At 69.8% G+C, this 115,343-nt stretch carries 89 protein-coding genes and 4 pseudogenes (2 of these 93 running past the window's edge); 45 read left to right on the top strand and 48 right to left on the bottom strand.

Going from position 1 to position 115,343, the window contains the following annotated elements; translation table 11 throughout:
- The 3 genes in view from OG413_RS39085 to OG413_RS39075 are tightly spaced (at most 7 nt apart) and all read left to right on the top strand, a layout consistent with a single transcriptional unit that may run on beyond the window.
- Window positions 1-607, top strand: partial view of a methyltransferase gene (locus OG413_RS39085; protein WP_266814055.1) — the 3' portion only. Its footprint begins 497 nt before the window's first position; only the last 607 of its 1,104 coding nucleotides appear in the window; its start codon lies beyond the left edge, outside the window; its stop codon occupies window positions 605-607.
- A gap of 7 nt (window positions 608-614) precedes the next feature.
- On the top strand, window positions 615-2,387 hold the full coding sequence (locus OG413_RS39080) for an ABC transporter ATP-binding protein (RefSeq protein ID WP_266814053.1): 1,773 nt from the start codon (window positions 615-617) through the stop codon (window positions 2,385-2,387).
- Window positions 2,384-4,138: an ABC transporter ATP-binding protein gene (locus OG413_RS39075; RefSeq protein WP_266814051.1), complete on the top strand. Its 1,755-nt coding sequence runs from the start codon at window positions 2,384-2,386 to the stop codon at window positions 4,136-4,138. The genes OG413_RS39080 and OG413_RS39075 overlap by 4 nt, the downstream gene beginning before the upstream one ends.
- A 109-nt stretch (window positions 4,139-4,247) precedes the next feature.
- On the opposite strand, the gene OG413_RS39070 is transcribed toward OG413_RS39075, so the two are convergent.
- The 6 genes from OG413_RS39070 to OG413_RS39045 all read right to left on the bottom strand — a co-directional run bounded on the left by OG413_RS39070 (window position 4,248) and on the right by OG413_RS39045 (window position 11,644).
- On the bottom strand, window positions 4,248-5,375 hold the full coding sequence (locus OG413_RS39070; protein WP_266814302.1) for a cytochrome P450: 1,128 nt from the start codon (window positions 5,373-5,375) through the stop codon (window positions 4,248-4,250).
- 215 nt (window positions 5,376-5,590) lie between these two features.
- Window positions 5,591-7,033, bottom strand: coding sequence for a PLP-dependent aminotransferase family protein (locus OG413_RS39065; protein ID WP_266814050.1), 1,443 nt, complete (start codon window positions 7,031-7,033; stop codon window positions 5,591-5,593).
- Window positions 7,030-8,451, bottom strand: coding sequence for a (3,5-dihydroxyphenyl)acetyl-CoA 1,2-dioxygenase DpgC (gene dpgC, locus OG413_RS39060; RefSeq protein WP_266814048.1), 1,422 nt, complete (start codon window positions 8,449-8,451; stop codon window positions 7,030-7,032). Before dpgC ends, OG413_RS39065 begins: the two co-directional genes overlap by 4 nt.
- Window positions 8,448-9,236: an enoyl-CoA-hydratase DpgB gene (dpgB, locus tag OG413_RS39055; RefSeq protein ID WP_266814046.1), complete on the bottom strand. Its 789-nt coding sequence runs from the start codon at window positions 9,234-9,236 to the stop codon at window positions 8,448-8,450. The genes dpgC and dpgB overlap by 4 nt, the downstream gene beginning before the upstream one ends.
- Before the next feature lie 177 nt (window positions 9,237-9,413).
- The gene (gene dpgA / locus OG413_RS39050; RefSeq protein ID WP_266814044.1) at window positions 9,414-10,484 is read right to left on the bottom strand and encodes a 3,5-dihydroxyphenylacetyl-CoA synthase DpgA; all 1,071 of its coding nucleotides are present in this window, start codon (window positions 10,482-10,484) and stop codon (window positions 9,414-9,416) included.
- A complete protein-coding gene (locus tag OG413_RS39045; RefSeq protein WP_266814042.1) occupies window positions 10,481-11,644 on the bottom strand; it encodes a glycine amidinotransferase in 1,164 nt (387 codons plus the stop codon). The genes dpgA and OG413_RS39045 overlap by 4 nt, the downstream gene beginning before the upstream one ends.
- A gap of 722 nt (window positions 11,645-12,366) precedes the next feature.
- Here OG413_RS39045 and OG413_RS39040 point away from each other — a divergent pair.
- On the top strand, window positions 12,367-13,677 hold the full coding sequence (locus OG413_RS39040; protein WP_266814040.1) for a peptide ligase PGM1-related protein: 1,311 nt from the start codon (window positions 12,367-12,369) through the stop codon (window positions 13,675-13,677).
- A gap of 105 nt (window positions 13,678-13,782) precedes the next feature.
- Here the strand turns inward: OG413_RS39040 and OG413_RS39035 are convergent, their stop codons facing one another.
- A complete protein-coding gene (locus OG413_RS39035) occupies window positions 13,783-14,781 on the bottom strand; it encodes a saccharopine dehydrogenase (RefSeq protein WP_266814038.1) in 999 nt (332 codons plus the stop codon).
- A gap of 152 nt (window positions 14,782-14,933) precedes the next feature.
- Between OG413_RS39035 and OG413_RS39030 the strand changes: the two genes are divergently transcribed.
- From OG413_RS39030 to OG413_RS39020, 3 genes and pseudogenes are all read left to right on the top strand, one after another.
- A complete protein-coding gene (locus OG413_RS39030) occupies window positions 14,934-15,542 on the top strand; it encodes a TetR/AcrR family transcriptional regulator (protein WP_266814036.1) in 609 nt (202 codons plus the stop codon).
- Between the two features lie 21 nt (window positions 15,543-15,563).
- Window positions 15,564-15,887 (top strand): annotated as a pseudogene (locus OG413_RS39025) (helicase); the annotation flags it as partial.
- Between the two features lie 280 nt (window positions 15,888-16,167).
- Entirely contained in the window at window positions 16,168-16,509 is a 342-nt protein-coding gene (locus OG413_RS39020) for a transposase (RefSeq protein WP_266814034.1), read from the top strand.
- Between the two features lie 21 nt (window positions 16,510-16,530).
- Here the strand turns inward: OG413_RS39020 and OG413_RS39015 are convergent, their stop codons facing one another.
- The 5 genes from OG413_RS39015 to OG413_RS38995 form a co-directional block, all read right to left on the bottom strand.
- Complete coding sequence (locus OG413_RS39015; RefSeq protein WP_266814032.1) at window positions 16,531-16,986, bottom strand: VOC family protein; 456 nt, start codon at window positions 16,984-16,986, stop codon at window positions 16,531-16,533.
- 109 nt (window positions 16,987-17,095) lie between these two features.
- Window positions 17,096-18,076: an NADPH:quinone reductase gene (locus OG413_RS39010; RefSeq protein WP_266814030.1), complete on the bottom strand. Its 981-nt coding sequence runs from the start codon at window positions 18,074-18,076 to the stop codon at window positions 17,096-17,098.
- A gap of 175 nt (window positions 18,077-18,251) precedes the next feature.
- Window positions 18,252-18,950 carry an alpha/beta hydrolase gene (locus OG413_RS39005; protein ID WP_266814028.1) on the bottom strand — a complete coding sequence of 233 codons (699 nt, stop codon included), beginning with the start codon at window positions 18,948-18,950 and terminating at the stop codon, window positions 18,252-18,254.
- A gap of 223 nt (window positions 18,951-19,173) precedes the next feature.
- Window positions 19,174-20,049 (bottom strand): alpha/beta fold hydrolase, encoded by an 876-nt coding sequence (locus OG413_RS39000; protein WP_266814026.1) that lies wholly within the window; start codon window positions 20,047-20,049, stop codon window positions 19,174-19,176.
- A 383-nt stretch (window positions 20,050-20,432) separates the two neighbouring features.
- Window positions 20,433-20,594: a hypothetical protein gene (locus OG413_RS38995; protein WP_266814024.1), complete on the bottom strand. Its 162-nt coding sequence runs from the start codon at window positions 20,592-20,594 to the stop codon at window positions 20,433-20,435.
- Window positions 20,595-20,998: 404 nt separating this feature from the next.
- On the opposite strand from OG413_RS38995, the gene OG413_RS38990 reads away from it, so the two are divergent.
- The gene (locus tag OG413_RS38990; RefSeq protein ID WP_266814022.1) at window positions 20,999-22,693 is read left to right on the top strand and encodes an FAD-binding oxidoreductase; all 1,695 of its coding nucleotides are present in this window, start codon (window positions 20,999-21,001) and stop codon (window positions 22,691-22,693) included.
- Between the two features lie 215 nt (window positions 22,694-22,908).
- Window positions 22,909-23,277 (top strand): SRPBCC family protein, encoded by a 369-nt coding sequence (locus OG413_RS38985; protein ID WP_266814300.1) that lies wholly within the window; start codon window positions 22,909-22,911, stop codon window positions 23,275-23,277.
- A 91-nt stretch (window positions 23,278-23,368) separates the two neighbouring features.
- On the opposite strand, the gene OG413_RS38980 is transcribed toward OG413_RS38985, so the two are convergent.
- Complete coding sequence (locus OG413_RS38980) at window positions 23,369-24,280, bottom strand: 2OG-Fe(II) oxygenase family protein (RefSeq protein WP_266814021.1); 912 nt, start codon at window positions 24,278-24,280, stop codon at window positions 23,369-23,371.
- A gap of 779 nt (window positions 24,281-25,059) precedes the next feature.
- On the opposite strand from OG413_RS38980, the gene OG413_RS38975 reads away from it, so the two are divergent.
- Entirely contained in the window at window positions 25,060-25,368 is a 309-nt protein-coding gene (locus OG413_RS38975; RefSeq protein ID WP_266814019.1) for a chaplin family protein, read from the top strand.
- A gap of 485 nt (window positions 25,369-25,853) precedes the next feature.
- Here the strand turns inward: OG413_RS38975 and OG413_RS38970 are convergent, their stop codons facing one another.
- Window positions 25,854-26,678 carry a tyrosinase family protein gene (locus tag OG413_RS38970; RefSeq protein ID WP_266814017.1) on the bottom strand — a complete coding sequence of 275 codons (825 nt, stop codon included), beginning with the start codon at window positions 26,676-26,678 and terminating at the stop codon, window positions 25,854-25,856.
- A 16-nt stretch (window positions 26,679-26,694) separates the two neighbouring features.
- On the bottom strand, window positions 26,695-27,099 hold the full coding sequence (locus tag OG413_RS38965) for a tyrosinase cofactor (protein ID WP_266814015.1): 405 nt from the start codon (window positions 27,097-27,099) through the stop codon (window positions 26,695-26,697).
- Window positions 27,100-27,688: 589 nt separating this feature from the next.
- On the opposite strand from OG413_RS38965, the gene OG413_RS38960 reads away from it, so the two are divergent.
- A complete protein-coding gene (locus OG413_RS38960) occupies window positions 27,689-28,810 on the top strand; it encodes an S-adenosylmethionine:tRNA ribosyltransferase-isomerase (protein ID WP_266814013.1) in 1,122 nt (373 codons plus the stop codon).
- Between the two features lie 80 nt (window positions 28,811-28,890).
- On the opposite strand, the gene OG413_RS38955 is transcribed toward OG413_RS38960, so the two are convergent.
- Window positions 28,891-30,309, bottom strand: a complete 1,419-nt coding sequence (locus tag OG413_RS38955) for an SLC13 family permease (protein WP_266814011.1) — start codon at window positions 30,307-30,309, stop codon at window positions 28,891-28,893.
- Between the two features lie 92 nt (window positions 30,310-30,401).
- A complete protein-coding gene (locus OG413_RS38950) occupies window positions 30,402-31,187 on the bottom strand; it encodes an IclR family transcriptional regulator (protein ID WP_266814009.1) in 786 nt (261 codons plus the stop codon).
- A 98-nt stretch (window positions 31,188-31,285) separates the two neighbouring features.
- On the opposite strand from OG413_RS38950, the gene OG413_RS38945 reads away from it, so the two are divergent.
- Window positions 31,286-32,452, top strand: a complete 1,167-nt coding sequence (locus tag OG413_RS38945; protein WP_266814007.1) for an alanine--glyoxylate aminotransferase family protein — start codon at window positions 31,286-31,288, stop codon at window positions 32,450-32,452.
- 26 nt (window positions 32,453-32,478) lie between these two features.
- Window positions 32,479-35,445, top strand: a complete 2,967-nt coding sequence (locus tag OG413_RS38940) for an FAD-binding and (Fe-S)-binding domain-containing protein (RefSeq protein WP_266814005.1) — start codon at window positions 32,479-32,481, stop codon at window positions 35,443-35,445.
- Between the two features lie 317 nt (window positions 35,446-35,762).
- On the opposite strand, the gene OG413_RS38935 is transcribed toward OG413_RS38940, so the two are convergent.
- A complete protein-coding gene (locus tag OG413_RS38935) occupies window positions 35,763-36,725 on the bottom strand; it encodes a helix-turn-helix domain-containing protein (protein WP_266814003.1) in 963 nt (320 codons plus the stop codon).
- A 97-nt stretch (window positions 36,726-36,822) separates the two neighbouring features.
- On the opposite strand from OG413_RS38935, the gene OG413_RS38930 reads away from it, so the two are divergent.
- Window positions 36,823-41,046 (top strand): S8 family serine peptidase, encoded by a 4,224-nt coding sequence (locus OG413_RS38930; protein WP_323138009.1) that lies wholly within the window; start codon window positions 36,823-36,825, stop codon window positions 41,044-41,046.
- A 46-nt stretch (window positions 41,047-41,092) separates the two neighbouring features.
- Here the strand turns inward: OG413_RS38930 and OG413_RS38925 are convergent, their stop codons facing one another.
- Window positions 41,093-41,215 carry a hypothetical protein gene (locus OG413_RS38925; RefSeq protein ID WP_266814001.1) on the bottom strand — a complete coding sequence of 41 codons (123 nt, stop codon included), beginning with the start codon at window positions 41,213-41,215 and terminating at the stop codon, window positions 41,093-41,095.
- Between the two features lie 132 nt (window positions 41,216-41,347).
- On the opposite strand from OG413_RS38925, the gene OG413_RS38920 reads away from it, so the two are divergent.
- The gene (locus OG413_RS38920) at window positions 41,348-41,722 is read left to right on the top strand and encodes a BlaI/MecI/CopY family transcriptional regulator (RefSeq protein ID WP_266813999.1); all 375 of its coding nucleotides are present in this window, start codon (window positions 41,348-41,350) and stop codon (window positions 41,720-41,722) included.
- A 1,008-nt stretch (window positions 41,723-42,730) separates the two neighbouring features.
- A complete protein-coding gene (locus OG413_RS38915) occupies window positions 42,731-44,497 on the top strand; it encodes a phosphatidylglycerol lysyltransferase domain-containing protein (RefSeq protein ID WP_266813997.1) in 1,767 nt (588 codons plus the stop codon).
- 268 nt (window positions 44,498-44,765) lie between these two features.
- On the opposite strand, the gene OG413_RS38910 is transcribed toward OG413_RS38915, so the two are convergent.
- The 5 genes from OG413_RS38910 to OG413_RS38890 all read right to left on the bottom strand — a co-directional run bounded on the left by OG413_RS38910 (window position 44,766) and on the right by OG413_RS38890 (window position 49,005).
- Window positions 44,766-46,226, bottom strand: a complete 1,461-nt coding sequence (locus tag OG413_RS38910; protein ID WP_266813995.1) for a ricin-type beta-trefoil lectin domain protein — start codon at window positions 46,224-46,226, stop codon at window positions 44,766-44,768.
- 85 nt (window positions 46,227-46,311) lie between these two features.
- The gene (locus OG413_RS38905; RefSeq protein WP_266813993.1) at window positions 46,312-46,653 is read right to left on the bottom strand and encodes a hypothetical protein; all 342 of its coding nucleotides are present in this window, start codon (window positions 46,651-46,653) and stop codon (window positions 46,312-46,314) included.
- A gap of 100 nt (window positions 46,654-46,753) precedes the next feature.
- Entirely contained in the window at window positions 46,754-46,954 is a 201-nt protein-coding gene (locus OG413_RS38900; RefSeq protein WP_266813991.1) for a CsbD family protein, read from the bottom strand.
- 170 nt (window positions 46,955-47,124) lie between these two features.
- The gene (locus OG413_RS38895) at window positions 47,125-47,742 is read right to left on the bottom strand and encodes an amidohydrolase family protein (protein ID WP_266813989.1); all 618 of its coding nucleotides are present in this window, start codon (window positions 47,740-47,742) and stop codon (window positions 47,125-47,127) included.
- A 954-nt stretch (window positions 47,743-48,696) separates the two neighbouring features.
- Window positions 48,697-49,005 carry a hydrophobin family protein gene (locus OG413_RS38890; protein ID WP_266813987.1) on the bottom strand — a complete coding sequence of 103 codons (309 nt, stop codon included), beginning with the start codon at window positions 49,003-49,005 and terminating at the stop codon, window positions 48,697-48,699.
- 525 nt (window positions 49,006-49,530) lie between these two features.
- Between OG413_RS38890 and OG413_RS38885 the strand changes: the two are divergent.
- The 6 genes and pseudogenes from OG413_RS38885 to OG413_RS38860 form a co-directional block, all read left to right on the top strand.
- Window positions 49,531-49,824, top strand: a pseudogene (locus OG413_RS38885) (urease subunit gamma); the annotation flags it as partial.
- Window positions 49,804-50,346 carry an urease subunit beta gene (locus tag OG413_RS38880; protein ID WP_266814296.1) on the top strand — a complete coding sequence of 181 codons (543 nt, stop codon included), beginning with the start codon at window positions 49,804-49,806 and terminating at the stop codon, window positions 50,344-50,346. The pseudogene OG413_RS38885 and the gene OG413_RS38880, both read left to right, overlap by 21 nt.
- A complete protein-coding gene (locus tag OG413_RS38875; RefSeq protein WP_266813985.1) occupies window positions 50,343-52,385 on the top strand; it encodes an urease subunit alpha in 2,043 nt (680 codons plus the stop codon). The genes OG413_RS38880 and OG413_RS38875 overlap by 4 nt, the downstream gene beginning before the upstream one ends.
- Before the next feature lie 112 nt (window positions 52,386-52,497).
- Entirely contained in the window at window positions 52,498-53,172 is a 675-nt protein-coding gene (locus OG413_RS38870; protein ID WP_266813983.1) for an urease accessory protein UreF, read from the top strand.
- Between the two features lie 26 nt (window positions 53,173-53,198).
- Window positions 53,199-53,894, top strand: coding sequence for an urease accessory protein UreG (gene ureG, locus OG413_RS38865; protein ID WP_266813981.1), 696 nt, complete (start codon window positions 53,199-53,201; stop codon window positions 53,892-53,894).
- Window positions 53,891-54,745 (top strand): urease accessory protein UreD, encoded by an 855-nt coding sequence (locus tag OG413_RS38860; protein WP_266813979.1) that lies wholly within the window; start codon window positions 53,891-53,893, stop codon window positions 54,743-54,745. The genes ureG and OG413_RS38860 overlap by 4 nt, the downstream gene beginning before the upstream one ends.
- A gap of 265 nt (window positions 54,746-55,010) precedes the next feature.
- Here the strand turns inward: OG413_RS38860 and OG413_RS38855 are convergent, their stop codons facing one another.
- The gene (locus OG413_RS38855) at window positions 55,011-56,021 is read right to left on the bottom strand and encodes a ferritin-like protein (protein WP_266813977.1); all 1,011 of its coding nucleotides are present in this window, start codon (window positions 56,019-56,021) and stop codon (window positions 55,011-55,013) included.
- A gap of 191 nt (window positions 56,022-56,212) precedes the next feature.
- Between OG413_RS38855 and OG413_RS38850 the strand changes: the two are divergent.
- The 3 genes and pseudogenes from OG413_RS38850 to OG413_RS38840 all read left to right on the top strand — a co-directional run.
- Window positions 56,213-56,346, top strand: a pseudogene (locus OG413_RS38850) (IS3 family transposase); the annotation flags it as partial.
- 223 nt (window positions 56,347-56,569) lie between these two features.
- Window positions 56,570-57,193, top strand: coding sequence for a dihydrofolate reductase family protein (locus OG413_RS38845; protein ID WP_266813975.1), 624 nt, complete (start codon window positions 56,570-56,572; stop codon window positions 57,191-57,193).
- Window positions 57,194-57,524: 331 nt separating this feature from the next.
- Window positions 57,525-58,301, top strand: coding sequence for a hypothetical protein (locus OG413_RS38840; RefSeq protein ID WP_323138008.1), 777 nt, complete (start codon window positions 57,525-57,527; stop codon window positions 58,299-58,301).
- Window positions 58,302-58,689: 388 nt separating this feature from the next.
- Here OG413_RS38840 and OG413_RS38835 read toward each other — a convergent pair whose 3' ends face one another.
- Entirely contained in the window at window positions 58,690-59,199 is a 510-nt protein-coding gene (locus tag OG413_RS38835) for a DUF4232 domain-containing protein (protein WP_266813973.1), read from the bottom strand.
- A gap of 284 nt (window positions 59,200-59,483) precedes the next feature.
- On the opposite strand from OG413_RS38835, the gene OG413_RS38830 reads away from it, so the two are divergent.
- A complete protein-coding gene (locus OG413_RS38830; RefSeq protein WP_266813971.1) occupies window positions 59,484-59,993 on the top strand; it encodes a hypothetical protein in 510 nt (169 codons plus the stop codon).
- Window positions 59,994-60,058: 65 nt separating this feature from the next.
- On the top strand, window positions 60,059-60,589 hold the full coding sequence (locus OG413_RS38825) for a DUF6529 family protein (protein ID WP_266813969.1): 531 nt from the start codon (window positions 60,059-60,061) through the stop codon (window positions 60,587-60,589).
- Window positions 60,590-60,815: 226 nt separating this feature from the next.
- On the opposite strand, the gene OG413_RS38820 is transcribed toward OG413_RS38825, so the two are convergent.
- Complete coding sequence (locus tag OG413_RS38820) at window positions 60,816-62,390, bottom strand: LCP family protein (protein WP_266813967.1); 1,575 nt, start codon at window positions 62,388-62,390, stop codon at window positions 60,816-60,818.
- A gap of 162 nt (window positions 62,391-62,552) precedes the next feature.
- The gene (locus OG413_RS38815) at window positions 62,553-63,602 is read right to left on the bottom strand and encodes a sodium:calcium antiporter (RefSeq protein ID WP_266813965.1); all 1,050 of its coding nucleotides are present in this window, start codon (window positions 63,600-63,602) and stop codon (window positions 62,553-62,555) included.
- A 279-nt stretch (window positions 63,603-63,881) separates the two neighbouring features.
- Here OG413_RS38815 and OG413_RS38810 point away from each other — a divergent pair, with 279 nt between their 5' ends.
- Window positions 63,882-64,430, top strand: coding sequence for a GDSL-type esterase/lipase family protein (locus OG413_RS38810; protein WP_266813963.1), 549 nt, complete (start codon window positions 63,882-63,884; stop codon window positions 64,428-64,430).
- A gap of 85 nt (window positions 64,431-64,515) precedes the next feature.
- A complete protein-coding gene (locus tag OG413_RS38805; RefSeq protein WP_266813961.1) occupies window positions 64,516-66,114 on the top strand; it encodes a carboxylesterase/lipase family protein in 1,599 nt (532 codons plus the stop codon).
- 122 nt (window positions 66,115-66,236) lie between these two features.
- Here OG413_RS38805 and OG413_RS38800 read toward each other — a convergent pair whose 3' ends face one another.
- The 6 genes from OG413_RS38800 to OG413_RS38775 all read right to left on the bottom strand — a co-directional run bounded on the left by OG413_RS38800 (window position 66,237) and on the right by OG413_RS38775 (window position 72,276).
- Complete coding sequence (locus OG413_RS38800; RefSeq protein ID WP_323138007.1) at window positions 66,237-67,091, bottom strand: NmrA family NAD(P)-binding protein; 855 nt, start codon at window positions 67,089-67,091, stop codon at window positions 66,237-66,239.
- Between the two features lie 514 nt (window positions 67,092-67,605).
- Window positions 67,606-68,124, bottom strand: a complete 519-nt coding sequence (locus tag OG413_RS38795; RefSeq protein WP_073721618.1) for a MarR family winged helix-turn-helix transcriptional regulator — start codon at window positions 68,122-68,124, stop codon at window positions 67,606-67,608.
- A 139-nt stretch (window positions 68,125-68,263) separates the two neighbouring features.
- The gene (locus OG413_RS38790; protein WP_266813955.1) at window positions 68,264-69,238 is read right to left on the bottom strand and encodes a sesquiterpene cyclase; all 975 of its coding nucleotides are present in this window, start codon (window positions 69,236-69,238) and stop codon (window positions 68,264-68,266) included.
- A gap of 474 nt (window positions 69,239-69,712) precedes the next feature.
- Window positions 69,713-69,946 (bottom strand): helix-turn-helix transcriptional regulator, encoded by a 234-nt coding sequence (locus OG413_RS38785; RefSeq protein WP_266813953.1) that lies wholly within the window; start codon window positions 69,944-69,946, stop codon window positions 69,713-69,715.
- The gene (locus OG413_RS38780; RefSeq protein ID WP_266813951.1) at window positions 69,946-70,533 is read right to left on the bottom strand and encodes a DUF2975 domain-containing protein; all 588 of its coding nucleotides are present in this window, start codon (window positions 70,531-70,533) and stop codon (window positions 69,946-69,948) included. Before OG413_RS38780 ends, OG413_RS38785 begins: the two co-directional genes overlap by 1 nt.
- A gap of 357 nt (window positions 70,534-70,890) precedes the next feature.
- Window positions 70,891-72,276: an NAD(P)/FAD-dependent oxidoreductase gene (locus tag OG413_RS38775; RefSeq protein WP_266813949.1), complete on the bottom strand. Its 1,386-nt coding sequence runs from the start codon at window positions 72,274-72,276 to the stop codon at window positions 70,891-70,893.
- A 481-nt stretch (window positions 72,277-72,757) separates the two neighbouring features.
- Here OG413_RS38775 and OG413_RS38770 point away from each other — a divergent pair, with 481 nt between their 5' ends.
- Entirely contained in the window at window positions 72,758-73,264 is a 507-nt protein-coding gene (locus OG413_RS38770) for a SigE family RNA polymerase sigma factor (protein ID WP_266813947.1), read from the top strand.
- Between the two features lie 66 nt (window positions 73,265-73,330).
- Window positions 73,331-74,155, top strand: a complete 825-nt coding sequence (locus OG413_RS38765; RefSeq protein ID WP_266813946.1) for a hypothetical protein — start codon at window positions 73,331-73,333, stop codon at window positions 74,153-74,155.
- Window positions 74,156-74,511: 356 nt separating this feature from the next.
- Here OG413_RS38765 and OG413_RS38760 read toward each other — a convergent pair whose 3' ends face one another.
- Window positions 74,512-75,510: a phosphotransferase family protein gene (locus OG413_RS38760; RefSeq protein WP_266813945.1), complete on the bottom strand. Its 999-nt coding sequence runs from the start codon at window positions 75,508-75,510 to the stop codon at window positions 74,512-74,514.
- A gap of 598 nt (window positions 75,511-76,108) precedes the next feature.
- A complete protein-coding gene (locus OG413_RS38755; protein ID WP_266813944.1) occupies window positions 76,109-76,951 on the bottom strand; it encodes an alpha/beta fold hydrolase in 843 nt (280 codons plus the stop codon).
- 547 nt (window positions 76,952-77,498) lie between these two features.
- Here OG413_RS38755 and OG413_RS38750 point away from each other — a divergent pair.
- Together OG413_RS38750 and OG413_RS38745 are read left to right on the top strand one after the other, a co-directional pair.
- Window positions 77,499-78,080 carry a winged helix-turn-helix domain-containing protein gene (locus OG413_RS38750; RefSeq protein ID WP_266813943.1) on the top strand — a complete coding sequence of 194 codons (582 nt, stop codon included), beginning with the start codon at window positions 77,499-77,501 and terminating at the stop codon, window positions 78,078-78,080.
- A complete protein-coding gene (locus OG413_RS38745; protein WP_266813942.1) occupies window positions 78,077-78,445 on the top strand; it encodes a DUF1707 domain-containing protein in 369 nt (122 codons plus the stop codon). The genes OG413_RS38750 and OG413_RS38745 overlap by 4 nt, the downstream gene beginning before the upstream one ends.
- Before the next feature lie 176 nt (window positions 78,446-78,621).
- Here OG413_RS38745 and OG413_RS38740 read toward each other — a convergent pair whose 3' ends face one another.
- The 4 genes from OG413_RS38740 to OG413_RS38725 all read right to left on the bottom strand — a co-directional run bounded on the left by OG413_RS38740 (window position 78,622) and on the right by OG413_RS38725 (window position 91,399).
- Window positions 78,622-79,173 (bottom strand): GNAT family N-acetyltransferase, encoded by a 552-nt coding sequence (locus OG413_RS38740; protein WP_266813940.1) that lies wholly within the window; start codon window positions 79,171-79,173, stop codon window positions 78,622-78,624.
- A 359-nt stretch (window positions 79,174-79,532) separates the two neighbouring features.
- A complete protein-coding gene (locus tag OG413_RS38735) occupies window positions 79,533-87,986 on the bottom strand; it encodes a type I polyketide synthase (RefSeq protein WP_266813938.1) in 8,454 nt (2,817 codons plus the stop codon).
- A 762-nt stretch (window positions 87,987-88,748) separates the two neighbouring features.
- Window positions 88,749-89,609 carry a hypothetical protein gene (locus OG413_RS38730; protein ID WP_266813937.1) on the bottom strand — a complete coding sequence of 287 codons (861 nt, stop codon included), beginning with the start codon at window positions 89,607-89,609 and terminating at the stop codon, window positions 88,749-88,751.
- A 377-nt stretch (window positions 89,610-89,986) separates the two neighbouring features.
- Window positions 89,987-91,399 (bottom strand): hypothetical protein, encoded by a 1,413-nt coding sequence (locus OG413_RS38725; protein ID WP_266813935.1) that lies wholly within the window; start codon window positions 91,397-91,399, stop codon window positions 89,987-89,989.
- A gap of 516 nt (window positions 91,400-91,915) precedes the next feature.
- Between OG413_RS38725 and OG413_RS38720 the strand changes: the two genes are divergently transcribed.
- The 5 genes from OG413_RS38720 to OG413_RS38700 all read left to right on the top strand — a co-directional run bounded on the left by OG413_RS38720 (window position 91,916) and on the right by OG413_RS38700 (window position 95,151).
- Window positions 91,916-92,494 carry a hypothetical protein gene (locus OG413_RS38720; protein WP_266813933.1) on the top strand — a complete coding sequence of 193 codons (579 nt, stop codon included), beginning with the start codon at window positions 91,916-91,918 and terminating at the stop codon, window positions 92,492-92,494.
- 295 nt (window positions 92,495-92,789) lie between these two features.
- Complete coding sequence (locus tag OG413_RS38715; protein WP_266813931.1) at window positions 92,790-93,164, top strand: PadR family transcriptional regulator; 375 nt, start codon at window positions 92,790-92,792, stop codon at window positions 93,162-93,164.
- A complete protein-coding gene (locus OG413_RS38710; protein WP_266813929.1) occupies window positions 93,161-93,757 on the top strand; it encodes a hypothetical protein in 597 nt (198 codons plus the stop codon). Before OG413_RS38715 ends, OG413_RS38710 begins: the two co-directional genes overlap by 4 nt.
- A 571-nt stretch (window positions 93,758-94,328) precedes the next feature.
- Window positions 94,329-94,763 carry a VOC family protein gene (locus OG413_RS38705; protein WP_266813927.1) on the top strand — a complete coding sequence of 145 codons (435 nt, stop codon included), beginning with the start codon at window positions 94,329-94,331 and terminating at the stop codon, window positions 94,761-94,763.
- Between the two features lie 175 nt (window positions 94,764-94,938).
- Window positions 94,939-95,151 (top strand): hypothetical protein, encoded by a 213-nt coding sequence (locus tag OG413_RS38700; RefSeq protein WP_266813925.1) that lies wholly within the window; start codon window positions 94,939-94,941, stop codon window positions 95,149-95,151.
- A gap of 593 nt (window positions 95,152-95,744) precedes the next feature.
- On the opposite strand, the gene OG413_RS38695 is transcribed toward OG413_RS38700, so the two are convergent.
- The gene (locus OG413_RS38695) at window positions 95,745-96,158 is read right to left on the bottom strand and encodes a GFA family protein (protein ID WP_266813923.1); all 414 of its coding nucleotides are present in this window, start codon (window positions 96,156-96,158) and stop codon (window positions 95,745-95,747) included.
- A 582-nt stretch (window positions 96,159-96,740) separates the two neighbouring features.
- Between OG413_RS38695 and OG413_RS38690 the strand changes: the two genes are divergently transcribed.
- The 3 genes from OG413_RS38690 (at window position 96,741) to OG413_RS38680 (ending at window position 100,802) form a co-directional block, all read left to right on the top strand.
- Window positions 96,741-98,768 carry an ABC transporter ATP-binding protein gene (locus OG413_RS38690; protein WP_266813921.1) on the top strand — a complete coding sequence of 676 codons (2,028 nt, stop codon included), beginning with the start codon at window positions 96,741-96,743 and terminating at the stop codon, window positions 98,766-98,768.
- Complete coding sequence (locus tag OG413_RS38685) at window positions 98,765-99,298, top strand: NUDIX domain-containing protein (protein ID WP_266813919.1); 534 nt, start codon at window positions 98,765-98,767, stop codon at window positions 99,296-99,298. The genes OG413_RS38690 and OG413_RS38685 overlap by 4 nt, the downstream gene beginning before the upstream one ends.
- A gap of 127 nt (window positions 99,299-99,425) precedes the next feature.
- Window positions 99,426-100,802, top strand: a complete 1,377-nt coding sequence (locus OG413_RS38680; RefSeq protein ID WP_266813917.1) for an MFS transporter — start codon at window positions 99,426-99,428, stop codon at window positions 100,800-100,802.
- 52 nt (window positions 100,803-100,854) lie between these two features.
- Here OG413_RS38680 and OG413_RS38675 read toward each other — a convergent pair whose 3' ends face one another.
- A complete protein-coding gene (locus OG413_RS38675; RefSeq protein ID WP_266813915.1) occupies window positions 100,855-102,954 on the bottom strand; it encodes a S9 family peptidase in 2,100 nt (699 codons plus the stop codon).
- Between the two features lie 481 nt (window positions 102,955-103,435).
- Between OG413_RS38675 and OG413_RS38670 the strand changes: the two genes are divergently transcribed.
- A complete protein-coding gene (locus OG413_RS38670) occupies window positions 103,436-105,079 on the top strand; it encodes an alpha/beta hydrolase (protein WP_266813913.1) in 1,644 nt (547 codons plus the stop codon).
- 136 nt (window positions 105,080-105,215) lie between these two features.
- Here OG413_RS38670 and OG413_RS38665 read toward each other — a convergent pair whose 3' ends face one another.
- The 5 genes from OG413_RS38665 to OG413_RS38645 all read right to left on the bottom strand — a co-directional run bounded on the left by OG413_RS38665 (window position 105,216) and on the right by OG413_RS38645 (window position 111,264).
- Window positions 105,216-106,217: a MerR family transcriptional regulator gene (locus tag OG413_RS38665; protein WP_266813911.1), complete on the bottom strand. Its 1,002-nt coding sequence runs from the start codon at window positions 106,215-106,217 to the stop codon at window positions 105,216-105,218.
- Complete coding sequence (locus OG413_RS38660; protein ID WP_266813909.1) at window positions 106,204-106,893, bottom strand: HEAT repeat domain-containing protein; 690 nt, start codon at window positions 106,891-106,893, stop codon at window positions 106,204-106,206. Before OG413_RS38660 ends, OG413_RS38665 begins: the two co-directional genes overlap by 14 nt.
- A gap of 290 nt (window positions 106,894-107,183) precedes the next feature.
- Entirely contained in the window at window positions 107,184-109,634 is a 2,451-nt protein-coding gene (locus OG413_RS38655; protein ID WP_266813907.1) for a hypothetical protein, read from the bottom strand.
- A gap of 172 nt (window positions 109,635-109,806) precedes the next feature.
- Window positions 109,807-110,532, bottom strand: coding sequence for a DUF6333 family protein (locus tag OG413_RS38650; RefSeq protein ID WP_266813905.1), 726 nt, complete (start codon window positions 110,530-110,532; stop codon window positions 109,807-109,809).
- 81 nt (window positions 110,533-110,613) lie between these two features.
- A complete protein-coding gene (locus tag OG413_RS38645; protein WP_266813903.1) occupies window positions 110,614-111,264 on the bottom strand; it encodes a TetR/AcrR family transcriptional regulator in 651 nt (216 codons plus the stop codon).
- A gap of 141 nt (window positions 111,265-111,405) precedes the next feature.
- Here OG413_RS38645 and OG413_RS38640 point away from each other — a divergent pair, with 141 nt between their 5' ends.
- From OG413_RS38640 to OG413_RS38630, 3 genes are all read left to right on the top strand, one after another.
- A complete protein-coding gene (locus OG413_RS38640) occupies window positions 111,406-112,851 on the top strand; it encodes an amidase (protein ID WP_266813901.1) in 1,446 nt (481 codons plus the stop codon).
- Between the two features lie 260 nt (window positions 112,852-113,111).
- Entirely contained in the window at window positions 113,112-113,783 is a 672-nt protein-coding gene (locus OG413_RS38635) for a class I SAM-dependent methyltransferase (RefSeq protein WP_266813899.1), read from the top strand.
- A gap of 155 nt (window positions 113,784-113,938) precedes the next feature.
- Window positions 113,939-114,250 carry a hypothetical protein gene (locus OG413_RS38630; protein WP_266813897.1) on the top strand — a complete coding sequence of 104 codons (312 nt, stop codon included), beginning with the start codon at window positions 113,939-113,941 and terminating at the stop codon, window positions 114,248-114,250.
- A 378-nt stretch (window positions 114,251-114,628) separates the two neighbouring features.
- On the opposite strand, the pseudogene OG413_RS47035 reads toward OG413_RS38630, so the two are convergent.
- Window positions 114,629-115,343: pseudogene (locus OG413_RS47035) on the bottom strand (transposase family protein); it runs 68 nt beyond the window's last position.

Below are 115,343 nucleotides of genomic sequence, written 5' to 3'. Positions count from 1 at the left end.
ACTGGAGACGGTCTTCCACCGCAGCATGAGCGCCTTCACGCTCAAGAGCCTCGACTCGCTGGTGGAGTGCGAGGAGTTCGCCACCGTGCGTCACCTCCTCGACGTGGGCGGCGGCGACGGCACGACCAGTGAGCAGCTCATCGCCCGTCACCCCGGGCTGCGTTCGACCATCTTCGACATCCCGTCGGTGTCGCAGCTCGCGGCGGAGCACAACACGGCCGGCGAGGCCGACCGCGAGCGCATCGCGCTGCACCCCGGCGATCTGTTCGCCGACCCCTTCCCCGCCGGCGCGGACGCGGTGCTCTTCAGCCATGTGCTGGAGATCTTCTCCGGGGAGCAGATCACGGAGCTGCTGACGAAGGCGTACTCCGCCCTGCCGTCCGGCGGACGGGTGTTCGTCTACGGCTACAACGTCTCCGACGACGAGACGCGGGGCTGGTACTCCGCCCGGCTCTCCCTCTATCTGAACGTGCTCGCCAGCGGGCAGGGAATGGCATACCCCGCCCGCGACTACGAGGAATGGGCGCGCCGGGCCGGTTTCACCGGCGTACGGACCCTCACCGACCACCCCTACGAGCACGGCCTGACCATCGGAACCAAAGCGTGAGGAAAGCATGAGGAAAGCCCTCGGCGGCCACGGCCACTTCCCCGTCCCCGATCCGGGTGACCCGGTCACCACCTCCCCCGTCCGCTTCCTGGTGTGGCTCGCGACCCGGCACCGGGGCAGTCTCGCCCTGGCCACCGTGTTCGGTGTGCTGTGCACCCTCGCGCAGGCGCTGGTGCCGGTGGCCATCGGCTTCGGCATCGACCGGGGGCTGCTCCCCCGCGACCGGGGTGCACTGCTGGTGTGGGGCGGGGTGGTGCTGCTGCTCGGCGTCTTCCAGGCCGTCGTCGGGACGCTGCGCGACCGGGCGTCGACCACGAACCGGTTCGGGGCGGCCTACCGTGCCACCCAGTTGGTCGTCCGGCAGGCCACCGAGCTCGGCGCGGAGCTGCCCCGGCGGGCCTCCACCGGCTCGGTGGTCGGCGTCAGCGCCATGGACGTCGGCTACCTGGGCACCGCCGTCGAGGGCACCGCACGGGGCAGCGGGGCCATCGCCTCGATCCTCTTCGCGTCCGTGTTCATGCTGGTCACGTCATGGCAGCTGGGGCTCGTCGTCCTCGTCGGCGTACCGCTGATCGCGGCCGCCGTCGCCCGCCTGATGCGGCTGTTGCACGGCCGGCAGGAACGGATGCGTGACCGGCAGGGCGCACTCACCGACCTGTCGGTCGACATCATCGACGGACTGCGCGTGCTGCGGGGCATCGGCGGCGAGGACGTCTACGGGCGCCGCTACCGTGATGCCTCCCAGGGCGTGCGTGCCGAGGGCGTACGGGTCGCGGTGACCGTGGCCGACATCGCCTTCCTGCGTGTCCTCCTGCCGGGCGCGCTGCTGGTCGCCATCGTCTGGCTGGGCGCGTACCAGGTGAGCACCGACCGTCTCGAACCGGGGCTGCTCGTCGCCTTCTACGGGTACGCCGTCTTCCTCACCCAGCAGTTGGGGCAGATCACCACGATGCTGGACCAGCTGACCCGCGCGACGGTGGCGGCGAGCCGCATCCTGGGCTTCCTCGCCCTGAAGCCCGAACTGCCCTCGGGCACCCGGCCGCTGCCTGACGAGAGCCTGAGGCTGCACGACCCGGAATCGGACCTGACCGTGCCGCCCGGCCGGCTGCTCGGCGTGGTCTGCGCCACGGACGGGGACGCGCGGGCCCTGGCGGACCGCATCGGCCGGTACGTCGACCCGGCGGCCCGGAACGGCAAGACGCCGCTGTCGGCCTACCGCACCGAGGACGTGCGCGGCCGGGTCCTGGTGTCCGACAACGGGGCCACCCTGTTCTCGGGGCGGCTGGGCACCGAACTCGACATCCGTGACGCCCGCGACACGAGCCGCGGGAACGACGTCGGTGACAGCCGCGACGGCGGTGACACCGGATTCGACCGGGCCGCCGTGCTGAGCGCCCTGGAGGCGGCCTCCGCGGGGGACGTGACCGATGCCCTGCCCGACGGCCCGGCTCAGGAGATCAGCGGAGGCCGCGAGTTCTCCGGCGGCCAGCAGCAGCGGCTCCGCCTGGCCCGCGCCCTGCTCGCCGATCCGGAGGTACTGGTCCTGATCGATCCGACGAACGCCCTCGACGCCCACACGGAGGGCCGGGTCGCCGGGCGTCTGGGACCGTACCGGGAGGGCCGGACCACCGTGGTGTTCACCACCAGCCCCATCCTGCTCGCCCACGCCGAGCGCGTCGTGTTCGTCCAGCACGGCAAGGCGGTGGCCGAGGGCGATCACCTGAGCCTGCTCGCGGACCCCGCCTACCGCGGCGTCGTCACCCGGGAGGTCACGGCATGACCGCCGCGGTCCCGCCCGTCGACCGGCTGCCGGTCGCCTCGCAGCGGGAGGTACGTGCCTACGCCCGGCGCACGATGCTGCGCCACCGGGGGCCGCTGGCCCGCTCGCTCCTGCTCCACGGGCTGGCCTGTGTCGCCGCTCTGGTGGCCCCCCAACTCCTGGGGCGGATCGTACAGAACGCCGCGAACGGATCCGTCGCCGTCACCCCGGTGGCACTCACGATCTGCGCGGCGGTGGTCCTCCAGGCGGTCCTGACCCGCTTCGCGCGCCTGGCCTCGCTGCGGCTCGGCGAGAGCGTACTGGCCGACCTGCGCGAGGAGTTCATGGACCGCGTGCTGGCCCTGCCGACCCACACGGTCGAGCGGGCAGGGACCGGCGAACTGGTCACGCGGACCACCCGGGACATCGACGTACTGGCCTTCACCGTGCAACGGGCCGTCCCCGACTCCCTCGTGGCGGGCACCACCATCGTGCTGACCATCGGGGCCGTCTGCCTGACCGATCCGCTGCTGGTGCTGCCCTGCCTGATCGCCGTGCCGGTGCTGTGGCTGTCGACGCGCTGGTACCTGCGGCGGGCCCGCGCCGGATACCTGCGCGCGAACGCCTCGTACGCGCACCTCACCGACCACCTCGCCGAGACCGTCACGGGCGCCCGTACGGTGGAGGCGCTGGGGTTGCGCCGACGGCGCCGTGCGCGCACCGACGGGGACATCGCGGCGTCCTACGCGGCCGAGCTCCGCACCCTGAACCTGCGCAGCGTCTACCTGCCGATCGCCGACACCGGCTACATCCTCCCCGTGGCCGCGACCCTGTTCATCGGCGGGCTGATGTACGTCGACGGGCTGGTCGGCCTGGCCGCCGCCACCACCGCCACCCTGTACGTCCAGCAGATCATCGCCCCCGTGGACACCCTGCTCTTCTGGATGGACGAACTCCAGGTGGGCGGCGCCTCCCTGGCCCGCGTCCTCGGCGTGCGCGACGCGGCCGAGCCTGCGCGGGCCCCGTCGACGGCCTCCGGGGCGGAACCGGCCCCTGAGGGTGGCGTCGAGCTGAAGGGGGTCCGCTTCTCCTACCGGGACGGCCGCGAGAGCCTGCGCGGCATCGACCTACGGGTGTCCCCCGGGGAACGGCTGGCGATCGTGGGCCCGTCCGGGGCGGGCAAGTCCACTCTCGGCCGGCTCCTCGCCGGGATCGACACACCCGGCGGGGGCAGCGTGACTCTGGGCGGGATCTCCCTTGCCGAGCTGTCGTCGGCCGAGATGCGCCGCGATGTCGTCCTGGTCACGCAGGAGTATCACGTGTTCCGGGGCAGTCTGGCGGACAACCTGCTCATCGCCCGTCCCGACGCGGGCCCCGCGGAGCTGGAGCGCGCACTGCGGGCCGTCGCGGCCTGGGAATGGGCCTCCGCCCTGGGTCTGGACCACGAGGTGGGCTCCGGCGCGGGCCAACTGACCCCGGCCCGGGCCCAGCAACTGGCGCTGGCACGGCTGGTGCTGCGTGACCCGCCGGTGGTGGTCCTCGACGAGGCGACCGCCCTGCTCGACCCGCATACGGCCCGCGCCCTGGAGCGGTCCCTGGCCGGGCTGCTGAACGGCACCGTCGTCTCGATCGCGCACCGCCTGCACACGGCGCACGACGCCGACCGGGTGGTGGTCATGGAGGACGGCCTGATCGTCGAGAGCGGGACCCATGACGAGCTGGTGGGTCACGGCGGAGCGTACGCGGAGCTGTGGAAGTCCTGGCACGGCTGACGGCACCCGGCACCGGGGCGGGCCGGGCACAGCTGAGGACACCCGGGACCGGGCGGGTCGGCCCGCCCGGTGCCGGGCGGCAGCGGTCGACGCGACCGGTGCCGCCCGCTCACCAGGCGACCGGCAGCGCGTGCACCCCGTAGAAGCCCATGTCCTCGCCCCGTGGCACCTGCGACGGCGGCACGGCGAGTCTCAGCCCGGGGAAGCGGGCGAAGAGCGCGGGGAAGGCGATCCGCATCTCGGTGCGGGCCAGGTGCTGGCCGATGCACTGGTGCGCTCCGTGGCCGAAGGCCAGGTGCCCGGAGGCGGGGCGGGTGATGTCGAGACGATCGGGGTCCTCGAAGCGGGCCGGGTCACGGTTCGCGGCGGACAGCGAAACGGTCACGGACTCCCCCGCGCGCAGGCGGTGGCCGCCGAGCTCGATGTCCTCCAACGGGGAGCGAGGCACACCGAAGTGGAAGATGGTCAGGTAGCGCAGCAGTTCCTCGACGGCGCCGGCGGCCAGGGACGGGTCGGACGTCAGGCGGGCGAGCTGGTCGGGGTGGGACAACAGCGCGAACACGCCCAGTCCGAGGGAGCCCGCCGTCGTCTCGTGGCCCGCCGACAGCAGCAGGGCGCCCACACCGGCGATCTCAGCCGTCGACAGCTCGCCCTCCTGGGCCAGTTCGCTCAGCAGGTCGTCGCCGGGGCTGCGGCGTCGGTGTCCGGCCAGTTCCGTGAGGAAGGCGTCCAGCTCTTCCATCGCGGTGGAGGCCTGCTCGGCCGTGGCGTCGAGCTCGAAGAGGATGGCGCTGTTGCGCTGGAAGTCGGCGCGTTCGGCGTAGGGGACGCCCAGCAGTTCGCAGATCACCAGTGAGGGGACGGGCAACGCGAACTGCTCGACCAGGTCGGCCTGCCCGCCGAGGGCGGCCATCGCGTCCAGCCGCTCCTCCACGATGCTCTCGACGCGGGGCGTCAGCGCGCGGGTGCGCCGGGCCGTGAACCAGCCCATCAGGCGTCGGCGCAGCCGGGTGTGGTGCGGCGCGTCCATGTCGACCAGCCAGCCCGGCAGGGCGGGACTGCCGTAGAAGGGGTCGGTCCCGGGTCGGGCCACCGGCACCCGTTTCAGTTCCGAGCGGGCGCTGAAGCGGGGGTCGGCGAGGACCCGGCGGGCCAGTTCGTGGCCCGTGACCAGCCAGCCGACGTGCCCGTCGGGGTAGCGCAGGCGGGTGAGGGGCCCCTGCTCGCGCACGGCCATGAGTTCGGGGGGCGGATCGAAGGGACGGCGGCGGTCGCGGGCCGTCGGGTGAGTGGGCAAGTCGCCGCGCCCCGGGCCGACGTGGGTCACGGGGCAGCCCTGCCTCTCGGATCCGCTCCGCGCCGCGGGGCGGATCCGCGCCTCGGGGCTGCTGCGAGCCGGGGGCATGTCCTGTTCCGGACGGCCGGTCGATGGCACGGGAAAGCTCCGTTCGTTCATCGCCGGACTCCCTCGACGGCCGCGGTGTCGGTTCCCGGTCGGCACTGTGTCCCTGCCCCTGCCCGTGCCCGTGCCCGGAGGAAGGCCACGAGCCGGCGCACGCCTTCGTCGATCCGGTCCGGGTCCAGGTAGCTGCACGACAACCGCAGGCTGTGGGTGCCCCCGCCGCCCGGGTGGAAGGGGGCCATCGGTGTCCACAGCACCCCGTGCTCGGCCGCGGCCACCTCCAGCAACGCCTCGTCCGCCGGGACGGGCAGTCGCATGAGGACGAAGAAGCCGCCGCTGGGACGGTTCCACCGCACCCCCTCCGGCAGGCCGTCGGCGCTCTCGCGCTCCAGGGCCCGCAACAGGTGGGTGAGGTTGCGTCGGTAGAGCGCGGACCGCGTCCGGATCGGCTCGGCGAGCGAGCCGCCGTGCTCCAGCAGCATGCCCGCGATCAGTGCCTGGCAGATCGGGGAGGTGTTGACGGTGACGGCGGTCTTCAGGCGCGCCAGTTCGGCGGCGAGCGGTACGACGCCGGCCTCGGTGCGCACGCTCTGGTCGGCGATGACGTAGCCGACGCGGGCCCCGGGGAAGCACACCTTGGCGAAGGTGCCGATGTGGATCACCCGCCGGGTGGTGTCCAGTGCCTTCAGAGCGGGCAGTTCGGTGCCGGGTGCGGCCGTGAAGCCGTACGCGTTGTCCTCCAGGACCAGGAAGTCCTCCTGCTCGGCGAGGGCAAGCAGCCGCAGGCGCCGGCCGTGTTCCATACGTGAGCCGCTGGGGTTGGCGTAGTCCGGCGCGACGTAGCAGGCACGGATGCGACGGCCCGTGCGGCGGGCCGCCCGGCATGCCTCGGCCAGGGCGTCGATGTCGAGGCCGTCGTGGTCCTCGGGGACGGGGACGGTCCCGGCGCCGAGGAGGGCGGCGGCGCTGGTGATGCCCACGAAGCAGGGGTCCGCGACGGCCAGGAGGTCCTGCGGAGTGGCGATGAGGGCCCGCAGCGTCAGGAGCATCGCCTCCTGGGCGCCGACGGTGATCACCAGGCTGTCCGGATCGGCGTCGATGCCCTGGTCGCGGCGCAGCGCCTCGGCCACGACGGCGTTGACGATGCCCCGCGCGGGCCCGTACTCGTAGAGCAGCCGGGTCGCCGACTCGCGGGTGCGGCCGGGTGCGGCGGCCGCGTGGGAGACGAAGCGGTCCAGGTAGCGGGTGGTGTCCAGGTCGGCGTACGGGTCGGGGTGGGGAGCGCCCGGGGCGAAGGAGACGGCGTCCGGGTAGCGGCTCATGATCTCGTTGAGGAAGCCGATCGACTCCAGCACCGGGTCCCGGAGCGAGGCGTGCAGGGCTTCCCGGTCGAGAACGGCCGTACGGGGGCTCGTGTCGGGGCTTGTGTCGGGGCTCGTACGGGCGGTCGTGTCGAGGCTTATGTCGGGGCTCGTACGGGCGGTGTCGCTCATCCGGGTGCCTCCTCGCCCGCGGTGGGCCCGGCGGCGCTTCGCGAACGGGCCCAGTGGCGTTCGGCCTTGGCCAGCACGTCGGGACTGTGGATGCGGTGGGCCTGGACGACGGCGAACTCCGCCAGGTAGCCGCGCAGGAGTTCCAGGGGTTCCTCGGCGAGGGTCAGCATGGCGCGGTTGGCGGCCACGGCCGGGCCCGCCAGTTCGCGTACGGCACGCTCCGCGGCCTCGTCCAGGCCCTCCGTCGGCACGACCTCGTCGATCAGCAGGGCCGCGGCGGGCTCGTCGGTGTGGATCCGGCGGCCGGAGAGGATGATCTGGCGGGCCGTGCGGGCCCCGGTCAGCCGGGTGAGCCGCAGGTTGCCCAGGCCGGGGATGATGCCCTCGTCGGCGGCGGGCAGGCTGAGGAAGGCCCCCTCCTCGGCGATGACACGGTCGAGGACGAGGAGCAGTTGCATCCCGCCGCCGATGGCGAACGCGTCGACGACACCCACCCAGGGTTTGGTCACCGCGCCGAACGGGTCGTCGTCGAGCAGACCGCGGGCCATCTTGTTGATGTAGCCGAGCTCGCGGCCGAGCAGAAAGTCGACGAAGGAGATCGCGCCGGCACGCAGCTCCTTGAGGTTGATGCCGGCGCTGAAGATCCGTTTTCCGGCGTGGCGCGGATGGTTCACCGGGCCGCCGCGCAGGACCCCGACGCGTATCCGGTCATCCAGGAGGACGACATCGACGGCGGTCTCAAGATCGGCGATGAGCCGGTTGTCCTCGGCGTTGAGGCAGTGCGCGTTGCGGAAGGTCACGTGGGCCGCCTCGCCGCGGCGCTCCAGGAGCACGGCGTCCAGCTCCAGCCGGTCCGCGCTGCGGAATTCGGCCAGGCGGGCGGCCGATCCGGGAGCGGGGCGCAGCATCGACTCGATGAGGTGGGTACCGGCGGTCGGGGACCGCAGGAGGGCTCCGAAGAAGATGCCCTGATCGATCTCGCGGCCTTCTTTGTGTGCCTGGACGCGTGTGCGTTCCTCGGCCATCCGGAACGCGTCCGGTACCAGGCCCGGAAAACGTACGGCTGCCTCGGCGGCCAGTTCGGCCAGCCGGGGCCGCCGCGTGCGGCCGGCGGTCAGGGTGTCGTAGACCGCGTCGGCGTGCCGGGCGAGGAAGGCGTGCCGGGCGGCCCGGCAGTCTTCGTGGAGGGCGCCCGCGCGGCGGGCTTCGGCGTCCGTGCGCTCGGGGCCGGAGGGCAGGTGCGCGAGGAGTCGTTCGCCCTCGGCCGTGTGTCGGGCGAGGGCCTCGGCGTCGATGGTCAGGTCGCCCACCGGGACAGGGGCGACGGGCAGCGGACCGTCGGCCGCCGCTTCCTCGGGTGGGCCGCCGACGGGGGCACGCGGAGGGCCGCTCGTCAGTCGGCTCGTGTTCTCATTCACGCGCCGCCTCCCGGTGCCGGGTCGGCCTGGAGTGCGGTCAGGCGGCGCAGTTCCCTGTCGCAGGCCGCCAGGTGCGCGCCGAGCGCGTCGTCGAACTCCAGGGTCTGCGCCTCCAGCAACAGCTGTCGCCTGACCGCGAGTTCGCGGTCGGAGATGCGGCCCATCAGCACGCTCGCCGTGTGGACGGCCTCGTCGGTGTCCGCCGACACCTGGTCGATCAGGCCCAGTTCGTGGGCGCGGGATGCGTCGATGTCGTCGCCCCACAACACGATCTGCCGGGCGCGGGCGGCGCCGAGTTGCTGGGAGAGCCGGTACACGGCCATGCCGGGCCAGAAGTGTCCTTCGTTCACGGGGGCGAGGAGCCTCAGGTCCGGGGCACCGATCCGGTAGTCGCTGACCAGCAGCAGGTCGAGGGCGGGGCCTCCGCAGGCCCCGCCGGCCACGGCGATGCTCATCGCGGGCAGGCGTTCCAGCCTCCGTACGGCACGCTCCCAGCGGTTGATCTGCTGGATGTCCACCGGGCCCGGCCAGGACCGCGCCGCGGCGGCCGCCCGCGGGAGGCGGACGATCACGACCGTGCGCTCGGACCGTTCCTCGGCCCGGTCGCAGACCTCGGTGACGGCGGCGGTCAGCCGGGGCAACGGCAGACCCATGTCCAGCCGCAGGGTGATGTCGAGCCCGTCGGGTATGCCGTCCGGCCCGATCCCCGATCCGGCCTTTTCCGCTCCACCGTGCTTGGCCTGCCCGCCCTCCGCGGGGGGCGGCGGCTTGTCGTGCGTTCGCATCGCAGTTCCCTTCGTCGTCTCGTCGTCTCGTCGTCTCGTCGTCTCGTCGTCACGTCCGCACGTCGTCACGTCCGCACGTCGCCGCGTGGTCACATCCCCGTACCATCGGGCCGTCGTGTCATCGGGCCGTCGTGCCGTCCGGCCGTCGTTTCGTCGGGCCGTCGTCCTGCGCGGGGGTCACCACCGCGCCAGTGCCATTTCGATCGTCGATCCCGGTCCCATCGTCATCAGGACCCCCACGTCCCCCGGCCGGACGGTGCCTTCGGCCGCGAGCCGCTGATAGGAGAAGAGAAAGGATCCGCTCGACAGGTTGCCGTGATCGCGCAGCACTCCCGTGGTGTGCCGTACATCGTGCCGGGTCAGCCCCAGGTTGATCCGGACGGAGTCCACGACCTTCTTGCCCCCGGAGTGCACCACCCAGTGGGTGATGTCCGACGGGAGCAGTCCGGTGCCGCGCAGCAGCCGCTCCAGCGCGCCGGGCGCATGCGCGCCGACGACGTACGGGATCTGCGGGTCGAGCCAGAAGCTGAACTTGCCGTGCCCGTCGTCCCAGTCGTACCGCATGGCGTCGACAGCCTCCGGGATGATGCGGCTGGAGAAGCCCAGCAGGGCCGGTGCGGGTGCGCTCCCCTCCCCCGCGTCGGCGGTGGTGACGGCGAGTGCCGCCGCCCCGTCGCCGAAGAGGCTGTTCACGACCGAGGAGCGCATCGTCGCGTCGAAGACGTACGCCGCCGAGCACACCTCCACGCACACCAGCAGGGCCAGTTCGCCGGGGTGGGCGCGGGCCCAGCCGTCGACCGCGTTCAGCGCGTTCAGGCCGGCGTTGCACCCCATGCCGACGACGTCGAGCCGCGAGCACGACACCTCGATGCCGAGCTCCTTGATGAGGAGGGCCGAGAAACCGGGCGTCAGGAAGCCCGTGGAGGTGACGCAGCACAGGTAGCGGACGTCGGAGAGCCGGGCGCCCGCGTCCCCCAGGCAGTTCTCGATGGCCCTGCGGCCCATTTCCAAGCCCTGTCGGGTGTGTTTGCGGAGCAGTTCGCCCTGGGACTCCACGGTCTGGGAGCCGTCCGGTCGGGGGGCGGGGAGAGTCAGGCCGCGCCGCTCGATCGCGCTGTTGAGGAAGACCGAGCGGATGCGGGGGTCCGTGACGTCCAGCCGGTCGAGCAGTTCGCGCTGGGTGTACGTGGTGTCGGGGACGGCGGTGCCGACCCCTGCGAACCGGGATCCGACGCCGGGACGGGTCATCCGAGGTAGTCCTCCGGGCCGCCTTCGCGCACGGTGTCGAGCGTGAAGCAGTGGAAGCCTCCTCCGAACAGCCGCCGGTGGCGGTGCCGCACGGGTACGACCGTGAACCGTTGCTTCTCCAGGGTGCGTATCAGCTCGGGGCAGGCTTCGTTGACGAGCACGGTGTCCGGGCCCGCGGAGAACACGTTGAGGTCGATGAACGGGCTGGTCAGGACCAGGTCCTTGTCCTCGTAGCGGGGGAAGTTGTCGCTCTCGGGTGTGGGTGCGACGATCCGGTCCCAGCCGCGCAGCACCTCCGGCAGCTTGTCGGCGACGGCCTCCGAGCGCACCAGCAGGGTGCCGGGACGCAGAGCGAGGACCATGCTGTCGATGTGGCTGTCGCTGAGCCGGTGGACCCGGTGGATTCGGAACCGGTCCCCCAAATGGCGCTCCAGCCAGTCGCAGGCCAGCGCGTGGTTCGCGGTGGAGACGTTGACCACCAGGTCACGGCCGAGTCGCAGGACCTGGGCCCCGTCGAACATCATCTCGATGCCCACGTCGTAAGGGGAGGGGGTCGGCTCTCCGATGGGTTCGGTGGGACCACCGACCGTGCTCTCACGGGCGTAGGTGAGGTCGAAGGACGCATCGGTCATCAGGGGCCGGGGCATCACCGTCCAGCGGGCGCCCTGTTCGAAGTACCGCTGGAAGACCGGGGTGAGGAGCTGCGTCTCGAAGTAGCGGGAGCGGATCATGGGCGGGGTCTCGATGATCTCGTCGCCCAGGATCAGGGTGTTGTCACGGATGTTCAGCGGCGGGACGACGGAGGCGGACCAGGCCGGGGTGCGCACCTCGCTGGTGCCCGCGTCGAGGTCCATCGGGCGGTGCACCGTGACCGAGAGGTCGGTCAGTGCCGCGGCTATACCCTCCAGGTCCTCGACCAACTCGTCCACGTAGCGCTGCTTGATGGGTACGCGACCTCGTCGCCCGCTTTCGCCGGCCGGTGCGCCACCGACGGTGAGCCGGGGGTAGTACCACTCGGACCGGCTCGCGTTGTCGCCGGCGATGTTGTCGTGGAAGAAGAGATCGAAGGACAACTCACGTTCGTGCGAGGTGTAGTTGGCCGCCGATCCGACGATCACCTCTTTGAGCGTGGACCATTCGTCGAAGCTGTTCAGCATCATCGCGTGCTCCATGGATCGCCTGGGGCGTGCCACCGCCCCGCTCGGCTCCGACCGGCCCCCGGGACGGGGCTGTCGCGTTCTCCACCCTCGACTCCCGGGCGATCAAGGGCAAGGGGCCATCATGACGGTGACCGCTTTTCGGTCTTCCGCCGCGCCAGGTGTCCGCCTAGTGGCACACACAGACCGCATTCCGGGCGTGTCGGGGGAATATGCCTGGTCAGCAACGCTGCCGGGGCAGACCCGCACAGGCAGCCGAAAAGCTTCACGAGGGCAATGATTCACGTGTCGGATGTGTCCGGATCCGCGCACTCGACATTCATACCAACGTGACGTGGGCCACAACGAAGGTCGAGGCCGTGCCAGATGTGCTTCCATCGAAACCGGCGCGGCCCCTGGCACGCAGGACAGACCGAAGCGGTCCGGCCGACGCGGTTCCGACGGAATCAAATGCGCGGTTTCAGAACGGATTTCCCCGACCTCCACCCGGTTCTTCCGACTCCACACCGGCAAGAACTCCCACCGCCCAGCAGTCCCGCACCCAAGCGCCGCAAGGCGTCCCACACCGGACGCCGCGAGTCCCACGGACCGCTCACGGCGACACGACGGCCACCGAACCCGGATCCGAATTCCGTGTGCACATGCAAATCATCCGTCACCACCGCACACGTTTCCCTTCCCTCCTTCCCATTCCCGCACGCGGACGACAGAGGTGGACAACAGACATGCCCCGGCTCCTGATCGGCAACGGACCGAGTGAAGACCTGGTGGGGACGTGGAACAAGCCCCTCATGGGATGGTGGGCCCAACGCCTGTTCTGGTTCATCCGCGACGGCGACGTCCTGGTACTGCCCGAAGCCCCGGACGCGGGGTTCCTGGCGTACGTCACCGAGCTGGTCGGTACGGACCCGGAAAGCATCACGCTCATCGTCCCGCCGACCGGGAACCGGCCCGGCAATTGGCTGCTCGATCCGGAGCTGGCGGACCGGACACGGCAGGCACTGGCCGGACGCCCGCCGGCCGAGGTGTTCGCGCTCTGCCCCAACGAGGCGGTGGTCGAACTCGCCAGGACCCTCGGAGCGAAGTCGGCGGTGCCCGGCCACGCCTTCCTCGACCAGGGCGGTGACCGCCTCGCCGACAGCAAGGCGGTCTTCCGCATGCTCGCGGCCGGCGCCGGCGTGCCCCTGCCCGAGGGCGGCGTCAGCGCCAATCCGGAAAGCGCGTACCGCCTGATCACACGGCTCCTCGACGTGGGCCGGCCGGTCATCCTGAAGAAGGAGTTCGCCCAGGCCGGCAGCGGCAACGAGGTACTGACGCGCACGGAAGACATCAAGGTCAACGGTGCGGCCCGTACGGTGGTCCTCCCCGATGCCCGCGACGCCGTCCGCATCTACCTCAACGAACGCTGGGAGTGGCTCACCGAAGGCGGGCTCCATCAGGTCGTCGTCGAGGAGTACCACCCGGGCAGCCGGGCCGTGTTCGCCGAGTTCTGGATCGGGGACGAGGGGATCGAACTCGGCGGCCAGGGCGAGTTGGTGGCCGAACCGGTCGCCGACCACTCCTTCCTTCCGGCCCCCGACCTGACGCCCGAGGAGGAGCAGGCCCTGATGGCGGGTGGCCGCCGACTGAGCGAGGTCCTCCGGGAGATGGGCTACCGGGGCGTCCTGAGCGCCGACGCCATCGTGGTCGGCGGCGCCGACGGCGCCCCCGAGGTCCTGTTCACGGAGTACAACGGCGTGGTGACGGGGTCGACCCACGTCTACCACCTCGGCAAGCGCCTGGCCGGAGCGGACTACGCCCACGACCGCCTGCTGGCCGAGTACGTCTCCTGGCCGATGCCCTCCTTCGCGGAAGCCCGCAAGTACGTGGAGAGCGAGGGCCTCGCGTACGACCGGGAGACCCGCACCGGCGTCGTCCTGCTGAACTCCTGGCGGGACAAGAACGGCGGCACCGTCCCCTTCTGCCTGATCGCGGAGGACATCGAAGCGGTGGAGCGCTTGAAGGAGCGGCTCATGCCGCAGACCCCGAAGCGCTGAGCCACGGCCCCTGACCGGTTCCGACCTGTCCCCGTGACGTGTTCCCCGGGGCGCGCACCCGTGCCGGGCCGGTCAGGACACGCTCCACTCCGCCGGGCTGGGGTTTCAGGTGAGGTGTGTGCCGGATTCGTCCAGTCGCTTCTGGAGGTGGGCGGGGTCGATCACGGTTTCGGGGAAGTGGAGTCCGGTCGTCGGGGCCGGGGTGCCGGTCAGGCCGAGCAGGTGCTCGATGGCGACGGCGGCGCCGAGTGCTGTCAGTGATGACTGCCCGGCGGGGTGACTGAGGTCGAAGCGGCGGGTGGCGGCGACGCCGTTGTGGAGGGTGCCGGTGATCTCGATGACGATCTCGTGGCTGGGGCCCCGGCCCGCGCGGGTTCCCGCGGATTCGGTGACCAGCAGGTCGGCGCGGGCGGACGCGGCGCCGGTCGCCTCGGCGAGGCTGAGGACGTCCAGGCTTCCGTAGCCGTCGGCCTGATGCCGGGCCGTGTCGGCCGTGGTGATGGTGCGCACCCGGTCGGCTTCCTCCTGTGCCCAGACCCAGGAGCCGTTCTTGCGGATCAGGGGCAGGGGGTTGGCGGCCTGGACGGCTTCCTGCGACTCGAAACCGGCGGCGGGCCCCATCTCCTCCTGCGGATCGAACACGAACGCGAGGGAGACCTCATTCACCGCGGTGAACTCCCCGGCGTGGTGGGCGGCCAGTATCACGGGGACGCCTGCCATCCAGTGGCTGGCCAGCACCACCGGGGACGCCTGGGGGCCGTGGACGTAGGCGGTGAGGTCCTGGGCCGTCTCGACCAGGCTGCCGGTGACCGCGTGGAAGGGGATGCGGCGGTCCTGGGCGAACCGCTGGGCGTTGAACCCCGCATCACGCGGGAACAGTGCCACGGCCCCGAACCGCTGCTCCGGGTCCAGTCCCAGGTCCGGGCGGGCGAGGTCGATGCGTGCGGCGGTGGCCGTGCCGAGCTTGTCGGCGGTGGCCTGCGCCCGGTCCTGGTCGCGGCCGCCGATGACGAGGGGCAGGTCCGGGTGGAAGCGGCGGAGGTGGGCCGCGGCACGGGAGCCGACGCAGCCGGAGCCGCCGATCAGCAGGACGGGGAGAGTCATGAGGGATTCCTTTGCGCAGGTGGGATGACGTAGGGAGGACAATCCAGCGAAACGGAGGGGCCTCCGTTACTTTCGACGGTACACTAACCGAAGGGACCTCCGTTTATGTGAGGTGCCGGAACCGACACAGCGATCACCACCCGGGGAACGAGATGGCCGACACAGACGAGACCCCGCCCGCCCGGCCGCTGCGCGCGGACGCCCGCCGCAACCGCGACCGACTGCTCACCGTCGCCACCGAACTGCTGGCGGACTCGCACGGGCAGCTGTCCCTGGAAGCCGTCGCCCGCCGGGCCGACGTGGGCATCGCCACCCTCTACCGCCACTTCCCCACCCGCGAAGCCCTGGTCCTGGCCGTGTACCACCACGAGATGGAACAGCTGGGACGCAGGGCCGGCGAACTCCTGGCAGCCCACGGCCCCGACGAAGCACTGGCCCGGTGGCTGGGAGAACTGAGCCTCTACGGGACGACCCGCCCCGGCGTCGCAGACGCCTTCCGCGCCGCCGCAGCCTCCCGGGACGAACTCGTCCACCGCACCTACACCCACATCACCACCGCCCTCACCCACCTCCTGCGCGCCGCCGCACAGACCGGATCCACACGGACCGACATCGGAGCCGACGACCTGCTACCGGCCGTCTGCGGCGCATGGGAACTCCCCGACACCCCCACCGCGCGACAGCAGGCCGGCCGCCTGGTCGGCCTGCTCATCGACGGCCTCCACGTCACCCCCCAGCCACCGCAGGCCGAGCTGCCATAGACGTATGACGCTGGAACACCGGCCGAGTCGCCGCGGCTGCGCTTCTCCGCCCCGGCCGATCCGGCGACGATCGCCGCGCTCCGACCAGGCATTGCGGCGCCGGCGCGAGGAACACGAAATCACCGGGCTCTACGCGATTCCATACGAGACGCGGACCGAGGTCGGCGGCACCCGGTTCCCGCTCGGCCGGTGGCTCCGCCAACCGCGACGCGCGCACCGGGCCCACAGGCACCTCGCATCCCGGCAGGACGCAGTGTGGGCGAGGCCGACGACGGCATGATCGCGCTCGGACAGCTCGTGGCCAACCTGCGGCGCAAGGACGGATTGGGCAAAGCCACCGAACGGGTCCCAGGCCGACGCGAAGGGCGGGATCACGTGGGACCTGAGCGTCGACCCACAGCGTGTCGGACCCATCAGCATGCGGCAGGGGCCAGGAAGCGGTGGGGACCTGCAGAAGGAACCACCGGGCGGAGTGCTGGACGAGCCCTGTGATCACGGGCCGGGGCGTTCACGCGGTTCACCGCCAAGCTGCACATGGTTGTCGAGCAAGGCCAAAAGCCTATGTCGATCGTGGTGACGGCCGTGCAGCGCGGCGACTCGCCGCAATTCGAGCCCGTGCTGGAGAATGTCCGCGTACCTCGCATCGGACCGGACCGGCCACGCGTCCGCCGATCGAGTACGCGCCGATCGGGCGTACTCTTCCCGCAAGAACCGCGCTTACCTGCGCCGCCGTGGAATCCGCTGCACCATCCCGTACGAGGCTGACCAGGCCCGCAACCGCAGGAAGCTCGGCTCCCGTGGCGGCCGCCCGCCACGTTTCGATGCGGTGGATTACCGCGAGCGCCATACGGTCGAGTGCGGCATCAACCGACTCAACAGGCACAGGACAGTGGCCGCAAGGTACGACAAGTTCTCCGTCCGTTGCGAGCCGACGGTGCTGGTCGCAGCCGTGAACGAGTGGCTGTGACCAGCACCGTCGCAACGACCCTCAGACGACGTCGAATTCGTTGCCCTCGGGGTCCTGCATGGCGGCGGCGTAGAGCCCCATGTCCGGCTCGTCCTTGATCCGCAGCACGGTGGCACCAGCTTTGACCAGCCGTTCCGCCGTAGCCCTGACCCGCTGTGTGCGGACGTCCAGTGGGACGTCACGGCCCCCACCGACCTTCAGGTCGAAGTGCCACCGGTTCTTGGCGACCTTCGGCTCCGGAACCTGTTGGAACCACACCCTCGGTCCACGTCCCGCGGGATCGATGATCGACTCCGGAATGTCTCCCGCACCGGCCGGCAACTCTGCCTCGGGCACCCCCATCGCCGCCCAGTGAGCACGCCATGTGGCGTGCCCGCCCGGCGGAGGCTCAGGCACGTAGTCCAGGGCCTCGGCCCAGAAAGTCACCATTCTCTGCGGATCGGAGCAGTCGATCGTCAGCTGCACTGTCATCTCCATGCTCGGAGCATCCCAGGCAGGTCTGACAGACGATCCACTTGCGCAACAGGCCCTGGCTGAGCAACACGACGGCCACACTGGCCTCCAAAGGACCCGCAGGGGGCACGCGTCACTGGGGGACGGTGAGCAGAACGCGGCCACGGCTTGCCGTGTCGACTCGGTCGTGGGCCTTGGCGATGTCTTCCAGCGGGTAGCGGTCGCCGACATCGATGGTGAGGGCTCCGACGGCCGCCGCAGCGGTCAGGTCGCGGACGGCCTGCCGTACGGCCTGGGCCGGGAAATCGTCGCTGCCGAGCAGCCGCAGGGTGACGTTGTTGAACAGCATTGGCCAAAAGGGGAGTTGTGGACGGCCGCTGCGGGTGGCGTAGGCGGCGATGACGGCGTTGTTGGCGGCGACGGTGTTGTCGAGGTCGGCATTGTCGGACAGGGCCACCTCGATGATCCGATCGACGCCCTGGGGGACATACGCCCGGATCGCCGCTGCCGGGTCCTCCTGCTCCAGGGCGACGGCATGGGAGACGACGGCGCGGTCGACATGGTCGAGGTCCGCGTTGTGCCGGACGGTGGCGAGCACGGTCGCACCGGCCCAGCGGGCGAGCCGGGCGGCAAGGGAACCGACGCCGCCGAGGACTCCGTGGACGAGCACGAACTTCCCGTCGACCGGGCCGTCGGCGAATACAGCGCGGTGGGCGGTGATGCCGGGGATGCCGAGGCTCGCGCCGAGATCATCGCTGAGGTGGTCCGGCAGGGGTACGGCCTGCCGGTCGGACACGACGGTGTACTGGGCCGCGGTGCCAAAAGGCCGGTAGGACTGGGCACCGTACACCCACACTCGCTCCCCGGCCCGGCGTTTGTCGACGCCTTCGCCCACGGCGTCGACGACTCCGGCCGCGTCGCTGTGCGGGATCACCCGCGGGTACAGCATGGACGAGCCGAGCCGGCCGAGCCGCTTCTTCGTATCTCCGGGGTTGACGCCGGAGGCGGTGACGCGGACGCGGACCTCGCCGGGGCCGGGCCGGGGATCGGGCAGTTCGCCCACGTGCAGGACATCGGCGGCGGAGCCCTGTTCGTCGTACCAGGACGCAAGCATGGCGGGTACCTCCGTGGCGGCCGGCCGTAGGCGGCTTCGTGTGCGGGCGCGCGGGCGCGAGTGGGCGGTCGTGAGGACCCCGGTCCCGGCCCTCGTACGAACCTGCCGGGAGCGAGCAGTCACTCCGGGGCAGACCGCCGCCATAATCGTCTCCCGGCTGTTTCCCAGGGGCTCCCTACGGCTTGGCGAGGGTGCGGACGGCCTCGTCGATGAGGTCGGTGACCGGGCCCGGCTGGGAGGCCAGGGAGGCGTGGCCGGTGTTGAGTTCGATGGTCTTGCGGGGGTTCATCCGCTGGGCCATCTTCCGTTCGTTGTCGGGGTGGATCATGCGGTCGTCGGCCGAGATCTGGTACCAGACGGGCTTGTTGCGCCAGGCGGGTACGGTGATGCTGTCGCCGAAGGTGGAGGCGAGCGGCGCTTTCTGCGTGACGGCCATGACGCGGGATTCGTCGGCGTCGAGGTCCTGGCAGAAGCTCCACCGGAACTTGTCCTGCTTGATCCACAGGTAGCCGTCGGAGTCCGGGGCGAGGTTCTCGAACGCGGCCGGTGCCAGTTCCTGACTGATCTGCCCGGGGCTCTCCCCCGCGTCGGGAGCGAACGCGGCGATGTAGACCAGGCCCAGGACGTTGGGGAGGTCTCCCATCTCGGTGATGACCGCGCCGCCGTAGGAGTGCCCGACCAGCAGCACCGGCCCGTCGACCTGGCGGACCATCTTGCGGGTCCGTTCGGCGTCGTCGGCCAGCGATGTGAGCGGCATCTCCACCGCGTGCAGCGAGTCGTAGCCGCGGCCGTGAAGGTTGGTGATGGCCTTTCCCCAGTGGGCGGCACCGCCCCAGAAGCCGTGAACCAGAACGATCGTGGGCTTGTCCGTCATGTTTCCGCACCTATCCGTTGGGGGCTGCACGTCGTCCACTCTCCTGCTGTGAGCGCGACGTAAATCAATTGATCACCATGTGCCCCGACGCAGCGCTTCTGCGGCACTGTGCGCCCTGGCCTCCCGGTGCCACGTCTCGCCGGCCCGGAGGGCGTACCCGGATCCGCCCTGCGGGTCAGGACGAACGCGGCGACGGCCTGGGACCCGCGGGGAGGGTGTGGCGTTACTTCGCGTCGCCCGCGGTGGCGTGGGCGGCGGCGCGGATCTGGTCCGTGACGAGGTCGGGGTGAGAGATCATCGCAACGTGCGACGAGTCGACCTCGATGGTGTGCGACTTGGCGCGCCTGGCCTCGAAGCGCTCCAGGTTCGGGGCGATGGCCTTGTCGTTCCTGGCGACGATGAACCAGGACGGGATCGTCTTCCACGCGGCGGCGGTCGCGCTCTGCGCGAAACCGGCCTGGGCTACGGGGCGCTGCTCGACCGCCATCAGTCTCGTCTGTGCCTCAGGCAGGTCGGCGGCGAACACGGCGTGGAACTTGTCGTCCTGGATGTAGAGGTCCGTGCCGCTGGTCGTGCCGTCTGTGTAGGGGACCGGCCTGAGGGCGGGCGCGAGGTCGCTGCCCGCGAACTTCGCCGACAGCGCGGCGGGGTTCTCGCCCACGTCCGGCATGAACGCCGACACGTACACCAGCGCCTTGACGTTCTTGTTCCCGGCCGCCGCCTGGCTGATGACCGCACCGCCGTACGAATGGCCCGCGAGCACGATCGGGCCCTTGACCGACTTCAGGACCGACGCGATGTAGGCCGAGTCGCTGAGCACTCCGCGCAGCGGGTTGGGCGGTGCGACGACCTTGTACCCCCGGTGCTGGAGCCGCTCGGCCACTCCGTTCCAGCCGGACGCGTCCGCGAACGCGCCGTGGACCAGCACCACCGTCGGCTTCACACCCCGACCGGTGGGCTCTGGATTCCCGGCGCCGGACGGGTCACCGCCGGCGATCGCGGGCCCGGTCGCCAGCACCGCCGCAGTCAGGGCCAGGGAGAGGGCGGTCACGCGCACTATGCGGCGCCGGACACGGGAGGGGGGACGGGACACAGCCATGAGTGATCTCTCTTACGCTCGGAGGAGGGGCTTTCGCCTCAGCGTTCGCCCGCCCGGCGCCGTGCGCCCTCCCACCGGAGCGGGAGAGTGAAAACCCCCGCCGCCCGGGTGACAACCGCATGCCGGTGCCGGTGCCCTGACCTCCGCCGTTTCGCCGTAGCTCTTGCAGGAGCGGCGGCGTCCCGCCGCCACATGCCCTTCCCGCGTCCCCAGGAGTACTGATAAGCGGGTGCCCCTACCGTCCGGCTCCGGCCATCGTGCACCGGGGCCTCCATCAGTAGCGCCTCATCGTGCTCGTAGACCGACCGCACCGCGATTTACGCGTTCGACGGGAACAGCGGTTCCTTCGGCCGGGGCGCCATCTCCTCCACGGACCCGAACGCTCAGCCCATCCGACGGCTTCCACCGCGTGATCTACTGTCCCGCCGGGAAGGGATCGTGAGCGGCTCGGTGGCGTTGTTGAAGCGGACCTGGGTGGACTGGGTTGTCTTCGTCTGGACGGTCGTCACCGCGGCCAGGTGCGAGAGCCCATTCCTGGTCGTCATCTTCACGGTCGTCGCGCTGGTTGCGGCGGTCGTCGGTATCCGTAAGACCTGGCGACTCATACGCGGGGCGGGCTTGGTACCGCCTGTAAGGCCAGTACGCGTGGTCGTGGTCCGGTGGCCCCGCTTCGTCGGCGTACGACTCCGCTTGGTCGTAGCGGGCCACCGCGGTACGCGGAGAAACAGGCGCGTTCGATGCGTACGTGGGCGCGATGGTGGTGGGAGCGGCCGCTGTGCCCGCCAACATCGTGGCGATCCGCTTGGTCCTGGTCACTGAGCCCTCCTGGCGATCAGAGACGCGCCCCCGCAGAGTGATGCCGGGTCAGCAATCGGGTGCGGCAGGCCGGTTCGGCCGGACGGTGCGTGTAGCGTGCGCGGACGGATGGCCGTGGCGGACGGAGGATGCGATGGACCGGTCGAAGGACGAGCGGCTGGGACGCCGCCAACTGCTCACCCGGGCCGGTACGGTGGCGGTCGGCGGTGCGGTCGGCGGCCTGACCGGCACGGCCGCCGAGGCGGCGACCGGCGGGGGCTCGGGCCCGGCGGGTGGTGACGGCGGGCCGGAGGCGACGCCGTTCGGACCGGTCTCGGTCCGCCCCGATGACTCCCGTTACGACAGCCTGCTGCGCGGCGACAACTTCCGCTTCGTCGGCCGGCCGGAGGAGATCCGCGTGGTCGGCTCCACCGAGCAGGTGGTACAGGCCGTCGCCGACGCCGTCCGCTCCGGGCGGCGGATCGCAGTGCGCAGCGGGGGCCACTGTTTCGAGAACTTCACCGCCGATCCCGCGGTGCGGCTCCTGTTGGACCTCTCCCCCATGGACGCCGTCGGCTTCGACCCCGTGATGGGCGCCTTCGCCGTACAACCGGGAGCGACTCTCGGGCAGGTGTACCGGACCCTGTTCAAGGGCTGGGGCGTGACGATCCCGGCCGGCGGCTGCCCCGAGGTCGGCGCCGGCGGGCACCTGGCCGGCGGCGGGTACGGGCCGCTCTCGCGCCGCTACGGTTCGGTGGTGGACTATCTCCACGCCGTCGAGGTGGTGGTCGTCGACCAGGACGGCGACGCCCGCGCGGTGGTTGCCACCCGCGACCCGGACGATCCGAACCACGACCTGTGGTGGGCCCATACCGGCGGCGGTGGCGGCAACTTCGGCGTCGTCACCCGCTACTGGCTTCGCTCCCACGACTCTGGTGCCACGGGCACCGGCACCCGCCCCCACGGTGACCCTGCGAAGCTGCTGCCACCCGCGCCGCGCGGGCTGCTGGAGTGTCTGGTCATCTGGGCCTGGGACGAGAAAATGAACGAACAGGCGTTCACCGCCCTGCTGCGCAACTTCGGAACCTGGCACGAGCACAACAGCGCACCCGGCTCACCCGCGACGAGCCTTTACGCGGTCCTGCTCACGGGGCACCGCAGTTCCGGCAGCTTCCAGCTGGTCGCGCAGATCGATGCCGGCCTCCCGGACGCCGACGCCCTGCTCACCGGCTTCGTCTCCGCTGTGACCACCGGCGCGGGCGCCACCGAACTCGTCAACCTCCGGCGCATCATGCCCTGGCTGCACGCCATGACCTGGCCGGGCACCGGCGAAGCCGGCAACGTGATCACCCGCCGCTACAAGGACAAAGCCGGCTACCTGCGGCGCCGTCTCACCGACACCCAACTCTCCGCCGTCTACCGCCACCTGACGAACAGCGCGGGCAGCACGGACAGTGGCATGCTCACCGTCGGCTACGGCGGCCAGGTGAACACCGTACCCCCGCACGCCACCGCCGTCGCACAGCGCGACTCGGTCATGAAGGCCGTCTACTACACCGTCTGGGCCGACGAGTCCGACGACGCGGCCAACCTGGCCTGGATCCGCGACTTCTACCGCGACGTGTACCGCGACACCGGGGGCGTCCCGGTCCCCGGCGAGGTCAGCGACGGGTCCTACATCAACTACCCCGACGTCGACCTCACCGACCCCGAGTGGAACACCTCCGGCGCCCCCTGGCACACCCTGTACTACAAGGACAACTACCCTCGCCTTCAACGGGTCAAAGCCCGCTGGGACCCGTGCGACGTCTTCCGGCACGCCCTCGCGATCGAACCGCCGCCCACCTGATCAGAGCTGCCCCTGCGGGCGATCGCAATCCGCCTTCCCCGTCAGCCGGCGCACGCTCTGTCAGGCCGACGTACAGGACCGGCCCGAGCGCTGAGGATCGCGCCGGCCCCCTGGACCGGCGGACTGGTACGGGCTGGCGCCATCAGGGTGGCGGGCGGCGACGTTCACCCGAGAACTGCGGCTCCAGCACGGAATCACGCCACCTCGGCGCCTATATCGACCGTGCTCTCGACGATGTGTACGCCTACGCGTCGGCCCCGGCCAATCTGCCTGCGTGGGCACATGGGTTGGGAGGATCCATCGAGAAGATCGAAGATCAATGGGTCGCGGAGCTCTCCCCCATGGGACGGGTCACGGTCACCTTCGCGCCGCGCAATGAGCTGGGTCTGCTCGACCATGACGTCACGCTGCCTTCCGGGGAGACCGTCCACAACCCGTTCCGAGTGATCGTCAGCGGCACGGGAAGCGAGGTGGTGGTCGCCCTCCGCCGACAGGCGGAGATGCGCGACGCCGAATTCGAGCGTGACGCCGGCATGGTCACTGCCGACCTGGCCCGGATCAAGGAGCTGATGGAGTCCGCCTGAGAGGAGACGCTCTGTGGCCAAGGCAGTCTGATCACCCTGCGGACGCTCGATTTCCGAGATCCCCGACAGCTTCAGGTGCTCACCGGCCAGGTCATCTGCCGAGAATCGACCTCAGCACGGCCACGTACTCGGGGCCGGTGTTGAGCGGTGGGTATGCGGGCGGATCGGCCCGACCGGTGAGGGCGTCCAGTGGCCGCACCACGACGCCGTAGTCGGGCCGGTGCTTGTACTGGATCGACTTCCTGTCGCGGCGCACCCTGCGGACCCGGTGCGGGGCTGCCCGGTGCAGTCCGTTCGACCATCGCTGCACGTAGTCGCCGAGGAAGAGGAACAGCGTGCCGGGAACGGTGGGAACTTCCAGCCACTTTCCGTCGGAGTCACGGACCTCCAGGCCCGGTTCGTCCTGGTCCAGGATGGTCAGCGAGGACAGGTCGATGTGCGGCGACATCGCGTAGCCGACAGTGGAGTCCGCGTCGGAGGGGTGGCTCGCGCCGTAGTGGTTGAGGCCCAGCCGGTGCAGCGGACTGCCCAGGGCCGCGGTGAACGAGTCCTCCTCCAGCCCCAGAGCCAGGGCGCAGGCGGCAAGAATACCGTCACCCAGGTGAGTCAAGTGATGGAAGAGTTCCAGGGACTTCGGGAAATGTGCGTGATAGAAGTCCACCGACGCTGGCATGGGCAGCTCGTGAGTGGTGTTGCCGATCCGGTACTGCTCGCATGACTCAGTTCCGCCGTGGGTGCGGCTTCGCTCCCTGCCGAGCCCGCGGTACCCCAGAAACTGGGACTGCTCGGTGGCGTCGTACTGACTCTTCTCCGTCAGGGACAGTTGGTAGAACTGCCGCATTTCCATGTAGACGGCCTTGATCAAGTCGGCGGGGATGCCGTGGTTGTGAATGAAGAAGAACCCCTCGCGCCCGCGGTCGCCACCGATATCGGCAGCGACCGCAGCCCGGTCCGTCGACGTCCAGTCGGCCGCATGACCCGGCAGCCGTATGTGGGGTATCACCCGTGTCCTCCTGTGCCGTCGCCGATCGGTCTGTGCCGAGCCGGCTCCCGACTGTCCGAGGACCGCGAGGCACGTCCGGAACCAGTGGCCCGGACCGCCGTGCCATCTTGGAAGCACTGCGGAATCCGCACAACCCCGCAGGATCGACTTCTGGTCAGCTCGTGACGACCCGAGCGATCCAGAAACCCGCCTTCACCACACCTGGGGACGCTGCTGGAGAACCCGAGGACGTGCCGTCCGCCGTGGTCGAATACGTCGGACGCTGTAGGACTTGGCCGCCGCGTTGATCCCGCTGCGCCAGGTATGGATCACGGTGTGCTCCGCAGTCGCCGGTCACGGTGGTCCGGTGCGGATCGATGTGGCCCAGCCATGAGTCTTGATCGTCGGCCAGTGGTTGCTTCGGGGGAGGAGAGAGGAACCGGCAGGTGAAGGTGAGGCCGGCGTCGTCTCCGTCGCCGTTGACGTGGTGGTCCCAGGCATCGGGGGGGTTCTGCTGAACATGGTCGCCAGGGGCGTATCGGCTCCAGGTTCCGCCTGCTTCGGTGACCAGCCGTGTGGCTGTCTTGTCGTAGTAACCGAGCGCCTTCGCGATGACGGGGGCCGGGGCTTGGAGGACAAGCCGGCGAATCTCCTTGGCGACCCGCGTCGGAGGGGACGGGCGGAGTCCGCGTGTCGGGAGCCGGGTTCTCTCGTTGGTTCGGGAGTGCGGCCCGGGTTCGTCCGGCCGCGCTTGGTCCGAGCAGCCACCGGGACGCGGTCCCGGATGAAGGAGAATCGCGATGGGTGCGGAGATGCGCGGTACGGGCGGCGGTGGCGGACGTGTGGGGGCGCGGGCCGCGGTGCTGGGTGCGGTGGCCGGGGTGGCATTGGTTCCGGCGGGTGCCGCCCACGCGAGCGTCATCGGGATCGGGAACGCGGTGTTCGGCAACACCTGCGTCAGCCAGGGCGGTGCACAGGCGGCGGGCACCACGGTGGCCGGGAGCGGGTTGGGCAGCGGCAACCAGGCCGGCTTGCCGTTGAGTCTGCCGCGCAACCATTGCGGCAACAGCGGCATCGTCTGCACAGCCCTGTTCGGCTCCAGCGTGTGAACCGGCCGGGCCTCCCCCACTTCGTCCGCGCCCGGCGGGCTCTTGGAGGGTGACAATCCGGGAAAGTGGCCTGCACAGAAGCGGAAGCCGCACGCCCTTGCCCCAGCTGAACGCCGGGCGGCAGAAACAGCTCGGCGGGTGGGCGCGGCACCGCCGAGCCCGCACCGCCCCGGTGAAGGCACACGCGGCGAAGGGGGCGGGTGTGGCTCGTACGCCTGCCTGTGGCCATCCGCCACGTACTCCCAGCGGTCGAAAGCCGCCGCGCGCGACCCGGTGAATGCCCTGCGGCGGACCCACAGGCTCCGAACGACGCCAACGACCACAAGGGCTTGCCCTCCGAGGACAGGCACAGCTCCTGTGGGAGTACGGCCGCCATCCCGGTGTCGTGTCCGTCATGGAGATCAGCGCACACAGCGAGAACCTGCGAGCCGGAACCGACGGCGAGACGCTGTCGATTCCGGCGGCAGACCCTTCACACCCCGAACTCAGGCATAGGTGTAGAAGGGGGTGTGGTCCAGCATGCTCTGTGGGGTCGTGTCGGTCCAGGGAGGCATGGTCTCGTTCAGATCGATCACGTCGGGGGTCCCTCCGGCGGGGAGGTACTCAGCGCTGCTCGGGTGGAGCGTGTGCCAGTCGGCCCAGAGCTTGTCGACGAACGAGTGGTGCAGCCAGAACACGGGATCATTGGGGGAAACGCTCGTCTCCATCTGACCCCAGATCCAGGTGTGCACCCGGTTGTGCATGCTCATATAACCCGCCGAGCCTTCGAGCGTGGAGCGGAAGCCGGACGAGCCGTCACGCCAGGGCGCGGAGTCGTAGGTGGGAATGGCGAGGGCGGCGTCGACCTCGGCCCGGGTCGGGAGAGTGGGGACGCGGTAGGCGAGATTGCGGGCGAGGAACGGGCGGGTGTCGACCTGGACGGTGATGGGCCACTTGCCGGCGGAGTACGCGAAGGGGCCGTCCATCACCTGGTCGTCCAGGGCTCGTCCGGTGCCGCCGAGGAAGTCCGGCGCCCAGATCGATGAGCCGACGGTGTTGTCGGCGGTCCAGTCCCAGTAGGGGATCGATACCGACGCATCGACCTTCTGGAGTTCGTTCTCGAAGTCGATGAGGAACTTGCGGTGCCAGGGCAGGAACGACGGGCCGAAGTGACCCACGTATATCCCGGTGTTCATGTCCAGCGCGAAGCGGAGACGGTGGGCGGCGACGAACTCGTCGTACACGCCTTTGCGCTTGACCTCCAGTACAGCGTCGACAAATGCCTTCTTCTCGGCGTCTGTGAGGTTCGCCTGGTTCTTGCGTACGGTCATGGCAGCTGCTCCTGGCTCAGGCTGTGGGGTCGAAGGGAACGACGGAGGCGCCCTTGAGTGAGGTGACCGCGGTGCGAGCGGCTTCGTGCGGGCTGGCGAATCTCTCGTAGTGGTTGATCGCGCTGCTCCAGCCGCTCTTTCCGTGCTGCATCACATGGAGTTCGCGGCCGTCGACCAGGACGCGGTAGCCGGTGCCGTGTCCGGCGTGGGCATGAGCCTCGGTGGGCCGGCCCTGGATGCGGCGGCCCTGGAATACCTCGTCGAAGGACGCGGGTCCTGCGGTGCCGCCGGGTGCGGCCGCCTTACCGTTGCCCTTGGCCGGCGCGGTGTCCGCGGACGCGGTGGCCACGCCGACGAGCGCTATGCCCGCGGCTGCGCCGGTGACGGCCCCGAGGGCCTGACGGCGGGTGAGTCTGGACATAATAAATACCCCCATGAGCATGAATGAGGCGGCCCCCAGGCTGTTTGGGGCCGCCGCGACCATGACTACAGGGGAGTGACGGTTCACAGAAGCAGGGAAATTTTGGTTGGCTGTCATATGGACATGTCTTCGCAGGTCATGCGGGTGCCGCCACCCTCGATTCCACTCCGTGCCGACGCTCCACGGATCACAAAGTGAAGATTCCGCTGCGAATGAGCCCTGCGCGTGAAGATCCTTCGGGGCTCATCCGGTGGCCCGCGTCAGGACCATGATCTGAGCATGGCCTGAAATCGGGTCACCCTTTTGACTGTTGCACCCTATTCGCCGGGATCGGGGGCCTGTCCCGGTTGCAGCCCGGGAGTTCCGCTTCCCCTCGCTCATCCCGAACCCGCCGAGCCGGGATCACGCCCTGCGGCCGTACGCCCCCACAGCCGGGCCGGTCGTCACCGAACTCGGGCGAATTCGGCCTCCCTGGGGACGCGCTCTTGTCCAGTGAGCGGCCAGGCCCGCTAAATGGGTGGATCGCACGCACTCCGCGGTGTGATCCGGACGGGGAGTTCGCGTGCATACGCCGAACGAAGGAGCCGGTATGGACCGCACCGTGGAGGATCCGCGGGACTACAGGTTCGACCTTCCCGAGGACCTTCTCGTCCAGGAGCCCCCGGAGGCACTCGGGGGTGAACGCTCCGATGCGCGCCTGGCCGTGCTGGGCCGTCACACCGGGCAGGTGGAACACCGGCGGTTCGGTGAGATCGTCGAGTACCTGGGTGCCGACGATGTGTTGGTGCTGAACAATGCGCGGGTCGTGCCGACGTTCCTCGACGGTGAGCACGAGCACGGCCGCACGGTCGTGGTGAGCGTGCACTCGCCCCGCGACGACGGAACGTGGCACTGCCACATCGCGCCGGCCGCCGCCTGCCGGCCCGGGGCCCGCTTCCGGATCGGGCCCCACCACGAGGTGACATGCAGTCTGATCGCCGAGACAGTTCCGGGCCTGTGGCACATCGCCCTCGACCCCTCGGACCCCGACACCTTGTACCGGCTCGCAGAACCGGCCTACTCCCGCTACTTGAAACAGCCCCCGGCCGACCCGGAGTCCTTCCAGAATGTCTACGCCTCCCGGCCCGGCGCCGTCGGATTCCCGGCAGCAGGGCGTCACTTCACCCCCGTCCTCCTGGACCGCCTGCGCTCGCGGGGAACCGCGGTCGCGGAAGTCACCCTGTTCCTTGCCACCCGCACCCACTACGACGTCCGCCACCGCTTCCGCGACTTGATCGACGCGGGTGGCACCGGCGACCTCGAAGCCGAGAACGAATTCGACGTGTCACCGGCGACCGACACCTTCGACTTCCCGCCTCCCGAACGCTTCGAGATCACCACCCAGGCCGCCGACACCATCAACGAACGGCGCGCCCGCGGCGGCCGGATCATCGTCTGCGGAACCTCCGTGATGCGCACCCTGGAAACCGCAGCCGACCCGGACGGTCGCCTCCCCGCCACCACCGGCTTCACCCGGCTGCGCATCACCCCGGGCCATCGCTTCCGGGCCTGTGACGCCTTCATGACCAACTTTCACGACCCGTGCACCTCCGAGTTGGTGCTCACGGCCGCCTTCACGGGCCGCGAGCACCTCATGAACGCCTACCGCCACGAGGTAATCCCGCGGCGGTACCGCTTCAACTACTACGGAGACTCCATGCTCATCATCTGACCGTTCTCAGCCGGGCAGGGGCCGCTCCCCCTTGGGCTGTCGGTGGTGGACGGGATGACGCCGACCTGGCGCCCAACGGCTCACGCCCAGCCCGGGACGACGAACAGTCCCCAGGTCACGACGGGTACCACCACGGCCATGGCGAGGCCCCACACCATGAGACCGCGAAAGACCGTGTCCCGGCGTTCCTCGGGCGAGTTGGCGACCACCAGGGCCCCGCTGGTCGAGAACGGCGAGGAGTCCACCACCGACGCCGAGATCGCCAGCGCGACGATCAGCCCGACCGTGCCGACCTGACCGCCCAGCAGGAAAGGGACCGACAGCGGAATCAGCGCGCCCAGGATGCCCGTCGTGGAGGCGAAGGCGGAGACGACCGCCCCGATCAGACAGATCAGCAGGGCTCCCAGCAGCGGCGTTCGGACCGAGGCCACGCCCTCGCCCAGGTAGCTGATGGTGCCGATCCGCTCCATCAGGCTGACGAACGTGACGATGCCGCAGACGAGCAGGACCGTCGACCACGCGCATTCGTCCACCGCCCCCTTTGCCGACTCCGGTGAGACGAGGGAGAGGACGACCGTCACGGAGAGGGCCATCAGCCCGACATTGAGGTCGAAGAAGAGGGATCCGCCGACCAGGCTGAGCAGACCGAGGAGGGTGAGCGCACGGGCGCGGTCCAGGGTCAGGGGTGGTTCCTCGACGGATTCGTCGGCGACCGCGACGGCCAGGCCGCCGCCGCTCGTCGGCGCCACCGCCGCCGAGGACGTGGGGAACCCGGAGGGCGCGGCCCCCGTCCGGCCGCCGCCTCCGACGACCCCGAGGCCCTCGACGCCCGTGCTGTCAGGGTCACGCGGTTTCGCCGACGCCGTCCCCGGGCCGGCCACCGTCTCCCGCCGTCCCAGCAGCGCTCGCCCGCCGAACAGGAAGAACACGAAGAGGCTGAGGACGACGTTGAAGAGGAAGGAGCAGAGGAACAACAGCGCGGGATTTCCCGGCAGGTTGTTCCGTGATATCACTCCGTTGGTGATGCTGCCGAACACGCTGATGGGTGAGAAGCCTCCCGCGCTGGCGCCGTTGATGATGAGCAGGCCCATCAGAAGTGGATTGATCCGGTAGCGCTTCGCGAATCCCAGGCCGATCGGAGCGACGAGCGCGACGGCCGCCGGGACCACCGCGCCGACAGCTGTCAGCACGGCGGTGACCAGGAACATGATCCATGGGATGAGTGCGATTCGGCCGCGCACCACTCTCATGGACCCGTGGACGAGCCAGTTCACCGTGCCATTGTTCTTCGCGATCGCGAAGAGAAAGGTCACGCCGACCAGCACCACGAAAAGATCCCCGGGGAAGCCCGCGAAGATATCGTCCGCGGATTCATGCACGAACGCGGTTCCCACCACAAACGTGACCACGATGGCCAGCGCACCCATATGTACGGAGAATACGGTGGCGACCGTGAATATCAGTACGAGACCGATGATGGAGATGACGTGATCTGACACGAGTCTTCCTCGCCTTCAGTACGGCTCCAATTTTTCCACTATGCGGAAGATTATTTCCGCAGTCGGAAGTATGGGAGCGGCGTCAGAAGGCGTCAAGAGTTCCCGCCCGACGGATCGCCACCTCCCGCCGGGGCGCGCCCGCCGCCCAGTGCGGAGCCGACCGCCGCCGCGGCCTCCCGCACCAAGAGGCCGTAGGCGGAACGGTCTTCACTGGTCATGCGGCTTGTCGGCACGTTGACGCTGATGCTCGCGACCGGCTGTCCGGAGCTCCCGATCACGGCCGCCGCGACCGCCGAGACATCCGTACGCCATTCGCCGCCGTTCGTCGCGTATCCGCGCTCCCGGATCTCGGCCAACTCGGCGAGCAGCCGCTGAGGCTCGGTGATCGTGGTGGGCGTGAAGTCGGACAGCCCTTCGGTGAGTTGCCGGTCGATGACCTCCGCAGAGCTCACCGCCAGCACGGCCTTTCCGTTGGCTGAGGCGTGCAGCGGCAGAATCTGCCCCAGCGGGAGAATGATGCGCACCGGCTGGACCGTCTCCAGCCGCTCGATGAGCACGACCTTGCCCCCCTCGGGCACCGCCAGGTGGACCGTCTCGTCGGTCCGGCGGCGCAGCTCCTCCATCACCGGCACGGCGACATCGCGCAGGCCCAGTTCGCCGGAGGCGTGCCGACCGACGTGCAGCGCCTTGGTGGTGACCACCCATCGGGTGGAGGTGCCGCCGGCGGGGCGGATCCAGCCCGCGGCGTGCAGGGTGACCAGCGCGCGCTGAACGGAACTCTTCGGGAGTTCCATGGCCCGCGCCAGGTCCGCAACCCCGACCGGCTGACGCGCGGCCACCTCCTCCAGTGCCCTGAGCGCGTTGAGGACGCTCTGCATCCATTGACTCCTTCCCTGACCGAACCCTATGCTCCGCCGTGCCACCATACGATACGTCGTGCCGCAATGCGGCACAACCCTTGAGGGGAGCCGCTCACATGACCTCCCGTACCGGCCGCCACTTTCTCCAGATCCCGGGCCCGACGAACGTCCCCGACCGGGTGCTCCGCGCCATGTCGGCACCCACGATCGATCACCGCGGACCCGAGTTCGCGGCCCTGACCCTGTCTCTGCTCGATGCGATCAAGCCGGTGTTCGGCACCGCGGGCCCGGTGGTCATCTATCCCGCCTCCGGGACCGGGGCCTGGGAAGCCGCACTGGTCAATACCTTGAGTCCGGGCGACCGGGTGCTCTGCTTCGAGACCGGCCACTTCGCCACGCTGTGGCAGGACATGGCGCTGAGCCTCGGCCTGGAAGTGGACCTCGTCCGCGGGGACTGGCGCCACGGCGCGGACCCGGAGACGGTGGCCGAACGGCTGGCGGCGGACCGCACGCACACGATCAAGGCCGTCTGTGTCGTCCACAACGAGACCTCGACCGGCGTGACCAGCCGTATCTCCGAGATCCGGCAGGCCATCGACGCCTCGGGCCACCCGGCGCTGCTGCTCGTCGACACCATCTCCTCGCTCGGCTCGATCGACTACCGCCATGACGAATGGGGCGTCGACGTCACGGTCGCGGGATCACAGAAGGGGCTCATGCTGCCCCCCGGGCTCAGCTTCAACGCCGTCAGTGGCAAGGCGCTCGCCGCCTCGCGCACCGCCCGGCTGGCCAAGTCCTTCTGGGACTGGCACCCGGTCATCGAGGCCAACCGCCGCGGCTACTTCCCGTACACCCCGGCGACCAACCTCCTCTACGCCCTGGAGGAGGCCCTTCGCATGCTCGCCGACGAGGGACTGGACGCGGTCTTCGCCCGGCATGCCCGGCACGCCGCGGCGACCCGCGCCGCGGTGCGCGGGTGGGGACTTGAAGTGCTCTGTGCCGACGAGCGCGAGCACTCGGGGTCACTGACCGCGGTGCTGCTGCCCTCCGGCCAGGACGCCGACAAGGTGCGCGAGATCATCCTCGACCGGTTCGACATGTCCCTCGGTGCGGGCCTCGGCAAACTCAGCGGCAGGGTCTTCCGGATCGGGCACCTGGGCCACTTCAACGACCTCACCCTGGCCGGGACGCTCGCCGGGGTGCAGATGGGCCTCGAACTCGCCGGCGTACCCATCGGTCCGCGCGGCCTGGGAGACGCCCTCGACGTGCTGCGCAACCGCTGACCGTTCGACCTTTGGAGCGAGAGAACATGACCACGATCAGCTCGGACGCCTCCGCGATCGGCGTCGGCGGCGCTGCGGCAAAGGACCTGGCACACCGGCTCCGGCGGGAGCTCGACGGTGATGTGGGGTTCGACGACTACACCCGGCATCTGTTCTCGCGGGACGCGAGCATGTACACGATCACCCCGATGGGTGTCGTCTTCCCTCGTCACACCGACGACGTACAGGCGGCGGTGGCGGCGGCCGGGGAGTACGGCATACCGCTGGTGCCGCGCGGGGCCGGGACCAGTCTGGCCGGACAGACCGTGGGACCGGGGCTCGTCCTGGACCTGTCGCGGTACATGAACCGCATCCTGGAGATCGACGACGGCCGCCGCACGGCCCTCGTCCAGACCGGGGTCGTGCAGGACCAACTGAACAGAGCCGCAGGGCCGCTGGGGCTGATGTTCGGTCCTGACACCTCCACGAGCAACCGGGCCACCGTCGGAGGGATGATCGGCAACAATTCGGCGGGCAGCGGCTCACTGCGCTACGGCATGACCATCGACCATGTGCGGGAGCTGGATGTCGTACTCTCCGACGCGAGCCGGGCACTGCTGGCACCGGTCGACGAGGCGGAGCGGGCGCGCCGGGCAGCACAGCCCACTCTGGAGGGAAGCCTCTACCAACGGCTGCCGCAGATCGTCGAGGCCAACTCCGGCGCCATCGCGGAGGGTTTCCCGAAGTTCTGGCGCCGGGCGTGCGGCTACCGCCTGGACCGGATGGCACGTCCGGGCGCGCCTTTCGACCTGGCCAAGTTCGTCGTGGGCTCGGAGGGCACGCTCCTCATCGCCACCGAGGCGCTGGTCGATCTCGTACCCAAGCCGCGCCACACCGTGATCGCCGTCGGTCACTTCACCAGCACGGCCGCGGCGATCGAGGCCACCGAGGACGCCCTGGCCTGCGACCCGGCCGCGGTGGAGCTGATGGACCGTACGATCCTGGACCTGTCCCGGCAGAAGATCGAGTACGCCTCGCTCGGCAGCATCCTCGAAGGCGACCCCGACGCACTGCTGTTCGTCAGCTTCACCGGGAACGACCAACGGGAACTGCTCGCCGGCCTGGACCGGCTCACCGCGCTCTGGGCGCGGCACGGACACGGCTATCACACCCTCCAGGCCGTCACCCCGGCCCAGCAGTCCGCCCTGCTGAAGGTCCGCAAGTCCAGCCTCGGTCTGCTGATGGCGGCGGGCGAGGGCACCCGCCGACCGCAGGCCTTCGTGGAGGACACGGCCGTCGATCCGGTCCATCTCCCGCAGTACACCAAGCGTTTCAAGGAGGTGCTCGACCGGCACGGGCTGACCGCCGGCTTCTACGGCCACTGCTCGGTCGGCTGTCTGCACATCCGGCCGTTCGTGGATCTGACCGACCCGGGGCAGGTCGCCACCATGCGCGCGGTAGCGGTGGAGATCAAGGACCTGGTCACGGAGTACGGCGGTGTCAACTCCAGCGAGCACGGCGACGGTCTGGCCAGGAGCGAGTTCAACCGGGAGATCTTCGGCGAGCGGCTGTACGAGGCGATGCGCCAGGTCAAGCAGGTCTTCGATCCGGACAACCTGATGAACCCCGGCAAGATCGTGGACGCGCCCTCGATGACGGACAACCTCCGCGACCGGGCGCTGCCCCCCGCGGAGCCACTGCGCACCCGTCTCTCCTTCGAGGTGGTGGGCGGCATGAGGGGCGCCGCCGACCGGTGCATGAACATCGGGCTGTGCCGCAAGAGCGGTACGGGTGCCATGTGCCCCTCGTACATGGCCACCCGCAATGAGGAGGACTCCACCCGAGGCCGGGCCAACGCCCTGGTCAAGGCACTCTCCGAACCCGATCCCGCGAAGGCGCTCGGCGACGAGCGGCTGCACGAGATCCTTGATCTGTGCCTCATGTGCAAGGCGTGCAAGAGCGAGTGCCCGCTCGGTGTCGACATGGCCACGCTCAAGGCCGAGTCGCTGTCGCACCATCACGATCTGCACGGGGTACCGGTGCGGTCGCGGATCTTCGGCTCGATCCGGCTGCTGAACCGGCTTGGTTCCGTGGCGGCTCCGCTGTCGAATCTGCCGGGGCGGCTTCGCCCGCTGCGTGTGCTGCTCGACCGGTGGCTGGGCATTTCGTCCGAGCGCCCGCTGCCGGTGTTCGTACGGCGCAATCTGGTGCGCTGGTTCCGCAAGCACGCGCGCGGCGCCGCGAGCCGTCCGGCGGTCACGCAGGGAACGCTCACGTTCCTCGCCGACTCCTTCACCACCTTCACCGAGCCGGACATCGGCCGTTCCGCGATCGAGCTGCTGGAGCTGGCGGGCTGGCAGGTCCGGTTGGAGAGCCGGGGCTGCTGCGGCCGGTCCAGTCTGTCCAAGGGGCTGGTGGACGACGCCAAGGACAAGGCGTTCGCGCTCGCCCATCTGCTGACCGAGACGACGGAGCCCGGCTCACCGATCGTGGGCTGCGAGCCGTCCTGTCTGATGACGCTGCGCGACGAGCACAAGGCGCTGCTGCCGAACGACTCCGCCGTCAAGGACATCTCGGGGCGGGTGCGCCAGGTGGAGGAGCTGCTGGTCGAGGCGGTCGACGACGGCCGGCTGCGGCTGCGCGAGGACTCCTGGCTCGCCGGACGCAGGCTGCTCTACCACGGGCACTGCCACCAGAAGGCGGAGGTCGGCACCGCCGCGACCATGGGTCTCCTCAACCGTATCCCCGGGGTGCGGGTGTCCGAACTGGACGCCGGATGCTGCGGGATGGCGGGGTCCTTCGGCTTCGAGTCCGAACACTACGAGGTGTCCATGACCGTCGGTCAGGACCGGCTCTTCCCCGCCGTCCGGGCGGAGCCGCCGGAGACCGTGGTGGTGGCGACCGGGGTCTCCTGCCGCCAGCAGATCTTCCACGGCACGAGCCGCGACGCCTGGCATCCCGTACAACTGCTGCGTGAGGCGGTGGAACTCCCCGGATCGGCCTCCGGGAACTGATCCCGTACATGAGCGGGTTGACCGGCGCCGCGTGGATGTAACGCGGAAATCGCCGTGTGCGGCCTGCTCGTCGGCGAAAGCGGTGGTCAGCCGGGTCGGCGTCGTCCCAGACAGGGCGGCGCCTTCTCCATGCCGCCGAGGACCCGATCCGCGTCGGCGCGAACGCCACGGGGTCGGCCGTGAGCCCTCCTGCCGCTCACCCTCTTGCGTCACTCCTCATCCCACTCCATCGAACGTTGGCGCTCTCGCGAAAAGCGGAGCCACGAGTTCTGTGTGCGTGCACTCACTGCCGCTCCACCTGCTGGCGGCGTGCCGCCTCACAACCAGCCCCGGCGGGCCGCGATCACTCCGGCCTGGAAGCGGTTGGCGGCGCCGAGGAGGTCGTGCAGCCGGCTGATGCGGCGGCGCATGGTGCGGACGGACCAGCCGAGCTGGCGGGCTATCGCCTCGTCCTTGAGACCGCTGACCAGGAGGGTGAGGACGAGGCGGTCCTCCTCGCCGAGGGGGTCCTCGGCGGGGGCGTTGAGAGGCAGTGCCCGCTCCCAGCACATTTCCCAGTAGTCGGTGAGCGCATCGAGCAGAGTGGAAGGGCGGATCACCGCGGCGCGGACACCCTTGAGGTCTAGCGAGAGCGGCATCAGGGCGAGCTTGCGGTCGGCGATGGCGAGTTTGATGCCCAGGCCGGGCAGGACGCGGGCCTGTTCGCCGTGCCGGACCAGCTCACGGATGTCGTCGAGGACGCCCGGCCATTCCAAGGCTTCGGGAGCGTAGACCGCGCGGTACCGTACGCCGCGGCCGAGCGCCGTCGCCTCCACAGGGTTGGAGGTGGTCAGGGCGTACGGGGGCCGGTCCAGGGTCATCACGTCCTCGTGGGCCTCCTGCTGAAGGCGGACGAACCAGCGGCCGAGCGCCTCGCTGCCGGTGGTGATCTCCACCTCGTCCTCATACGTCGCGCCGGTGCGCGTGGCGGCGAACAGCCGGGACAGCTCGTCGGCCGCCGAGCGGACCCGCTCCAGCTCATTGCTTCTGGCCCGCACCAGCGCCTCGACAGCGGCGCCCGGCTCGATCGCGGCGTAGCGGCGGCGGGAACCGGAGAGCCGGCCGACCAGCCCGTGGTCACGGAGCCGGTCCAGTGCCCTGGCGACGCGCTCGGCCGAACAGTGGAGATCAGCGGTGAGTTCGGCGGGTGCCGCCGTCCGCCGGGTCAGGACGGCGCGGTAGACGCTCTCGTCGAACGGATCGATGCCTGCCGCCGTGAGTTGCGGTGTTTCGGGAGTCATATACGGATGGTGGCCCACTTGTGCCAGCGGCAGCAATGGGCCACGAAGATCAGTTGTGCGGCAAGTGTCCTCACCACTAAGACCTTTAGGCATGGCAATGAAGTCACGAAGATCGCGTCATACCGCCCTCGCCGCCGTTGTTCTCGCCGGTACGCTGGCGGCGATACCGGGTGCCGCCGACGCGTCCGCGCCCGACCCGTCGCAACGAGTGCTGGTGGAACTCGCCGGGGAGCCCGCGGTCACCGCCGCACCCGGTGGATCGCTGCTGTCCGCCGAGGCCGCCCGCGGCGTCGGTGCCGCCCGCCGCGCGCTCGACGCGCGGCAGGAGACGTTCCTCGGCTCGGTGAAGAGCGCCGGGCTGCACGCTTCGGCTGCACGCAGACTGGGTCTGCTCGTCAATGCCGTGGCAATGACGGTGCCCGCCTCCGAGGTCGGGCGGCTGTCGTCGCTGCCGGGCGTCACCGCCGTCCGCCCCGACACCCGGGTGCTGACGAAGACGGACGTGAGCGTGCCGCTGATCGGCGCACCCGGCGTCTGGCAGCGCAAGGACCCCGCCGGAAGGGGTGTCACCGGCAAGGGAACCACCGTCGCGGTCCTGGACAGCGGCGTGGACTACAGCCACCCCGACCTGGGCGGCGGACTCGGCAAGGGGCACAAGGTCGTCGGCGGGCACGACTTCGTCAACGGCGACGAGGACCCGATGGACGACAACGGCCACGGCACCCATGTCGCCGGCATCATCGCGGGCAAGGCGGCCGAGAAGGGCGGCGTCACCGGCGTGGCGCCCGGCGCGAACCTGCTGGCCTACAAGGTGATGGACGCCGACGGCTCCGGCTACACATCGGACATCATCGCGGGAATCGAGGCTGCCTCCGATCCGGCCAACCCGCACCGCGCCGATGTCATCAACCTGAGCCTCGGCGGCCCCGGCGACGGCACCGACCCGCTGGGCCGCGCCGCGACCGCGGCCGTACAGGCCGGTGTGGTCGTGGTGGCCGCGGCCGGCAACGACGGTCCGGGCGCGGGTACGGTCAGCAGTCCGGGAACGGCCGACGGTGTGGTCTCGGTCGGCGCGTCGACGAGCAATCTGCGCCTGCCCAGCGCCTATCTGGCCGGCAGCAAGCCCGAGTTGATCCAGAGTTACCGCGGCATCCTGTCGGCGAATCCGCCGGAGCGCCCCGTCACGGCGCCGCTCGTCGATGTCGGCGCGGGCACCGCCGAGGACTGGAAGCGGGCCGGCGACGTACGCGGAAAGATCGTACGGGCCCAGATGCTCGTCGCCGCCAGCTCCCAGTACCTGACGGGGAGCGACGTGGAGTGGGCGCAGGAGGCGGAGAAGCGCGGCGCGATCGCCGTACTGGCCGGCCTGCCCTCCAACGACGGCCCGGTGTTCGTCGCCGGAGCGGCGGGAGAGGTCCGGCCGCCGGAGGTGAAGCCTGAGCCGGGAGTGGCCCAGGTGCCGTCCTCGTCCGCGCGGATCGACGCCTCCGGCGACTCGCTGCGCATGGACCGCCTGGTGGTCATGGGCATCGACTCGACCCAGTACACGGAGTTGAGCACCCGGCTCGCCGCCGGGAAGGTGTCGGTGACGCTGCGCGGCACCGACACCACCGACCAGATCGCCTCGTTCTCCTCACGCGGCCCCACACCGGCCTTCGGCCTGAAGCCCGATCTGGTCGCGCCGGGCGTGGAGATCCGCTCCACCATTCCCAAGGCGCTGTACGGGCCCGGCCAGTACCGCATGTCGGGTACGTCGATGGCCGCCCCGCACGTCGCCGGCGCCGCGGCACTGCTGCGCCAGCTGCATCCGGACCGGGCCCCCGCCGAGATCAAAGCCGCGCTGATCGGCACCGCCGAGCCGCTGCGCGGCAGCGGGCCCACGACGCAGGGCTCGGGCCGGCTCGATGTGGCCGCGGCCGCCTCGGCCACGGTCAGCGCCTCACCGGCGTCGGTGTCGTTCGGGCTCGCCGATCTGTCCCGGCGTCACGTCGGCGGCATCGCGAAGGTGACACTGCGGAACTCGGGCAAGCGCCCGGTCGCGACCTCGCTGCGGACCGACGGTCCGGCCACGGTCTCGCCGAAGCGGGTCACCGTACCGGCCGGGAGGACCGTGACCGTCACGGTCTCGCTGCGCGTCACCCGGCCGGTTGCCGACACCGAGATCAGCGGCCGCCTCACGGCGACTCCCGACCGGGGCCCGACGATCGAGGTGCCCTACCTGCTCGCCGTCCGGTATCTGGCCGTCCAGGCCGCACCCGACCCGAGCGACGGTCACTCGACCGTGCACATCGCCCCGCCGACCCGGCTGGCCGCACCGCCGGTCGTCACCATCACCCCGCCGCGCGGCAAGGCCGTGAAGGTCACCTCCACCCTCGATCCCGCCAACGGCTACTACCGGGCCGAGGTGACCGGCAGCGCGGCCGGCGCCTACCGGGTCTCGGTACGCGGCACCGCCGGCACCGGACAGCGCCTCACCGGCTCCAGCGCCTTCGAAGTCACCCCGGCCGACAGCCGCAGGAACCGCTGGGAGCCGGTCGGTCCCAACAGCGAGGCCGGTCACGTCGCCCTCTCGCCGAGCCGGCCGAAGCAGGCCGTCCTCACCCAGTACCAGAAGGCAGCTCCCTGGCTGACCACCGACAACGGCGCCTCCTGGCGCCAGTTGGGACGGCTGCCTGTCGCGGACGGCACGGGGCCGCTCGTGGTGGACGCGAAGAATCCCGACCGCTGGTGGTACGTCGTGAACAGCGTTCGCGACGGCAGCCGCCGGGGCGCCATCCTGCGCACCGATGACAACGGGCGGACCTGGCGCACGCTCGACGTCCCGGACACGCGCATCAAGGCGCTCGCCGCCGACGAACGGACCCGCACCCTGGTCGCGGTCGCCTCGGACGCCCTGCTGGTCAGCACGGACGCGGGCAACCGCTGGACGACGTATCCGACCGGTGTCACCGGCGCCATCACCTCGGCCGCCGTCACCGGCGACACCCTTTACATGACGACGAATCACGGTGTCTGGGCCCGCTCGGGCATCGGCTCGGGCAACCCCGGCGAGGCGCGGCCGCTCTTCGACGCGGCCGACGGAACCGTCGGCGGGCTGGCCGCCGACTCCTCGGTCGTGGCGGTGTATGTCCCGGGCCGGGGAGTTGTCGGTTCCCGTGACAGCGGGAAGACCTGGACCACCCTGCTGTCCATGACGGAAGGCGGCCTCCACCTGACCATCTCGGGTGACGACCTGTACCTGAGCACGTTGACCGGCAAGGGCCGTCTCAGCCGCGACCACGGGCGGACATGGACCGAGGTCGCCGCACCGTCCCGGGCGGCGGTGCCGATGGACTACGACCGCTGGGCCGACGGTTCCGTCACCGTCTCCAGCGAGCAGGACGGTCTCTACCGGGGTGCCGCGAACGGCACCGGATACCGACGCATCGGCGTCCAGGGACTGACCGTCAACGATCTCGCTGTCAGTGACGGCCATCTGCTCGCCGCCACCGAGAGCGCGGTCTACCGCACCGCACTTCCCGTCGCGAGCCCGGAGTGGGGCCGGTCGGGCGGCGAGGGCAGTCGGGGCGTCGGCGTCCCGCAGCTCGCGGTGTCGGCCAAGGATCCGAAGGTGGTCTGGAAGGTCCGGCGCACCGGGTTCGGCGCGTTCGTCGTCGAGCGCAGCGGCGACGGCGGTTCCACCTGGGAGGAGAGGGGCAGTTCGGCGGAGGTGCCGACCGCGCTCCTGGTCCACCCCGCCGACCCGAACCGGATCATGGTCAGCTTCCAAAGCCTTCTGGGCCGTGGGCTGTTCGCCACCAGCGACGGCGGCGCGACGTGGAAGAACCTCTACCACGAGCGCTCCTTCGACACCATCGCGGGTGACCCCGCGAACCCGCTGCGCCTGTGGCTCGGCAATACCGCCGGTCTCTACCGGTCCGACGACGGCGGGGTCACGGTCACCAAGGTCGCCGACGGCCCGGTGACCGCGATCGACCTCGACGGACGGCGTCTCGTCATCGGCGGCGAGAGAGTCCGTGTCAGCTCCGACGGCGGCCGGACCTTCCGCACCGCGGACACCGGCGCTCTCGCGATCCATGTCTCCGATCTGCTCCGGGTCAAGGGCACGTTCTACGCGGCCACCACCAGCTCCAGGGCCAGCGGCCTCCCGCAGGGCGGCCGCGGCGTCCTGCGCAGCACCGACGACGGTCGGAGCTGGCACAACATCTCCACCGGCCTGCAGAACACCGATACCACCAAACTGGCCGCGAGCCCCGACGGCCGCACACTCTACGTCGGCACCGTCGACGGCGGCGTGCACCGTCTCAACCTGCGCCGCTGATCACTGTGGACGGGCGCCCGGACGGTTCCTCCGTCCGGGCGCCCGTTCACGCGTTGACGTGCCCGAGGAAGTCGCCTGGCAGGAAGCGGCCGACCAGCGGTCCGGTCCCGGCGAACACCACCACCGCGACACCCAGGACACCGAAGGAGCGCGAGTGGGGACCCGGCATGGAGGGATACGGCCATGAGCGAGTGGCCGCTCACTGAATGCGGGCAGGGGCGGCCGAATGGAACAACTGGTCGACTACCATCACGTAGACGGTCTACGGAACTGTAGACGATCAGGAGATGAGGGGACCGCGATGGCGGAGGGTGCTGCCGAGCGCAGAGGGGCCGGGGAGCTGGAGGCGAGCGTGCTCGCGGCGCTGTGGGCGGCGGACGGCCCCCGGACCGCCGGACAGGTACAGCGCGGTCTGACGGTGGAGCTGGCCCGGACGACGGTGACGACGATCCTGTCCCGGCTCTTTCAGAAGGGGACGGTCGGCCGGGAACGCTCCGGTCGCGGATTCGCGTACTTCCCCGTCCAGGACGCCCACGGCCTGACCGCCCGGCGCATGCACCACGAGCTCGACAAGGACGACGACCGCCGGACCGTGCTGGCCCGGTTCGTCTCCGACCTGGGACCCGAGGACGAGCGCATACTGCGCGATCTCCTGGAGGACGGTGGCGTGCGGTGATCGCCGCGCCGCTCATGCCGCCGCTGATTCCGTTCGCGGCGCCGGTGCTCGTACGGTAGGCCGCTCCCCGCCTACGACCCGCGGCCGCGCTGTGGGCGCTCACCACGACAGCGTACGTACTGGCGGCCGGCCGGCGGCACTCGGCGACGCTCCTCGCCGGCACGCTCGCCGTGTCCGCCCTGGCCCGCCCTCGGCCACCTGATCCGCCCCTGTACGTGGCACCGGTCACGATCGCCTATCCGGTGACCGCGCTCGCGGTCGGCGCGCTGTCCGCCTGCACGTTCGCCGTGACCCGGTCGGCGCTGCGTCAGCTCCGCCCGTACCGCGCCGCGCACGCGCGGCTGCGGAACGCGTCCTCGGCGGGACACCTCGGCGCCCTGGACCGCCCCGAAGCCGACGCCAACGCCAACGCCCTCCCCGGGAACCCGGGCCACAGAAGCCGCAGGCGGCCCCGTACCTCAGCGCGTAAGAGCCCTGCTCCAGCTGGCGGCCACCCGTCACGGGCCGGCCCTCGCGGCGGCTTGCCTGCTGCTCGCCTGCTCGGCCACGACCGGCGCGGGAGCCGCCGCCGGGCTCGTGAGCCTGCATCACCACGTGGAGATCGCCCAGGGCGAAGCGCAGAGCGACTGACCGGACGTCAGCCACAGGGACTTGCCCCACCGTGGCCGGTGTCGGGGGCACCCGACGCGGCAGCTGCCAGCCTGTTCGCACCTCGCTCCGGCGGCAGCGCACCTCGCCACGGCCCGTGACAGCTTGTCCGCCATCGCCCCGGGCCGTCGCCGGACGGGTTGTCCTCCGTCCGGAAACCCCTCCGGGACCGCACAGCTGCACTTGAGGCCCATCCGGGCCAACTGCCCCGAAACCAAAGCACTCACCAGGCACGTCCGCCTTCACGACCATGCTCACCGAGCGCCGGAGCGAGGGTCTGCCGAACTGAAGGGCAGGTCCACCCGTTCACCGCGCCGACGGAGCGCGTCTCCGCGCACCGCGCCCTCTAGGGTCGCCGACATGGGACGCGTTCGACCGAGTCCGGAGCCGGGTGCGGATCGCAGCGAGTGGCCACGGCGTTCGTATGCGTTCGCGGTCTGGTATCTGCGTGTCGTCGCCTTCCTCAACTTCCTCAGCGCCGTGTGGGTCTCCTTCGGAAACGACATCCGGCGGCACAGTGGCGGCGAGTACTTCACGCCCTATCTGCTGACCGCCGGGTTCTCCTCGGGTGCTCTGTCCCTGTTTCTGGCGATCACCATGCGGCGGCGTAAGCGCGCGGCCTGGTTGCTCAATCTCGCCGTGTCCGGGCTGACGCTGGTGCTGACCGCACTCGCCCTGGGGTTGCCGGTGTACCGGCAGCACGCCCAGAACTGGGTCGCGGTCGTCCTGACCGGGCTCTTCGTCGTCGCCCTGCTCGCCGGACGGCGCGAGTTCCACGCGAAGGGCGATCGTGCCAATCCGAAACTGGCGGTCGCGGTAGGTGTGGGCGGGCTGGCCGTGGGCTCCCTGCTCGCCGCCACGATGGTCTCCGTGAGCAACACCGACCCGGACCCCAGACGCTCCGCCTTCCCGGAACGCTGGCACTACGGCGTGCTCCGCATGTTCTCGCTTACCTACGACGATGCCCACTTCGAGGGGATCGTCACCCCCGGCTGGGCCAATGTGCTCATCAACCTGATGAGCACGGCACTGATCCTGCTGGTCCTGTACGCGGCTTTCAGGTCCCGTCGCGCCGTCGACCCGCTGACCGAGGAGGACGAGCGAAACATGCGTGCACTGCTCGAACGTCACGGCGACCGGGACTCGCTCGGCTACTTCGCCCTGCGCCGCGACAAAAGCGTCATCTGGTCGCCTTCGGGCAAATCAGCCGTCACCTACCGAGTGGTCAGCGGGGTCTCGCTCGCTTCCGGCGATCCGATCGGCGACCCGGAGGCTTGGCCGGGAGCGATCGACCGCTGGCTGGCCCAGGCCCGCGCACACGGCTGGACACCTTCCGTGATCGGGGCGAGTGAGGAGGGTGGCATCGTCTACGCCCGCCACGGCCTCAACGCCCTGGAATTGGGCGACGAGGCAATCGTCGACACGGGTGAGTTCACTCTTGAGGGCCGAGCCATACGGAGTGTCCGCCAGGCGCACCACCGTGTCGAACGCGCCGGGTACACCGTTCGCCTCAGCCGTCACGAGGACCTGCCGCCGGACGAGATGGCGCAGATGACCGAACTGGCCGACGACTGGCGCGACGGGGCGACGGAACGCGGCTTCTCCATGGCGCTGGGCCGTCTCGGCGACCCGCAGGACGGGCGCTGCGTGATGCTTGTCTGCCGTGATGCCGACGGACAGCCGCGTGCCCTGCTGAACTTCGTTCCATGGGGTGGCGACGGGCTCTCCCTGGACCTGATGCGGCGTGACCGGAACTCGGACAACGGACTGTTCGAGTTCATGGTGCTGGAGTTGATCCGGCGCGCGGGCGACCTCGGCATCACCCAGGTCTCGCTGAACTTCGCGATGTTCCGCGCGGTCTTCGAACGCGGCTCCCGGATCGGCGCGGGTCCGGTGCTGCGGCTGTGGCGCTCGCTGCTGACCTTCTTCTCCCGTTGGTGGCAGATCGAGTCGCTCTACCGCGCCAACGCCAAGTACCGGCCCATCTGGGAGCCCCGCTTCCTGCTGTACGCCCAGAGCACCGACCTGCTGCGGATCGGTATCGCCAGCGCCCGCGCCGAGGGGTTCCTGGAAGCCCCCGGACTGCCGAAGTGGCTGCATCGCGGGCACCTGGAGTCCCGCCGTTGAACGGTGGCATTGCCGACCTGCCATTGGTGGGGCTTCGCCCGGCTGTTCAACCGACCCCCGGGAAGGTCTCCAGCGGCGGGCGGTCGCGGTATTCGTGGCGGCGCTGACTGGAGCCCCGGCCCTGAGGCGGATTCACGAGGCGGCGGCAGGGTGTACGAGACGGCCATGAGCCGCCTTGGGCCGCCTTGGGCCGCCGCCGTAGCGGCGGTTTCCGCAAGTACCGGCAGGGCGGTGGGCCGGGCGGGTGGGCCGGGTGGTGTCCGGGCCCTCAGCCGCCCCAGCGCCAGTAGAGTTCGGGCCGGGGCTGCGTGCCGCAGTCGGAGAGCCTCAGTTCGGGGCTCTGCCGGTCGCGGCTGTCCGAGCGGGCGGGGAGTTCGCGGTCGTCCTGGTACAGGCAGCGACCACCACTTGCGGAGATCCGCCAGGCAGTACGTTTCCAGGTGGTGCTCTTCCACGGCTCACGGTTCCACTTCTGGCTCCGGCGACCGTGCTCGCACGGCTCCAGCCCGACAGCCGACGCGTACGCGGTCAGACAGGAGTCGCGGTCGAGCCGGGGCCTGATCGTGCTGTCGTGCCCCACGTCCCATTTCTGCGCGGCGGATCCGTCACAGCCGAGGATGCCGACCGTACCGGCGTTCGCCGGCCCTGTGGCCGCGTGGAGGCACTGTGCCGGATCCCTTCCGGTGAAGAGCGTGGTCCGTCCGATGTCTCCGAGGATCTCCCCTGCGCGCGGAGCCCGGTGAATCTGCTGGTACTGCCGGTGGATCCACAGACTCCAGTCCTTCTGGAGAGGGCCCGCGAAGGCAGTGACGTTTGCGCATGTCCCGGTGGCCCGGCACTTCCGGTGGGCGAGATACCAACGCGCTACATCGTCCTTCTCGGCCGACGCTCCGGGGCTGAGATTCTCCTTGAGCGGAGACATGGTGTAGCCGAGGTAGGACGACACGGGAACGCCGAGCGCGTAGCCCACCCTTCGGAAATACCGGGCGCCGATGCCGTGGTCACTGTGATCGACACCGCCGCCGAGCCCGAAGGCGAACGACGCGTTGTCGTGGTCCATCGTCAGGATGCGTGTTGCCCGGCTCAGCCGGACCAGTGCGGACACCACTTGGAGCAGCCGGTCCTCCGTGTAGCTCTTGGTGTTCTGAAACGGCTCGATGCTCTTCCTCCGCCCGTCGAACAGCCTGAGGAGACTGTCCGGCTCCTGGCCCTGCGGGAGACCGTCGTGGAGGTCCACGAAGGTCAGCCGTACATTAGCGTCCCGGGCATCGTCCGCGAGCCGGTAGGACCTCGTGCGGACGCCGTCCGCCGACACATCCGCCCGTTCCCATCGGTTGGCGGCCTCCGCCATATGCGCATAGGCCGCCCGGACCCCGTACTCCCTGCGGTCCACGTACTCCAGCGCCTTGAGGCGGTTCTTCATGCCTGCGTCACCTGCGGTCAGGTAGACCGTGTCGACCGGGCATCCGGCGCGGATGGTCCGCCTGATCTCCGGATTCAGGAAGAACAGGTCGTCATCGGGGTGCGCGACGCCCACCAGAGTGCCACGGCACGGCTGGGGGTCTTTCGACTGGGCGGCCTGCCGGGACGGGACAGCCGTGGTGCCCGGACCGGAAACCGAACCGGGCACGGGCGAACAGGCGAGCCCCATCAGGGCACACACGGCCATCGCGGCTGCGGTCATCGCCACGCGGGAGGAACAGCCCGCACGGTGCCTTCTCCAGTTCACCGAGGCATCCTTCTGTCGCCGACGATCCCCTGATGAAGGATCTTCCGGCGGACAGGGCAGGATCAACCGACACACCGACGAGCGGCTAGGGAACCTGCCCGCCTCCGCGCTCCGGCCGGTGGCCGCTGCGGGCGTGCGCCAGTACGGCCGACTCCGGGGACTGCGGGCTGGGGCATGGCCCCCGCGGAGCCGCCCTCGGCCCGCCGCGGTGAAGGCAGGCGGGGCGGGTGGTCCCTTCTCCGAACCGGCCTCTGCGGATCACGGGCTCGTACGATGCCGCGCAGTCGTACTGCTGGGCGAGGTTGTCGACGGCCTCCAGCGCAAACGTGCGGGAGGCCGCGGCGAGGACCGCTTCGTCCCAGTCCTCCGCCGCGACGACCCCGGGTGCGACCTTCAGGTGGCCCGACCAGGCAGGGGCCTCGACCACGAGAGCGTGGCCAAGCCGGTGCAGGTGCCGGTCTCCCCTTGGGGCTGGTCGTACGCAAGGACCGGCTCCGCCGAAACGGCGGGGCACGCGCGGCAGGGCGTCAGTCCTTGTCGTCGCGCTTGAGCGACTCCACCGCACCTTCGACACGGTTGCCCAGGTCATCGGCCTTCTTCTTGGCGTCGGCCTTGACCTGGTCCGTCTTGCCCTCGGTCTCCTTGCTCTTGTCACCGGTCGCTTTGCCGGTCACTTCCTTCGCCTTGCCCTTGAGCTTGTCCAACGCGTTCTCGTTCTTGTCGACCACGATCACTCCCGCTACACGAAGAGAATCAGGAATACCTCTGCACACCACCGTAGAACGGGACCACGCGCCGCGCCTGGGAGAGCGGGACCGGGCCGGGAACCGCTGCCCCCACCCACGATCAACGGAGGCGACCGGGCGGCCGAGGACCTTCCGGCGTCCGTAACAGGGGCTCAGTCCGCCTTGCACACCTTGGGGGCCGTCTTTTTCATACCGAGCAGCCGGAAGTGGTTCTGGCCGAGTGCGATACCACGAAATGCTTCGTCTCCGAGGGACTGATTGCTGCGACTGGTGGCCTCAAGCTCCTCTTCGTACACCGCGTAGTTCTTGTTCAAGGACGCCACGAAGTCGGTTCCCGGGATGGCTCTGTCGGGGTATCGGTCGAGGAATGCGGCGTACTTCTGCCGTCCTCCGGGCCTGCTGAAGTACTGGTCCTCCAGCACCCGCCAGCCGATGTCCAAGGTGAGCCGGGGGTATGCGTCCAGAAGCCTTTCCATGATCCCGATGTGCTGGTCGGGATCCATTGTGGAGAGCTCCTTCGACAGGCCCATGTGCGCCCAGACGATCTTGTTCTGGGGATAGTGACGGAGTGTCTCCTCCATCAGCTGAAGGTACTTCGTGTGCTGCGCATCGCTGCCGAGATCCGCGTGAATGGCGATCGGCATCCCACGGTCCCGCAGCACCTTCATGAAGGGCGCCCAGTTCCTGATGTTCTCACTCGTCGCCGGCCTGTGCTGATGGGAAAACAGTGCCTGCTTGACAAGGTTGACCTCCCCTGCCCACCGGAACACCCCCGGGAACTCCCGGTCGAGGAGAGAAATTCCACTCGGAATGGTTTCGGGCGATTCAGGTCCATGAACGTCATGGAGGGCGTCAATTCAGGAGTGAGAGGCTTCGCTCCCACGTAGGTGGCCGCGTTGGCGAAGTCGTTCTTCATGCTCGGCGTGACAGGAGCGCCAGGGCAGTCCACGCAGTACGTGCATCCCGAGTCCGCGGGCAGGATCTGGCCGATGCCGTACATACTCGCGTAACGGACACCGCTCTTGTCCAGGTAGCCGTTGAGTTCCTCGAACGGAATCTCCGCACCGCCGAACGGGCGCGTGTGGAGATGACTGTCGACGACCGAGGTGTACGGCTCCCGCGCCCTGTCGAAACAGTCCCGCAGCGCTGAACCGGCCCCCGTCGGCGACGCGCCGATGGCAGCCGCGACCAGAACAGCACCGAGGACAGTAATTCAGCTGCGAATGCGAAATCTACGGTTGATGGTCATCCCTGCCAGAGTTGTCGGGTTGATGGGAGGATTGTCGTGACGTGACGCTGCTGCCCCGTATCAGGCAGGACGGCCACGCGGCAGAGAACACACGGATAGACGAACCCGGCCCGACATCGCACCCGGAGTCCACTTGGTCGGCTCCCGGAGCCGTACGCGGCCGCCGAGGCCGGGGGTGGTGAGTGACGCTCACCGACGCCGTGACGCGTGCACGGTGAGCAGCCGCACAAGCCGGTGAGTGTGTGGCGAGCAGCTCACAGGCACCGCTCTCCCAGGCCGCGGGGGCTTCAGAGGGCCTGCCGCCAGCGGCGGGCGTCACAGAACGGCGCTACGGGTACGCCGTGGCCGGACGTCTCCGAGCCTCGAACAGCCCAGGCTTCGCAGGGAGGTTGAGGCCGGTTGCCGGGTTCTTCGAGCGGCCCCGGCCGGGCGGACAGACGAACCGGCCGCCCGGGTCAGTACGCGGTGACTTGCCTTATGCGGGCTTGTGCGGCAGACAGGTCACCCCGATGCCGGTATCCGGGGAGACAGTGACGCCGAGCAGGCCGAGAAGACCGGCAACCGCGGGGTCGTCGGAGTTTTTCAGGGACTTGCAGTCCTGGTTCGCCGGCTTCTCCTTCGTAGCGGGTGCACAGTCAACAGCCACCACACCGTTGAGGTCCGGGCCTGAGCAGTGCAGTTCCACCCCGGGCTCGGCCGCGGAGGCCGAAAAAGCACCATGGGACAGCACGAAGGCCGTCGCGACAACGGCGGGCGCCACGAATCGGCGGGAATTCTTGATCATGCCGACTTCAACGAGGATCGCCCGTCCCGGACACGGAACCGCGCAGCGCGTGGGCGGGACAGCGGCCACGACAAGCCGTCGAACCAGCAGGACACGAGAACACGAAACCGTCGGCAGACAACGGTCACACAGCCCTGACGCAACAGGGACCCCGCCTCTCGTGAAGCTCCACTTCATAGTCAACATCAGAAGTCAACACGACTGGCCCACCAAGAGAGACCGCGCCCCGTTCTCGCCGAGCTCCCGGGTGGACGGACGTGACACCCGGCGCGCGACCGAACGCTGAACGGCCTTATACGGAGGAGCAGTTCGGGATCTCTGGCCCGCCCTCGTCTCACGGCTGACAACGGCCGCGCAAGCCGCTGCTCGCATTTCACTCGATCGTGTACGTGATCCGTGCTCTGGAGCACTCCGCCAGCGTCTTCCGCCAATGATCAGCGAGCGCCCGGCGCCATGCAGGGGCGTACACCGTGTTCCTGGTATGCCCGGCCGCACGTACTGTCCGAACAAGAGAATCGACTCATTGTGCATTTAACTCCGCACGAGCAGGAGCGCTTGCTGATCCATGTGGCGGCCGACGTGGCGCGCAGGCGCCGCGAGAGCGGGCTGCTCCTCAACTATCCGGAAGTCATGGCCCTGTTGACCGTGTACGTCTTTGAGCAGGCGCGGGCCGGCAAGACGGTCAGCGACATCATGGACTCGGGCCGGCAGCTGTTCAGCCGTGATGAGGTGATGGACGGCGTCCCGGAGATGATCAAGAACGTGCAGGTGGAGGCCACGTTCCCGGACGGCACCAAGCTGGTCACCATCCACGACCCCTTCCCGGAGGCCGCGGAGGAGCCCGAGGTCTACCCGGGCAGGGTCGAACACCCCCAGCCGCCGCGGGAGCCGGGCTGCCCGGTCGATTGCGCCGGCAACGGCAAAGACTCGTCGTCGTGCTGTGACAAGTGCCAGGACACGGCGTCCTGGCACGAGGCGATCACGTTCAACGCAGACCTCCAGGAAGAGGCCGTCGAGCTGCCGGACGGTAGCGAGATCAGTGGCGGCAGGACAAGGATCAAGGTGCGGAACATGTCCGACCGCCCCATCCAGGTCGGTTCCCACTATCACTTCCCCGACGTCAACCCGGGACTGAAGGTCCTCAAGGTCGAAGTGCCTGCCGGTCCGGAGCTGAAGCCGCCACAGGAGCTCAAGGACTGCGGGGCTGCGCGGATGCGTCGGCTCAACATCGCCGCGGGCACGTCCGTGCGCTTCGAGCCGGGCGACGTGTGCTGTGTCGAACTGGTGGAGATCCAGGGAGATCGACAGGTCGAGGGACTGCGCGGGGTGACGCACCGATGAGTGACAACTCAAGCACCACGTCGAGCGGCGGGTCGGCGAACGTGCGGGAGGACTCGACGCCGGGCAACATACTGAAGCGGGCCGATTACACCGCTCTGTACGGGCCCACCACCAAGGACCGCGTCCGCTTGGCCGACACCGCTCTGACGATCGAGATCGAGGCCGACTGGAGCGGCGGTCCGCAGCACAGCGGCAACGAGATGATCTTCGGCGGCGGAAAGGTCATCCGTGAGTCGATGGGCATGTCGCACATCGCCAGGGACAAAGACCCTGAGGGCCGTAAGCCCGTGGACACGGTCATCACGGGTGCGCTGATCCTCGACTGGTGGGGGGTGGTGAAGGCCGACGTCGGCATCCGCGACGGCAGGATCGCCGCGATCGGCAAGGCGTACAACCCCGGGACGATGGACCCGATCCTCGAATTCGAGATGCCGAACCGTCGTGCCCCGGACAGTCACGAGGGGCAGGGGCAGGGAGCGGTCCAGGACCGGGGGCTGCCGGAACCGACGAACTTCGTAGTGGGCCCGAGTACCGAGGTCATTTCCGGCAATGGGCGGATCCTCACCGCGGGGGGCGTGGACACCCACGTCCATTTCATCTGTCCGGAGCAGATCCACGAGGCTCTTGCCTCGGGCGTGACCACGCTCATCGGGGGCGGCACCGGTCCCGCCGAGGGCAGCACGGCCACCACTGTGACCCCGGGTGCGTGGCACATCACCCGGGCTTTCGAAAGCCTGGACGAGTACCCGGTCAACATCGGCCTGCTGGGCAAGGGCAGCACGGTGAACGAGGATGCTCTCCTGGAACAGGTGGACGCCGGTGTCATCGGGTTGAAGGTCCACGAGGACTGGGGCGCTTCTCCCGCGGTGATCGACACGGCACTGAACGTGTGTGAGGCCCGCGGGGTGCAGTTGGCCCTGCACGCCGACTCGCTGAACGAATCCGGATTCCTGGAAAGCACCCGAAGCGCTTTCTCGAAGGACGGGAAGAAGCGCTCGGTTCACATCTTTCATGTCGAGGGCGCCGGCGGTGGCCACGCACCGGACATGATCGAGCTGGTCAAGGAGGACAACGTCCTGCCCGCTTCGACCAACCCGACCCGCCCCTTCACGGTGAACACCGTGAAGGAGCACATCGACATGATGGTGGTGTGTCACCACCTCAACCCGGATATTCCGGCGGACATGGCCTTCGCCGACTCCCGCATCCGGCCGTCCACCATGGCCGCGGAGGACCTTCTCCACGACATGGGCGCCATCTCGATGATGTCCTCCGATGCCCAGGCGATGGGACGCATCGGCGAGATGATCATGCGCACCTGGCAGACCGCGCATGTCATGAAGTGCCGCTACGGCCCTCTGCCGGAGGACCTTGAGCGCGCGAAGGTCCGCCCGATCGCCGACGACACGGACCACTCGTACAACACGGACCGGCTGGTCCCGAACGACAACTACCGGGCGCGCCGCTACGTTGCCAAGTACACGATCAACCCGGCGATCACGCACGGCGTCGACGGGTATGTCGGTTCCGTGGAGATCGGCAAGATCGCCGACCTGGTGCTGTGGGAGCCGAAGTTCTTCGGCGTCAAGATGCACATGGTCCTCAAGGGCGGGCAGCTCGCGTACGCGCAGGTGGGCGACGCCAACGCCTCGATCACGACGCCGCAGCCCTTCCTGCCCCGGGAGGTCTGGGGGGCCACCGGCCGTGCCACCCGAAGCAACTCGGTCAACTTCGTGGCCGACAAGGAAGTAGCCGACCGTCTCAACAACGGCGGAGGCTCGGCCACCGACGGGTCCTATCCGACGGGCCTCGGCCTCGACAAGAAATTCGTGGAGATCACCAACACCCGAGGCGTCACCAAGGCCGACATGAAGCTGAACGACACGGTGCCGGAGAGCCTTGAGGTCGACCACAACAGCTTCGAGGTCACCATCGGCGGTGCGACCACGGGGGACGCCCGCACGGAACTCAACGGAGCGACCGTGCCACGCGCCTACGTCAGTGAAGTACCCATGGCACAGCGGTACTTCCTCTTCTGACCGGGCCGTACCCTGCCCTGCCGAACGCCGTCACCGCCGCTGCGGCCCGGGCGGGTACCCCGCCCGGGTCACAGCCCACACCATCCGACCCTGCGAAAGGCAGCCGCTCGCCATGAGCCGAGCCGCACTGCTCCTGCTGGCCGACGGCCGCTTCCCCGCCGGCGGGTACGCCCACTCCGGCGGCGTCGAATCCGCGATCGCCCACACTGCCGTACACGACATCGACAGCCTCGAAGCCTTCTGTCGCGGGCGCCTGCACACCACCGGTCTGACCACAGCGGGCCTCGCCGCCGCGGCCGCCGCCGGATGCGACCCGCTGGGGCTGGACGACGCCGCCGACGCGCGCACCCCCGTCCCCGCGCTGCGGGCCGTTGCCCGCAGGCTCGGGCGGCAGATGATGCGCGCGGCGCGCGCCACCTTCCCGTCCGCTGAACTCGACCGCCTGGCCGCCGAGTTCCCCCAGGGCACCCACCAATGCGTCGTCCAGGGCCTCGCCGCCCGGTCCGCCGGGCTCACCCCGGTGGAGACCGCTCTTGCCACGGCGTACGAGAGCGTCGGCGGCCCGGCCACCGCTGCGGTGCGCCTGCTCAGCCTCAACCCACTCGACGCGTCGCGGCTGCTGGTGCACCTCAGTGCGGAGATCGACACCGTCGCCGCTGCCGCCGCCGACGCGGGGGGCCGGGCGGCGGCCGAGGGCCTTGACGCCCTGCCGTCGGCGTCCGCCCCACTGCTGGACATCACCGCGGAGCAGCACGCCGCCTGGACCGTGCGGCTCTTCGCCTCCTGACCCATCTATCCCCCGCTGGAGTTTCCATGCACCTCGATCACCCCGTGACCGTGCCCCACCACCACACCTACAGTGCCGAGCCGCTGCGCGCGGACGGCAGCCCCCGCGCCTTCCGCGTCGGCCTGGGCGGTCCCGTCGGCTCCGGTAAGACCGCCAGTGTCGCCGCGCTCTGCCGCGCCCTGCGCGACAAGCTCTCCCTCGCCGTCGTCACCAATGACATCTACACCCGCGAGGACGCCGAGTTCCTCCTGCGCGAGGCCGTACTTCCGCCGGAACGGATCACCGCCGTAGAGACCGGAGCCTGCCCGCACACCGCGATCCGGGACGACATCTCCGCCAACCTGGAGGCAGTCGAGCACTTCGACGAGAGTCTGCACCCCCTCGACCTCGTGCTCGTCGAGTCCGGCGGCGACAACCTCACCGCCACCTTTTCCAAGGGCCTCGTCGACGTGCAGATCTTCATCATCGACGTCTCCAGCGGTGACGACATCCCCCGCAAGGGAGGCCCCGGCATCACCAACGCCGACCTCCTCGTCGTCAACAAGACCGACCTCGCCCCGTACGTCGGCGCCGACCTCGCCGCCATGGCCGCCGACGCCAAACGGCAACGCGGCGACCTTCCCGTCATCTTCACCAGCCTCACCTCCGACAACGGCATCCGCGAGATCGCCGACTGGGTCACCGGCCACCTCGCCCGGTGGCGTACGGAGGCAGCAGCGTGAGCACCCCTGTCCGACTCGCCACCCGCGGGGATTCGCCCGGACCCGCCACCCCCGTGTCCGGCATCGGCGAACCCTCCGGACACCCGGACGGCGTGCGTGCCACCGCCCGGATCCGCGCGACGTACAACGGACGTGTCACCACGCTCCCGCAACTTCGCAGCGACGGCCCGTTCCATCTTCGACGTATGCGCGCCGGCGGCAGGGGCGCGACGGTGGGAATCATCGGTGCGATGAGCGCCCCGCTCGGCGGCGACCGGCTCGCCATCGACATCACCGCCGAAGACCGGGCCGAACTGGAAGTCACCACGGCCGCCGCCACGCTCGCGCTGCGCGGCCCCACCAGCGCCCCGGCCACCTACGACATACGACTGACCGCCGGGGAGCACGCCCGCCTGCGTTGGCTGCCACAGCCGTTGATCAGCGCCGCCGGCAGCAACCTGCGTCAGACCTGCACCGTGAACCTCGCCGCCACCTCACGACTGCTGCTGCGGGAGGAACAACTCCTGGGCAGGGCCGACGAGAAGCCGGGCCACCTCGTCAGCCGCATCCGGGTCCACCACGCGGGCCGCCCGCTGCTCGACCAGTGCACCGCCTACGGGGACCCGGAGCCCGGATGGGACAGTCCCGCGGTCCTGAGCGGACACCGCGCGGTCGGCCAACTTCTTCTGGTGGATCCAGCGCTGGACGTCAGCCGTGGCCCTGTCCTGCTCGGCGACGGGACCAAGGACGGGGCTGCCGTCCTCGCACCGCTGGCCGGCGGCCCGGCACTCCTCGCCACCGCCGTCGCGCCGAACTCCTCGGCTCTGCGGGAGCTGCTCGACGAAGCGCTCGGACACGCCCTCGGAAAGTAGGGCGGAGGCCACGCCACCCGTCGGAGAGCGCGGACCACACCGCCGGTCGGCCCGAGGGGCCCGGTACCACCGGGGCGCCCTGATTCACCACCACACCCCCACGGGCCTTCGCCCTGGTCCTATGCCTTCGTGCCCGAGCACAGGACCAGAGCGAAGGCCGCTCCCACCTCCGCCGAACGCGAAATGCCGATCACGTTCGGGTCGCGTCGACGGGCGGAGCCGACATCGGGTCTGTCGGATCAACGGGCGTACCCGCCGGGTCGATTCAGGTCGGCACGACGAGGAACTCTGGTCCGTAGGTCTGCGTGCCGTCGCTGTCCGGCAGCGGCATCTGCATGAGTGAACGCGCGGGGGAAGCGAGCTGGTACATCGTGCCGACCGACGCACCCAGCTCGGAGGCGGACCCTGTCTCCCACGCCTTGTCGAGGTGTCCGAGCATGGCGGTGTAGGTCTGGTTGAACGTCGTGAGCAGTGCGGCCACGTCCGGAGTGGGGTCCGGCCATGAGGCGGCCGTGAGCCGGCCCATCGGATACGCATCGGGGAACGCGACGGGGTCGCCGTCGAACTTCCAGTCGGTGCCCGTCCACCGCAGCTTATGACCGTGGTAGAGCTCGCCGAAGCGGTAGTAGTGGGCCGGGGCGTCCCCGCCGCTCGGTGAATCCGCTGTGCCTTCCCCCTGTTCCTTGATCAGGGCGATGCTCTCCTCGATGACGCCGAGGTCGGCCATCGGCACGAGCTTGTTCGCCGCACCGACGTTGCTGGTCAACTGCCTGGCGGGATCGATGGTCGGATTGACGTCCTTGAAGGCGTCCAGGAGAGCGTCGTAGAACGCTCCGATCGTCGGCACACCCTCGCTGGTGAAAGCCAGGGGGTGTTCCGGCATCTCGATCTCCATGAACACCTCCTTCACGTAGTTCTTGGTGAGGCCGGACAGGTACACGCTCAGCTGGGGCCTCACCCCGCCCGGGAGTTCACCGGGATAGGAGATATTCGTCGCGGCCTCGACGATGCGCGGCGTACCGCCGATCGCGGTGAGCATGTTGGAGACCAGACCCATGTGGAACATCTCGTCGACCGCGATATGGGAAATGAGCCGAGCGGCGTCGGACGACGATGACTTGACCGACCAGTAGCCGCACAAGTAGGGCGGGAGCGTCGACAGTTCCAGTGCGACGGCCGCCTGCAGGCCATCCTTGAGCCACTGCAGGTCCCGTTCCGAAGTGTGGGTTGTCATGAGCCGGACGATCTCGGACGTTCCGGTGACTGCGCTGGTCATATGAGGTTCCCTGCGTTGCCTTGTCGGGCCGGTCCTGCCGTAGCGACATCGGCCACGGGAGCAAGCCGCTCCGGTGGCGACAATGGCGCACGGGCACGGGCAGGCCGGCCGGGTCCGCACCAATCAACCGGAATGAGTGAACACCGAGTCCGGCAACGTCGACGGGATGATCTTTGTTCTCTACGATGCACCAGGCGAGGCAGGAGGTCTTCCAGTGCTGACGTACGACAACGCCCGCCGACGCCACAGCGCCCTCGGCCACCTCTCGCCCGTCGAGTTCGAACAACAACACCAGAGCGAACGTGGACTCACACGCGCAGCTTGAAACCTGCCGTGTCCACATCGCGGGAGTCACCTCAGGTGAAGGGCCGCGCCTTCCGCGCGACCGACGTACTCAGTGCGTGTCTCCACGCCCCAGCGCGGGTTGATCAGCTCTGATGAGTGGCAACCGAACCGAGGTGACTCCAACCGATGAGTTCTCGTGGAGCGGTCGGTCCCCACTGGGCCGGGGTGGCAGGCGCCTCGGGGCTGAGGAAGGGCAGTGCACTGTGAAGTTGGTTCTGCAGGAGTTCCTGTCGCTGGACGGGGTGGCGCAGGGTCCCGGGTCCCCGGAGGAGGACACCAGCGACGGGTTCACCCGGGGTGGCTGGCTGGTTCCGCACCTCGATGACGCGTTCATGCGGATCGTCACGGGTTGGATCGGCGACGTGGACGCGTTCCTGTTCGGGCGCCGTACCTATGACAACTTCGCGCGTGACTGGCCAAAGATGAACAACCCGGACGACCCGATCGCCGCGAGGCTCAACGGCTTGCCGAAGTACGTGGCCTCACGAAGCCTGACCGAGGCCGACTGGGAGCCGACCACGATCCTCTCCGGGGACGTGGCGGCCCGGGTCGCGGAGTTGAAACAGCAGCCCGGAGGGGAACTGCAGATCCATGGCAGTGCCTGCCTCGCTGCGTCGCTGCTGGCCGACGGTCTGATCGATGAGGTGCGTCTGATGGTCGCGCCAGTGGTTGTGGGCAGCGGCCGGCGGCTGTTCCCTGACAACGGCGTTCAGGCCGGGCTGCGTCTGCTGAGCAGCGAGACGACCCCGAGCGGAGTGGTGGCCCAGGTGTACGAGTCGACCGGACTGCCTCAGTACGGCTCCTACGAGGCCGACGCACGCTCCTGAGAGGGCTGCGGGCCCGGCGCCGGGCGTACGGGGTGCGTAGCGGGGAGATGACAGCCGCTCGCACCACCCCAGGACCGCGTCGAGGCGACGCCGAACTCACCACCGACAAAACTCCAGCAACTCGCCGGCCCCGGACCGGAGTGGGGTGACGGGTGAGGCCCGGCGCGGCATTTCCAGCAGCCCAGAAAACGGAACATATCTGACGTTTCGTGATCTGATGGCCGGTGAGCTGCTCCGGCTGACATTGGGCGGGACCGGGCCCAGCCCTCATATCGTGCCGGACTGCCGCCGATCCTCGGCACCCGCCCCCAGGCCATCAGGAGACTCCGTCGTGAACAGGCAACGCGTCACCACACTGCTGGGCGTCAACGCCCTCATCGCCACCGCCCTCCTCACCTTCGGCACCGACGCCGCGGCCACCGTGCGCGTTGCCGGCACCGCGGGCGTCGTTACGTACCCGGTCGACGTCCCCGGCACGGACGGCGGGACCAGTGACGGCACCGGTCGACGCACCGTGGGTACCGCAGGTTCCGCAGGCGTCGCGGGAGGTGCGGGCACCCTGGTGCACCCGAGCGGTTTCTCCGGCACGAGCGGCGGGAACGGCGGGAACGGGACCCTCGGGGATGCCGGTGGCGCCGGAGGCGTCGGCGGGGCGGGCGGCGCCGGGTTCGGCAGTGGCCCCGGCGGTGCTGCCGGCCTCGGAGGACACGGCGGCAATGGCTCCGGCACCGGCATCGGCGGTGCCGGAGGCGCGGGAGGCGCAGGCGGAGCCGGAGGCGCGACCGGAAACGGCGCCGCCGGAGCGAACGGCGGAAACGGCGGCGACGGAGGAACAGGCGGACCCGGCGGGGCCGGCGGAGGAGGGGGCGCCCGCGGCGATGCCTCCCACACCAGCGGCAACGGCGGAAGCGGCGGTAACGGCGGTGCGGGCTCCCAAGGGGCCGGCGGGGTCGGGGGCGTGGGCGGTGCCGGCGGGGCAGGCGCCCCGGGCGGCGCCGGAGGCCGCGGTGGGGCCGGCTGCTTCGGCCTCAACCCCGGCAGCCCCGGAGCCCCCGGCTCGGCAACCGGCACCGGTGGCGCCGGCGGCGCAGGTGGCTCTGCCTGCTGACCATCACCAAACACGCCGGCCGCTACCAGGCAACGTTCAGCTTCGCCCTGACCCTGGTTGAAGTGGCCATCGCCCAGGCGGCTGCGGCCGGCAATCATGCGTCTGAACGGGGCAGCCGTGGCTGGGTTCCCGGTGTCCACCGGGGCCAGACACATGGTGGACGCCGTTCCCCCAAGTCGTCAGCGAATCCGGCCAGTCGGTGTCTCTCTCATGAGACATAGGGATCGTCGAGGACGAAATCCATGCCGACTTGAGACGCCACAACCATGTCGTTCGGCAGGGCACTTCACGTGTCGTGCCGATCGGTAGTACGCCCACGCCAAGAAAACTCGGTGGCGTTCCGCGGCAGAGACACTGCCGCGGAACGCCACCGAGGTAGGGAATGACGTCAGACGCCGCGCTGGACCGGACCGATGAGGGTGCCGGTGGCCACGGTGAACCCGCCCTCCGCGAAAGAGGTACCGGGGATCTGCCCGCCCGGAGCCTGGAGCGTGAATGACGCCTCGTCCGCAGGGGTAACGCGACCGGTGTTCGGAACCTGGATGTCGAAGTGGACCGGGTGACCCGGGCCGAAGGTCACCGCGGTCTCCTGGCTGCCGTAGCGGCCGGCAGTGACCCCGCTGTCCGAGCCGTGGTCCGAGAACCGCACGTCCGTGGGCGAACCGGCCAGCTCGCACGGCTCGTACCCGCGCGGTGCGGTCAGGGTGACCCGGTAGTGACGGTGCCCCGCGCTGCTGGGCGCATCGGTGATCTTCGCGGTGTGGTTGGCCGGACGGCAGGCGGATGGGGCAACGCTCCTGCCCGTCGCCGACGAAGCCTGTGCTACTCCCCCAGCAGCAGCGCCCGCCAGCACAGTGGCAGCGAGGGTGACGGCAATCTTCCGGTTGGTACGCATCATGAACACTCCTTGCCTTGCTCAATGGCCCTTCGGGTATTCACCGTCAGAACCATGGTCAGCACGATTCCTGCCCGCCCTCCCTCACTGAGAATGTCTCAGGACGGCCACAGCTGAGTCACCAGTACGTGGGCGTCGATACGGGTGAGTTCGATCTGCCTGCGCGCACAGGGCGGCCGAACCATCGAATGAGCCGGGCGAGTGGTCTTGACGAGGGCTCTGTACGCGGGCGGGTGGAAGCGGGCAGAGACATTGGGCCCCCAACACGCTCACCCCTGGAGCCCCTGATGAAGCGCACTGCCACGGCGGCCACCTGTGCCGCCACAGTCCTGCTCACCGCCGTCCTGACCGGCTGCTCCACCAGCACCGGCGACTCCGCCGAGGAGGGCCACGGCCCCGCCGTCTCCAGTGCCTCCCCCACGAAGGTCGAGCAGGCCACCGTCGCCACGAAGTCCGCGGGCAAGCTCGGCACCATCCTCGTCGACGAAAAGGGCCGCACCCTCTACCTCTTTCTCGCCGACAAGGAGAAGAACAAGTCGACCTGCACCGGCGACTGTGCGAAAGCCTGGCCACCGCTGCTCAGCAAGGGCGCCGCCAAGGTCGGCAAGGGCGTGGACAAGAAGCTGCTCGACATCGCCAAACGCTCCGGCGGCGCCGAACAGGTCACGTACAACGGCCACCCCCTCTACTACTACGCCGGTGACTCCAAGCCCGGCCAGACCAACGGCCAGGGCCTCGACCAGTTCGGCGCCGAGTGGTACGTCCTGAACGCCAAAGGCAAGCAGGTCGGGAGCTGAGCCGGGAAAGCGGCGCGGGCGCGCAGCGCGGCGAAGACGGCGGCAGCAGCCGGGCGACCCGCGCCGTGCTCGCCGTCCTGGTGCCCATCGCGGTCGGCATCGGGATCTACGTCTTCGGCACGCAGCACACCCCGGACTACACCAGCGGGCTCTACGGGGAGCACGGCACCGCCGCGGTCGACCTCAAGGCCCGGCTCAGCAGCGCACTGCTCTGCCTCGCCCTCATCCAGCTCGGCCTCGCCCTGTGGATGTACGGCCGGGTGCCCGGCGCCCGGTCCGCGCCCAGGTCCGTGCGGTTGGGACACCGTGCACTCGGATTCCTCACCTTCCTCTTCTCCCTGCCGATCGCATACCACTGCCTCATGGCCTACGGAATCGAGACGACGTCCCCGCGGGTCGCGATCCACTCCTTCGCCGGGTGCGCCCTCTACGGTGCGTTCGTAGCCAAGGTGATCGTCGTACGCAGCCGACGTCTGCCCGGCTGGCTGCTCCCGGCGATGGGCTCCCTCCTCGTGCTCGGCGTGGCTCTCCTCTGGTATACGGCGGCCCTCTGGAACCTCAACGGCGACTCGGTCCCGGGCCTTTCCTCGACCTGAGCGCATCCCTCCGGACCTCGCGTACGGAGTCTCGGTCCGACCTGTCCTGTCCGGCGCCCGGGGAGACCCGGCGGTCCGCCCGGAGAACACCGGCCCGCCCCCAGGAGGCCGTCCTTTCCGCGGCGACCGGTTCAGACCGGGACAGTGTTCTCCCGCCCACGCAGTTCACCGGCGTCTTAGGTCGAGGTGGTGCTCGGCATGCGGAACCTCCCAGTGGGGTGCGGGGTCAGCCATAGGAGAGGTCGGAGCAGATATCGCGGTCGGCCGGGCGTGCCTGCGCGGTTACGGCTGAGGGCAGCTCGGATGTGGCGGCGGGGGCGGAGGCCGGGGAGGCAGTGGGGGCATTGGCGTAGTCCTGGCCGGCGATGAGGTTGATCTGATGGCCGGGGATCGGCTGGAGCTGCGCCTCGGGGAAGAGCGTGGCGAGGGTCCGGGCCTGGGTTTTGAGTCCGGCGCCGTACTGGACGACGGTGGTGGTGTGGTTCTGGGTGTTGGCTGTCGCGGTGCCGGAGACGGTGAACCGCTCGGCGCGCAGGAAGCCTGCGGCGCGGGCGGCGAGGCCGCTGGTGGTGGTGCCGTTGTAGACGGCGACGGTGATGCCGGCACCGCCGGTCGTCCTGGCGGTGGGGGCCGGGGTGGTCTTCTTCTGTTCGGCGTGCTGCCCGGTGGTTCTGCCGTCGAGGGTGCGGTCCTCTTTGAGGGTGGCCCAGAGGTTGTCGGCATCGGGATGGACAAGGGCGACGCGGGCCCCGCTGTACTCCCAGGGGACGGTGAGGAACTGGATGTTGCCGAGGTCGATGTCCTTCAGCGACATGGCGAAGGACATCAGCTTGGCCGCCGAGTCGAGCCCCGGGTCGACAGTGAGGGACTTGGTCGCCGCGTTGGCGAGCGGGAGCAGAGTGCTGGGACCGAACCCTTCCCGCTTCACCTGGCCGATAAGGCTGGAGACGAAAGCCTGCTGCCGTTTGGTGCGCCCGATGTCCGAGCCGTCGCCGATTCCGTGGCGCAGCCGGACGTAGTCCAGAGCAGCCTTCCCCGAGACTTTCTGTTCGCCCTCGCGGTAGACGAGGCTGCCCTGGGTGGGGCGGTTGGGGTTGAGGTCCTTCTGGTAGATGTCCTTGGGCAGGCACACAGGGACACCGCCGACGGCCTCGGTCATGGCTGCGAAGCCGGCGAAGTTGACGACGACCGTGTGGTCGATACGCAGGCCGGTGAGCGCCTCGACGGTGTTCTGGGTGCAGGCGGGGTTGCCTGACGGTGTGCTGCCGAGGGTGAAGGCGGAGTTGAACATGACGTTGGTGCGCGGCGGTGACCACAAGCTGTCGGGGAGCAGACAGGGCGGTGTGTCGACCAGGGAATCCCGGGGGATGGACACGCCGACCGCGTGGCTCCGGTCGGCGTAGACGTGCAGCAGGATCGTGGTGTCCGAGCGGCCCACCGGGTCTTCGCCGCCGCCGAGCCTGGCGTTGTCACCGGACCTGCTGTCGGATCCGATGAGCAGGATGTTCTGCGCGTCGCCGGGGGTTTCCCGCGGGCGGTGGTGGCTGAGTCCTTTGCCGTCGAAGGTGTTGATGTTGCCCGACAGCCGCAGATAGACGGCTCCCCCTGCCGCTACGGCCAGCACGACAACGGCTGCCGTGGCGATCAGAAGCAGATTCGTGCGGCTGCGGGGCCTGCGCCGTCGGCGGGCGCCAGGGGGCTCGGGCGGGCGCCTGCGACGGCGGCCACGGCCCTGCGCGGCAGTGGGGTCCGGAACAAGTGGTCGCTGGGTGATGTCGTGGTTCGGTTGCTCTGCGGTCATGATCACGCATTCGTCCGGGCGCCCAGACGCGAGGGCGCGAGGGGAGGTCCCAGCCGTGTGCGGGGACTCTGGTGACACCATGGGAACGGCGACGGTCCAGGCATCCGGCAGCGGGTCCTCCTCGGGCTGCCAACGGAGCCAACGGAGCCGGTGATGCGGGCGTCAGGCCAGGATCGGGATGAGCCCCAGGCCGAAGACCACGTAGAAGAGGGCCGCTACGGCCAGCCGTCCGGGGGTGAGTTTGTGGGCCCGCATCGACAGGAGGAGGTAGACGATCGCCGCCATGGTGATCAGGCCCGCCCAGAGCAGGGCGCCATCGAACTTCCAGCTGGTGAACAGCAGCCCCAGGCCGCTGGGGACGGTCGCCTGGATCATCATGGCGCCGGAGATGTTCGCCAGGGCGAGCTTGGTCTTGCCCTGACGGACCCAGATGACCGCGTTCATGATCTCGGGCAGCTCCGTCGCGACCGGCGAAAGGAGCAGCGCTGTGACAGCGGTCGAGAGACCGAGCATCGGGCCGATCGCGTCGAGCTGTTTCACGAACAGCTGGGACGCGAAGAAGATGACGCCCAACGTGGCCACGGTCTGGACCACGACAGCCCACGTGGCCGGAATGGCGGCCTTGGGCCGGAGCTTGAGTGGCTCCAGTTCCTCGTCCTCCCCGCCGCCGTCGTCGCCGCTGCGGATCTCACGCCAGAAGTAGACGGCGTAGGCGCCGAAGAACAGCAGGCCCAGGGCCGGTTTGAAGGCGAAGGCGACCAGGCCCAGGGAGACCTTGACGATGAAGATCGGCAAGAACCATTTCTGGTCCTTGGCCAGCCGCTTCATGTCCTTCTCATCGCCCAGCGCCTGAACCCCGTCGAGGCCGCTGGACGGCAGGCCGGTGGTCTCCAGGACCGGACGGCGCTCCTTGCGGCGCTTGAGAAGCAGTATCCCGCCCGTCACACCGTAGGCCACCGTGGCGAGCACCAGCGGACCGCCCATCGCCGCGCCGACACCGATGTTCTTGGCCTCCTCGGTGGCGCCCGTGGTGACAGCGACCAGGGTCACCACGGACTCGGGCAGTGCAGTCCCGAACGCGGCCAGGATCGTGCCGACCGCCATCTTCGCGACGTTGAGGCGCTGGCCCAACCACTCCACCGCGTTGACGAACCACTCGCACGAGAGATAGATCGCCACCGCGCACACGATGAGCAAAACGAAATGGATCACACTGACCACCCAGCTTTCCCGCACCACGGGTTCCTGAGCGATACGCGGTTGGAGTCCCGGCGTACGACCTCGGCCCCGCGACGTACGTACATCGTCGACAAAGAGCCGAAGGTCTCGCCCACCCGGCAGATTCTGCACGGGCCCGGCCACCGGGAGCCGCAAGGACTCCAGCATGTCGACGACCGGTTTGCGGGGCTACTCCCCTTCGCAGCCGCTCACTTTACACCTCGGCGCCTCATGAAGACCGACCCCGCGCGTCACGTTCCGTTCCGAGCGGAGGTGACCGCCGATGATTTGTCGCTGCCCGGTCCGTGCCCCCTGCCGGGGCGGCGGACCCGCCCGATCGCGCGAACCGCGATCGGCGGCGCGGTCCGGCCGAGGTCGGTGCGCCTGTCCGGGATCGAAGTCGTCGGCTTCGAACAGCGGGATGGCATCGTCGCGTTCGGTGACTCCATCACCGACGGGGACGGTTCGACCGTGGACGCCAACCGCCGCTACCCCGACCGGCTCGCCGACAGACTGATCACCCTGCGGCGACCGGCACCGGTACTGAACGAGGGCCCCAGCGGAAATCGGCTCCTCACCGACGATCCGTTGCGCGGCGACGGCGGGCTGACCCGCTTCGGACGGGATGTGCCGCGTCAGCCGGGAATCGGCACGGTCATCCTGCTGGAAGGCATCAACGACATCAACTTCGCCGGAGTGCTGCAGGAACCGGCAAACCCGGCGCGGCTGAAACCGTCGTACGACAGCCGCGACCACATGCACCCGAACGACGCCGGATACCACGCCATGGCCAATGCCATCGATCTCGACGACCTCACCTGATTGACTACTCCCAGTGATCGCCGGCTGCGCGTAGTCGCCGTATTCGTCGTAGCGTCGAGGTCCGTGCACCATACGAGGAGTCCTCATGGGTTCGGTGTTGCGCAGAGGCCGGCTGCTCATCGCGGTGACCACGGGTGCCTGTCTCCTGCTGTCAGCCGGTGCGCTGCACGCCTCGGCCCCGCCGGAACCGGTGCGGCCGTTGACCGTCCAGCTCGACTCCGGCCTGATCCGCGGCAAGGAGAACGGTGCGGTCAACCAGTACTCCGGCATCCGTTACGCCCAGCCTCCGGTCGGCGGTCTCCGGTGGAAGAACCCGCTGCCGGTGCGGCCCTGGAAGGGTGTCGCGGACGCGACACGTCCCGGCCGGATCTGCGCCCAGCCGGACCCTGCGGGCAATGGCGCGTTGACGGGCGGGGAGGACTGCCTGTTCGTCAACGTCACCGTCCCACGTTCCCGTGCCGCCCGGCCGCGGCCCGTCATGGTCTGGTTCCACGGCGGCGTCTACACCGCCGGCGCGGGCAGCAGCTATGACCCGAAGCGGCTCGCCTCCCGCGGCGACGTCGTGGTCGTCACGGTCAACTTCCGGCTGGGAGCGCTCGGCTACCTCGGCCTCCCGCACCTGCCCGGATCGGGCAACTTCGGGCTGGCTGACCAGATGGCGGCGCTTCGCTGGGCCCGGAACAACGCGGCAGCCTTCGGCGCGGACCCCACCAACGTCACCGCTTTCGGCACGTCCTCCGGAGGAATGAGCATCTGCGCCATGCTCACCGCCCCCGCCGCACGGCACCTGTTCCACAAGGCCGCCGTCCAGTCCGGATCCTGCATGCTCCACTGGCCCCCCGCCACCACCTCACGGCCCGAACCGTACACAGCACTGCACAAGGTCGAGGCCCTGGGCCTGGCCGCGGCGAAAGATGTCGGCTGCCCCTCAGGGCAGGAGCTGGCGTGCCTGCGCGCCAAGCCGCTCTCCGGTCTGGCACCCGTCATCGGCCGGTTCGGGACACTCGCCTACGGCACACCGCTCCTACCGGAACACCCCGCCCAGGCTCTGCGCGAGGGCCGCTTCCGGCCGGTTCCCGTACTCTCCGGCGGCAACCGGGACGAAGGACGCACCGTCTCCCAGGACACCGGACCGGGCGGCAAACCCCCCACCGCCGAGCGGTACCCGGCGCTCCTGCGAGCGGCCTACGGCGACCGCGCCGCCCAGGTCGCGGCTCTGTATCCGCTCTCGGACTACCGCTCCGCACAACTCGCCTGGGCGACGGTGATCACGGACTCCCAATGGTCCTGCCCCACCCTGACCGGCGACCGCCTCCTCGCCCGCCGTACACCCGTGTACGCCTACGAATTCGCCGACGAACACGCCCCGAACATCGGCGGGCTTCCCGCCGACCTGCCGCCGGGAGCGGCCCACGGCAGCGAACTCCCCTACCTATTCGACTTCTTCGACGCCAGCGGCTGGCCGCACCTCACCCCGGCGCAGAAGGCCCTCGCCGAATCCATGGTCGACTACTGGACCGCCTTCGCCCACACGGGAAACCCCAACTCGCCCGGCGCACCCGCATGGCCGGCCTTCACTCGCGCCCGGACGGTCATCAGCCTCGCACCCGGCCCGGACGGCATCCGCCCCGCCGACTACGCCGCCCATCACCACTGCGACTTCTGGCCAGGCCTCTCACGCTGACCAGGTGCCGCCGTCCACACCCGACAGATCCTGCCGACACAACACCCAACCGCCAACCCACCACACCGGTCTCATTCCGAAACGATCAGTACGCGGGCGCGTCCCTCCCGCACGGCACGGGATCAGCGGAAGCGGCCCAGGTGTTCGCGCAGGAACGCGTCCAGGGTGCGGGGCTCGCGGCCCAGGACGCGGGCGACCGTGTCGGTGGGTGACTCCGGGTGGGACACGGCCAGTTGCTGAACATCCACCACGTGCTCGGCGAGCCACGGGGGCATGTGCGCGTGGTGGACGAGACTTTCCCGCAGTTCGTGCGGGGCCAGGTCCACGTAGCGGACCGGGCGGCCGAGCAGGCGGGACAGGGTGTCGGCGAGTCCGCCGTAGCCGACCGCCTCGCCTCCGGTGAGCACGTAGGTGCCGCCCGCGAGATCGGCGCGCGTCAGCGCCGCGGCTGCGACGTCACCGATGTCGCGGCAGTCGACCCAGTTGCAGGGGGCATCCCGCATCGCGCCCAGGACGACCCCTTGCGCGGCCACGGCCGGAGCCAGGAGCAGCAGGTTCTGCATGAACGCGTAGGGCCGGAGCACGGTGTGGGTGAGGCCGGACGCGCGCAGGTGTTCCTCGACGGCGTGGTGACCCCGGGAGATGGGGACAGGGGAATCCGCTGTGGCGGCCGGATCGGAGATCTTGACGATGTGCGCGATGCCGCTGTCGGCGGCCGCGTCGACGACACGCGTTTCGAGCTCGACCTGCGCCGGGCTGTTGGCCATGGCGAGGAAGAGTTGCCGGGCACCCTTGAACGCGGCGCGCAGCGAGGCGGTGTCCGCGGCGTCGGCGGGCACGACCTCGACCAGGTCACCGGCCACGTCGCCGAGCTGGGCCCGCAGTTGGTCCGGGTCCCGGGTCAGCGCCCTGCTCGGCACGCCCGATGCGGCGAGGCTGCGCAGCAACGCGCCGCCGGTGGTTCCGGACGCTCCCATGATGACGATCATCGTGTGCCTTTCGGTCTTCCCGGGGGGGGGCAACCACGGGGGCTTTAGATGGATGCGCCGGTCGCCGGGTCTGCTCCCGGCGCGGGCGGTGTGGGAAGTACGGGGGTAGAGGCGATACAGGGGTACGGGGAGTGCAGGCGGTGCGGGCTACGGCTGCCGTGGCTGCGCTCGCTGGGCCACTCGCCCAGGTGCCGATCAGCAGCGCCGCCACGGCCGGGGGCCGGCGATGGACGTACAGGCGGCCACCGCCGGCTCGGCCTGCCCACCGGCGGCGGTGCCCTTTCCTCGGGGCACGGCGGCCTCTGTTCCGCTTTCGCAGGGGATCGACGGGGTGAGTCCGGACAGGCGAGAGACCAACTTCCCGATTATGATTAAGGGGCTAACTATTGGGCTACAAAAGGGCACCTGCCCACACCGACGGGCGCTGCGGCTTGCCATGCGGATCGGATCGGCTCTTCGGATCCACGCAGGGGACATACGACCGGGCGCACGACGCGGCGGACTACTCCGCGGTCAGGGCACCGATTCCACGAACGACCCGCGAGAGCAGATCCAGAAACACCGCGCGCTCGTCGACCGTGAGCTCGCCCACCATTTCCTGAAGGCGAGCGAAATGCTCGGGCGCCATGTCGCGCAACCGCTGCGCACCGCGCGCGGTCAGGACCACCACAGCACCCCGCCCGTCCTCCGCGGACGGGCGCCGGGCGACCAGACCCTCCCGCTCCAGCCCGTCGACCAGGCCGGTAACCGTGGCCCGCGAGACGCCGAGATCGGCCGCCAGGCGCGAGGGGGACTTCTCCCCGTCGTGATCCTCCAGATCCGCGAGCAGCCGGTATCGCCCGGTCGACAGCCCGTACCTCGCGAAGTGCACCTCCGTCGCCCGACCGAGCCGCGCCCCCGCCGAGATCAGCCGCACCGCGACGAGCACCGCCTGCGGGTCGACCCCGAGACCGTAGTGCTCCAACTGCCGCCGGGCCTGATCCAGCGTGGGTGACTCATGGTTGGTCTCGTCCGTTGCCATGAAAGTAATATGGCAGCTAACTACACCCCGGTCAACCCGACGCCTTCGCCAGGCCGTCTGCTTGTCGTGTCCGCGCAGCATCCGCATCACGGACAACAACTGCCGGCCGCTACCGGGGCTCCGGGTCTGGAGCCCTTCGTCATCCTGTGGAGGGAAGGAGGTCCTCGGGGTATCCGTGGGTGGGGCGGCCGTCGACGGTGAGGTCGTCGGTGGCGTAGCGGGGTGAGGAGGCGTGCCAGGTGACCTGTCCGCGGGTGCAGGTGGCGATGCGTTCGGCGTGCAGGAGTACGGCTGCGCGGGCGTGGGGTGGCGTGGCGAGGGAGCTGAGCTCGGTGGGCAGGGCGGCCAAGGCGGTATTGAGGTCGTGGGCAAGCGTGGTGATCATGCCGTTGACAGCGTCAGCTGCTTCCTGTCGGGTGCACCTGGTGCTTTGCTCGATGATGAGGACGGCGTTGGAGGGATACCCGGTCAGGGCTTCGCGGTTGGCCGAGTAGAGATCGTTGACCAGGCCGGAGTGCAGGCTTGCCGCGCGTCGCAGGGCCCGCATCGCGGGGCTGGCCAGCGAGGTGGCCGGCAGCAGGGGGTGCAGGTCGAGGGCGGCGAGGTCATGGAGCCAAGGCATCCCCACCGAGTATTCCCGCCTCTGGAGGTAGGCGGGGAGGTCGAGGGGAAGCCCGGAGGCGGCCTGGACAGTGTCCTCGTAGTACGTCCACAGCCACTTCTTCAGGTTGGCCGCGAACGCTGCGCCCCACGGGCCGGGGAACCGGGGACAGGTCTCGTGCCACAGGTCGGCGAAGGCGTTGAGGACAGGATTGCGGGACGCGGGGGCGTGGCCGTCGAGCACGTCGCACAATGCGCTGATGACCTTGGCGCACGCGTCGGGCCGTGAACCGACGGCCCCTTCGTCGAACTGGTCGTCCAGGCGGAAGACGGTGGCGAGCCACCGGGTTTCCAGGATCAGGTCCTGGAAACCGGCACGCGCCCACGTGTAGGCCGCCGCACCGTAAGGGTCGGTGCGGCGCATCCGCTCGCGCGCCCCGTCGGTGGGAGTGAGTCCGGCGGTTTCGATCCACCCGGCCACGATGTCCGCGACCCAGGGGACGTGCGGGTTCACCGCGTTAGGGAAGGGCGCGCACATATCCGGCACCTGGAAGCCGGCGGCCTGCTTCGTGTCGCTGGGCGCGAGATTCTCGGCGACGGACGCCCGGAACCGCGAGGCGATCCGGGCTGCGGAGGTCCCCAGTCCTACAGGACCGCGCGGAGGAGCGGGGCCAGGAGCTTGGTCCGCGGATGCCGATGCCCGGAGCGCAGGTTCCGTCCAGGGGGGTGATGAGGGCGGGAACGATGGACCAGGAAGCAGGCGGCCTCTGTACAGCGACTGACCGACTGCACGTTGCTCCGCTGAGTAGTCCAGTATTCCCGACACCGGCCGCACCTCCACTCCGGACGCCCCGAGGCTTGGTACCCCCGTAGGTCGGGGGAGATCTGTCCACCCGTCGTCAGGCGATTCCGATCTGACGCAAAGTTCCCCTGGAATGACTCCGATGCTGCGGCTCTTGACGGTCCCCACAGCCTTCCGCAATGCGCCTCAGGCCGACTCGCCGGGGTCGTGGGTGATCAGGTCTCCCGGCTGACACCCCAGGACATCGCAGATCCTCGACAGGGTCGAGAAGCGGATGGCCTTGGCCCGCCCGTTCTTGAGCACAGACAGGTTGACGACGGTGATGCCCACCCGCGCGGACAATTCGGTGAGCGTCATGCCACGCTCGGCGAGAAGTCGGTCGAGGTGGATCCGGATCGTGTGGAGCTCCTCTTCGGGCATCAGATGGTCCCTTCGAGGTCCTCTCGCATGCGCACGCCCTCGCGCATGATCCTTCCCATGATCACTGCGGCAAGGCCTGCGAGGACCAGCTCCTGCGACCCGGAGACCGTCGGCCCGGAACCCACCATCGGCACCATGCTTCCGACGAGCCAGGACTGCGACCAGCCGGCGACGAGGCCAGTCAGCGGCGAGCCCACGGCGACGAACCAGCCGAGAACGGAGAGCCGTCGCGACACCGCCTCGGTGAACGGCCCCTGGAGCAGGGTCGTCTTCAGCAGCCGGGAGAAGAGCAGCAGCGCGAGCGAACCGAACAGCAGCCAGGGCAGCGCGCCCCCGAGGTCTGCGGCACGCTGCCCCACGGAGGGGTTGTTCTGGCAGAGGTTCGTGGCACTACTGGACGCCTCCACGCCCTTGCCGATCGGCAGGCTGTCCGGCACCAGAGAGGCATTGCGCCAGAAGTCCGTCTTTACGCAGACCGCCCCGTCGTCAAGCATGCGCGTGACCCCCGTGCCGACGAAGGCGAGCCCGCAGAGCACCGCCAGCACGGCGGTCACCGAGGCCAGGGCCCTCGTGAGTCGCGTGTTCATCGCATCCCTCCCCATCGATTTTCGATATGCCCGAGACTAGTGGAGCATATCGATATTCGACAAGTTCGTGGCCGCCGACGAGGCCGCTCCAAGGGCTGGAGGCCGACGGCTCACACACTCCACGAGCGGCTGATGCTGACCGGCCGAACGCGTCGGAACTCCCGGACCTGAGATGGTGTCACCAGCCCCGGGATCCGGCGCGTCCGGCCCGCCCCTTCATGTCTGGGTGTCCGCCCACTGGCGAAAGCGGCCGATGCCGTCAGCTTTTCGCGCGCGGCAGGACCGCACCGTGCACACGCTTCACGGATACGCGCTCGTCGGAGACGTTCTTCGGAACCGGGACCGCCTCGTGTCCGGCTAGTTCCTGGGTGCTGTGGCCTCGTAGTACCTGTAGAGCGCTGTCCCCTCCTTGATTGCCGTCTGCCATGTACCGTCCGTGACCAGGTAGGCGTTCATGTCGAGCGAGGCCGCTCCCCCTTCCCCCACGGCGGCCGCGATGCGTCGTACCGCGCCCTCGCGCACGTCCCCTGCGGCGAAGATGGCGTCCACGCCTGTCGTCGTGAGCGAACCCAGCTTGCTGTCGATTCCTCCGGTGATCACCGCGCCGGCCTTCCGGTAGCGGCGCTGCTTCACGTCCTCGTCCGAGACGATCCGCAGGCCAATCCCTTGAAGCCACTGGGTATCGGCGACGCCCCCGGTCAGGACGTAGAGGGCGGTCAGGTCAAGCGATTCCACGTTCTCGGGATGCCCGGTCCTCCCGAACTCGACGCCGGTCAGTTTCCTGCCGTTACCCACGCAGCTGAAGACCTCGGTTCCTTCGTACACCGAAATGAACTGCCGGTCCACGTATTCCCTCACCCTGTCCACGTTGCCGGGGATCGTGTCCTTGCCGAATTCGCCCCGGACGAACATGGCCACCTGCAGCTTCTGCGCCGGGTCTTTGGCCTTCTCCTCGGCGAGCAGGATCGCGGCTACGGAGGCGGTGTCTCCCGCGCCCACGATCCCGATGACGCCTTCTTTCCTTGCCCTGGTGATGTCGGTCGGCAGCGTGCCGTAGTACACGCCTCGGCCCAAGTACTGCTCTTCGCCTGTACATCCGAGCCGGTTGGGCTTGAGCCCCGCGGCGATCAGTACCATTCCCGCGTAGAGGTCGACGGGGTCTTTGCCGTCGGTCTTCTGGATGGCGAGCCTGTATGCGGGATAGAGGGACGAGTCCTCGGTCCCGGTCTTCCTGGGATCCTCGATCTGCGTGATCCCGGTGGCCCTGCACCCCGGAAGCCACTCGACCCCGGCCGCGTTGATCTGCCCCATCCAGGTGTGCGCCAGGTCCAGGGCCTTGGTCCCCGCGGGGATTCCCAGGTAGTTGTTGATCGGGTTGAGTGCGGTGCCGGCCGCCCCGCCGGGAGCGTTGTCCTCCACGATGAGCGTGGTCCAGCCGAACAGGGTCTTCGCGTTCAACGCGGCGGACATGCCCGCCGGGCCGCTCCCTACGACCACAAGGTCGTACGAATCCTTCTTCGTATAGGTGTTCAGCTTCAGATGCGCCGTCAATTCACCTAGGTCGAACCCATTGATAATGACCGTCCGACCACCACCGGAAGGCGTGAGCTCAACACGGACCGTGTCCGGGTTCCTCTCCTCAATATGCGTATATTCCACATGGTTGAGTTCCAGGAGACGCTCCACGCGCAGGACTTCCTGCTCCGAGTGCTCTCCGTGAACGGTGGCCGTCCAGTCCTGCATGCCTGCTCCTCCTGAGTGTGGCGGTGGGGCGATGGGCGCATATCCCGCATGCGCCGGCCCGCAGATCATCGGGGCACGGGCTTGCCGTGCCTGCCCCTGCCCTGCGGTAGGCACGGGCAGCTCAGCCCAGATAGGCGGGGAGATCCCCCGCCATCGGGAGAACGATCAGGCAGTCCACAGGAAGCGGTCCCAGCATCACTGGAAGCGCCGTCACTCTCGGCGCGGGTTCCACGAGCGCGGCCCCGGCGCAGGTCCCGGGCCCGCGTCGACCGGCCGGTTTCGGCGAAGACTTGAGCGGTACCGACAACGCACCCCGGTCGGCCACCGCCGGGCCTGGCATCGCGTCTGAGGCCCGCGCGGAACACCGGTGACGCGGCAGCGGTGGAAAAGAAGGTGCTCCTGCCGCGCGACATGCCGCCGTCCCACGTAGTCAAGAGGGGTATGCACGGGGATCACGGAACGAGAGAACAGGCGGGGCCGAGTGAAATCAGCACAGGAGGATGAGTACGTGGAGTTTGTGGCCGGGAGGGCGAAGGCGCTGTACCGGTCGGCGTACGTCCTTGCGGCGGGTGACACATATCTTGCCGAGGATCTGGTCCAGGAGACTCTCAGCCGGGTGTATGTGCACTGGAAGCGGGTGGCCAGGGCGGACAGTCCGGCGGCCTACGCCCAGACGGTTCTGGTCCGCACTTTCCTCACTCTGCGACGTCGACGGAGTACCGGCGAGCGCCCCGTCGGGAACATGCCCGACAGTGCGGCGGCCGGCCCGGACGCCGCGCTGCGGCTCACCCTGCTGGACGCGCTCGGCCAGCTGCCGCCCCGGGACCGGGCGGTGCTGCTGCTGCGTTACTGGGAGGACCGCAGCATCGAGGAGACCGCCCAGATGCTCAAGCTGAGCAGTGGTGCGGTCCGCTCCCAGGGAACCCGGGCACTCAACAGGGTGCGCGCGCTGCTCGGCGACAGTCTGTCCGACCTGGTTGCGCACTGAACACCGGTGCACACAGGTCGAACCCACCGCAACATCCCCATCAGTCACAGAAAAGGTGATGCCAGCATGCCGTTCGAAGCAGACCTCGCACACGCCCTGGACCGCACGGCCGATTCCGTCGAACCCGATCTCACCACGCTGACGGGCGGAGCCGTCGAGCGCGGGCGGATCCGCAGCCGACGTCGGCGCAGCGTCGGCGTCATGGCCGGGGTCGGCGCCTGCGCCTCGATCGCGGCGGCCGGCCTGGTGCTCCCCGGCGTGCTCGCCGGGACCGGTTCCGCAGGATCCGACTTGGAGACGGTGGCGCTGGCGATGCCGCGTTCCGCGATCACCGGCACCCAGATGATCGACGCTGTGAAGAAGACGTTCCCCGGGAGCCGGTTCGGCCACGAGGACGGGCAGAGCAACGATCCCTCGGATCCGTCCGGCGGGCGGGTCGCCAACGGCGGGGTGGACGTCAACGACGGGCACGGCGCCGCCAGTGTCGGCGTCTCGGCCATGCGGCTCAAGCTGCCGCTCCGGGACGGCGAAGGGCTGAACTGCGACCATACGGCCGGGCGTGCTGAGGCCGGCGACACCTGCGAGGTGAAGGAGCTGCCGAGCAGCGCCGCGCTTCCCGGCGGAGCCCTGGTGATGTCGGAGAAGATCGCGGAAAGGCAGCCGATCGGTGCGGACCCCGTTCCCGACTCCGGCATCGCTCACCGCTGGACGACGACGGTGACCCTGAAGTCGACCGGCGCCCAGCTTCAGATGGTCCAGTGGAACACCGCGGGCGACTCCGGCAGCGGAAGGCCGAAGCCCACCCGTGACGCTCCCCCGCTCACCCAGAAGCAGGCGGTCGCCGCACTCACCGGTCCCACCTGGGCACCGATCCTCGGTGCCGTCGGCTGACCCATTGCCTCGCCGAAAATGAGGTCAGAACCTCCATGACCTGCCACACCGGCAGGTCATGGAGGTTCTGGTCGGTGCCGTCGACCCGCCACCGGCCGAAGCAGTCGGACACCGCGCCGCCGGGCGGCGGTCAAAGGCGATCCGCTGCCCCACTTGCACCACGCGAAGATCACACTGGAACACCTCACGTGAGGCGGTCACTGCTGCGGGCCGGTCGGGACAGCAGCCGCGCCAGCACCTCAACCGCAAACAGGCGCGACTCGCTCCCCCAGCCGTAACACGAGCAGCACCCCCGGTACGTGCATCTCCCAGGGCAATCCCCGAAGTGAGTACCGTGATCACCGGCAGCGGCCGCGTCATCCTGATTCCACGTCCGCCAGGGCCGAGACGAGCTGGGGAGCCACATGGCTCCACGCCCACTCCCGGTCGGTGGCCGCAGCCTTCCGGGGCTCCACCTCCACGAGCATGATCAAGTAGAGGTACGCCCGGTAGAGCGCGAGACGCCGGCGTACCGAATCGTCGAAGACGACCTCTCCACCGGCCCTCGCATAGCCGGTCAGGAACTCCTTGTCCTCCTCCACGTCGGCGAAGAGCGCCAGCGAAACGAAGTCGGCCACCGGATCGCCCCAGAACATCCGCTCGCCGTCGATCAGGCCGCTCAGCCGAACGGCGCCGGGCGGCCCGGAGAGCAGCTGATTTCCCTGCCACAGGTCGAAGTGAACCAACGCCGGCCGAGTCACATCGTCCAGTACGTCGGATGCGGCGGCGAACACCTCCCGGATCGCGGCGGTGGAACGCGGAAGCCGCGCGGCGTATCGCTCCGCGTCGTCCAGAACGGCACTGATCATCGTGGTGAACGCCTCCCGCCAGGTGGGCGTCAAGGGCCCCAGCGGCTGCGCGGGGTAGCCGAATCCCGGTCCGGTGACCGCGTGCAGGCGCGCCACCAGCTGCCCCAACTCCGCCCGCAGTCGGCCCTGTTCGCCCTCCTCCAGAGAATCGGCGACCTCGTGCCAGGGAGTACCGGGGCAAGCTGTCATGATCAAGTAGGTGTCGGTGGCGGCGCCGTCGTCGCTGTGGACCACCCGGGGCACGATGCCGGCGTCCTCGACCGTCGCGGCGGACTCGTAGAAGGTGATCTCGCCGGTTATCAGCCCACGCTCGTAGGCCAGACCGGCCGTTGAACGCGGTGGAAGCTTCAGCACCCAGTCGCGGCCTCGGTCCAGCGTGATTCGGAGGACGGTGTTGTACGTTCCGCCGGTCAGCGGGGTGTACTGGGCTGACTCCCTTCCCTGCACACCGATTTCCCTCAGGATGGCGGCGGCCGCCTCAACAGACTTCTCGTACGACGTACTCATTTTCGCTCCTCCACGGCCGAACCGGACATCCGTCGTCGTGCTGCCTCATGGATCCGGTCCATGAGCGCGATACGCGTTTCAGAGGACCCGAGTTCGGCGCCCCCGTGCTTTCCCTCCCGCAGTGACAGCACACGGATACGTGCGAACCAGGGAATCCGCCTCTGGCGCCGGCAGCGGGGCAACGCCGACCGCTCGTACAGCACTTGAGTTACTCCCCTGCTCCAGAGGACCCGTACGAGGACACGCTGGACTGCCCGGATTGCGACACGCCGACGCTCGGCCTGGAAACCGAGACGGTCGCCGACGGCGGAAGCCCACACAGGAGCGTTTCCATCGCGGCCCGCGACGCGACACGGGCCAGGTCGACTCCGGACACCTCGCTACCGCTCAGGCCCGCCCCGGACGATGCAGCCAAGGTCCAGGTGCCCGAGGCCCGAGGGCCGACAGACGCTGCACCTGGACCACGAACCGGTCGGTGAACAGGCACCTCAGGGCCGGGACAAGCGAGAACTCCGCAGGCACGGGCGCACACGGCCGTGCCGAGTCTCCGACACACGCTGCTGCGCGGATGCCGTACCCGCGCGGCACGCGCCGTCCTCTACCCGAGCGTGAGCATCGCCTCGGCGACCGCCCCTGCCGCCGCATCGGGGATCGCGGTTGCGGCCTCTTCGAGGACGAGCAGCCGCGCCCCAGGGATCTCGCGCGCGATCGCCTCGCCGTTACCGACGGGGAAGAACCGGTCGCGACGGCCGTGGACGACGAGCGTGGGCACCTCGATCTCAGGCAAGCGTTCGCGCCAGCGGGGTTTGCAGTCGAGCTTGGAGAACACCATGCCCATCTGGTTGGCCATCTGGACCGGGGGTACGGTGCCGGGCGTGCGGTCCCAGATGCGCTCGGCGATCGCGCGCGCGGCCACGGGGTCGTCGCCGAGGATCTCCGCACCGGCTGCAGCGAACTCCGCCACCGCCTCGCGGTCGGTCCAGTCGGGCATCGAATGCGCGAACAGCCGGCTCATCATCGCCTGGTCATGGCCGGGGAGGTCATCATCGGGCGGGCCGGGCGCGACCGCGCGGGTGCCGGCCAGGGTGAGCGCCGAGAACGCGCCCGGATGGTCGAGCGCGGCCACCTGGGCGACCATCCCACCGACGCCGATTCCCGCGAGGTGCGCGGGCCCGCCGCCGAGTGCGCCGGCAAGAGCCGCCGCGTCGGCTGCGAGGTCGCGCAGGGTGTAGGCGGGCACCTCCGGGTCCGCAGTCGTCGACTCGCCGCTGTCGCGCAGGTCGTAGCGCACCACGCGGCGCCCGCCGGCGGCGAGGCGCTCGCAGAGTGCGTCGGGCCAGGAGAGCATCGTCGTCCCGCCCGCGAGGAGGACGAGTGCTGCGTCGTCGTCACCGAAGGACTCGATGCCCAGGACGACCTCATTAGCGTTGACGGTGGCCATCGGATCACCGTATCCGCCAGGAGCACACGCCGTCCGAAGCGGCGCGTCGGACCTGCGACGGACGGTCTCCCCCGGAGTACCTCAGAGATGAATATGCACAGATCGGAGAGTATCTGCGACTTCGAGAGGGACGACACTGCGGCGATGGGCCGGCCATGACGACACGTACGCCGAGCGTCCTCTCCATCCCTCCACGGCCGCGAAACGTCGCCCGTTCACCGCTGCTCCAGCGATGAGCATGGGCGACGTGCTCACCGGTCTCTGCGGTGAGCCAGGCGAAGCCAGGCGCTGCTCTTGAGCCGACCGCCCTCGGGGAATCGCCGCGATTCACTGGTGACCCACACGGCGGCAGACATTCCCCGATCTCGGCGAACCAGGCGCGGAGCGCCTGTGGAAACCCATGCGCTCGGTCAGCTCCGGCAGATACGAGCCGGGGGCTGACGTCACGCCTACCGAGGCTTTCATCAACTTCCAACTAGCCACACACTCCTGTTGGTTGTAGACTTTTCCATCCAGTAGAGGTTGGTGCAATGAACGGGGTCGGTCGATGGGTTCACAGGATTCCGGCGCTTCGCCGCGGCGGTGGCACGGTGTGCACAAGGCGCTCGCCGATCCCCTGCGCATCCGGCTCCTGGAGGCACTGTGGGAGGTGCCGCAGTCCGCACGTGAGCTTGCCGAACGAGCCGATCTTCCGGCCGACCGGCTCTACTACCACCTGGGACAGCTCGAACGGGCCGGGCTGATCGAGATCGCCGAATACCGGCCGCTTGCCCGCGGAAAGGTCGAGCGGGTCTATGCCCCCGCCGTCACGGAACCCCCCAGTGACGCCGCGAGCCCGGAGGAGATGGCCGAGTTCCTCGGCTCGATGCTGGACGCCACCCGGGCCGACATCAACGCGGCCTACCGGTCCAAGGAGGCCGGCGGGCGGCGAGAGGTCGATGTCCACCGCGGTGCGCTGCGGCTGACCGACGAGGCGCTCGCCGAACTGCGCGAACACATCGCGCGCCTCGCCACCCAATTCGGGGACCGTGACACCGCCGGGTCCTGGACACGGATAGTCATCGCGCTCGTCGACCTGCAGGACCGCCCATCCACGGGCGCCACAGCCCCGCCTGAGAGGACGTCATGAACAGCAGCGAGGAGCACAACACGCCCAGCGTGCCGATACGAGCCTCGGACGCCGAGCGCGACCGGGTCGAGGCGCGGCTGCAACACCACTACGCGGTTGGTCGTCTGACACTGCCCGAACTCGAAGAACGCGCGGCCGTGGCCTACGAAGCGCGCACCCGCGAGCAACTCGATGCCGTCTTGAGGGACCTTCCGGGCGAGCGGGAGAAGCCTGCGCGACCCGCTCATGAAATCGACTCCCGGCTGCTGATCATCCTGCTGTGCTGCTCACCACCCGCGGCACTCGTCTACTGGCTGATCTCCCAACGCGCGGCACGGCGAAGAGGCTCACCATTTCGAGCCCTGGCGAACGGCAACGAGACGTGACCCACATATGGGGCACGGCGTTCACCGGCATCCGTGGCCTCATCGGCATGGACGCGATGTTCCGTTCGCGCCGCTGGACCGGGGCGGTGGCAGTGCCCTTCTTCATATCTCCGGTCCCGTCGGCCGTCAGGACAGCGTCGTCGTGCAGGTGCTCCACAGTCTTCGCCCACCGAGGATCAGCGGTGGCCGCGGCCTTCCCGCGGCCGGTCCCCGGGCAAGATCGCGCCGGATGGCCGGAGCACCAGGTCGCGCTGATACCAGGTGCCCGGCTTACCGCCGATGTGGGCTGGGTCGGCGCGGCCGACGGGGACGAACCCGGCGTTGGTCAGCACCTTTAGGGACGCGACATTCTGGCAGGCCGCTGCCGCCCGCAAAGTGCGCAGACCGTGCTGGGCCGCTGCCAGTTGACACACTTCCCGGACGGTCGCGGTCGCCACGCCGCGGCCGGCGACGTGCTGCGCGACCCGGTAACCGAGTTCCGCGGTGTGGTCCTCGATGTCGACCAGGTTGAACCTGCCGAGTACCGAGCTGTCCTCGGCGACGAGTACGTAGAAGGCGCAGATGCCTGCCTCCTGCTCGGCCAGCAAGGCGTTGTACCCATCGGTGAACCGGGCGAAGAATTCGTCGCCGCGGTCGGAGACCGAGGCAGCGAAGTAGGCGCGATTCGCCAACTCGAAGGCCAAAACCGCCGGGGCATGGCTGACATGCAGCCGCTTCAGCTCGGGCATTGCCCAACCTTATCCAGCTGGCACGCCGAGGCCGCCTGGTTTCCACCAGCGGCAGACAGCCCCGAGCCCAAGGCGCGTAATGATCTACGACTGGCGTAAGAGTCAGACCCATGGGGTTCCATAGCCCTGACCGGCATTGGACCTGTTTCCTTTCCCGCTCGGCGCACGGGCCCGACCAGCGCCTCAGCCATCTCCAGGGGCAGGCCAGAAGGTGTCGTCGCCCAGCTCGACGGCGAGTGCGGCACTCATGAAGGCCGTGAGAGCGTTGCTGCCGGTCCGCTACGGGTACGGGGAGGGGTACGGGTGTGTGGGACGGAGCCGTTCCACACACCCGTACCCGAGCCGGTCCCCGGACGTCTTCAGGCCCGGCTGCCGAGCCATCGGTGGATGGCGAGTGCGGTGGTACGGGCGTGTTCCTCCAGCATGGTGAAGTGGTCCCCGGGCACGGTGACCTCGGCGTGCGGCAGGCTCCAGTCCGGGGCGGGTTCGGCGCCGGGCAGCAGGTCCCGGGCTCGTACGTACAGGGTGGGACAGGCGAGCGGCGCGGGTTTCCAGTCGCTGAAGAGCTCGAAGTATCCGGCCATGGCGGTGAGCCGGTCGGTCTCGGCGGAGGCGAACTCCCCCGCCCGGCGCAGCATGTCCGAGGTCATCGCGGAGAGCGCCTGGCCCCGGTCACCGTGACCGGGGGGATAGGTGTCCACCAGGACGACGGCCGCCGGAGCGGCGCCCTCGGCCTCCAGGCGTTCGGCCACGGCATGGGCCACCCAGCCACCGGCCGACCGCCCCAGCAGCACCGCGGGGCCATCGGCCGCGGCCGCGCGGACGGCGTTGGCCTGGGCGGTGACGAAGGCGTCCAGTGTGGCGGGCAGCGCTTCTCGGGGTTCGAACCCCGGGTGCCGCACCGCGGAAACCGGCCGCAGCCCTCGCAGCCCGGCACCGAGGCGCGCGTACTCCTGCGGTCCGGACAGGGCGCTGAGCGCGGGGGAACAGACCAGCCGGGCCCCGGTTCCGCCCGCCGTGAGCATGACGGGTTCGTGCATCGCACCGGGCGCCCCGGTCCTGTCGAAGACCGGGCGGAGGCGCGCGGCGATGGTGAGGAGCACCATGCCGTCCCAGCTCCGTCCCCGGGCGCAGGCGGTGCGAAAGAGCGCACCCAGGGAGTCCGGAGCTCCCCCGGCGTGCGGTGCGTCGGCGACCCGCACCCGGGCGTCCGGCCCGGTGCCCACCGCCGGACCGCCGCCCACGCCGTCGTTCGCCGGTAGGCCCGGGGAGCCCGCAGGGCCGGCGGCCTCGGACCGTGCCGTGCCCTCGGGCGCGGCGCCCGCAGGAGGTGCCTCGGCGGCAAATCGCCGCGTCAGCTCGGCGGCGAGCACGCGCGGCGTCGGGAAGTCGAACAGTAGCGTGGACGGCAGTGCCAGCCCCGTCCACGCCGCGAGTTCATTGCGCAGATCGACCGCGGCGAGGGAGTCCAGCCCCAGGTCCGCCAGCAGGGTGTCCGCGTCGATCTCGCTCGCCCCCTCCCCGTGGCCCAGGACGCGGGCGGCCGGGGTCCGGACCTTCGTGAGCAGCGCCCCGCCCTGCTCGCCGGGGCGAGCAGCCGTCGGCGCCCGGCCGAGTCGGTCCCCGTCCCCCTCGCCCGCGTCGGCGGCAGGTGTTCGGAGGCCGTTCGCCGCCGGGTCGGCGGCGCGGAGGGCGGACGGGGCGAGGCGGGCCGCCACCACCACGGGTTCGTCCCCTGCCACGGCGGCGTCGAAGAGGGCCAGGCCTTCTTCCGGCCCGAGCGGGCCGAATCCGGCGCGGTCCATCCGCTGCCGATCCGCGTCGCCGAGGTGCTCCATCATGCCGTCGTTCTGCCGCCAGGGGCCCCAGACGATCGACGTAGCGGGCAGCCCGAGCCGCCCGCGGTGTCGTGCCAAGGCATCCAGCGCGCAGTTGGCCGCGGCGTAGTTGGCCTGGCCGGCGGAGCCGAAGGTGCCCGCCACCGAGGAGAACAGCGCGAACACGGCCAAGTCGTGTCCCCGGGTCAGTTCGTGCAGAGCGAGAGCGGCGTCCGCCTTGGGGTGCAGCACCTGCCTCAGACGGTCGGTGGTGAGCGCCGTGACGACGCCGTCGTCCAGCACCCCCGCTGTGTGCACCACACCGGTCAGCGGGTGGGCCGCCGGTACCGCGTCGAGCAGGGCGGCGAGCGCGGTCCGGTCCGCGACGTCACAGGCGTGAACGCTCACCTGGGCGCCCGCCTCACGCAGCTCCGCGACGAGTTCCCGGGCCCCTGGGGCGTCCGGCCCGCGTCGGCCGGCGAGCAGCAGATGCCGGAGTCCGTGGGCGGTGACCAGGTGCCGCGCCACGAGCATGCCCAGGGAACCGGTGCCTCCGGTGACCAGGACGGTGCCCTCCGGGTCGAGCGGCCGCCGCTCGGGCGGCTTCGGTGCCGCCTCGGCCAGTGGCACCAGCTTCGGCACGTACGCCGTCCCTCGGCATACGGCCGCCTCCGGTACCGGGGCGGCCAGCAGGGCGGGCAGGGCGCTCCAGGAGCCGGGGTGTTCGTCCACGTCGATCAGGGCGAAGCGGCCCGGGTTCTCGCGCAGGGCGGAGCGGACCAGTCCCCACACCGGTGCGTGCAAGGGTACGGACGCTGTCTCGCCGGACCGGCCTTCATTCGCGCGACCGGTGCCGTCCGCACGGAAACGGTCGTCGGCGGAAGCCATGGCGCCGGACGTCACGAGGACGAGACGGGAGCGGGACAGGTGCGGTTCGGCCAGCCACTCCTGGACGAGCTTCAGCGCCCACTCCGCTGCCCGCAGCATCCCGGCAGCTTGGTCCTGCGCGTCGCCGGTCGTGTCGGGCAGCGGGCACGGTGCCACGACGACGGCCGAGGACGCGTCGCACGCCGCCGGGCCGGGGTACACCGGGACGCCGGAACCCGGGGGCGCGAGGGCGTCCACCGGCCGGGTGCCCGCCGTGCCCAGAACCCCCCAGCGGGGCATCACCACGGGTGAGGGCGACTGGGCCAGCGGCACCCAGTCCGTCCGGTGGAGAGCACCGGTGGCCGCGTCCGCCGTCGCCGAGCCGGTACGTGGAAGGGGCCGGAGCGTCAGCGAACGAACCGTCACCACCAGCGCGCCCGTCTCGTCGGTCAGCTCCACTCCGGCCTGCCCGTCGGGCCCGAGGGTCAGCCGTACCCGCAAGCGCTGTGCGCGGGTGGTGTGCACGCGCACTCCGCTGAAGGCGAACGGCAGGGACAACCCGCCGGTCGCCGGACCGGCTGTCCCGGAATCGTTCGTGACAAGGCTGTCCAGGGCCAGGGCGTGCAGCGCCGCGTCGAGCAGCGCGGGATGCAGGACAAAGTCCGGGCCGCCCGCCTCCGGGCGCGGGGCGCGGGCCGCTTCGGGCAGCGCGACGTCGGCGTACAGCTCCTCCCCGCGCCTCCAGGCGGCACGCATGCCCTGGAATGCGGGGCCGTAGCGCAACCCGTCGGCGGCCAGCCGCTCGTACGGTCCGCTCCCCGGACCGTCGGCATGCAGCGGCACCGTCTCCTCCGGCGGCCAGGACGCATCCGGCCGGGACGCATCCGGCCCGGACGCGCCGCTGGTCCCGGCGGTGGTCCCGGCGGTGGCCGCTGCCCCGTCTGCGGTCGGCTGCGCGGACGACGAAAGAGTGCCGGCGGCGTTCCGGAGCCAGGGCCGATCACCCGCCGGAGTGTGCGGCCGGGAGTGGAAGAGCACGGTCCGCCGCCCCGCTTCGTCCACCCCCGCCACCTTCACCTGCAAGGCGACGGCACCGTCCGGGGGCAAGGGCAGCGGCGCGGTCAGAACGAGCTCGTCCAAAACAGACGCACCCGCCAACTCACCGGCGTAGAGGGCCATTTCAACGAAGGCGGTCGCCGGTAGCAAGATCTGGCCGGCCACCACATGGTCGGCGAGCCACGGCTGGTCGCGCACCGAAAGCACCCCGCTCAGGAGCAACCCGTCGTCGTCGGCCGTGCGGGTGCCCGACTGCAGGAACGGATGGGCGGACTCGGCCGTCGGGGACACGGACGTACGCTCCGGGGCGGCCTCCAGCCAGTACCGGCGGCGCTGGAAGGCGTACGTGGGCAGTGCGACGCGCCGCCCGCCGCGCCCGGCGAAGACGGCCCGCCAGTCGACGGGCAGGCCGTGGGCGTGCAGCGCGGCCAGCGTGTCGAGCAGCGCGTCCGCCTCCGGCCGTTTCCCTCGCAGTGTCGGCAGGACCAGCGGTGCCGGGCCCCGCCTGCCGCCGTCCGCTTCACCCGTGTCCGGGTCGGTCGGGGCCGGGTCGGTCGGGGTCGGTCCGGATGAGGCGAGGCAATCTCGTACCAGGCCGGTGAGCACCGCGTCCGGTCCCAGTTCGACGTAGTGTGCCGCGCCCCGGTCACCCAGGTGCGCCACCGAATCGGCGAAGAGGACCGGACGGCGGACATGGTCCACCCAGAACTCCGGTGTGCACAGCTCCTCGTCGGTGGCCGCCCGGCACGGCACCGCGGTGATCAGAGGCAGCCGCGGCGCGGCGAAGGAAAGACGCCGGACCACGTCCGCGAAGTCAGCCAGCACGGGCTCCATCCGAGCGGAGTGGAAGGCATGGCCGACCCGCAGCGGCGTCACCGAACGGCCCAGCTTCCGGAAGTACGCGGCGGCCTCCCCCACCGCGGCCTCGTCGCCCGAGACGACCACCGAGGCGGGCCCGTTGACCGCGGCGATCTCCGCCGCACACCCGGTCTCGGCGAGGTGGGCGGCCACCTCGTCCGCACCGGCGGCCACAGCCGCCATCGCGCCGCCCGGAGGCAGCGCGTCCATCAGCCGGCCCCGGGCCGCCACCAGTGTGCACGCGTCCGCGAGGGACAACACCCCGGCGACATGTGCCGCCGTCACCTCACCCACCGAGTGCCCGGCCACCAGGTCGGGGCGTACCCCCCAGGCCTCGAACTGCCGGAACAAGGCCGTCTCCACGGCGAAGAGCGCCGGCTGCGTGAACCGGGTCGTGTGCAGCAGCGCGCCCGTCTCCGTACCGGGCCCGGCGAACATGACGTCCCGCAGGGGCAGCGGCAGCAGCGTGTCGAGCAGGGCACAGCACTCGTCCAACGAAGCGGCGAAGGCCGGATACAGATCCCGCGACTCGTACAGTTCACGGCCCATGCCGACGCGCTGGCTGCCCTGGCCGGTGAACAGCAGGGCCAGCGGGCCGTGGTGGCGGGACGTGCCCGTGTGCACTCCGGGCCGCCCGCCGTCCTCCGCCACGGCCCGCAGGGAGCCGAGCAGTTCGGCACGGTCATGGGCCACCGGCACGGCCCGGTGCTCGAAGGCCGCACGCGTGGTGGCGAGTGAGTACCCGATGTCCACCAGGGACACGTCAGGCGTGGCGACCACATGGTCGTACAGCCGTCGCGCCTGGGCCCGCAGCCCCGGCACGCTCCTGGCCGACACCGGAAAGGCCACCGCCGCCGGTCCGGGACGTGTCGCACATTCCAGCGCCGCCCCGGAGCCGACGTGGCCGCTTGTGGTCCCGCCGTCCGCCACGGCATTCGGTGGTGCGGCCTCCGCGTCGTCCGGAGTCTCTTCGAGCAGCACATGGGCGTTGGTGCCACTGATGCCGAACGAGGACACCCCCGCCCGGCGCGGACGGTCCGTCGCGGGCCACTCCACCGCCCGGCTCAGCAGCGCGATCCGCCCCGTCGACCAGTCGACACGGGGGGTCGGCTCGTCGGCGTGCAGCGTACGCGGCAGCACACCGTGCCGCATCGCCTGCACCATCTTGATCACGCCGGCCACTCCGGCAGCCGCCTGGGTGTGACCGATGTTCGACTTCACCGAGCCCAGCCGGAGGGGACGCTGCCGCGCCTGCCGCCCGTACGTCGCGAAGAAGGCCTCCGCCTCGATGACGTCTCCCAGCCGGGTGCCGGTGCCGTGCGCCTCCACCGCGTCGATGTCCCCGGCATTCAGCCCCGCGTCCACAAGGGCCTGCCGGATCACCCGCTGCTGCGCCGGTCCGTGCGGTGCGGTCAGCCCGTTGCTCGCCCCGTCCTGGTTCACCGCCGAGCCGCGCACCACGGCCAGTACCGGAAGTCCGGCGCGGCGCGCCTCGGACAACCGGCTCAGCAGCAGCATTCCAGCGCCCTCGGCCCACCCCGTGCCGTCGGCCGACGCGCCGAACGCCTTGCAGCGGCCGTCCGGAGCCAGCGCCCGCTGACGACTGAACTCCACGAACGATGAGGGTCCCGACATCACCGTGGCGCCACCGGCCAACGCGAAGGCGCACTCGCCCCGGCGCAGCGCCTGGGCCGCCAGGTGCAGAGCCACCAGGGACGAGGAACACGCCGTGTCCACGGTGAGGGCCGGGCCTTCGAGGCCGAAGGTGTACGCGATACGACCCGAGGCGACGCTTCCGGCGTTACCGAGGCCGAGGTAGCCCTCGACATGCTCGGGCGTCCTTGTCAGGTGGCGGGCGTAGTCGCTGTACATCAGCCCGACGTACACCCCGGTCGGCGAACCGCGCAGGGCGTCGGGGACGAGACCGGCGTGCTCGAATGCCTCCCACGCGACTTCGAGCAGCAGCCGGTGCTGCGGGTCCATGGCCAGCGCCTCGCGGGGAGAGATGCCGAAGAAGCCGGGGTCGAAGCGGTCCACACCGGAGAGGAAACCGCCTTCGCGCACGTACGTCCGTCCGGGCCGCCCCGGATCCGGGTCGTACAGTGCCTCGGCGTCCCAGCCCCGGTCGGTGGGGAAGGGGCCGATGGCGTCCTTCCCGTCGGCCACCAGCCGCCACAGTTCCTCGGGAGAGGTCACGTCTCCGGGATAGCGGCATGCCATCCCCACGATCACCACGGGGTCGTCGTCCGACCGGGCCGCACTCCGGTTCACGGGCGCGGCGCCGGCCGGCGCGGCGGCGTACTGTGCCCCGAGGTGGTCGGCGAGTGCGGCGGCCGTGGGAAAGTCGAAGGCGACGGCCTCGGAGAGCGACAGGCCGGTGGCCGCCGACAGCCGCTCCCGCAGCACCGTCGCGGTCAGGGAGTCCATGCCCAGGTCCCGCAGTGCCGTGCTCGGCTCCACCGCCTCGGCCGTACAGCCGAGCACGGCCGCCACTTCGTTCCGTACCAGGGCCAGCAGGTCCTCCGGCGGCTTCCCGGTGGCCTCCGCGACCAGCGCCCGCGCGGGCAGGCCGGCGAGGTCGCGCCGCAGGGTCTTCCCGGAGGTGGTACGGGGAATCTCCGCCACCTCGAACAGCTCGACCGGCACCTTGAAGCTGGACAGCTCCGCACGGCAGGCGGCGAGGACGCGCCCCCTGTCCAGCACGCCGCCACCGGGCTCGGGGACCAGATAGCCGACCGGTACCTCGCCGAAGACGGGGTGCGGGCGCCCTGCCACGGCGGCGTCCGCCACTCCGGGCAGCCGCCGCAGCACCGCCTCCACTTCCGCAGGGTGGATGTTCACCCCGCCTCGAATGATCAGATCACTCGCCCGGCCGGTGATGGCCAGTCCACCGAAGGCATCGATCCTGGCCAGGTCACCCGTGCGGAACCAGCCGTCGCGCAGTACCTCCGCGGTGGCTTCCGGCCTGCCGTGGTATCCGGCCATGACCCCGGGCCCGTTGACCCACAACTCGCCCTCGCCCGTGTCCCGGCCGTCGGGGCCCCCGCCGACCCGGACCCGGGTGCCGGGCAGCACCCGGCCGCACGCCTGAGACGCCTGAGACACCTCAGATACCTCAGACGCTCCGGACACGATCGCCTCGCCCGGCGCCGGCATGGTGACCGGGCCCGCCTCCGTGCTGCCGTAGTGCTCCAGATAGGGGACACCGCAGATGGCCTCGAAGGATTCGCGGAACCCGGGCCCCGCCGCGGCGCCGGCGCTGACGCAACCCCGCAGCGCGGGGGCGCCGAGACCGCCTCCGTCCTCGCCGCTCTCCTCGCCCCGGACCGCGTCGAGCAACGCCGAATACGTCGTGGGGACCCCGCCGAGCAAGGTGAACGAGGCATCCTCACCACGCAGTTCGCCGAGCACCCCCGCCACCGAGAACCGGGGCAGCAGCACCGCGCTCGCCCCCACCGCGGTCACCCCGAGGAAGCACACCACCTGGCTCATCGCGTGATGGAGGGGCAACGGCCACAGCACGCGGTCCCGTTCGGACAGGCCCAGGACGCCGACGAGGCCCGTCGCGACCGGCGCGAGGCGGTTGCGCTGGGTGGACAGAACGCCCTTGGGTACGCCGGAGGAGCCCGAGGTGTAGAGCAACCAGGCCACTTCGTCCAGTCCGAGATCGTCCCGGGCCGGCGTTCGCGGCTCCGTCTCCGCCAACTCCTCGTACCGCAGAACGCCCTCCGCGCCCGCGGCGGACCGTTCCCCGGCCCCGCCCTCGTCCCCGCTCTCGTCGCCGCTCTCGTCCCTGTCCCCGTCCCCGCCCTCGGCCACCACCACGGTCAGCCCGGGCCGCAGTGCCAGCGTCGGCCGCCGCGTCAGGCAGGCGCCATCGGTGATGAGCACCCGTGCCCCGCTGTCATCCAGCAGACGGGTCAGCTCCCCCTCCGAGTTCCCGGTGTCCAGAGGTACGCCCACACCGCTGGCCCTGGTGACGGCGAGCAGGCTCTCGACCGTCTCGACTCGGTTGCCGAGCAGTACGGCCACTCGGTCACCGCGCGCCAGGCCGAGATCTGCAAGGTGACCGGCCAGCCGCGCGGTCCTCCGTTCCAGCTCCCGGTAGGTCACATGCCTGAGCCGGTCCTGGAAACAGACCTTGTCCCCCAGGCGCCGGGCGTGGTGCCTGAGCAGTTCCGGCAGTGGTGTGACGATGTCGGCGTGCGTACCCACCGTATGACCTCCTTGAGATGACCCGTCGTTGAGGACGACCGCACGGTTCACCGGGTTGCCTCCCGACGATGGGCGGACCGCGTCCGGGTCCCTCCCCGAACCTTCCCCGCGACCTTGGACACTCTTCACCGGCTGGTCCCGGTCATCGGATCTGCCTTCGGCTCACCGGCCCGGTCATCACCAGTAGGTCTGCCCCGGGCAGAAGCCCAACTTCAGGGGCAGTTGCTGCCCTGCGGGTGTTCAGCCAACTTGTGCGGCGGACCACCCGCTCGCGTACGCGGGTGGTTGACGCGTTGATGCAGTACGTGCGGCGGCGGCATGGCCGCCCCGGCGCCACCGTCCGCATGCCAGGCCTGTGAGGACGACCAACGATGGCTAGCTGTTCTGTCAACGTAGGTTGGCCCGGCAGGAAGGGCCGGTCTTCTACGGGGTGGGTTCGACGGGGTGGGTTCGACGCCGAAACCGGTGTGGGTCGCCGTTGTGCGGGTGGGCGAATTTCCCGGTCACGTGCACCACACCGCAAGGTGTGCACCGGATGCGGCAGTGCGCCGCATCGTGTGGCGTCGGATCGGCGGCCACGACAGCCTCACCGGCCCCTGGCTGGCGGTAAGGGCCACCGGGCGGAGATCCGCGCCTTTCTGGGATACGGCCTGGGCGGTCATGCCGCCTCCAGTCCCACGGTGCCTGCGCCGGAAACCCCCGACACCTCGACCGCGAACAGAACCTGCGGGAAGTCGAGGGCGAGGTCGTCCGTGGGAGGGATCAATGTGGGGGCCGCGACAGGGGTGACCGAGTCTCGGGGCCCTGCCGGACCATGGCCTGACAGTGGGTGCGTAGCCGTTGGGGCCACCGGTCCTGCCACGCCCGCCAGACGAGGACGTGGAACGTCACCAGGAGGAACCCGGAGAGCGCTGCGGTGCCCAGCGTCGCGGCCAGCACCTTGTCGAACTTCTCGTAGCCCCCTTCGGCCCCGATGCCGCGTTCACCGGAGACCTTGCGGGCCAGTAGTACGCAGGTGTTGACCGTGATCCATCCTGCGGCGATCAGCCCTGCCGCCCACGGTGCGCGGTCGGCGCGGTTGTCGCGCCGCGTGCGATGAAGCGGCAGATACCCGGACACCTGCTCCGAGTGGGCCCTGCAAGCCGTCTTGAAAGCGGGGTGGGCGGTGAGTGCCTTCACCGTCACGGGCCGTCCGGCGGACCACGAATCGCGGGCGAACCGCCACGCCTCCAGGGCCAGGGGATGCTCCGGAACAACCGCGACCTCCTGGTCCAACTCGGCTGAGGGGAGGAGTGGTTGATCCGGGTCGAGCCATACGGCAGGGTCGAGCTGGATCTCAGGGCTGGTCCGTCCATCGAGGTCGAGCCTCACCAGCCCTGCCGTGATCAGCGACCGCACAGCCATCTCGGCCGCCGCACACTCCCGTTGCCAGGGATCCGACCGTCGGAATCCGGGCCCGAGCAGCCATGCCGCGTGGTACTCGTCCAACTCGCCCGACGCGATCAGCCGGTCCGCCGTCCGCGACCCGGTCCGGTAACTCGACAGGGCCAGTCCGCCAATGCCGAGGTTCAGGGCCACCAGGAGCCCGCTCGTGCTCAGCACGAGCCACACCACACCATTCATGGAGACAGGAATAGAGCATGTTCCCCGCAGCCGCTACGGTCCAGCCGCGATCGGGCCGCCACAACGTCCCATCCCCTTTTCTCGATGTCGACGGACCGCTCATCCCCTTCGGGGCGACGCCGCCACAGCTTCCGGACGGGGTATCCGAGGTACGGGACGGGACCCAAAGTACAAACGCCCGGCCCGAACCCGCTGCTGACCAGGCTGCAAGCCCAGGCGGACGCGGCCGTGCCGGGCAAGCCCGGAAAGACCGCCGGGCGGCAACCGAGCCGAACGTGACGACCACGGCCTGGGCAGATCCCGCGGAGGCTGGATCAGCCGGGCACCCGTCGGGCACGGCGCCAAGGCGGGCCGGGCGCCCACGCTGCTATTGGGGGTCAGGGCAGTTCCCAAACGGTGGCCTGCAGTCTTTCCTGGCCGTTGGCCGCCGCGCCGCTGGGTGTGAAGTAGCCGACCCGTCCGGCGGCGGTTCCGAAGCAGGCGGTGGAGCCTGCGGGGACGTTGACGCTCCGCTGGCCCGGGTTGGTGTTGAGGAGGCCGACGCACTGCTCGCGCCGGGGCGGTGCCGCGCCGTCCCAGAGCACGATCGCGTTACCGGTGAACTGGCTCTCGTCACAGCCGAGCTGACAGGTCATGCCGAGATCCCCCGCGAGTGCCCGCCGCGGCGGGACGGTGTCCAGAGACCAGGCTGCCGTCACGATCCCGGTGCTGCTCCCGTCGTCCAGGGTCAGCGTTCCGTGCCAGCGCACACGTACGGCAGCCGGAGGCGGCGCGGACGCTTCGCCGGACGGGGCCGGTGACGGTGACGGTGAGAGGGATGGGGATGGTGAGTGGGATGGGGATGGGGATGGGGCGATGGGGGTGTGGGTGGGCGTGACCGGCGTCGAGGCGGCGGATGTCGGCGAGGGGGCGGCCTGGTCGGTCGTGTCGTGCGTGCCGGTCGCCCAGATGCCGACCGCGGCGCCCCCTCCTGCCAGCAGCACGACAGCCAGGGCACCGACGATCAGCAGGGCGACGGGGCGGCTGCCGGGCTTCTTGGGATCCACCCCGGGGGGCTTGGGCGGATCGGAAGGCGTGGAGGGCGTGGAGGGCGTGCGGTGCGGACCAGCACCACTCCCGGATGACGTCGGGACCAGGTCGCCCGGCCCGTCGGCTTCTTCGAGTACGGCCAGGCGCGCACGGCACCCGTCCAGTTCGGCGATCAGGTCTCCGCGGCGGTGAACGAGCTCGTCGCGGCGTTCCGCCAGAAGCCGGCTCTCCTCTTCGAGCTGGTGCTTCCTGTCCTGACTGCCGGTGCTCAGCGAAGGCCGCGCCGTGCGGCTCTCCTCCTCCTGGTCCGTGCGGAGCCGGTTCTCCCGCGCACGGACCTCGGCCAGCTCCTCCCCGAGCCGGCGCAGCGCCTCCTCGCCGTCCAGGAGGCGCAGCAGGAGAGAGTTCTGGTCGCTGCCCCGGACATCGGCGCCGATGTCCACCAGGATCTGGCGGTAGGCGGTGAAGAGCTCGGTCCTGCGCTGCGGCCCGGCGGGGTCATCGGTACGGCGGGTGACTTCGGTGAGCAGGTCATGGAGGAAATCCCAGGGAGGCAGGCTCTTGCCCGGGAGGTACTTGAAACGGATCACGGAGTCCTTGTAAGCGGGATAGCGCTGAGCGAACTCACGCGAGCTCAGACCCGCCAGGTCGAGCAGCGTCCGGAGCCTGCTGCCGAACTCGGCCTTCAGCCGGTCCCTCCTCTCCTGCGCCTCCCGACGCGCGAGAACACCGTCCCCGTTGCCATCCTGGCCATGCGCCACTGATGCTCCCCCTTCGCGGGATGCGGAACCGGACAGCCACTGGTGCGCACCCTCACCACCGCAGGGGCCTCAGCCACCACGATCCGGTCCAAAAGGCGCCCCAGTGGAGTGGTCGCCCAGCATCAGGGAGCCCCGTCACTGTAGAGCCAACCACCCCGCCCAGCAGAGAAGTTGACCAACCCGTGCCACTGCCCGGCACGTCCTGGAAAAACCGCACCGCTGCCACGGGACACGTACCCACCGATGGTGGCTCACCGTGACCGACTACCTCTTCACCGTCCAATTTCCATGATGCCGAATCGACGCTCGGCGCATCGGGTCAGCGAACGCGCGGAACCAGGCAGGCAGCGGGAACTCCCTCTTGATTCAGAGTGCCGGACACCCGTCGGCTCGGCCGGCATCCGGTGTTCTGCCGGAAAAGCAGCCGGGTAGCCGGGGCCGCTCTGTCCATACCCCATGGCACACTCGTCCCTTGATCGCAGGGGCGTACTGCCCCCGACCTGGGAGGGTACGACTGTGCGCAGGACGAAGTGGGCCACCGTGGCCGTAGCGGCTATCGCGCTCGGAGCCGCGGGCTGCGGCACAAGTGATGCCGGCACGGAGGCGGCCGGCGCCGATGTGGCCGACGCGGAGGTAGCCGCCACACCGACGTCTCCCCGGCCCAAGGGCACCGGGCTGCTCACGAAGGAAGTCGTCCGTACGGACCTCGACACCTCGGCCGCGGACGCGGGCGTTCCGGCGAACGCGCCGGAATATGGCCGTATGAGCGAGGGCACCCCGGCCGACTCGCCGCCGCAATCGTGCGGCGTCGCCTTCAAGGGGTTCGGTACCGAGACCACCCCGGTCGACGTCGCCCGCTACGAGGCGGTGGTGGGCGAGCTGGGCGAGCGCGACTGGCAGCAGCCCCAGAAACGCTATGAGCGCAAGAACATGGACGACGGGGTGATCAACGAGGCCCGGACGGTCCTCAATCAGCGCGGCTGGACCGTGGTCGCGGAGTACCGGACCTTCCAGAAAGACGGCGTGATCACCCTGTCGGCCTTCGAGGACGCCTGCTTGAAGCAGTACAACGACAACGCGGGTCCGGACGGCTGACCGGCCCCGCTGCCTGACGGCCTCGTGCGCGACAAGCAGATGCCTTCGCGCCACTGCATCCAGCCTGGGCACAGCCTCGTCGCTCGGCAGCGGGCTCCGCTGACGCGCCCGAGCGCCTGCCGCGCACGAGGCCGTCGGAAGTCGTTCCCGATCTGCGGATCTATCGGAGTCACCCGCCTGATCACGCCTGGTGACGACCCGAAAGGTCGTAAGCATCAGCCCCACCAGATTGATGAGTTAGGGAATCTGCGCCCCCCTTTCCCATCCACTTGCCCCGCCAGGTATCTTGCATCGCATGGAACCAGGCGATTCGACCAGGCAAGCCCGGGCAGCCCCCCAGCTGCGCAAGGGTGTCCTGGAGTGCTGCGTACTCGCCCTGATGCGGGGCCGCCCCCGCTACGGCGTGGAACTCCTCCACGCCTTGGAGGACTCGGGTGCCCTGGCCACCAGCCAGGGCACGGTCCACCCGCTGCTCTCCCGGCTCCACAGCGACGAGCTGGTCGCCACTACCTGGCAGGAGTCCGCCTCCGGACCACCTCGTCGCGACTACTCGCTCGCCGACAGTGGCCGGGCCGCACCCGACGAGTTCACCCGCGTCCGGCCCGGCTTCCGCAACGCCGTCGACGCTTTCCTGATCACCCCCCACCCCGTTACCGGAGACCTCGCATGAAGACCTCTGCCGACCCCGTACGCGACTACCTCTCCGCCGTCGAGCGCGAGGCCTCCGCGCTCCCCGTCGACCGTCGCCAGGAACTCCTCGCCGACCTCGCCGAACACATCGAGGTGACGCGCGCCGAACGCCCCGATGCCGCGATCGGCGAGGTCCTGGCGGAGCTGGGGGACCCCCGCACGATCGCGGCGACGGCGCTGGCCGAGGCGGGGAACGGGGCCGCTGGGGCCCCGGCCCCCGGCGGTGTCGGTACACCCGCCCGGCGTAGCAAGGTGCACCCCCTGGTCCCGCTCCTGATGCTCACCCTCTCGATGCCCTTCATGATGGTCTTCCCTGACCTCCCCGGGCCGCTGTTCGGCGTCCTGTTGCGCGTCACTGGCGCGGTACTTCTCTGCACCTCGGTGCACTGGGCCGCCGTCCAGAAGACCACCGGCGTACTGCTTGCCGCCGTTCTGCCGAGCGTCGTCTTCAGCACCGCGAACCTGTCCGGCATCGGCCCGGAGGCCGGCACCCCGACCCTCCTGGCCAACCTGGCGATGCTCGCCCTGATGACCGGCACGGCAGCATGGCTCTGGCGGGTCCGCCGCGCCTGAGCCTGCCGTTCAACCGGCCGCGGGCACTTGGCTCTGCGGGACCGGGCGAGCGATTCGCCGGGGTTCCATGTGACTGGTTATCGCGGCCAGAGGGCCGAAATGGATCTGTGGGTCGTTGCTGTGGACCAGGCAGATGGTGCGGGTGGCCGAAGAGCATTGCTCTACGTGCTTGCTCGCCGATGATGTCCAGCAGGATCTGGGCCGTCCGAGGCCGCTGTGCGGCGAACCGGTCGTAGTTGCTGGGGCCAGAACTGTGCAGCATGAACTCAGCGACCGGGCTGCCGTCGGGGAACGTCATCGTGGGCACACCGCGGATCTGGGTGTAGCAGGCGTCTGCCCGCTCCCAGCCCTCCTCGTCGATGGCACGCTCTTGTTCGGTGAAGACCGGATGGAACACTTCGAAGCCAGGAAGTGTCTCGGCTTCGGCGTGGGTTCATGGCATGTCGGCGCCGGTGACGGCCAGCCGGGCGATCTCCTGGTCGCCGTAGTGGAGCCACCGGAGGCCATTCTCTCGTCAACGTGCAGATTCCTACCGGGAGATGCGAGAGAGGCCGCCTGTTATGGTGCGCCGATGTCATCGATCAAGCAGTTCCAAGTCACCTTTGACTGCGCAGAACCTGAGCGCCTTGCTCGTTTCTGGTGCGAGGTGTTGGGGTACGTCGTATCGCCGGTACCGAAGGGGTTTGACACGTGGGACGACTACCATCGCTCGCTGCCGCCTGAGTATCAGGTGCAATGGTTCTCCTGCGTTGATCCCTCAGGTGCGGGCCCGCGGCTGCTCTTCCAGCGCGTTCCCGAAGGCAAGGTCGTCAAGAATCGGGTGCATCTCTGTGTGCGGGCCGGCACTGGGCTCGTGGGCGAAGAGCGCCTCGCCACACTCCAGGCCGAGTGCGCACGACTGGTCGCGCTCGGCGCGGTACACGTGCGAACACTGCTTGCGGATGGCACCAACGAGTCGTGCATCGTGATGCAGGACATCGAGGGCAGCGAGTTCTGTCTCGACTGAGCATCCTCCGAGCCGACGAGGTGGCGAGGTGGCGAGGTGGCGAGCCGTCTTCCTTCGGCCTCGCCAAAGGCCCTTGGAGATCGCATATCCGTCACGTACCAATGGGCGAAACGGGATGACGTAGATGCGGTAGTTCCGGTGGAGCACCGCGGAAGCAGAACGGCTGCGTGCCCGGATGCGGGAGGAGAGATGTCTCCTGCTGCGGGGCTTGCTGCCCCGCGAACAGGTCGCCGCCGTGCGCGACAGCGTCCTGCAGGTGTGCACCCGGGAAGGCCGGCTCCGGAACTGTGACGCCCCTCAGGACGTCGTACGCCCCGAGGCGGCGTGCGAGTCCCCGGACCCGCGCTACTACGCCGCCTACCGCCGGGTGGTGAGCCTGGAGGAGTGACGAGGCGCCGGCTCACACTCCGGCACTCATGGAGGCCGCGGAGGCGCTCCTTGAGGACGATCGGATTCCGCCTCGCCCGGCCAAGCCGGCCCGGCCGATCTTTCCCCAGACGGCGGAGGCCGGCGCCACCCCACCGCGCCAGGACCACCCGCGCGAGCAGGGAGCCCAGGAGACGTACACGGCATGGGTACCACTTGGCGACGTGCCCAGGAAGCTGGGCGGTGTGGCGGTCCGGCCGGGATCACACCGCCAGGGCGTCCTGGAGCACGGCTTCGTGCCCGGCGCCGGCGGGCTGGGAGTGCCGGAGAGCGGCGCACCCGCGCCACGGGGCATCAGCAGAGTGTTGGCATCACTGCGCACCAGCCGGTCCACCGACTCGTGGTCACAGGCTCCGAGGCACAGTGATTCACCGTGCCTCGGAACTCCGCGCCCGGCGCGGGAAAGCGCCAGCACCCCGCGCTCGGGCCTGGGTCCCGCGCATCGAGAGAGTGCGGAGCCGAAGCACGTGTCCCTGACCGACCCGCGAAACAACGGGCGGGATCCACGCAGACCCGGACCGCCCGAAGACCCCTCCACGGAGCGCCAAAGAATGCTCATGCGGGCGGTGGTTGGGTGGAGAGGATGGGCGGAAGCCACGTCGGCGTGTTGTGGCGGAAGCTGTGACCGATGGGAGTGATCCCGGCACCGTTGTCCAGGGCCGAGAGACAGACCCCGAGGTATTCCGCACCGTCGGCGGCAGCCCCGAGGGGCGTACCGCACAGGGCGCAGAACCAGCGTTGCATCGTGGGCCAGGACCGGTACGAACTGGGGGTCCCGGGCCCGGTCCAGCTGAAGTCGGTCCGGCGGAATCCGACCCAGCCCATGATCGGGCCGCCGGACAGGCGGGAGCAGTGGGGGCAGGCACATACGTGGGGGTCGTAGGGCTCCCCGATCGCTTCGAAACGGATGTGGCCGCACAGGCAGCCGCCGGTGGACGCCTCTGGTGTGGGTGTCAGGTCGCTGGACATGGGGTTTCCTTGCTGTCGCGGCGTTGCCGTGATGACGGACATGCGCGTCGACTCGCCACAGGAGGACGGGCCTACGGGTGGAGTTCGGGGCGGGTGAGGACCCGGGTGGGCAGCCTGGCACGCCGGTTCCGTGGCGTTGGTACGGCCGCGCGGATTCGGGCCATTGCCGCCACCATGACGCCGCCCGGCGCGCACTGTCGCCGCGCAGTCGCCGCACGGGGCGGCCAGGGTGTCAGGTTGGCCGGAAACCTTCGGGGGAAGCGGCCGAACGGGCGACCATCGCTCGAACGAGGGCGTTTCAAAGGCATGGCCCCGCGTTCCCGCTGCGAGCGGCGACATTCGTACAGACGTCCAGAAACCCCCTCGTCGTCACCCGTTACGGCGTGCCGGGTGCCCCGTTTCTAGAGCACCCGTGCCATTCGACGACCTGCTGGAGGACACGATGACTCCTCTCCCCGCCTCTGCGTGCCGGCTCCTTGGATTCGAACGACAGCGGCCTGTCCCGGCTCTTCCCACCCTCGGATTGCAGCAGGTCGGCGCCTCCGCCCACTGCTTGGCACGGCCGGATGCGAGGCGTGAGGGATGACCAACACCCACGGTCCAAAGGTCCCCGCCGACGGGGGTGTTCCGGCGCCGCGGTCCGTCCCGCTCCCGCTGCCTCCCGCGGCGTTCCCCACCGGCCCGCAGGACGGCGACGTGACCGACGGGATGAAGGAGGCGTACTGGTCCGTCCACGACGGCGCGGCCGCGAACGCCACGGTGTGGCAGGTCCTTGGCCGACTGCCCAGGATCACGGCCCTGATCGGGCGGCTCGCCCGGCGTGCGGACCCTGCCGCCACGGTCACGGTCATCGTCTGCCAACTGGCATCGGCGGTCATGAGCGCCTTCGGGCTGATCGCCTCGGTCGCTGTTCTCCAGCACCTGTTCGCCCAGGGCCCCACGCCCGATCGTGTGCGTGCCGCCATTCCCCAGATCCTCCTCGTCGTCGGTTTCCTCGCGGCCCGTGCGCTCTTGGAGGCCGCCGTCGCGGCTGCTCAGGCCAGGGTGACGCCCAAGATCCGCACGGCCCTCGAATGCGAATTCTTCCGGCTCACCGCGCACGTGCGTCTCGAAGCGGTCGAGGACGCCGAGTGGCACGACGAGGTACACCGCGCCAACGACCGAGGGCTGTTCTACGCACGGCAGATCGTCGGGCAGGTCGTCTCCCTCGCGTCCGCCGCGTTGGGGCTCATCGGCACCGCCGGAGTGCTGAGCCTCCTGCACCCGCTCCTGCTGCCTCTGCTTCTGCTGTCCGTCGTCCCGGTCGGCGCGGCCGCCGTCCGCGGCGCACGCGCCAGATTCCACTCCTTCAAACGCTGGAATACGCTGCAGCGCCGGGTCCGGGTCTTCTCGTGGCTGATGCTCGACGTGGACTCGGCCGCCGAACTGCGCTCCGACACCGCGCAAGGTGCGCTCCTGGAAGAGCACCGCCGGCTGACCACCAAGATCGCGGCGGAGGACAGCCGGCTGGGCATGCATTCCGCGATGCTGAACCTGGCCGGGCGGGCTGTGGGCGGGCTCGGGACCGGCATCACGTACACGGTGCTGGGTGCCATGCTCATCGCCGGATGGCTGCCCCTGGCATACGGTGCCGGTGCCGTAATCGCCATCCAGGCAGGCCAGGCGTCGCTGACACGGCTCGTCGAGGTCGCCCACCTCGTCTACGAGCACGCCCTATGGGTGGACGACCTCCTTGCCGTGCAGGAACGCTGCCGCCAACTGTTGCCTCGTAAAGCCGAGTCGCAGGCGCCCACGCAAGTGAAGACGATCACCTTGGAGGACGTGCGCTTCTCCTACCCCGGCCAGGACACACCGGCCCTGGACGGGATCAGCTTGAGCCTCCGCGCCGGGGAGACGGTGGCCTTCGTCGGCCTCAACGGTTCGGGCAAGAGCACCTGCGCCAAGCTCCTCGCGGGCCTGTACGAGGCGCAGCAGGGCTGCGTGCGCTGGGATGGGCTCGATGTCCGTGACATGGACGCCCAGTCGGTCCACCGGCAGGTGGCCTGCGTGCTGCAGGAGCCGGTCCGCTTCCCTTTCAGCGCCCTGTCGAACATCGCCATCTCGACCGGCACTCTCGTGGACGTCGATCCGCAGCGGGCGATGGACGCCGCGCGGGCCTCCGGCGCCGACGGTGTCATCGCCGCCCTGCCCGGCCAGTGGGAAGCGATCCTGTCCAAGCGGTTCAAGGACGGTCAGGAGCTGTCGGGCGGGCAGTGGGCGAAAGTCGCCGTGGGCCGCGGCCTGTACAAGAAGGCGCCGCTGCTCCTGCTGGACGAGCCGACGGCCAGCATGGACCCGCCGTCCGAGCACGCTGTCTACGAGGCGGTACTGCGCGGCCGGCTGCGCGAGGACCAGATCACCGTGCTGATCTCCCACCGACTGGCCAGCGTCATCGACTGTCACCGGATCTATGTGTTCGACAGCGGTCGCATCGTCGAGTCCGGATCCCACGACGAACTGATGGCCCTGAGCGGCGACTACGCCGCCATGTTCACCCTTCAGGCCGGTGGCTACCAACCCCGCGCCGCTGCGGCCTCCGCGACGGCCGCCGTCGAGGAGGCGACGACGTGATCCCGCCCCTCGCACACCCCGCGCCCGCGTGCTTCCCTGTCCCGACGCCGAAGGACGCTGCCGTCTCACACGCCCGAACGCCGACCACCCATGCGACTGCCCTCAACGTCATCGGCGTCCACCTCTACTTGGAGAACGACGACGGGAGGGTACTGCTCGGGCTGCGCCACCCGGATTCCGCCTTTGCCGGGGGGACATGGCATTTCCCGGCGGGACACTGCGAGCAGGAGTCCGCGGTGGCGTGTCTGGTCAGGGAAGCTCGCGAAGAGACCGGCCTGGTCATCGACCCCATGGATGCCGAGTTTGCGCATGCGGTCCATATCGTCGACTCCCCTGGCGCCCAACCCCGCCTGCAGTTGGTTTTCCGGGCCCGCCGGTGGAAGGGAACCCCGGAGGTACGCGAGCCCGACAAGTGCCTCGCCTGGGAGTGGTGGCGGCCCGAAGACCTTCCGGAGCAGGTCGTTCCCTACACCCGGGCGGCCGTCGACGGTGTCGTTGCCGGGCGGCTGTATACGGAGCTCGGCTGGTGACGACGAAACGTGATCAGCGCCCTGGTCCGGCAGCCGGCCGGGGATGCGCGGCGTGTCCCTCCGGCTCCCCGGGGCAAGGAAGTATCGCAGGTGTCCGCGCGGCCGGAGAAGGACCGGGAGGTGCGCCGTGACCTCCCGTGCCGACTCCGCCGCGCCCGCGGGGGCTTCGTTGTGGCAGCACCATGACTTCCGCCGGTACCTGACCGGCCAGACCGCCAGTGTGGCGGGCAGCTCGGTGAGCTCGATGGCCATTCCGGTGCTGGCCGTTCTTGAGCTGGACGCCACTACCGCGCAGGTCGCCTGGCTGGCGTTCCTCGGTCAGCTGCCGGCCGCGCTGCTCGCCCTGCACGCCGGTGCGCTCGCCGACCGGTACTCCAAGCGGCGGCAGATGATCACTGGTGATCTGGTCGCCGCCGCGGCGTTGGCGAGCGTCCCGGTGGCGGCCGCCATGGACGCGTTGACCTTGTCCCAGCTCATGGCCGTAGCCACGGTGCGAGGCGCGGCGAGCGTAGTACACGACGCCTCGGCGATCAGCCTGCTGCCGAGCCTCGTCGAACGGTCCCTGATTCAGCGGAGCAACAGCCGCATCGGAGCGTTGTTCGCCGTCGCCGCGACCGGGGGCAGCAGTTTCGGCGCCGCCCTGACCGCCCTCCTGGGCCCGGCGCGGGCCCTGCTCGGCGATGTCGGATCCTTCCTCTTCAGCGCCTGGTGCACCGCACGCATCGAAGCCCGCGAGCCCGACCGGGCATATGCCGAGGGCCGTCGGCTGCGGCCGGAGATCGGCGAGGGCTTACGGTACGTGCACGGCGATCACCGGCTTCGCACCCTGACCCTGGTCAACGCCACGGTTTCGTTCGGCCTCGCGATGCTCAACACCCTCTGGGCGCTCTACCTCCTGCGCGTCCTGGGGATGGGCGCGACCGTCTTCGGTGTGGTCCTGGGGATCGGCGCGCTGGGTGCGGCCGCCGGTGCGCTGTCCGCCCCGGCCCTGGCGCGCCGGTTCGGGCCCGGTCCGATGATGCTCGCCGTGCTCGCGATCACGCCACTCACCCAGGTCCCGTTGCCGCTCGCCTCGCCCGGCCTCGGCTGGGAGTTCACGATCGGTGCCGCACTGTTCCTCCAGCTGGCCTGCGCCGGTGCGGCGGGCACCACCCAGCGTTCGATTCGCCAGATCATCACTGTGGAGGGCATGCAGGCCCGGATGCAGGCCGTGAGTACCTGGCTGGTCTCGTGCGCGCGGCCGGTGGCCGCGCTCCTCGCCGGTGCGATGGGGACGTCGTTCGGTGTGCGTCCCACCCTGGTCGGTGGGTCGTTCATGCTGGTCGTACCTGTTCTGGTGCTGGCCTGCTCCCCGCTGCGTGATCTGCGGCGGATGCCCGACCCGCCACCCGCACCGCCCGGAGCGGTCGGCCCGCTGGAGTCGCGACCCGCCGCCGGGCGCCCGGCGGAGCCGACAGGTCCTGGCCTGGCACCGCCACGCGCCGGGGCGGCAGGTGAGCCGTGAACAGCGACGTCTCAACTGCCGCCCCGGAAACAGTCGGCTCTCCGGCGCCTGCTCAAGCTCCGAGTGAGGTCTTCAGGAAGTCCAGCTCAAGCCGCAGCAGGGTGTCCGCAACCCCTTCCCCGGTCACAAGGTGTCCGACCCCCGGTAGCAGGAGCACTCTGTGCGGCCGCCCCGCGGCGAGCAACTTCGCCGAGAAGCGCAGCGTATGCGCTGGGGCCACATTGTCGTCGGCCAGTCCATGAACGAGCATCAGCGGCCGGGTCAGGTTCTCGGCGAATGAGATCAACGAGTTGCGCTCGTAGTTGAGCGGCTGGAGGTGCGGGTGGCCGAGGAAGCGCTCCTCCCAATACGTGTCGTACAGGCGCCGGTCGGTCGGCGGCGCTCCCGCGACCGCCGCGTGGAACACATCGGGACGGTGCAGCACGGCGCCGGCGGCAAGATAGCCGCTGAACGACCAGCCCCGGATGCCTACTCGTTCCAAGTCCATGGCGTCGCACCGTTCAGCGGCGGCGTGCAGCCCGTCGATCTGGTCGTTCAGCACCGGGGTGAGTCGGTCACCAAGGATGGCCCGCTGCCACCGCACCCCGCGCCCGGGGGTACCTCGCCCGTCCGTGGCCAGCACGGCGAAGCCGTGCTCCGCGTACCACTGGCACACCGCCGTGTACCAGCCGTGCGCCTTTGTCACCACCTGCATGCCAGGTCCGGCGTACGGACTGAGCAGAACCGGCAGCTTGTCCATGCCCGGCTCGTACCAGGAGGGCAGATGCAGTCGGCTGCGCGACTGCCGCTTCCCCAGCGACAGATGCACTGGCCGCGGTGTGACCAGCGGCTGTTCCGCCAGGACCGCGATCCCGCCGACCTGTTTCCCGCCCCGCAGCACCCTCACCGTGTGCCCGTCCGGAGTTCTGCTGTCCAACACGAGGGTGTCGCCCCCGGCGGTGGCCGTATGCACCCCCGGAGTGCGCGTCAGCCGTTCGAAGCCGTGCCCAGGCTCGTACGCCCAGACATGTACCTCTGTCGGCTCTTCACTCGCGGTGAACAACACCCGTTCACCCACCGACCCCAGCACCGCGCGTACCTGGAGCCCGGCCGGAGCGAAGACCTCACCTATCCGGATCGTGCGCTCATCACCGCGGACCTGAGGCAGCACCAGCACTCCCGACGCGGTGTGCAGCGGAGCACCCGGCGGAAATTCGACCCATCCTTCATCGGTCTGCTGGGACAGCCGCTCGACAGCACCGGTCACGGGGTCGGCCCGCAGAACCCGCATCGTTTGCTGATCCCGGGTCTGAAGACTGACCACCGGGCCCGTACTCTGCCAGTCGGCACTGACGACGTACTCGAAGGCGAGCCCCCAACTGTTGGCGGGAGCTTCACTCGCACGTGCCTGACGTGGCAGTTGTACCGGCGTGTGACCGCCAACGACCGTCACCAGGTGCAGTGAAGTCATGGCGTTGGCCGTACCTGCCGCTGGATAGGGAATCGACCGGGGCGGTCGACCAGGATCCGAGGGATCGCTGAGATAGCGGCGCTCCACCACGGAGGTGTCGACCCGTGCGACGAGCAGCGCACCGCTGTCCGGAGACCACCAGTAGCCGCGCGATCTGCCGATGGACGCGACAGCGCTGTAATCAGGCAGCCCGTACGTGGTCTCCGCGGTCTCGGGCACGGCGAGCGGCCGGTCTCCGGTCCCGTCGGTACCCACCACGCGAAGGGCGCCTCCAGCGATGTAGGCAATCAGGGTGCCGTCCGGGGCGGGGCGGGGATCCCTCACCGGGCCGACGGTCTGGATGCGACGTGGCGGGCCACCGTCCGTACGCACCGTCCACAGCGAGCCGTCGAGGCTGTATGCCACCACCCGGACGCGGCGGTCGGTCGCGTAGGACACCACTCCGGCCGAGCGCAAGGGCGTCGGTTCGGGACTGATGCGCTCGGCTTCCCGGGTCCGCCCCCCGCCGTTGGCTGTTGGACCGGCGAGGATCCGCTCGTCACCCCTCTCGTACATCCACAGTTGGACGCGCGGAACGACACCGGATTCCGACCGGAGGAACAGCACCCGGTCACCGTCCGGGGAGACGGTGAACTCGCGTGGGACGCCGAGCGAGAAGCGGCGGGTTCGGGCGAACTGGCGGGGAAATCCTTCAGTATCCATGATCTTCACCATCTCTGTGAGGGCTTCGCGGCCTGCGATACGGCGACGGCGACGTGGACCCAGAACGTGGCTGGACAAGAAAAAAGGCTCCAGGTCGGTGACCTGGAGCCTGCAACTCATGTCGTGTCGGGGATCAAGTGATCAACCCTCATTCGGCGATGACCTCAACCGAACGGATGCCATTCTAGCAGCCACGGGTCCGGTCCGACCGCGCACAACGGCAGGCGAGGCGCTCCCGACTGCCACCCGGGCCGCGCCGGCGGCATTGTCCTGCGCCGGCACGCGCCCAACACCTCCGGCAGGGCTTCACCGGACCGCCCGCCGCTGAGGGCGTTCCTCCCCCTACAACTTGGGTACCAGACACGACCGTTGTGTCATTCCCTGGGTGGAGGGAGGTGCACCCCGGCGGGGGGATCCGCAGGCATGACCGGTCCTGAAGGATCTTTCCTGTCCGAACATAAGACCGGAAGGAATCCATATCGTGCGCAGACGACGTCTCGTGCCTCTGCTGGCCGTGAGTGTCACGGCCACGCTGGCTCCCGCGTTCGCCACCTCGACGGCCACCGCCGCTCCGGCCGCCGCCCCGTCGACCGCGTCCTCGTCCGCCGCCAAGAGTGCGCTGGACCGGTATGTGAAGCAGAAGCCACAGTGGAAGCGGTGCGAAGCCGACGCCCCGGCGTCGTTCGAGTGCGCCACGATCAAGGTCCCGCTGGACTACCGGGTTCCCGGGGGCAAGCGGATCGACTTGGCGATATCCCGGATCAAGAGCACCGCGCCCGACAAGCGGCGCGGTGTCCTGTTCTCCAACCCGGGCGGCCCGGGGGGAGAAGGGATCTACATGCCGCTGGGGATGCAGGAGAGACTCCCCAAGTCCGCACAGCAGAAGTACGACCTCATCGGCTTCGACCCGCGCGGTGTCGGCCGGAGCACCCCGGTCTCCTGCGGCCTGAGCCCGGAGGAGGAGGACTGGCTGCGGCCGTACAAGGAGGAGACGTTCGACAAGGACGTCGCCTGGGCCCGCGAGGTCGCGGACAAGTGCAGGGAGAAGGCGGGCGACACGCTCCCGCACATCACCACGCGCAACACCGCGCGCGACATGGATCTGGTCCGGGCGATCCTCGGTGAGAAGAAGATCTCGTACGTCGGATACTCGTACGGCACCTACCTGGGCGCCGTCTACACCCAGCTGTTCCCGGGCCGGGCCGACCGATTCGTGCTGGACAGCGCGGTCGATCCGGCGCGCGCCTGGCGAGGGATGGTCCGGTGGTGGGCGGAGGGTGCCGAGCCCGCGTTCGACCGGTGGACCGCCTGGGCCGCCGGGCGTTCGGAGAAGTACGGCCTCGGTGACACCCCGAAGAAGGTCGACCGGACCTTCTGGAACCTGGTCGCGCAGGCCAACGAGAAGCCCATCGAGGTGGACGGGCAGCCGGTCACCGGTGATGACATCCGCAGCGGCATGCGCGGGGCGGTCTTCACTCCCCAGGTAGCCACCGAGGCGTTCGTGGAGCTGAAGAAGGCCGCGGCCGGTGTACCCGCCTCCGCGAAGAAGCTCGCCGCGTTCACCGGATCGAGCAGGGCCGGGACGGCAGGCGCCGCCGGTGCCGCCGAGGCGCCGTCCGACAACATGACGTCGAGCTTCTGGGCCGTGGTGTGCGGCGACAACTCGGCCGCGTGGCCCCGCGATCCCGAGACCTATCGGCAGGACGCCATTGAGGACAAGGGCCGCTACCCGCTCTACGGTGACTTCACGTCCAGCATCAAGCCCTGTGCGTTCTGGGACAAGTCCGTGGAACCGGCCACCAAGGTGAACAACAAGGTCGGCTCCCTGGTCGTCCAGAACGAGTGGGACTCGCAGACCCCGCTGCCCAGCGGTCAGGCCCTGCACGCGAACCTGAAGGGATCGCGCATGGTCACCGTCCTCGGCGGCGAGGGCCATGGCGTCTACCCGAACGGGAACGCGTGCACGGACGGCACGGTCACCGGCTACCTGCTCACCGGCAAGCTCCCCGCGAAGGACGTCACCTGCAAGGCGACGGCCGCCTCGAACGCCGAGGCACGCGAGAACCAGAAGCAGGACGTGCTCCCCGGGACTCCGCTCCCGCAGCGCGCCCCGGACCGTTTCTGAGCCCGGTCGCACGGCCCATCACCGCATGACCCGTTGAAGACGGGGCGGGACCCCGTGACGGGGTTCCGCCCCCTCCGCCCCGCGTACGGGGTTCCGCCCCCTCCGCCCCGCGTACGCGGCACCCGTGAGAGGTCCGTCACCGTGTGCCGCGCAGCTGAAGAAGGTACGCCGCAGTCAGCGCGACGGCACGGTCCCCGTCATGCGACAGCTCCACGAGGGCACGAGAGGCCGTCGTCCCCGGGATGCCCGCCAGCGCCTGGGTCAGCCATCCGCGTGCGGGCGCTTGAGTGGCGTCGTGGGCGAGGCGTTCGACGAGGCCGGTCGCGATCCGGTCCGCCGTCGCATGGTCACTCGCCAGCACGCTCAGTGCGTCGCCCGCATCGGTGTCGTTCTTTCCCTCCACGATCATGTCGATGAGCGTCGGGACCGCATCGGCCACTCCACGTGTCCCGAGAGCCAAGGCCGCATATCCGCGGACCACGACGTCGGGGCCGGCGAGAGCGTCCCGCAGCTGCGCGGTGGCCTCATCACCCGGCATCTCGGCGAGGGACTGAACGGCACGTTGCCGCACCGCCGCCACCGGTGAGCCGAGGCCCTCCGCCAGCAGCGCCGGGCCGCCGTCGCCCGATCGTGCCAGCGCCCATCGAAGGGCTCCGGCGACGTTCGGCTCCGTCTCGCTCAGTGCCGCCTCGACCAGGGCCTCCACCGGCACCGGAATCTCGTCGGCCGAGGAAAGGGCCGCGCGCTGGCGCGCGTCGGCGCTCTTCGACCCCAGTGCCTGGAGGAGCGCCACGACCTGGAGGACGTCCTCCCAGTCGGCGGGGTCCGCGGCATCGATCCGGAGCAGCCGCGTGAGCAGCTCGGTCTCCGCCGCTATCCGTTCGCGCGTCTGCCGGATGAGGTCGCCGACGAGAGCCGAGGGCGTGCCGGGATCTTCGAGCGCGCGCCCGATCTCACGCAGCGACAACCCCAGCGACCGCAGGCTCTCGACATGGAAGATCCGCCGGATGTCCTCCCCGGAGTACTCCCGATAGCCGGAGCCCGTACGGCCCGAAGGCCGCACCAGCCCGAGCGACTCGTAATGCCTGAGCATGCGGGCACTGACCCCGGACCGTCGGGCCACCTCACCGATCAACACGTCCCACTCCTCCCTCCTGGCCGGGCACGCCGAGTGCCACGACGCGCTTGGCCTCCTCGATCGCGAACTCGAACCCGGCGTCCGGCTCGCGCAGCAGCCGTTGCGTGGCGAGCGCGTGCGCGCACACGCGTGGGTCAGGGTCCGTCGTCGCAGCACGCAGAGCCGGCACAATCACTTCACCCAGCGCGACCAGCGCCCGGCTGAGACTCAGTCGCGTCTCCTTCTCGCCGCGTCCGAGCTGCGCCGCCAGCATCGTGGCCAACGCGGACTCCTCGCCTTCCGGCACGAGCACGACCGCGGCCCGCCAGGCGCTCCGCGCCACCTCGTCGTCGGCGTCGGACAGCGACGCCCGTGTGATCGCCGGCCACGCCTGCCGGTCCCCGATCTTGGACAGCGTGTGCAGCGCCTGGCTCCGTGCCCGCGCACGCTCCGAGCGGACCTCGCGGAGCAGCTCGGGAACCGTCAGGGACGCCGGGTGGCGGGTGAGCGCCCAGGTCAGCATGTCGCGGACGTAGAACTCGGGCTCGATCGCACATCGCTCGATGAGCTTGTCGATGAAGCGCGGGTCAGGTGTCGTGCCGACGGCCAGAGCGGCCCGCAGTCGCACGGACGAACGGCCGTCCTCCAGCCCCCGGAGCGCTCGTACCGCGTCCATGTCCTGTCTCGTGATCGTCATCGAGACCACCTCCTCGGCAGGCAGTAAAGGCCCTGTCACTGTGTCAAGGTCAAACGCAGCCGCCGGATCCTCCGCGTACGGACCGCACCGTCTTCAGCTCCTCCTTCGACTCCTCGGAGGGGCATTCCCGTATGACCTTGACACCGGAGAGACGCGTATGACCTCTGCGCGGTGAGGGGCTGGATCTCGTTCTCGGCCGCTCCTTGAGCGCATACGAGAAGGGCCTCACCCCCGAAGGCGAGGGGGTGAGGCCCTTCTCGTGTTGAGCGTGCGAATCGCCGCTGGTCGGATCAGTCGGTGGCGTCCTGACGCCTGCGGCGCATCCACCACACCAGGGCCGCGCCAGCGGCGACGACCGCTGCGGCGATACCGGAGATCAGCCCGATCGGGGTGTCGGAGCCGGTGTCGGCGAGGTCGCCGTCCGGGTCCGGATCGTTCGCCGGCGGCTGGGCGTTCCCGCCGGTCCGGGTCGGGTCCGGGGCCGGGGTCGAGGGGTCGTCACCCGGCTTGGTCGGGTCGGGACCGGGCTTCGTTGGGGTGGGGGTGGGCTTGGGGTCCTCGCCTTCGCCGGCCTCTAGTCTGCCACCGCCGAGGTAGAGGGTGTCGGTGTCCCGGTAGGAGACGTCATCGGACTGGAGGGACGTCTTCGTGGTGGTGTCCAGGGTGCGGTGTTCGACGTTGAACCGGGTGCGGGAGATGTTCCGCTTGGGCTGCTTGGAGAAGTCCACGCCGCCGACGCTCTGGTTGTAGATTTTTCCGCCGTACTCCAGCTCGAACCACTCGATGCCCTCCTTGATGGAGTCCATGTAGCGCTTGTGAACGCCTTCGCGGGTCCATTTCTCGTTGGGGGCGCGCAGTGGGAACGCGGATACGTCGTTCGAGTCGATGATCTTGTGGAAGTCGGTCGGGGTCTTCGCGTCCTGCTGGCGGATGTACTCGGCGGCGACGCGGGCGGTGCAGACGGCGCGCAGGTCGGCGTAGTCGGGGTCGGTGTTGACCCGTTCCTCCACCACCGGGATCACGTTCGTGCGGACGTTCGCCTCAATGGCCCGCTTCTGCGCGTCGGTCAGGCCCTTGCACTCGGTGGAGCCGGGTACCTGCCACTCGACGTCCAGCCACTGGACGGACACCTTCATGGGTGCGTCGAGGATGTAGATTCCGCCGTCCTGCTCGCGGACCCGGGCGGGCTTGGGCTCGATCCACATGCGCACGCCGGGGAAGCAGGGCATGCCGTTCTGGCGGGGTGCGCTGTCCCAGTACCGCTTGGCGCCGGCGTGCTTGTCGGGGTTGAGGGCTTCGGAGAAGTCGTGCTTCATCTCCAGGTCGGCTTCGAGCAGGACCCGGCCCGCGTCGGTCCTGCCGAACCTGGCCTCCATGACCCGGTCGGGCTCGTCCGGGTTGAGGTTGACCCAGAACTTCTCCGGGGTGAGTGCGAGCCAGGTGAACAACGCGTCGGAGGAGAGCTGCATGCGCGCCTCGCCGCCGAAGCCGGGGTTCTCGTCGGGGTTGGGCATCTGGTCGGCACGCATGGAGTACTGCATGCCCCTGCCCTTGCCCAGGCCGCCGACATAGCGCAGTTCCAGGGTGGTGAAGTCGACGCCGCCCGGACCACCGCGCGGGAGCGTGCCCCGGGTATCGATCCGGCGGGCGTCGGCCTGGATCTTCTTGGCCTCTCCCAGGGTCTTCCCGGAGCCGTTGATGCGGTCGTTCAGCGGGCCTCGGGTGCCGCAGGTGGAGGCGGCGGCGAGCCGCGTCCTGCCCTGGCCGCCCTGGCAGCCCGGGGCGAACCACCTCTGGTAGTCGGAGTAGCCCCTGATGGGCTTGGTCCGCGGGACGGGGTTGTAGATCCGCTGGTTACCGCGGACCTGGTTCGTCTGGCCGGGCCTCAGCCGGTTGACGTACCGGTTCAGGTTGTCGATCTTGCTGCGCTGGCCCGTGGTGAACGCCTTCGCGCCGGTGAAACGGAACTTGTGGTCCGGCATGAGCCGGGCGATCTTCCGGTCCTTCGCGAGCTGCTTGTTCGTCAGCTCCGAGTTCGACTTGAACTCGTTGAACTCCTTGGTGCGCCGGTTGTAGGCGTCGTACCGGCGCGTGTCGACGACGTTGCCCTGTGCGTCGATGAGTTCGACGGTGACCTCGCACAGCCAGTCCGGCCCGACCAGGCGGAAGTCACGGACGAGCTGGCGTTCGAACGACGATCCCTTGTGGTTGTTGGTCTGATTGCGGATGAACCGGTGCTCGAACCAGTGGTCGAAGCTCAGGCCCTCCTTGTTGTGGAAGTACCGGGCGTAGATCTCGAACTTGCGGTCCTCCGGGTCACCGGACTTGTCCGCGATCTTCTGCCACTCCTTGTAGTTCTTCTCCGTGTCGTTCGGGACCTTCGACAGGGCCTCGGTCTTGTTGGCGGCCGTCGGCGGCTTCACCCCGTCGTACGCCTTGCCGGGCAGGTCGTAGTTGAAGTTCTTCGGGTTGCCCTGCCAGACGGAGAAGTTCGAGCCCGTGGGGTCGTTGGGGAACCCCGAGTTCGTCGGCGTGCTCTGGTCCTTGCGTCCCAGGTTCTTCACGTCGCAGCGCTTCGCGCCGGGCTTGACCCTGGCCGCGACGGCGCGCGGCGCGGCGGTGGCGGTGTCGGTCTCGATGCCGGGCAGGCCGGTCACGGTGATCGTCGCGGCGATCCCGAACACAGCCAGAACGCGGCCTGCCAGACGCCACCGCTCGGGTATGCGCAGTGCTCTGTTCACGTGTGATCTTCCCTCACGTATGGGGCCTTGAGGGGATAGGGGCGGCGCGCAAGACCCCCGTGACATGTACGCGCAGCCCGCTCACACTAGACCGAGCCACCGGCGCGCAAGAAGGAGTTAAGGGCGTGTTGTCACGCCAACCCGGTTGGCCGTGAGGGAAGTTGAAGATTACTCAGCCGGTGAAGTAAATGCCCTCCATGTGGCTGGTCGCGTGCTCACTGTGCCGCACCCGCAGCGAGGAGGCGTCCAGATCGACTCTTCCCCACGGGTCCGCGTCTCCGAGACATGCCGTGGCGAGGGCGCCCCAGTCGTTCTGGTTCGGTTCGTCGTCCAGGTCGAAGTACACATCGAGGCCTTCGAGGACTTCCGCGGTGATCCCGAGGGCGGACATCACCGCCTGCGGGTCGCCGGTCACGACGAACGGTTCGTCACCGGGCCAGCCGCAGGCATGGAACATGGTGCCGTCCGGCAGCCACACGAGGTCTTCGGTGTGCTCGGCGCCGCAGTGCACCTCCACCCGGCCTACGATCCGCGCGTCGGGGAAGCGCTCACGCAGCCGGGTGGCCTCCGCGAGCAGCGGCATGTCGTTGCCGTCGTCCCCGAAGGCCGGATCGGAGATCGACATGACGCTCCCCCACGCCCCCACCTGGACGACGTCCAGATCAGCCCTCGTGGCGACCGTAACCGTGTCGCTCCGCCTACGGGGGCCGAGGTCTTCGATCACGTCGTCGATCGTCTCCAGAGAGCGGGCGAACGCCGCGGCCCGGTCGGCGGCGTTGGGCGGAAGTTCGCCGACGTCCACGGTGAACGGCGGTTGGAGGACGGTCAGTTCGTAACGGCTCCCGCTGCCCTGGGTCATGCGGTCGGGAGGCAAGGTCCAGAAGTCGGTGTCAGACATGCCCGTCACCGTAACGGGTTCCTGATCCCCTCGGGGTGGTTGCCGTCTGCCCCCCCCGTACGCGAGATGCCCGACGGTCGGTCAGCGTGCGTCCGGGCCGTTCGGAAGGTTCAAGGTGGCCCGAGGAGGCCGGACCTGTTGCTCCCAGAGCCGGACCAGGTGTGCGTGCAGAACGTCGTGTGCCTCTTGTGGAGTGAGGTGGCCGATGAGGACGTGCGCGGTGAGGCCGTCCGCGAGGGCGAGGAGGGTGCGGGCCTCGCGTTGCGGATCGGGGGGCACGACGTAGTCGGCGCCCTCACCGGCTTCCGAGATGAGGCGGGTGAACGCCTCTTGCAGGGTCGCGTAGTTCGCCTTCAGCGTCTTCGCGAGCGCCTCGCTGACAGCCGCCTGCGCGAGGAAGGCGAGCCAGACCCTGGCCTCGGCGCGGTGCTCTTCCCGGAGCAGTGAGATCTCGGTGGCCGCGTGACCCAGGGCGGTGCCGGCCGACTGGGCCGGGCTCCCGACAAGGCGGGCCCGTACGCGTTCGATGATCCGCTCACCGATGTGCCCGAGCGCGAACACGAGCATCTCTTCCTTGGTACGGAAACACCGCTGAACGGCGCCCATCGACACCTGTGCGCGGGCGGCGACATCGCGAAGGGTCACACCCTCCAGCCCGCGTTCGTCGGCGAGGTCGCAGACGGCCTCGGCGATGAGACGGCGTCGGCTCACATGATCCACCTGCCTGGGCATACCCGGTCGCCTCCTTGTTTCACAGCACTCTGTTTCACATCACTCCGCTTCGGAGCGCACTTTATTCGATGCGCTCGTATCGGTTCCAGGGGTACGGTTCCGATGCAAGCGCATTGGTACGTGGATGAGGAGGCGAGAGCCATGCAGGACGCCCTGTGGAAGATGCCGGCCACCGCGCAGGCGGAGGCCGTGCGCAGCGCGGAAGTCTCAGCTGTCGAACTGGTCGACAGTCACCTGGATCGCATCGCCGAGGTCAACCCGCGGATGAACGCGGTCACGCAGCTCCTGGCGGAGCGCGCACGTGAGGCCGCGGCGCGGATGGACCGTCGGCGGGCCGCCGGTGAAGCGCTGGGGCCCCTCGCGGGCGTCCCCTTCACGGTGAAGGAGAGCACCGCCATCGAGGGCGTGCCCACTACGTTCGGCGCGGAGCGCTTCCGTGACCTGGTGGCGTCCGCCGACGCGCCCCCGGTGGCACGGCTGCGCGCAGCCGGGGGCATCCCCATCGGACACAGCAACATCCCCACCCTGATCCTGGCGGGGATGCACACGCGCAGCGAGTTGTTCGGCGACACGGTCAATCCGTGGGACAGCCGCCGGACCCCGGGGGGCTCCAGCGGAGGCGACGCCGTGGCCGTCGCCACGGGCATGGCGGCGCTCGGGCTCGGCAACGACTCCGGCGGTTCGGTACGCGTCCCGGCGCAGTTCTGCGGCGTGGCCGGGCTGAAGCCGTCCACGGGCCGGTTCCCCGCCGACCACCGCGTTTTCGGCCCGGAGGACCCCGGCCCGGCGTCCCAGGTACTCGTCACCGACGGTCCGCTGGCCCGGAGCGTGGGCGACCTTCGGCTTGCCTACGAGGTGCTGGCCGGGACTGATCCGCGAGACCCACGCGCCGTGCCGGTCCCTGTCCACGGCGAACCGATCGTCGGGCCGGTGAAGGTCGCGGTCGTGGCGGACCCCGGCGGACACGGCGTCCACCCCACGGTCAGCGCAGCCATCACGACCGCGGCCGACGCGCTCCGCGACGCCGGATACGACGTGCGCGAGGTGCGGGACGTACCGCGCATGGACGAGGCCCTTGAGGCGTACGGCCGGATCACCGTGACCGAGTTCGCCCCGACCTGGCCGGTGGTGCGCAAGCTGCTCGGCAAGGGCGGGGACCGCTATATCGAGATGGCGATGGAGCAGACCCCGGCCGCGAGCGCGGCCGAGTTCATGAAGCTGATGGGCACCTGGCTGAACATCCGCCGCTCATGGGCCGAATTCCTCGACGAATACCCGCTGCTGCTCGGCCCGGTCTTCACCGAGCCACCGGTCGAGCCGGGTCTGGAGTCGCGTGACAGGTCAGGTGGGGAGCGGGTCGGGTCGGGAATGCGTCTGTGCACCGTGACCAGTTTCGTGGGCGTACCCGGTGTGGCCGTACCGACCGGGACTGTCGACGGGCTCCCCTGCGGAGTGCAGATCGTCGGGCGCGCGTTCCGGGAGGACCTGTGCCTGGACGCGGCCCAGGCGATCGAGGACCGGCTCGGAGTTCTCACACCGGTCGACCCGCGCGTGGGAGGCCGGGCCGATGGAGGTTGTGGACCATGAAGGGGTACGCACGTTCGGCTCGCTGCGCATAACTCCGGCGCGAGGGTGAGGCACTGGGGGCACGGACCTTCGGGCGGCGGTACGGGAGGTAGGCATCGGTGCTTGCGAGGTGGTGTTGGGTGATCGGAGGGTCACCCGGCCAACTTCTTTGTTTCCTCTGCCAGTACGGCGCCCAGGGCAGGGCGGAGGGGCACTCTCTGCCACGACCGCGCCCCGGCAAGCCTCTGAATCCGGGGGGGGCCGAGGTGGTCACGTACAGGATGAAGCGCAGAAGGGGGCGGCACGCGGGCGTGCAGCAGTACGACGAGATCGGCGAGGCATTCGAGGGGTTCAAGTCCCTGCCACTGATGCGTTACGGGGAGGTGCCGAGCTTCCTGGGCATGGTCGGGAAGGTGAGCGGCAAGTCGGTTCTCGACCTGGCGTGCGGCACCGGCTTCTACAGCAGGGAGTTCAAGCGGCGCGCCGCGTCAGATGTCCTCGGTGTCGACATCTCCGTCGAGATGATCGCCGCCGCGCGGAAGTTCGAGCAGATGGACCCGCTGCGCGTGCGCTACGAGGTCGGCGATGTGGCCGAACTACGGTCTCTCGACCGGCACTTCGATATCGCGGTGGGAGTGCAATGTCTCAACTACGCCGAGAACATAGCGGCGATGGAACGGGTGTGCCGCAACATCCACCGGAGCCTGGTACCGGGTGGCGAGTTCTTCGTGCTTGCCCAGAAGCACGACTACCGGTTCGACTCTCCGTCCCTGGACAAGTACGGGTTCCGCTGCGAGCCGACCGGCGAGGCGACCGAGACGGGCCCGCGGGCGCGGGTCACGGCTCTCCTCGACCCACAGCTGATCAGCATCGTCGCCACGGCACCGCGCCACGAGGTGTACGAGGCCCTGTTCTCCTATAGCTACCGCCAGGTGGCGTGTAGCGCTGAGTAACTACTTGGGGCTGCGGTCGCGGTGTGACCAGCGCCTACATCAATCCGAGCCGCTGACGTGATTCGCCCCGGTGCCTGAAGGGAGTTCCTCCCTTCAGGCACCGGGGGCCGGTCTTTCCACCGCTCCACCATTTCTCACAAGGAGAGACTCTGTACATGCGTCCTAAGAACCCGTCCGGTAACCCTCCTCTGGACCCGCCCGGTGCCATCATCCGCTCCGTCGCCCTGCGCATGGTCCGTCGGCTGGCTGACCAGCCCAATCCGGTCAGTGCTCTGACGTCGGTCGTTCATATGGTGGAGAACGACGAAACCGAATTGGCCATGGACGACATCGGATTGCTGATCCAGTACTACCAATTTCCCGTCCTCCGGTCGGAGTACGAGGACCTCGTCCTCGCTGCGGAGCAGCTGAACTCCCTTGACTCGCTCACCGACACCGGAGTCGAACGGTTCGTCATTGGCGGATAGAAGACCTATAAAGGCGGGCGGCGGTGGCTCTTCACTTGACGCGTTGGCCGCCGCGGTCGGAGGGGGTCGAGGCGGTCCACGACCGGGATGCCTCGGGTCGCCTTCCGTAGCCTGCGTATCGACTGACGATGGAAACGACATGGTCGGGGCCGGCTCCTTCGCACTCCTTGATGCTGCTGGCGGCATCGATGCGCTGGAGGGGGTTCAGTGCTGCCTATCAGGATGCCGCGCGGCGGTCTCGGGCTGGCCCATGGCCCCGACGACGCTACTGGGCAGTGAGCGGTGTTCATCGTGAAGCTGCGGGTCGCGGATCTGGTGTGCGCGGGGCTCGGGGCGCTCGTGCTGGTCGCGGGCGGATGACTTGGGGAAAACCGTCGGTCACCGGGAGACTTCGCGGTTCGTCAGGACCAGGAGGGCCCGGACCAGCGCGGTCGCCCACTTCGGATCGGTGCGGACCTTGCCGAGCACGCGCCAATTCTTCTGGTGGGCGAAGCCGTGCTCGACCGGGGCCCGGACGGCGGCGATGCCCTTGTTCGACAGCTTCTGCCCGCGCGTCAGGGGCCGGTTCCGGGCGGCCCTGTAGCCAGCGGTCACCGCTGGGCCCGCGTCGGGATCAGTGTCGTCGAGTCCGACGAAGCCCAGGTCGGCGATGGCACCAGCCCGGCCGCCCGCAGCTTGGCGGTGAGCTGGTCGTGCCGACAGGCGGTGACCTCCGAAGTGCGCCTGGGCCTGGCCGCCGAGACCCACAGCAGGCGGCCACGGTCGTCGGTGAGCGCGATCACCAGCAGGCCAGGGCATTCGCTCCTGCCGGAGTAGTTCTTCCGGTTGTCCTTCCCGGTGCGTCGCCGGGTGCGGATCAGCGAGCCGTCCAGCAGCACGAAGCCGCCACCCGTTGGGGCGATCTTCTTCAGGGCCCGGTCCAGGCATGGCGCGCGGGCGGCCAGCAGGCCGACGACTTCCCGCACCCACCGGGCAACGGTGGGTGCGGCGGACCCTGTTGCCGTCGGCCAGGTCCCCGGGCCGCTGGTCACAGCGCGGCACCGCCGGCACGATCCCGGCGATCTTCCCCGCGGGCAGGGCCCGCCACGGCGAG

The organism is Streptomyces sp. NBC_01433 (genome assembly GCF_026340105.1).
In the GTDB taxonomy this organism is placed as follows: Bacteria; Actinomycetota; Actinomycetes; order Streptomycetales; family Streptomycetaceae; genus Streptomyces.
Note: the sequence above shows the minus strand (reverse complement) of the source record. Positions and strands in the feature narration are given on the sequence as shown.

What these genes read in the sequence shown, in the direction of transcription:
- OG413_RS38995 (WP_266814024.1), bottom strand. Translation starts at nt 20,594, where the DNA reads ATGACGACCAGGAATGGGCTCTCGCACCTGGCCGCGGTGACGACCGTC.
- OG413_RS38805 (WP_266813961.1), top strand. Translation starts at nt 64,516, where the DNA reads ATGGGTTCGGTGTTGCGCAGAGGCCGGCTGCTCATCGCGGTGACCACG.
- OG413_RS39075 (WP_266814051.1), top strand. Translation starts at nt 2,384, where the DNA reads ATGACCGCCGCGGTCCCGCCCGTCGACCGGCTGCCGGTCGCCTCGCAG.
- OG413_RS39000 (WP_266814026.1), bottom strand. Translation starts at nt 20,049, where the DNA reads ATGGCTGTGTCCCGTCCCCCCTCCCGTGTCCGGCGCCGCATAGTGCGC.
- OG413_RS38780 (WP_266813951.1), bottom strand. Translation starts at nt 70,533, where the DNA reads ATGAACACGCGACTCACGAGGGCCCTGGCCTCGGTGACCGCCGTGCTG.
- OG413_RS38715 (WP_266813931.1), top strand. Translation starts at nt 92,790, where the DNA reads ATGGAACCAGGCGATTCGACCAGGCAAGCCCGGGCAGCCCCCCAGCTG.
- dpgB (WP_266814046.1), bottom strand. Translation starts at nt 9,236, where the DNA reads ATGCGAACGCACGACAAGCCGCCGCCCCCCGCGGAGGGCGGGCAGGCC.
- OG413_RS38660 (WP_266813909.1), bottom strand. Translation starts at nt 106,893, where the DNA reads ATGACGATCACGAGACAGGACATGGACGCGGTACGAGCGCTCCGGGGG.
- OG413_RS38930 (WP_323138009.1), top strand. Translation starts at nt 36,823, where the DNA reads ATGAAGTCACGAAGATCGCGTCATACCGCCCTCGCCGCCGTTGTTCTC.
- OG413_RS38710 (WP_266813929.1), top strand. Translation starts at nt 93,161, where the DNA reads ATGAAGACCTCTGCCGACCCCGTACGCGACTACCTCTCCGCCGTCGAG.
- OG413_RS38795 (WP_073721618.1), bottom strand. Translation starts at nt 68,124, where the DNA reads ATGGCAACGGACGAGACCAACCATGAGTCACCCACGCTGGATCAGGCC.
- OG413_RS38760 (WP_266813945.1), bottom strand. Translation starts at nt 75,510, where the DNA reads ATGAGTACGTCGTACGAGAAGTCTGTTGAGGCGGCCGCCGCCATCCTG.
- OG413_RS38765 (WP_266813946.1), top strand. Translation starts at nt 73,331, where the DNA reads ATGCCGTTCGAAGCAGACCTCGCACACGCCCTGGACCGCACGGCCGAT.
- OG413_RS38920 (WP_266813999.1), top strand. Translation starts at nt 41,348, where the DNA reads ATGGCGGAGGGTGCTGCCGAGCGCAGAGGGGCCGGGGAGCTGGAGGCG.
- OG413_RS39045 (WP_266814042.1), bottom strand. Translation starts at nt 11,644, where the DNA reads ATGATGCTGAACAGCTTCGACGAATGGTCCACGCTCAAAGAGGTGATC.
- OG413_RS38975 (WP_266814019.1), top strand. Translation starts at nt 25,060, where the DNA reads ATGGGTGCGGAGATGCGCGGTACGGGCGGCGGTGGCGGACGTGTGGGG.
- OG413_RS39030 (WP_266814036.1), top strand. Translation starts at nt 14,934, where the DNA reads ATGGCCGACACAGACGAGACCCCGCCCGCCCGGCCGCTGCGCGCGGAC.
- OG413_RS38745 (WP_266813942.1), top strand. Translation starts at nt 78,077, where the DNA reads ATGAACAGCAGCGAGGAGCACAACACGCCCAGCGTGCCGATACGAGCC.
- OG413_RS38785 (WP_266813953.1), bottom strand. Translation starts at nt 69,946, where the DNA reads ATGCCCGAAGAGGAGCTCCACACGATCCGGATCCACCTCGACCGACTT.
- OG413_RS38925 (WP_266814001.1), bottom strand. Translation starts at nt 41,215, where the DNA reads ATGCCGGGTCCCCACTCGCGCTCCTTCGGTGTCCTGGGTGTCGCGGTG.
- OG413_RS38755 (WP_266813944.1), bottom strand. Translation starts at nt 76,951, where the DNA reads ATGGCCACCGTCAACGCTAATGAGGTCGTCCTGGGCATCGAGTCCTTC.
- ureG (WP_266813981.1), top strand. Translation starts at nt 53,199, where the DNA reads ATGCACCTCGATCACCCCGTGACCGTGCCCCACCACCACACCTACAGT.
- OG413_RS38890 (WP_266813987.1), bottom strand. Translation starts at nt 49,005, where the DNA reads ATGATCAAGAATTCCCGCCGATTCGTGGCGCCCGCCGTTGTCGCGACG.
- OG413_RS38990 (WP_266814022.1), top strand. Translation starts at nt 20,999, where the DNA reads ATGGACCGGTCGAAGGACGAGCGGCTGGGACGCCGCCAACTGCTCACC.
- OG413_RS38775 (WP_266813949.1), bottom strand. Translation starts at nt 72,276, where the DNA reads ATGCAGGACTGGACGGCCACCGTTCACGGAGAGCACTCGGAGCAGGAA.
- OG413_RS38740 (WP_266813940.1), bottom strand. Translation starts at nt 79,173, where the DNA reads ATGCCCGAGCTGAAGCGGCTGCATGTCAGCCATGCCCCGGCGGTTTTG.
- OG413_RS38855 (WP_266813977.1), bottom strand. Translation starts at nt 56,021, where the DNA reads ATGACCAGCGCAGTCACCGGAACGTCCGAGATCGTCCGGCTCATGACA.
- OG413_RS38800 (WP_323138007.1), bottom strand. Translation starts at nt 67,091, where the DNA reads ATGGGAGCGTCCGGAACCACCGGCGGCGCGTTGCTGCGCAGCCTCGCC.
- OG413_RS38695 (WP_266813923.1), bottom strand. Translation starts at nt 96,158, where the DNA reads ATGTCCAGCGACCTGACACCCACACCAGAGGCGTCCACCGGCGGCTGC.
- OG413_RS38820 (WP_266813967.1), bottom strand. Translation starts at nt 62,390, where the DNA reads ATGACCGCAGAGCAACCGAACCACGACATCACCCAGCGACCACTTGTT.
- OG413_RS39065 (WP_266814050.1), bottom strand. Translation starts at nt 7,033, where the DNA reads ATGAGCGACACCGCCCGTACGAGCCCCGACATAAGCCTCGACACGACC.
- OG413_RS39035 (WP_266814038.1), bottom strand. Translation starts at nt 14,781, where the DNA reads ATGACTCTCCCCGTCCTGCTGATCGGCGGCTCCGGCTGCGTCGGCTCC.
- OG413_RS39005 (WP_266814028.1), bottom strand. Translation starts at nt 18,950, where the DNA reads ATGACGGACAAGCCCACGATCGTTCTGGTTCACGGCTTCTGGGGCGGT.
- OG413_RS38640 (WP_266813901.1), top strand. Translation starts at nt 111,406, where the DNA reads ATGCAGGACGCCCTGTGGAAGATGCCGGCCACCGCGCAGGCGGAGGCC.
- OG413_RS38750 (WP_266813943.1), top strand. Translation starts at nt 77,499, where the DNA reads ATGGGTTCACAGGATTCCGGCGCTTCGCCGCGGCGGTGGCACGGTGTG.
- OG413_RS38870 (WP_266813983.1), top strand. Translation starts at nt 52,498, where the DNA reads ATGAGCCGAGCCGCACTGCTCCTGCTGGCCGACGGCCGCTTCCCCGCC.
- OG413_RS38690 (WP_266813921.1), top strand. Translation starts at nt 96,741, where the DNA reads ATGACCAACACCCACGGTCCAAAGGTCCCCGCCGACGGGGGTGTTCCG.
- OG413_RS38700 (WP_266813925.1), top strand. Translation starts at nt 94,939, where the DNA reads ATGCGGGAGGAGAGATGTCTCCTGCTGCGGGGCTTGCTGCCCCGCGAA.
- OG413_RS39020 (WP_266814034.1), top strand. Translation starts at nt 16,168, where the DNA reads ATGTCCGCGTACCTCGCATCGGACCGGACCGGCCACGCGTCCGCCGAT.
- OG413_RS38950 (WP_266814009.1), bottom strand. Translation starts at nt 31,187, where the DNA reads ATGCAGAGCGTCCTCAACGCGCTCAGGGCACTGGAGGAGGTGGCCGCG.
- OG413_RS38645 (WP_266813903.1), bottom strand. Translation starts at nt 111,264, where the DNA reads ATGCCCAGGCAGGTGGATCATGTGAGCCGACGCCGTCTCATCGCCGAG.
- OG413_RS38675 (WP_266813915.1), bottom strand. Translation starts at nt 102,954, where the DNA reads ATGGATACTGAAGGATTTCCCCGCCAGTTCGCCCGAACCCGCCGCTTC.
- OG413_RS38970 (WP_266814017.1), bottom strand. Translation starts at nt 26,678, where the DNA reads ATGACCGTACGCAAGAACCAGGCGAACCTCACAGACGCCGAGAAGAAG.
- OG413_RS38630 (WP_266813897.1), top strand. Translation starts at nt 113,939, where the DNA reads ATGCGTCCTAAGAACCCGTCCGGTAACCCTCCTCTGGACCCGCCCGGT.
- OG413_RS38635 (WP_266813899.1), top strand. Translation starts at nt 113,112, where the DNA reads ATGAAGCGCAGAAGGGGGCGGCACGCGGGCGTGCAGCAGTACGACGAG.
- OG413_RS39015 (WP_266814032.1), bottom strand. Translation starts at nt 16,986, where the DNA reads ATGGAGATGACAGTGCAGCTGACGATCGACTGCTCCGATCCGCAGAGA.
- OG413_RS38730 (WP_266813937.1), bottom strand. Translation starts at nt 89,609, where the DNA reads ATGAATGGTGTGGTGTGGCTCGTGCTGAGCACGAGCGGGCTCCTGGTG.
- OG413_RS38915 (WP_266813997.1), top strand. Translation starts at nt 42,731, where the DNA reads ATGGGACGCGTTCGACCGAGTCCGGAGCCGGGTGCGGATCGCAGCGAG.
- OG413_RS38965 (WP_266814015.1), bottom strand. Translation starts at nt 27,099, where the DNA reads ATGTCCAGACTCACCCGCCGTCAGGCCCTCGGGGCCGTCACCGGCGCA.
- OG413_RS39040 (WP_266814040.1), top strand. Translation starts at nt 12,367, where the DNA reads ATGCCCCGGCTCCTGATCGGCAACGGACCGAGTGAAGACCTGGTGGGG.
- OG413_RS38945 (WP_266814007.1), top strand. Translation starts at nt 31,286, where the DNA reads ATGACCTCCCGTACCGGCCGCCACTTTCTCCAGATCCCGGGCCCGACG.
- OG413_RS38875 (WP_266813985.1), top strand. Translation starts at nt 50,343, where the DNA reads ATGAGTGACAACTCAAGCACCACGTCGAGCGGCGGGTCGGCGAACGTG.
- OG413_RS38835 (WP_266813973.1), bottom strand. Translation starts at nt 59,199, where the DNA reads ATGATGCGTACCAACCGGAAGATTGCCGTCACCCTCGCTGCCACTGTG.
- dpgA (WP_266814044.1), bottom strand. Translation starts at nt 10,484, where the DNA reads ATGACCCGTCCCGGCGTCGGATCCCGGTTCGCAGGGGTCGGCACCGCC.
- OG413_RS38940 (WP_266814005.1), top strand. Translation starts at nt 32,479, where the DNA reads ATGACCACGATCAGCTCGGACGCCTCCGCGATCGGCGTCGGCGGCGCT.
- OG413_RS38705 (WP_266813927.1), top strand. Translation starts at nt 94,329, where the DNA reads ATGTCATCGATCAAGCAGTTCCAAGTCACCTTTGACTGCGCAGAACCT.
- OG413_RS39080 (WP_266814053.1), top strand. Translation starts at nt 615, where the DNA reads ATGAGGAAAGCCCTCGGCGGCCACGGCCACTTCCCCGTCCCCGATCCG.
- OG413_RS39010 (WP_266814030.1), bottom strand. Translation starts at nt 18,076, where the DNA reads ATGCTTGCGTCCTGGTACGACGAACAGGGCTCCGCCGCCGATGTCCTG.
- OG413_RS38650 (WP_266813905.1), bottom strand. Translation starts at nt 110,532, where the DNA reads ATGTCTGACACCGACTTCTGGACCTTGCCTCCCGACCGCATGACCCAG.
- OG413_RS38830 (WP_266813971.1), top strand. Translation starts at nt 59,484, where the DNA reads ATGAAGCGCACTGCCACGGCGGCCACCTGTGCCGCCACAGTCCTGCTC.
- OG413_RS39070 (WP_266814302.1), bottom strand. Translation starts at nt 5,375, where the DNA reads ATGGCCGTGCGCGAGCAGGGGCCCCTCACCCGCCTGCGCTACCCCGAC.
- OG413_RS38935 (WP_266814003.1), bottom strand. Translation starts at nt 36,725, where the DNA reads ATGACTCCCGAAACACCGCAACTCACGGCGGCAGGCATCGATCCGTTC.
- OG413_RS38960 (WP_266814013.1), top strand. Translation starts at nt 27,689, where the DNA reads ATGGACCGCACCGTGGAGGATCCGCGGGACTACAGGTTCGACCTTCCC.